The sequence below is a fragment of the Rhodovulum imhoffii genome (assembly GCF_003046545.1).
GTDB lineage: Bacteria > Pseudomonadota > Alphaproteobacteria > Rhodobacterales > Rhodobacteraceae > Rhodovulum > Rhodovulum imhoffii.
Genome location: NZ_QAAA01000004.1, coordinates 111,974 through 200,201 on the forward strand (window position 1 = coordinate 111,974; position 88,228 = coordinate 200,201).

The following is an 88,228-nucleotide window of genomic DNA, read 5'->3' on the forward strand; positions in this document are numbered from 1 at the left end:
TGCCACCCGGACCATGAAGCCGAAAGCGGCGACGAAGTCTTCGAAAACGTAGCTGCGGGTCAGGGCGTCACGGTCTTGCGCAAGCGTCCAGCCCGAGCCCAGCAAGGGGCGCAGCAGGGCGTTGCGCTGGTTTTCCGTCAGGATCACGGCTGTTCCTCCGGGTGCGTTTTGCGGAATGGTCCGTAGGCGGTCAGCACCTCGATTTCGTCACCCACGGCGGTGCGCTCGGCCTCGACGAAACGGGTCACGGCAGCGCGCAAGCCCGGGTCGGCGATCCAGTGCAGGGAATGGGTTTGCACCGGCAGGTAGCCGCGGGCCAGCTTGTGCAGGCCCTGCGCCCCTGCCTCCACCGCCGACAACCCGTGGGCGATGGCGTAGTCGATAGCCTGATAATAACAGCATTCGAAATGCAGGCAGGGGTGGTCCTCCACCGTGCCCCAGTAGCGCCCGAAAAGCCGGGTCCGGCCGATGAAGTTCAGTGCCCCGGCGATGAGGGTGCCGTCCCGCTCGGCCAGCACCAGCATCATGTCGTTGCGCAAGGTGTCATGGGCGATTTCGAAGAAGGCCCGCGTCAGGTAGGGGCGGCCCCATTTGCGCGCGCCGGTGTCCTGGTAGAAGCGCCAGAAGGCGTCCCAGTGGCGGGGCTTGATGTCGTCGCCCGAAAGCTGACGGATCGTGCCGCCGAACCCCTGTGCCCTGGCGCGCTCACGGCGCAGGGTCTTGCGCTTGCGTGACGAGAGATTGGCGAGGAAAGCGTTGAAATCGGTGTAACCGGCATTGTGCCAGTGGAATTGTTGGCCGACCCGGTGCAGCAGCCCCATATGCGCGCCGGCTTCGGCCTCTTGCGCGGTGCAGTAGGTGACATGGAGTGAGGACAGCCCGTTCTCGGCGGCCAGTTGAACGGCGCCCTGTACCAGGGCCGCATGGGCCTGTGCCGCGCCCGGACGGGTCAGAAAGCGCCGCCCGGTTGCCGGGGTGAAGGGCACGGCGATTTGCAGCTTTGGGTAATAGCGTCCGCCCGCAGCTTCGTAACCCTGCGCCCAGCCGTGGTCGAAGATGTATTCCCCCTGGCTGTGGGTCTTGGCGTAAAGGGGCGCGACCCCGATCAGCCGCCCGCCCTGGCGCACTGCCAGGTGGTGGGGCGTCCACCCCGTACCCGGACCGACCGAGCCGCTTTCTTCCAGCGCGTGCAGAAAGCGGTGGGTGGTAAACGGGTCGTCGGGGCGTCGGGTGTCCGGGCCGGCGCAGGCATCCCAGTCCGCGGCGGGTATGGCGGAAATGGCGTCATGCACCTCGATCAAAATGGCTTCGGCATCCATGGGGTGCCCCTTTCGTGGGGAAAGGTGGGCCCGGGCAGGCGCGCGTCAAGGCAGGTAGCCTTCGAAGGTTACGTTATGGGCGACCCGCCGGGCGGTGGTTTCCTCAGCCCGGCTACGGACCGTCCAGCACAGCAAGGCCCCGCGATCGGCGAACTCCGCCACGCGCGGCAGGTCGGCCCAGCGGTGAGAGATAAAGCCTGCCCCCACCCGCGTGTAATCGGGGATGGCGCGCAGGCGGCGGCGGGTGGCAGCGGGCAGGCGGGGCCAGTGTTTGGCGGTGAAGGCGCAGGTTGTCAGGCCGCGGGGGATGTGGGGCGCGGCGTCGGCCAGCGCGGCGACCGCGTAAGGGTTGAAGGACATCACCGCGACTGCGCCCCGGTAGCCCACCAGCGCGCGGGCCACGGCGCGTTCCAGAGGACCCACGTTCGGCCCCATCGCGCCGTCCTGGTCCTTGACCTCGATCAGCAAGGGCACACGGCCCGCGATATCTTCCAGCACGCGCTCCAGCGTCGGAATGGGGCCGCCCGCGCGCAGCGACAGAGCCTCAAGCGCCTTTGCGGGGCGGGCCGCGATGGGGCCGCTTTCCCCGGTCAGACGCTTGAGGTCGTAGTCGTGAAACACCATTGCCGCCCCATCCAGAGAGGGCTGCACGTCGATCTCGATGCCATACCCCGCCGCAACCGCCGCGCGGATCGCGCCCAGGGAATTTTCCGGTAAGCCCGCGCCGTGCAGGGCGCGGTGGGCCAGAGGCGTGGTCCTGAACGCGGCGGGCAGGGCGGTCATCGGATCTCGAAGATCCCTTCGATCTCGACCGCGACGCCAAAGGGCAGCGCGGCCGCGCTGACGGCCGAGCGGGCGTGGCGGCCCGGATCGCCCAGCGCTTCGACCATGAAATCGGACGCGCCGTTGATGACCTTGGGCTGGTCGCCGAACTCGGGTGTGGAGTTGACGAAGCCGGTCAGCTTCACCACCCGGTGCAGGCGGTCCAGGTCGCCGCCGCAGGCGGCCTTGACCTGTGCAAGAAGGCTGATCGCACAAGCCCGCGCGGCGGCTGCACCGGCGGTCACGTCCATATCGGCGCCCAGCTTGCCGGTGATGAGTTGCCCGTTCGTCATCGAGACCTGTCCCGAGACATGGACGAGGTTGCCGGAAATCACGTAGGGCACGTAATTGGCCGCCGGGGCGGGGGCTTCGGGCAGGGTCACGCCCAGTGCCGAGAGGCGGGATTCGAGGGTGCCGGTCATCGGGGTCTCCTTGTCGTTGTCCGGGGTGACGTTAGCCGGGCCATCCCGGCAGGGAAACCGCAGAAATGCCTGCGAGTGTTGCGAATGTGTGAACCGAAAAGAAAACGCCCCGCGTTTCTTGCAAGGCTTTGCCCTTGCGGATGCGGTGGCAGGCTGTACGCTGGGCATGTGGGCGTGTCTTTTCGCGCCCGCATCATTCTGTATAGTACGCTCAACCACCGGTGTATCTTTATCAGGCGAGGAAAAATTGCCGTTTCTCCCCCAGACCGCCCGCCTTTCCGTCACGGCCGCGCTGCTGTTTCTGGCCGCCTGCGCAACCTCGGAACCGCCGGGCGCCATTGCCGACCCCTATGAGGCGCAGAACCGTGAGGTGCATGCCGCCAACCGGGCGATCGATCGTCAGATCGTCCGCCCGGTTTCGCAGGGATATGGACGTATCGTGCCCGGGGCGGTGCGGCAGGGGGTGTCCAATTTTTCCGATAACCTGTCCCTGCCCGGCACGGTGGTGAACAACCTGTTGCAGGCCCGCCCCGGCGAGGCGCTGCAAAACACCGGGCGGTTCCTGTTCAACAGCACCATCGGGATCGCGGGGGTTTTCGACCCCTCCAGCAGCATCGGCCTTTATGAGAAAAAGGCCGATTTTGGCGAAACCCTGCATGTCTGGGGCGTGGGGGCCGGAAATTACGTCGAACTGCCGCTCATGGGGCCTTCGACGGAGCGTGACGTCGTCGGCAAGGTCGTTGATGCGGTGCTCAACCCGATGAGTCTTGTGCTGACACCCGCGGCGCGCACCGCCGGGCGTGTGGCCTGGGTCGGGGAACAGATTGGTGAACGCTACACCTATTCCGACGCCGTGGATTCTGTTCTATATGAGAGTGCCGACAGTTATGCTCAGGCCCGCTCGCTCTATCTTCAGAATCGCCGTCATGAGTTGGGGGGGGGTGAAGCGCCGGATTATTTTGACCCGTATGAGGACCCTTATGAACAGTAATTTCAGCCGACGCGCGGTTCTGGCCGTCTTTGCCGGAGCGGCATTTTTTCGTCCTGCCTATGGGTTGAGCACAGGGCAGGCCAGCGACCTGGTCAATCGCCTTGTGGGGGAGATCAACACGGTGATCAACTCCGGCCGGTCCGAGCGCCAGATGTATGCCGAGTTCGAGCGTATCTTTACCCGCTACGCGGATGTGCCCATCATTGCCCGCAGCGCGCTGGGCGTCGCCGCCCGCTCAGCCAGCCAGGCGCAGATGAATGCGTTCACCACCGCGTTCCGTGGCTATATCTCGCGCAAGTATGGGCGTGAGTTCCGCCGTTTTATCGGCGGGGAACTGCGCGTGGAACAGGCGCGTCCGGTCAAAAGCTTTTACGAAGTCAAGTCCACCGCCTACCTGCGTGGCGAAGCGCCGATCGACGTGATCTTCCTTGTCTCCGACCGCAGCGGCAAGAACCTGTTTTTCAATCTTTATATTGAGGGCGTGAACATCCTTGCCACCGAACGCACAGAGATAGGGGCGATGCTGGACCGCCGTGGCGGTAACCTTGACGCGTTGATTCGCGATCTCAAGACGGCAGGCTGACCGGCCTATCTGCCCAGCAGGTTCCGCAACACCTGGTTCAGGATGTTTTCTGCTTCGTGATCGCGCGACCGCTGTCGCGGGACGGGGTCGCGCGCAGGGGCGCGGGGCGGTTCGGGCACCAGCATCGGCAATGGATGGGCGGGCAGCCCCCTGTGGACACGGATCATGGTTTCGCGCCAGATTTCGGCGGGAAGGCTGCTGCCGGTAACTCCGCTCAGGGGTGTGTTGTCATCGTAGCCCATCCAGACCCCGGCCACGTAATCGGCGGTGAAACCGATAAACCACGCATCTCGTGCGGCCGATGTCGTTCCGGTTTTTCCGGCGGCCTGCCGGCCCTCCAGCTTGGCGCGGCGGCCGGTGCCGTCCTCGATGACCCTGTACATCATGTAGGTCAGGCTGCGCGCTGCGCGCTCGGAGATCACACGCTCTCCCATTCCGCCGGACTGTCCCATCAGGGGGGTCCCGTCACCTTTCAGGCGCAGGTCCACCAGCCCGTAGGGCGCGACCGAGCTGCCGCCATTCAGAACTCCCGCATAGGCCCCTGTCATCTCCAGCAGGGTGGATTCTGACGCGCCCAATGCCATTGCCGGCCCGGCAGCCAGATCGCTTTCGATACCGAAATCGGCGGCGATCTTGCGCACGTTCTCCAGCCCGACGGAATCGGCCACGCGTACCGTCGGAACGTTCAGAGAGTGGCGCAGGGCGTCGGTCAGCGTGACGCGTCCGCGAAATTGTCGGTCATAGTTGCGGGGCGAATACGGGCCGGAGCCGGGCACGTTGAAGGTGACGGGTTCATCCACCACCGTGGCATCGGGCGTGAAGCCCAGATCCAGGGCCGCCGCGTAGACGAAGGGTTTGAAGGAAGACCCGGTCTGGCGCAGCGCCATGGTGGCACGGTTGAAGGCCCCCTCGGTTTTCGTCTTGCGCCCGCCAACCATGGCGCGCACCGCGCCGTCGGCGGACATCACCACGATTGCCGCCTGCGCTTTTGACCCTTCTTTAACTCTGGTTTCAAAGATATGTTTCAGCGCCTCTTCCGCACTGCGCTGGAGCGCGGGGTCGAATGTCGTGCGCAGGACGACATCTTCGGTGGTGTCACGGGTCAGAAAATCCGGCCCCATCCCCATGACCCAGTCTGCGAAATATCCCCCCGCGCGCGCCTCGGCGGCTTCGGACAGTTCGGCGGGGGTGGCGCGGGCGGTCTCAAGCTCGGCTTGGGTCAGGTAGCCCTGGTCCTCCATCAGGCCGAGAATCAGGTTGGCCCGATCGCGGGAGCGTTGCAGGTTGTTCGTCGGCGCGTAGGTGGTGGGGGCTTTCAAAAGCCCGGCCAGCATCGCGGCTTCGGCGGCATCGACCTGGTTGGCGGACTTGCCGAAGTAACGCTGGGCGGCGGCCTCGAACCCGCGTGCGCCGGCGCCCAGATAGGCGCGGTTGAGGTAGATCGTCAGGATCTCGTTCTTGGAATATTTCACCTCCATCGCCATGGCATAGACGGCCTCTTTCGCCTTGCGCCACAGCGTGGTGCGGCGGCAGTCGGCTTCATATTCGGCTTCGTTTTTCCATTTATCCGGGTCATAGAGCACGCCAAGGCACAGAAGTTTCGCCGTCTGCTGGGTGATGGTCGACCCCCCGTGCCCGGAAAGCGGCCCGCGCCCCTCCGACAGGTTGATGCTAATCGCACTGGCGATGCCGCGCGGGCTGAGCCCGAAATGGCGGTAGAAGCGCTTGTCCTCGGTCGCGATGACCGCATGCTTGAGCACTGGCGCCACGGTGTCGGCGGTGATCTGCCCGCCGAACTGTTCGCCCCGCCAGGCGAAGACCTCTCCGTTCCGGTCCAGCATGGTGACCGATCCACGCGTGCGCCCGTCCAACTGGGCAGAGATCGGCGGTAAGGTGGTGGACATGTAGGCCACCGAAAGCCCCAGGATCAGTGCCACCGCCAACCCGGCGCGCAGGGTCACCCCCCATACCAGGCGCCAGGCCCAGCCGAAAAGCCGCCGCACCACCCCCCGGCGCGGTTTCGCGGCGCGGCGCGGGGTACGTGTGCGCCTGGCGGGTTTGGCGGGTTTGGCCGGCTTGCGGCGTTTCTTTGGTCGCCGGTCAGCCACGAGGGGCGGTTTGCGTCTGCCGGTGCTGCTCATGCTGGGCGCCTCTAATTTTTGGGACACCATAGCGCGCCTTTCGCGGATTGTGGAGCACCCAGCGCGGTTTCAGATCCGCCTAAATTTTAGTCACCTGTCGCGTATTGTGCAAAAGATGTGCAACATTGCCGCGCTGCAGCACACCGGCAGGCGCCTGTTTCTTGAGCGTTCCCCAATTCGGCCCCCCAATCGGGGGTATCCCGCAGGGCAGCCTGCCAACCGGAAGGGGCAAGACGTGAAACTGATCATTGCAGCAATCAAGCCATTCAAGCTGGAGGAGGTCCGGGAATCCCTGACTGCCATCGGTGTGCGCGGCATGATGGTGACCGAGATCAAAGGCTTTGGTTCTCAGTCCGGTCACACCGAAATTTATCGCGGTGCGGAATATGCCGTGAACTTCGTTCCCAAGGTCAAACTGGAAATCGTGGTGCCGTCGGCAATGGCCGACCAGGTGCTTGAGACCATCGCCCGTACCGCCAAGACCGACAAGATCGGCGATGGGAAAATCTTCGTGCTCGACGTCAACCAGGCGGTGCGGGTGCGCACCGGCGAAACCGGCGAAGACGCCGTGTAAGCAGCACCCCAGGAAAGGATCAAGACAGATGAAACCGATGAAATTCCTCCCCCTCGCCGTGCTGGCGCTGGCCCCGCAGCTGGCGCTGGCGCAGGAGGCCGCGCCGTCCGCCGTGCCGGGCGAACAGACGGCTTATATCTTTACAACGTTCTTGTTTCTCGTCGGCGGCTTTCTGGTGTTCTGGATGGCTGCGGGTTTTGCCATGCTGGAGGCCGGGCTGGTCCGGTCCAAGAACGTGGCGACGCAACTGACCAAGAACATCAGTCTCTTCTCCATCGCGGTCATCATGTATTATCTCATGGGGTATGCAATCATGTACCCCGATGATGACGGCTGGATGATCAAGGGGCTTTTGGGGTCGTTTGGTGTGACCTCTCTGGAGCCTGTGGGCCTTGCGCCAGAAGCGGCGGACCTGGGGTACGCCTCGGCGGGGTCGGACTTCTTCTTCCAGATCATGTTCTGCGCCACGGCGGCCTCGGTTGTCTCCGGAACACTGGCAGAGCGTATCAAGCTCTGGCCGTTCCTCGCCTTTGTGGTCGTGCTGACCGGGCTGATCTACCCGATCCAGGCCAGTTGGGTCTGGGGGGGCGGCTGGTTGTCTGAAATGGGCTTCTCCGATTTCGCGGGGTCCACGCTGGTGCATGCGGTGGGCGGCTTCGCGGCGCTGGCCGGCGCTATCGTCCTGGGACCGCGGATCGGCAAGTACGGCAAGAACGGGTCGGTACAGCCGTTTCCGGGCTCCAACCTTGCGCTGGCCACGCTGGGCACCTTCTGCCTGTGGCTGGGCTGGTTCGGGTTCAATGGCGGGTCCCAGCTTGCCATGGGAACGGTCAGCGATGTAACCGATGTCAGCCGGATCTTTGCCAACACCAACGCAGCCGCGGCCGCGGGTGCGGTGGCCGCGCTGGTTCTCACGCAGCTGCGATATGGCAAGGTCGATCTGACAATGGTGCTTAACGGTGCGCTGGCCGGGCTGGTCGCCATCACGGCAGAGCCGCTCTATCCCAGCCTGACCGAGGCGACCCTGATCGGGGCCATCGGCGGTGTGATCGTGGTGTTCACGGTGCCCCTGCTGGACAAGCTGAAGATCGACGATGTTGTCGGGGCCATCCCGGTGCATCTGGTTGCGGGGCTGTGGGGCACGTTTGTCGCGGCCTGGTCAAACCCGGATGTGACCTATGGCGTACAGCTCCTGGGCTTTGTCTCGATCGGAGCCTTCGTGTTTGTCCTCAGTTTCGTGGCCTTCACGGTTCTCAAGGCGACGATCGGCCTGCGTGTCAGCCCCGAGGAGGAGGCCAATGGCATCGATGTGGCGGAACTGGGCCTTGAGGCCTACCCGGAATTCGCCAAGGGCTGAAAAAGCCAGACCCTGATCCTGACCCGGGCGCTTGCGCCCGGGTTTTTGCCGTGCGTGCAAGGCGGGGCGCTTATCGTCACTCCGGAAGAAAGATGACTGGCCGTTCCTCGGGCGGGCCATGAAATCCCCTCCCCCGCAGGCAAGCCCGGCCCCGATATAGTCCCGACTGGCCGCGTCCCCGGCGGCGCGCCCGCGCGATCGGGCCCGCACTGTCCGGCGCGGTACGGGGTCTGGGCCGTATCGCCCGAACCCGCGAAAGGGTGTTCCCACGGGGTGGGGGCCGGTTACTGCGCCTGCCCATAGCCGGCGGAAAACTGCGCGACGGCCTCGGCCATCTGGGCGCGGGTCAGAACCGGCGGGGTCCCCAAAAGCAGCGCGCCGTGATACTGGCGGGCAAGCGCCTCGACCTCCACCGCCAGCCACATCGCCTTTTCGAGGCTGGCTTCCGTGGCGAGCATTCCGTGGTGGGCCATCAGGCAGGCCTTGCGCCCTTTCAGCGCCTCAAGAACCGCGTCGGAAAGGGCCTGTGTTCCGAAAGTGGCATAAGGTGCGCAGCGAATGCTATCGCCCCCCGCGGCGGCGACCATGTAATGCACCGCCGGGATGTGCCGGTGTTGGATGGCCAGCGTCGTGCAATAGGGGGCATGCGCGTGGACCACCGCGTTCAGCTCCGGGCGGGCGCGCAGGATATCCCGGTGAAAGCGCCACTCGCTGGAGGGCTTGCGCGACCCGTGGGGCGTGCCGTCCATGCCAAGGAACACGATGTCTTCGGGGACCAGCGCTTCGTAGGGGATGGAGCTGGGCGTGATCAGCAGTCCCTCTGCGTGGCGAAGGCTGATATTACCCGAACTGCCCTGGTTCAGCCCAAGCCGGTTCATGTCCAGGCAGGCGCGGATGATCGCCTGCCGCCTGTCCTGTTCCGAAACTGTCATCTGCGGTCCTTTCGGGGTGGGTTTGGGCCGCCTTGCGCGGCGGCGCAAGGGTGCGCGCTGTCGCGCCCTAGACCGGCAGTGCCGTGGTCTTGAACACCGTGCGCAGCGCAAAGGAGGATTGCATCTGCGCCACGCCCGGCAACCGGGTCAGGTATTGCCGGTGAATGCGGGCGAAATCTTCGCTGTCTTCGGCGACGATTTTCAGCAGGTAATCGGCGCTGCCGGCCATCAGGTGGCATTCCAGCACGTCGGGGATCCGGGCGACGGCCTTTTCGAAGGATTCAAGCGTTTCGTCGGCCTGTCCACGCAGGGTGATCTCCACGAACACGGTTGTCGGGCGGCCCAGCTTGCGTGGGTCCAGCAGCGCAACGTAATCGCGGATAAACCCTGCCTTCTCCAGCCTCTGTACACGCCGGTGACAGGCCGAAGGGGAGAGGTTCACACGCTCTGACAAGTCGGCGTTGGAAATCCGCCCTTGTCTTTGCAAGACTTTCAGAAGACGGCGGTCCGTCGCGTCCAGATCCATGAAGTTGCACAATCCTTCGAAAATTTCAGGGAATGGTGCGAAGATCTTTTGGGATGTCAAAGCTGAAAATAACGATTTCAAAAAAACTTCGCGCTGAAAACCGGCAAGCTGTTATTGTAAATGCATCGGATTTGGGAAAAAACCATGCGTATTGGATGCCCGAAAGAGATCAAGCCGCAAGAATTTCGTGTCGGCATGACACCCTACGCGGTGCGGGAGGCCATCGTCCATGGCCACGAGCTGTTGATCGAGGCCGGTGCGGGGGAAGGCGCGGGGTTTCTCGATGCCGATTACATCGCCGCAGGCGCTGCGATTGCCGAAACCGCAGAGCAGGTCTTTGCCCGCGCCGAGATGATCGTGAAAGTCAAGGAACCGCTGGCCGTGGAACGCGCCCGTCTGCGCGAGGGGCAGGTTCTGTTCACATACTTGCATCTTGCCCCGGACCCGGCCCAGACGCAGGACCTTCTGGACAGTGGGGTCACCGCGATCGCCTATGAGACCGTGACCGGCGCCCATGGCGGGTTGCCGTTGCTGGCCCCGATGTCAGAGGTCGCCGGGCGGCTGGCCCCGCAGATGGGGGCTTGGGCGCTGCAAAAGGCCAATGGCGGGCGCGGGGTGCTGTTGGGAGGGGTGCCCGGAGTTCCCCCCGCGAAAGTCCTGGTGGTCGGTGGCGGGGTGGTGGGCACCCAGGCGGCGCGCATTGCCGTGGGCATGGGGGCCGAGGTTTCGGTGCTGGATCTGTCCCTGCGCCGGCTGCGCTACCTCGATGAGACATTCGGCGGGCGGATTCGTACACTTTATTCTTCGCGCGGCGCCCTCGAAGAGATGCTGGCGGTTGCGGACATGGTCGTGGGGGCGGTTCTGATTCCCGGCGCGGCGGCCCCCAAGCTGGTGCGCCGGGAGGATCTGACCCGCATGAAGTCCGGTGCGGTTCTGGTCGATGTCGCCATCGACCAGGGCGGGTGTTTTGAAACGTCACGCCCCACCACCCACGAGGCTCCGGTGTTCGAGGTCGACGGCATTTTGCATTACTGTGTGGCGAACATGCCCGGTGCGGTCGCGCGCAGCGCAACCGTGGCGCTGGGCAATGCCACGATGCCATTCCTTCTGGCGCTGGCGGACAAGGGCTGGCGGCAGGCCTGTGCAGAGGATCCGCATCTGCTGGCGGGGCTCAACACTCACGCAGGGAAGCTGACCTATGCTGCGGTGGGCAAGGCGCAGGAGAAAGACGTGCTGTCCCCTGCGCTCGCACTCAAGATATAGATCCTATGCGCGCTTCAAAAGATCGCGGATTTCGGTCAGCAGGTCTTCCTGAGTCGGGCCGGCGGGGGTGTCTTCGGCCGCGCCGCCTTTCGAGGCCATATCCTTGATCTTGTTGACATAGCGCACCAGCAGGAACACGACGAAAGCGACGATCAGGAAGTTGATCACCGCGTTCAGGAACGCCCCGTAGGCGAAGACCGCCGCGCCCGCGTCCCGCGCCGCCGCAAGGGAGGGGTAATTCCCCGCACCGCTGAGCACGATGAACTGGTTGGAAAAATCCACCCCGCCCGTAAGCAGCCCGATGATCGGGTTGATCAGGTCATCGACAACCGAAGTCACGATGGCCGTGAATGCAGCCCCGATAATGATGCCGACAGCCATGTCCATGGCATTGCCCTTGGCAATGAACGCCCTGAATTCCTTGAACATTATTCACATGTCTCCTTCGCGCGATTGGCGATCAGTTTAACACGGTCTTTTCCGGGGCGGTTGCATTTTCTCAGGCCGGGGCGCAAAAACACCCTGCACAGGAAAGGAACGCCATGACCGCACTTGACATGTTTCCGATTACCCGTCGCTGGCCCCCGCGCGATACGCGGGCGATCCAGCTATATTCCTACCCCACGCCGAACGGGGTGAAAGCCTCGATCATGCTGGAAGAAACCGGCCTGCCCTATGAGGCGCACACCGTCGATATCGGGGCGGACGACCAGTTCACGCCGGAGTTCTTGTCACTCAACCCAAATAACAAGATTCCCGCGCTGATCGACCCGAACGGACCGGACGGTGCGCCGCTGCCGCTGTTCGAAAGCGGTGCGATCCTGATTTACCTTGCCGAGAAGACCGGCCATTTTCTGCCGACCGCCCCCCGCGCCCGTTCCGAGGTGCTGCAATGGCTGATGTTCCAGATCGGGGGCGTCGGCCCGATGTTCGGGCAGATGGGTTTTTTTGTGGCATTTGGTGGCAAGGATGTACCCGACCCGACCGCGCGCATCCGCTACGTGGCGGAATCGACCCGGCTGCTCAGGGTGCTCGAGGCCCGGCTTGAAGGACGGGAATGGATTTGCGGGGATTATTCCATCGCCGATATCGCCATTGCGCCGTGGCTGCGGACCCTTCTGGGCCCCTACGATGCGGCCGACCTGGTCGGGTGGCACGGCTTTGCCAACCTGCCGGGGTATCTGGAGCGGTTCCTTGCCCGCCCGGCGGTCCGGCGCGGGTTGCTCCAGCCGCCGAAGGATTAACCCCCCGGCACCATAAGCGTACGGACCTCCCGGTCGCTTATCTGGGCAAAACAGGCGTAGTGCTGGCTGATGGCGTGGAAGGTGCGGGGGGCCTCCAGAAAGACCAGCCGGTCGACCCAGCCGCGCAACTGCCACAGCATTTCCTGCGGGGCGACAGGCACGGCCAGCCAGACCTCTACCGGCCCGCGCCGCCGAACCGCCTGAAGCACGGCGCGGATGCTTGCCCCTGTGGCGATACCGTCGTCGACCACGATTACCGTGCGACCCGACAGGTGCAGCGGCACGCGGTCCCCCAGGATGGCGGCCCGTTGACGGGCGATTTCAGCGCCCGCAGCCGCAACTGCCCTGGTGAAATACGCCTGCTCCAGCCCGGCTTCGGCCAGCAGGCCGGTGTTGAATACAACCTCGCGCGCGCCGCTCTCGACCACTGCGCCCGCAGCCAGCTCCGGTTGGCCCGGCATCGGCAGCTTGCGCACGAAGGCCAGGTCCAGCGGTGCGTTCAGTGCCCGCGCGATCGGCAGCGCCACGGGCACGCCGCCCCGAGCCAAAGCCAGAATCACCGGCGCATCCACAGGCTCTTTGGCCAGCTTTTCGGCCAGTTCCCGTCCCGCCCCGGTACGGTCGGTCAGCATCAGCCCCTCAATGTTCCACCGGTGGCCCTGGCCACCTTGGCGACGATCTTTTGTGCCACGGTTTCGATCTCCGCTTCCGTCAGGGTCTTTCCCGTCGGTTGCAGGCGTACGGTGATGGCCAGGGATTTACGGCCTTCGCCAAGGCTGCCGCCGATGAATTCGTCAAAGACGCGCACCTCGTCGATCAGGGTCTTGTCGGCTCCGGCGGCGGCGTTGACAACGTCGAGTGCCGCGACATTCGCGTCCAGAACAAAGGCGAAATCGCGTTCTACTGCCTGAAGGTCGCTGGCATTCAGCGCGGGGCGGGTGGCGGATTTGCGCCGCGGCAGGGGCGGCTCCTCAAGATAGATCGTGAAGGCCACGGCGGGGCCTTTCACATCCATCTGTTGCAGCACCTTTGGGTGCAGTTCCCCGAATACGGCCATGACCTTCTGAGGCCCGAGGCAGATACGTCCGGACCGTCCCGGATGCCACCAGGCCGGGGCATCCCGCAAGATCTGCGCCTTGGCCGGCGCGCCGATGGCGGATAACAGCGCCTCCGCATCCGCCTTGGCATCGAACAGGTCTACCGGACGGCGCGATCCGTGCGGGTCGCGCAGCGCGGAGGCCCCCACCAGAAGCCCGGCGGCCTGGACGTGCTGTTCGCCCGGTTCGGCACCCTCAAAGGCAGGCCCGACCTCGAACAACGCAAGGTCCATAAATCCGCGCGCCTGGTTGCGTGCAGCGGCTTGTACCAGACCTGGCAACAGGTCGGGGCGCAGGTGGCTCATTTCGCTGGAGATGGGGTTTTCCAGCCGCGTCGCATCGGACCCGCCGTCAAAAAGCGTCGCGCTGGCCGCGTCGATGAACGAATAGGTGACGCATTCGTTATATCCCAGCGCCGCAAAGGTGCGCCGGGCAGTGGCGGTCCGGCGTTGCAGCGGTGTCAGAATGCCGGTGGGCACGCGGGTGGTTGCGCGCGGCATCGGCTTTGCCTGAAGCTTTGTCAGCGAGGCCACGCGGGTGACCTCCTCGACAAGGTCGGCCTCGCCCAGGATGTCCGGGCGCCAGCTGGGCACATGGGCCATGTCCCCTTCCAGCCGGAAGCCCAGCGCGGTCAGCGTGGCGCGCTGATCTTCGGCGGGGATTTCCATGCCGACCAGGCGGGTGACCCGGTCGGTATCCAGCCGGTAGGCGCGCGCGGTGTCGGGGATCGCCCCGGCCACGACCGGCTTGGACGCCTCACCGCCGCACAGGTCCAGAATCATCCGCGTTGCGGCCTCGAACCCGTCCCCCGTCCAGGCCGGGTCGATCCCGCGTTCGAAACGGTAGCGCGCGTCGGAGTTGATCTTCAGCGCGCGGCCCGTCATCGCGGTGCGGACCGGGTCGAAACAGGCCGCTTCGAGGAAGACGTTGACGGTGTCGTCGGTGCAGCCGGTTTTCGCCCCCCCCATCACGCCGCCAAGGCTTTCGACGCCCGTATCGTCGGAAATGACGACCATTCCGGGATGCAGGGTATAGTCCTTGTCGTCGAGCGCGGTCAGCATCTCCCCGCCTGCGGCCGGGTGGACGCGCAGGTCGCCCCGCACCTTGTCGGCGTCGAAGACATGAAGCGGGCGGTTCATGTCGACGGTGAAGTAATTGGTGATGTCCACCAGCGCCGAAATCGGGCGCAGCCCGATGGCGCGCAGCCGGTCCTGCAACCACTGCGGAGAGGGGCCGTTCTTCACACCGCGGACGACGCGCCCGAAGAAAACGGGGCAGTCCTTTTGCTGTGTCTCGGGCGCGATGGTTACGCCGATGGAAGAGGGGAACGTGCCCGCCACGGGCGTGACCTGCACGGGTTTGAGCGTGCCCAGACCCCGCGCGGCCAGGTCCCGGGCGATACCGTGCACCCCCAGCGCGTCGGGACGGTTGGGGGTGATGGCGATTTCGATCACCGGGTCCACCCTGGCGGGGTCGTTTTCGGCCAGCCAGTCCACGAATCGCTGCCCGACCTTTCCGGAGGGCAGTTCGATAATGCCGTCATGCTCCTCGGAGAGCATCATCTCCCGCTCCGAACACATCATGCCGTGGCTTTCGATGCCCCGGATCTTGCCGACCTGAATGGTGGTATCGATGCCGGGGACGTAGGTGCCGGGCTGAGCGACGACCACGGTGATGCCTTCGCGCGCGTTGGGGGCGCCGCAGATGATCTGGGCCTCTCCCGCGGCGGTGGCCACCCGACACACGCGCAAGCGGTCGGCATCGGGGTGCTTTTCGGCCTTCAGCACCTTGCCGATGGTGAAGGCGCCCAGGGCCTGCGCGGGGTTTTCCACGCCTTCGACCTCCAGCCCCAGGTCGGTCAGGGCGTCGAGGATGTCGTCAAGGGGGGCCTGCGTGTCGAGGTGGTCTTTCAGCCAGGAGAGGGTGAATTTCATCGGATCGGCGCCTGTCTTGGAAAAGCGGTTGGGGTCGTGCTTAGCCCAAAGCCGGCGGAGGGGAAAGAGGGCGGCCCGTGGCCGCCGCTACACCTTCAGAACGATCTTGCCGATATGGGTGTTGCTCTCCATGTGGGCATGGGCGTCTGCGGCCCGCTCCAGCGGAAATTCGGAATCCATCACCGGGGCGATGCGTCCGGTTTCCAGCAGGGGCCAGACATGTGTGCGCAGGTCCTTCGCGATGGCGGCCTTCGCCGCGTCCGATTGCGGACGCAGGGTGCTGCCGGTCAGTGTCAGGCGGCGCAGCATCACCTGTGCGAAGTTCAGCGTCGCCTTCGGACCTTGCAGGAAGGCGATGTTCACCAGCCGGCCGTCATCGGCCAGCGCCTTGACGTTGCGGGGGATGTAGTCCCCGCCGACCATGTCGAGGATCAGGTCCGCGCCCCCTTCCGCGCGCAGGACCTCCACGAAGTCTTCCTCCCGGTAGTTGATGGCGCGCTCCGCCCCCAGATTTTCGCAGGCGGTGCATTTTTCGCCGGAACCGGCGGTTGCGAATACCCGTGCGCCAAACGCGCGGGCAAGCTGGATCGCCGTCGTTCCGATGCCCGAGGACCCGCCGTGAACAAGAAACCGTTCCCCTGCGGTCAGGCCGCCCCGCCGGACCACGTTGGACCAGACGGTGAAGAAGGTCTCCGGCAGGCAGGCGGCTTCTTTCGCGGTCAGGCCGGCGGGGATGGGCAGGGCATGGGCGGCGGGGGTGATGACATACTCGGCATACCCGCCACCGGGCAGAAGGGCGCAGACGCGCTCTCCGGTTGTCCAGCCGGACACCCCGGCCCCCAGCCCAACGACCTCTCCCGCGCCCTCCAGCCCCGGCAGATCCGAGGCTTGCGGCGGTGCCTTGTAAAGCCCGGCGCGCTGAAGGGCATCGGGCCGGTTGACCCCGGCCCAGTCCAGCCGGATCAGGATTTCCCCCGGGCCGGGTTGCGGAACGGGGCGTGTGGTGGGGCGCAAGACTTCGGGGCCGCCGGGCCGGGAAAACTCGACGGCACGCATTTCTGTCCGGGACATCGTTACTCCGCAGTCTGGGGGGTTATCTGACCGGGCATCGGGCGGCGGGCATGAGGTGCCTTCACCTGACCCGCCATCCAGTTGGGACAGACGAGGAAAGGCTTGAGAAGCCTGTTGCCTCTGACCTGTGCCTTGAATTTTTCGAACTGCATCACGTTGCCGATGCGACGGTCCAGGAATTCCCATGTCGCGGCATGGCCGGGGGTTTCATCGCCCAGCCAGTACAATACCGTGGCGCTGTAAACGGCGCAGAGCGTCGCCCGCTTCGTGTACCAGTTGATGTCGGTGGAGCCATCCCCGAGGGCGGTCCAGATACGGTCGGCGGTGCCCCACACGGCCCTGGCCCCGTCGCCCGCATGTTGCGGCAGCGCGAACAGGGTGGTTCCCCGGCGGACCAGTTCCTTGTCTTCCATGGCTTCCAGCCGGAAGCGGATGGCGGTGATCGCCCGGTCGCGGATGCGCATCGCGGCCAGGTCGATCTGTGACAGGCGGCGGGCCATCTCGTCATCGCCGCGGCGGTGAAAGGCCACGGCAAGATCCACCGCGCCGCGGGGGCAGGCCGCGCGCGCCAGCGCCGGATCCACACCCGAATCGGCAATCGCGGTGCGGAAGGCCGTTTCGCTCCAGCCATCGAAGGGCACGTGAATCAGCGCCGCATCCAGCAGGTTGGTCTTGATCTCATCCATGGTGGTGGCGTGTTCGGTCATTGCGTGCTCCTCTTGACGGGGAAGGACTATAGACAACTTAGGCAGGCTTTGCTATACGGCCACCTCCTGCAATTTCCGAAACTCCAGCAAGAAAGGTGGTGACAACCACATGCAGGTAAGCGTTCGCGATAACAACGTCGACCAGGCGCTGCGTGCCCTGAAGAAGAAACTTCAGCGGGAAGGCGTTTTCCGGGAGATGAAGCTGCGGCAGCATTTCGAGAAACCGTCCGAGAAGAAAGCGCGCGAGAAGGCCGAGGCCATCCGCCGCGCCCGCAAGCTGGCGCGCAAGAAGGCCCAGCGCGAAGGGCTCCTTTAAAAGCTGTCGGATTGACATGCGAACCGGGGCACATGCCCCACAACGATGACCCCCGCGGCCTGGCCACGGGGGTTTGTCGTTTCAAAGCCCAGCGTCGAGAAACGCGCGGGCCAGGCGGGGCAGGTCGTTTTCGGGCAACCCGGCGATGTTGATGCGGCTGTCCCCGATCATGTAGATGCCATGGGTTTCGCGCAGGGCCGCAACCTGTGGCGTACTGGCCCCCAGCAGTGAGAACATCCCCCGCTGTGCAGTGAGAAACCCGAAACGGTCAGAGCGGCTTTCTGCCCGCAGCACCTCGGCCAGGGCCCCGCGCAGGGACTGCATGCGGTTGCGCATCTCTGTCAGTTCGGCCAGCCAGTCCCGGCGCAGGGCAGGGTCGTTCAGCACCATCGTCACCAGCCGTGCTCCATGATCGGGCGGAAAGGCGAAGTTCTGCCGGTTCAGGTTGCTCAGGTTGCCTTGCACGATGTCGCGCGTGGCCAGATTGGGCGAAAGCGCCATCAGCAGGCCCGTCCGTTCCCGGTAGAGGCCGAAATTCTTTGAGCAACTCATGCAGATCAGCGCCTCTGGCAGGGTGGCCACGATGTGGCTCAGGCCCTGGGCGTCGGCTTCGGGGCCGTCGCCAAATCCGAGATAGGCGATGTCAATCAGTGGCAGCGCGCCGGTCTGGCCCAGATGTGCGGTGATTTCCTGCCACTGGGGCAGCGTCAGGTCCGCGCCGGTAGGGTTGTGACAGCAGCCATGCAGCAGCACCACGTCATCAGGGCCGATTCGGGCGAGGTCGGCCATCATCGCGTCGAAATCGACGCACTGCGTGGCCGGGTCGTAATAACGGTACTCCCTCCGCTTCAGGCCGAGATGGTCGATGATGGCGGGATGGTTGGGCCAGGTCGGGCCGGGCAGCCAGACGCACAGACTGGCATTGGCGCGTGCCAGAAGTTCCAGCGCCTGGCGTACAGCGCCTGTTCCGCCGGGCGTGGCCGCGTAGGCGAGCCGGTCCTCCGGGGGGGGGCCCAGAAGCAGCCCGGACAGCGCCGCATGAAAGCCCGCGTCGCCTTCCAGCGCGGTGTAGGATTTGGTGGCCTCTTCTTCCCACAGGCGCTGCTCTGCCCGCTTCACGGCGCGCATGACCGGTGTGGTGCCGTCCGGCGCGCGGTAGACGCCAACGCCAAGGTCCACCTTGTCGGTCCGCGGGTCGGCGCGGAAAGCCTGCATCAGGCCGATGATCTTGTCGGGGCTTTGTGCGCTCAGCCCGGCAAACATCAGGCGCCGCCCGTCGCGACGGGCAGATCCCCGTACATGCCCCATTCCGTCCAGGAGCCATCGTAGAGTGCATGCTTGCGGTGGCCGATCCGTTCCAGCGCCAGCGACAGGATCGCCGCGGTCACGCCGGTGCCGCAAGTGGTGATGGCGGGTTTCGACAGGTCCACGCCCGCCCCCCCGAACACCGCGCGCAGGGCGTCGGGGGCTTTCATCGTCCCGTCTTCGGTGAGAACCGCCGGGAAGGGAATGTTCCGCGATCCGGGCACATGCCCGCCGCGAAGGCCCGGGCGGGGTTCGGCTTCGGTCCCCGCAAAGCGGCCGGGGCTGCGGGCGTCGAGAATCTCATGATCGCCCAGTTTCGAGGCCGCTGCCACCTGTGTGACGTCTTTCACCAGCCCGGCCTGGCGTTGTACGGTCATGTGGCGGTCGCGGACCGTTGGGGGCAGGTCTTCGGTCTCGCGGCCCTCGGCCAGCCATTTCGGAAACCCGCCGTCAAGCACGGCGATGTCGGTCTTGCCCATCAGGCGAAAGGTCCACCACACGCGCGCTGCGGAAAACAGGCCCGCCCCGTCATAGACCACCACCTGGTGCCCGTCGCCGATGCCCATCGCACGCATCCGGGCGATGAACTTTTCCGGCGGTGGCGCCATGTGCGGCAGGTCGGAGCGCAGATCGGAAATTTCATCGATATCGAAAAACCGTGCGCCGGGAATGTGGGCGTTGTCGTATTCGGCGCGGGGGTTGCGGTGCGCGTCGGGCATGTACCAGGAGGCATCCAGAACCCGCAAATCGGGATCGTTCAGATGCGCCGCCAGCCAGTCGGTGGAGACGAGAGTCTTGGGATCATCGTTAACCATCGAGTACCTCCCCGGCGATGCGCATGTTCATTTCCGTGTAATTCGCGTCCGTGGCGCTGACAAGGCGGCAGGCTAACCGTTCTCCTTCAGAAGGCGCTGTTTCTGGCGTTGCCAGTCGCGCTTGGCCTGGGTGGCGCGCTTGTCCTGCGTCTTCTTGCCTTTGGCGATGCCGATCTTCAGTTTGGCGATGCCGCGGTGGTTGAAATACAGCACCAGGGGGACCAGCGTGTAGCCCTTGCGCCGGGTGTCGGACCAAAGGCGGGCGAGTTCCTTGCGCGACACCAGCAGTTTGCGTCGGCGGCGTTCATCGTGGCCGAAGGTTCTGGCCTGTTCGTAGGGGGCGATGTAGCCGTTGATGAGCCACAGGCCCCCGTCTTCGACGCTGGCGTAGCTTTCGGCGATATTCGCCTGTGCCTTGCGCAACGCCTTGACCTCCGACCCCTCGAGTACGATCCCGCATTCCAGGTCGTCCTCGATGGCGTAGTCGTAGCGTGCGCGCCGGTTCTCGGCGATTACCTTGTAGTTCGGGTCTGAGTTCGCTTTGGCCATGATGGGCGGATATAGGGGATTGTGCCGTCCGAGGAAAGGTGGCCTCTTCCAGGAAAAAGGACAGGACATGACGACCCATCCCGTACCCGCCGTTCTGGCGGTTGTGGCCCGCGAAGGCCGGGTGCTGCTGGTCCGCCGGGCGAATCCGCCCGATGCCGGACTTTGGGGCTTTCCCGGCGGCAAGATCGAACATGGCGAGACCCTGGCCGCCGCCGCCCTGCGCGAACTGGCCGAGGAAACCGGCGTGACCGCCCGCGCGGGCGGGGTGCTGACCGCGCTGGACGCACTTCAGGGGGACGGGGGATACCATTTCGTTCTGGTCGCCCTGCGGTGTGAATGGGTCGCGGGGGCGCCGGTCGCGGGCGACGATGCGCTTGAGGCCCGCTGGGTCAGCCTGGAGGAGATGACCGTACTGGAACTCAGCGCCGGGGTTTATGCGCTTGCGCGCCAGGGGCTTGGGGCGGGGTGTCGATGCGCGGCATCCACGGCTTGATGTCCAGCAGCGGCGTCCCATCGTAGCAGTCGATCGCGTCGATCTCCAGAACGCCGGTTTCGCCATCCACGCCCGTCAGCATAACGGTGGACTGACTGATCGTGTTCGGACGGTTGGGGGAGCGGATCGCGAAGGTGCCCCGCGGCCCGTCCAGATGGGCCGGGGCCTGTTGCAGCAGGTCTCGGCGGGCGTCATCCATCCAGTATAGCAGGATCACCGCCCGCCCGGGCGCAAGTCCCAGAAGGGCGGGGGTGTAGGCCGGGTCCAGTTCCACCCGCGCGGGCCGCCCCGTCTCACGGGCGCGGGAGATGTTGCGCGGGCAATCCCCCGGCCCCCAAGGGGAGCGGATGCGCCCGATGAACCGCAGGGCCGGCCCCTCCGGCGGGGCGGTTTCCAGCCTCAGCTCTCCGGGGCGCAGGGGCTTGGGCATTACAAAAGCCCCGCATGTTCCATTGCCGCGTCGATGCGGGCCTTTGTCGCCTCGGTCACGGGGACAAGCGGGCTGCGGACGTCTTCCGTGCATTTGCCCAGCCGCGACAGCGCGTATTTTGCCCCCGCCACGCCGGGTTCGAGAAAGATGGCGATATGCAGCGGCATCAGCTTGTCCTGAATCGCAAGCGCACCGGAATAGTCCCCCGCCAGCGTGGCTTCCTGAAACCGGGCGCACAGGCGCGGTGCCACGTTGGCCGTGACCGAGATGCACCCCCGCCCGCCATGGGCGTTGAACCCCAGCGCGGTGGCGTCTTCGCCGGACAGTTGCAGGAAATCCGTCCCGCAGGAAATCCGCTGCCTGGGAACGCGGGACAGATCGCCGGTGGCGTCCTTCACACCGATGATGCGCGGCAGTTTCGCCAGTTCGCCCATCGTTTCGGGCGTCATGTCCACGACCGAACGACCGGGGATATTGTAGATGATGACCGGCAGCTTGCAGCAGTCGTGCACGGCGGTGAAGTGCGCAATCAGCCCGGCCTGAGTGGGCTTGTTGTAATAAGGGGTCACCACCAGTGCCGCGTCGGCGCCGGATTTCTCCGCCTGCTGGGTGAGGCGAATCACCTCGGCGGTGTTGTTGGACCCCGTCCCGGCGATCACCGGGGCGCGGCCGCCGACGGCTTTCACGACCTCCTCGACCACGGTCTCGTGCTCGGCATGGGTCAGGGTCGGGCTTTCACCGGTGGTGCCCACGGGGACGAAGCCGTGGGTGCCTTCCCCGAGGTGCCACTCGATCAGCGCCTTGAGCGTGTCGAGATCCAGGGCGCCGTGTTTGAACGGCGTCACCAGGGCTGGAATGGACCCTCTGATCATGACACGCTCCTTTCATATGGTTCTTGTTCAGGGCGACTCGCGCCGACCACGCGCGAGGAACCTATAGCGGCCTGCCGATGTTGCCAAGTTTGTGTATTGCCGGTCTGGACCCGGTTATGAGAGTTTCTTCCATGTTCGCGCGAATTGTTGCCTGTTTCCCCATGATGCTTGCCCTTCTCGCGGGGCCTGCCACCGCCGACCTGGCGCAGGTGATGGCCGCTGTCCGGGCGGACAAATGGGCCGAGGCCCGCACACTTGCCGGGCAAACCGGCCCCGAAGCGGAAGCCCTCGTCGAATGGCGGGCCCTGCGTGCGGGTGAGGGCGATTTTGCCGCCTGCCGGGATTTTCTGGCCCGTCATGCCGATTGGCCCGGGCTGGACCGCATCCGCGCCGATGCGGAACAGAAGATGCCGCCGGACCTGCCCGCCGCCAGGGTTCTGGAATTCTTTGCGAATGCCCGGCCGCTGACGGGTGCGGGCGCGCTGCGCCTTGCGCAGGCCCAGGGTGCGCAGGGGCTTGAGGGCGACGCGCAGGCCGAAGCGGTTCTGGCGTGGCGCACCTTGCCGATGGGGCCGGATACGCAGGCGGATTTCCTGCGACTTTTCTCCGATCTGCTTGCCTCCCATCACATTGCCCGGCTGGATGCGATGCTCTGGCAGGGGAAGAGGGCCTCGGCCCTCAACATGCTGCCGCTGGTGCCGGAGGGGTGGCGGTCGCTGGCCCGTGCCCGCCTTGCCCTGCGCGACATGGCCCCCGGTGTCGATGTCCTGATCGGGGCCGTGCCCCCTGAACTGGAACGCGATCCGGGGCTGGCATTCGAACGTTTCCAGTGGCGCGCCCGGAAGGGCCGCAATGACGAGGCCATCGCGATACTCGCCATGCAAAGCGATCGGATCGATGGGTTGGGACGGGCGCAAAGCTGGGGGAACTGGCGGCGAATCTTCGCCCGGGTGGAGGCCCGCGAAGGCCGTCCGGAGCGCGCCTATGCCCTTGCCGCCCGTCATGGCCTGGTGGAGGGCTCCGACTACGCGGATCTCGAATGGCTTGCCGGGTTCATTGCCCTGCGTCTGCTCGAGGAACCCCAGACCGCTCTGGGCCATTTCGGGAATTTTGCCGCGGCAGTGGAAACGCCGATAAGTCTTGGCCGGGCGGGATATTGGCAGGGGCGGGCGCTGGAGGCTTTGGGCCGCCCCGAAGAGGCGCGTGCCGCGTATGCCCAGGGCGCCGCCCACCAGACGAGCTTTTACGGCCAGCTCGCCGCCGAGCGCGCCGGCCTGCCGATGGACCCGGCGCTGGCGGCGACCGGGCCGCTGCCAGGGGTGCCCGATCTCAAGGCGCGGCCGGTTGTGAAGACCGCGCTGGCGCTTCACGCGGCGGGGGAGCGCAACCTTGCGGAGGTTTTTTTTACCCATATCGCGGAAAACCTCCGCGCCACCGACCAGGCCGGGCTGGCCGCGCTGGCGTTATCGCTGCCTGACGAACATATCGCCCTGCGGGTGGCGAAGGTGGCGGCCGGTCAGGGTGTGGTGCTGCCGCAGGCCTATTTTCCCCTGCCCGACATCGCCGCGCCCGAGGGCGTGCCGAAGGAGCTTGTGCTGTCCATCGCGAGGCGGGAGAGCGAGTTCGATCCGGCGGTAACCAGCCCGGCGGGCGCGCGCGGGCTGATGCAACTGATGCCCGCAACGGCACGTGACATGGCCTTGCGGCTTGGAACCGTATATCGCCCCGCGGCACTGACGCGCGATGCCGCTTATAACGCGCGCCTCGGGGGGGCATATCTGGCCTACCTTCGCGAAACCTTCGGGACAAACCCGGTGCTTACGACGATCGGCTACAATGCCGGGCCATCGCGCGTGACTGCCTGGATCGAAGGCCGGGGCGATCCGCGCGAGGCGGGCGTGGATGTCATCGACTGGATCGAGATGATTCCATTCCGCGAAACCCGCAATTACGTCATGCGTGTGACCGAGTCGATGGCCATCTATCGCGCCCGGCTGAGTGGCAAGACCCAGCCCATGCGCCTGTCGCGGGACCTCAAGGCGCGTTAGGCCGGGAGCGCAGCACTGTGAACAGTCCTGCCGCCACGATCAGCCCCGCGCCCATCGCCACGTTGAGGGCCAGGGTTTCCCCGAAGACCGTGATCCCCAGGGCGGAGGCGAACACAAGTTGCAGGTAGGCAAAGGGTTGCACGGCGCTGGCCTCCGCCACCTCGTATGCCTTGATCAGCAGGAAATGCCCGGTCGCCCCGGTGATGCACAACGCTGCCATCCAGCCCCAGTCGGGTGTGGCCATGGGCTGCCAGAAAGACAACCCCGCCGCCGTCATCACCACAGCGCCGGTCGTGCCGGTCCAGAAAAAACTGGTCAGTGCGGTGTCGCGCCTTGCGGCATAGCGGGTCAACAGCCCGTAGAGTGCGAACATGAACGCCGCCGCCAGCGGAATCAGCGCCGCGGGGTCGAACACCCGCACCCCAGGCTGGAGCAGGATCAGCACCCCGGCAAACCCCACCCCGATGGCCGTCCAGCGCCGCCAGCCGACCTTTTCGCACAGCACGGGCCCCGAAAGCGCGGCGACAAGAAGCGGATAGCAGGCGAAGACCGCGTGGCTTTCCACCAGTCCCAGCGCAACGAAGCCACTCACCATCACGCAGATCTCGCCGGCCAGCAGGAGCCCGCGAAAAATCTGCACAAAAGGCTGGGATGTTGCGGCCGCGGCCCGCACGCCCCCTGCGCGGCGGCCGGCCAGGACGATTACGAAAGCCGCGAAGAACCAGTAGCGGATCATCACCACCATCAGCACGTTGTATTCCGCCGCGAGGTGACGTGAGATCCCGTCCTGCATCGCGAAGACGAAGGTCGTGGCGACCATCAGTGCGATCCCGAGGCGGGATGCGGTCATTTCGGGGCCTGTGCGGCGGTCATGTGACGTTTGCGGCCGAAACCGGGCAGCCGGGTGACCTCAAACCCTGCCCCGGCCAGTCCGCGCCGCACGGCTCCCGCCGCCGTGTATGTGGCCGCAGTCCCGCCGGGGGCGGTATGGCGGGCGACCTCGGCCATCAGGCCGGGCTCCCAGAGTTCCGGGTTTCTGGCGGGGGAGAACCCGTCCAGGAACCACGCATCCGCCCTTCCTTGCCAGTGTGGCAGGGTTTTGCGCGCGTCCCCGATGATGATCTCCGCGCTCAGGTCGGCGGTGTCCACCCGCCGCCCGCCCGCGCGCCACGCGGACAGAAGCGGCGCGGCGGCGGCGCTGGCCTCGGGGAAGGCGGCAAGGGCACGGGCCATGTCTTCGGGCGGCATGGGATAAGCCTCGAAACTGGTGAAGCGGAGGCGACCCGGCGCCCCTGCCGTCCGCCACGCGATCAGCGCCGCCAGAAGGTTCAGCCCGGTGCCGAAGCCCAGTTCCGCAATATGAAAACCGGCGCGAAACCGCCCCGGCAGACCATTGCCGGCCAGAAACACATGCCGGGTTTCCGCCAGCCCGTCGGTCAGCGAGAAATAAGGGTCGTCGAAGCGCGCCGAAACCGGCACGCCGTTGTCCTGCCACAGGATGGGACTCTGGTGATCGTGCATTGGATGTCCTAGACCGTCGCGGGAAAGATGAAAGAGGGCGCGGCCAATGGCAACGGTCGATATCACGGTGATGGGGGCGGGGGTGTTCGGGCTGGCGACGGCCTGGGTCTGTGTACGGCGCGGGGCCCGGGTGCGGGTGGTGGAGTGGTCCCATCCCGGCGCGGGCGCCAGCGGCACGCCGGTGGGCGCGCTGTCCCCCCATGTTCCGGAGCAGTGGAACGCCAAAAAAGCGTTCCAGTTCGACAGCCTGATCGCGGCGCACGCCTTCTGGGCCGGGGTGGAGGCCGCCTCGGGGCAGGGGACCGGCTATGCCCGGCTTGGCCGCTATCAGCCGATCGGGACAGAGGCGGCCCTTGAACGCGCGCAGGCCCGTGCCGCGCAGGCGGAAGATCTGTGGCAGGGCAAGGCGCGCTGGTCCGTGGTGCCCGCGGTCGATGGCGGGGTTTTCGTGCCGCGCTCCCCCACCGGGATGCTGGTGTTCGACACGCTGAGCGCGCGCATCGCCCCGCGTGCAGCCTGCACCGCGCTGGCCCGCGCGATTGTCGCCGAAGGTGGCGAAGTCTGCTGTGGTGCCGAAGGCCCGCAACAGGGGCGGGTGATCTGGGCCACGGGGTATCCGGGGCTGGCAATGCTGTCGGCGGAGCTGGGGGCGCAGGTGGGAAACGGTGTGAAGGGGCAGGCGGCGATCCTGGGGCACGATGCCGGGCCGGTGCCGCAAATCCATGCCGACGGCGTTCTGATTGTCCCCCATGCGGATGGCACGGTTGCCGTCGGCTCAACTTCCGAACGGGACTTCACCGACCCTTTCGCAACCGACGAAAGGCTGGATGACGTGATTGCCCGTGCCCGTGCGGTTTGCCCGGCGCTGGCGCGGGCCCCGGTGATCGAGCGCTGGGCCGGGATCCGCCCGCGCGCCAGTTCCATCGCGCCGATGCTGGGCCCGTGGCCGGGCCGGGCCGGTCATTTCGTCGCCAATGGCGGGTTCAAGATCGGCATCGGTCTTGCGCCGGAAGTGGCGCGGATCATGGCCGACCTCGTGCTGGACGGCCATGATGAGATTCCCGATACGTTCCGGGTGGAGGCAAACCTGTAACCCCTTGCGGGGGTCAGATGGCCGCCTTGCGCATTTCGGCGATATAGATTTCACGCAGGCGGCGGGCCACCGGGCCGGGGGCCCCATCGCCCAGCGTGGCCCCATCCACCGAGACCACCGGCATCACGAAGGCCGAGGCCGAGGTGGTGAAGGCTTCGTCCGCGGCCTTGGCCTCGTCGATGGTGAAGGGGCGTTCCTCGATCTTCATCTGGGCTTCGCGCGCGAATTTCAGAACCGCGGTGCGGGTGATCCCGTGCAGGATATCGCTGGACAGGTTGCGGGTGATGATCTTGCCGTCCTTCACGATATAGGCGTTGTTGCTGGTGCCCTCTGTGACAAAGCCGTCCTGCACCAGCCATGCGTCATCGGCGCCGGCCTTCCTGGCCATCATCTTGGCCATCGAGGGGTAAAGCAACTGCACCGTTTTGATATCGCGCCGGCCCCAGCGGATATCTTCGACCGAGATGATCCGGTTGCCCTTTTGCGCGGCTTCGGTGTCCACCAGCTCCTTGGCCTGGGTGAACAGCACCAGGGAGGGTTTGGTGGTTTCGGGGTCGGGGAACACGAAGTCCCGGTCGCCGTCGGAACCGCGGGTGATCTGCATATATACCATCCCCTGTTCGATGCCGTTGCGGGCGACCAGTTCGCGATGGATATCCAGCAACGCTTCCATGGACACGGGGCTTTGCATGTCCAGTTCCGTCAGGGACCGCTCCAGCCGGGCGGCATGCCCGGCGAAGTCGACCAGCTTGCCGTCCAGAATTGAGGTGACCTCATACACGCCGTCGGCAAACAGGAAGCCGCGGTCAAAGATGGAAACGGTGGCCTCTTCTTCGGGCAGGTAGTTCCCGTTCACGTAAACTGTCCGGCTCATGTCAGTTCCTTTTGTTGCGCCTCAGCCCCACAGCGCGGGCGTGGGCGGATGGACGCCGTCCGCGTCGAACGTCAGGGGGTTGGGTCGGTCTTCGGCCAGAAGCAGCGGTCCGTCAAGGTCCGTCACCGCCGCGCCCTGGGCCACCAGGGTCGCCGGGGCCATTGCCAGGCTGGACCCAACCATGCACCCGACCATGATGCCATAACCCTGCGCGTGGGCCTCGGCCTTCAGGGCGAGTGCCTCTGTCAGGCCCCCGGTCTTGTCCAGCTTGATGTTGATGAGGTCGTATTTGCCCTTCAGCCCCGGCAGGGTGGCGCGGTCGTGGCAGGATTCATCGGCGCAGACCGGCAGCGGGCGGGCAATCTCGGCCAGCATGCCATCCTGCGCGGCGGGCAGGGGCTGTTCGACCATTTCCACCCCCAGCCGCACAAGATGGGGCGCAAGCTCGGAATAGACCTCCGCCGTCCACCCCTCATTCGCATCCACGATGAGACGCGCCCCGGGCGCCCCGGCGCGCACCGCCTCCAGCCGGGGCATGTCGTCGGGGGTGCCCAGCTTGATCTTCAGAAGCGGGCGGCGGGCATGTTTCGCGGCCGCCGCCCGCATCTTTTCCGGTGTGTCCAGAGACAGGGTGAAGGCGGTGATCTCCGGCCGCGGCGGTGGCAGGCCGGCCAGTTGCCAGACGCGGGTGCCGGTTTGCTTTGCCTCCAGATCCCAGAGGGCGCAATCCACCGCGTTGCGGGCCGCGCCGGGGGGCAGGGCCTCTTGCAGGGTCTCGCGGGTCAGCGCGGCGGGCAGAGCGTTGATCTGCGCGCTCACGCTGTCCGGGGTCTCTCCGTAGCGGGCATAGGGGACGCATTCCCCCCGTCCGGTGGCATTTCCCGCGCGGGCCCGCACAGTCAGAACGCGCGCCTCCGTGCGGGAGCCGCGCGCGATGGTGAACACCCCGGCCATGGGGAAGGTGTCGCAGGTCACTTTCAGTTCCATGTCCGGACCTTACAGCGCCGCCAGGGCATCCACCAGACGTTCCGCGCCCTGTCGGAACGGGTCCACCGCGGGCAGGCCCATGCGCGCCTCGATCTCGGCGAGACAGGCAAGTGCCGCGTCCTCGGGCAGGGCGGCGGTGTTGACCGAGATGCCGACCACCTCACAGGCCGGGTTGGCCACGCGTGCCAGTGGCAGCGCGGTGTCGCGCAACTGTTCCAGCGTGGGCAGGGCATGGCCGGGCAGGCCACGCATGTGCGTCCGCGTGGGCTCGTGGCTCAGGATCAGCGCGTCGGGCTGGCCGCCATGGATCAGGGCCATCGTCACACCGGAATAGGAGACATGAAACAGGCTGCCCTGCCCCTCGATCATGTCCCAGTGGTCCGGGTCGTTGTCGGGGGTCAGCCATTCGACCGCCCCGGCCATGAAATCGGCCACCACCGCATCAAGCGGGATACCCTTGCCCGTAATCAGAATCCCGGTCTGCCCGGTGGCGCAGAAACTGGATTTCAGCCCGCGCGCCTTCATGACCTTGTCCATTGCCAGCGCGGTGTACATCTTGCCGACCGAGCAGTCTGTGCCCACGGCAAGGCAACGCTTGCCGCTGCGCTTTTCGCCGTTGGCGATGGGGTACTTGACCTCGGGGATGCGCACGTCGTGCAGGGCCCGGCCGCAGGCCTCGGCCACGGCGACCAGTTCGGGCTCGTCGCGCAGAAGGTTGTGAAGGCCGGAAGCCAGGTCGAAGCCCTCCTCCAGCGCGGCGACCAGCACCTTTTTCCAGAGCGGGCTGATAACCCCGCCGCGATTGGCCACGCCGATCACCAGCGTCTGCGCGCCGGCGGCTTTCGCCTCTGCCAGGGTCATGTCGGGCAGGCCCATATCGGCTTTGCAGCCTTCCATGCGGAACTGGCCGATCGCGTTGTCGGGGCGCCAGTCCCGGATGCCCTGCGCGACCTTTGCGGCCAGAGAGTCGGGGGCGTCGCCCAGAAACAGCAGATAAGGTGTTTTGATCATCGCGGTCGTTCCGTGGTTTGATCCGTGGTTTGAGGCTTCGAGACCCTAGCATTCCCGCCGGGAATGAATTCTCAAACTGCGGCGTAAAATATGATTTTTTGCACGAAATTTCGAAAAAATAATCTTTTTGCACAAGTTTTCTGCGGATATGGCGTCTCTCGCGCCTTGACTTGTCCCTGATGCCGCGCCGCCGCGAAGCGTGCTGCGACTGCAAATCGCAGCTTGAAGTGAGACCGGCAATAATCTACCTGAAATCCGCCTACACTTGAAACATCGTTGCCAAGAGGTCCGCGCCATGAGCTTCCGCATTCAGCCCACCCCTGCCGCCCGCCCGAACCGTTGCCAGTTGTTCGGCCCCGGATCGCGACCGGCGCTTTTTGACAAGATGGCCGCCAGCGCGGCGGATGTCGTCAACCTGGATCTGGAGGACAGCGTCGCCCCCGACGACAAGGCCGAGGCCCGCAAGAACGTCATTCAGGCCATCGGCGACGTAGACTGGGGGGGCAAGACGCTCAGCGTGCGGATCAACGGGCTCGATTCGCCCTATTGGTACCGCGATGTCGTGGACCTGCTGGAAAACGCTTCGGACCGGCTGGACCAGATCATGATCCCCAAGGCGGGGTGCGCGGCGGATCTCTACGCGGTGGATGCACTGGTCAGTTCTGTCGAGGTTGCCAAAGGCCGCCGCAAGCGGATCAGCTTCGAGGTCATCATCGAGACGGCCGCCGGAATCGCCCATGTAGAGGAGATTGCCGCCGCCTCGCCGCGCCTGCAAGCGATGAGCCTGGGCGCCGCCGATTTCGCAGCCTCGATGGGGATGCAGACGACCGGCATCGGCGGTACGCAGGAAAACTACTACATGCACCGCGAGGGACAGAAATACTGGTCTGACCCGTGGCATTGGGCGCAGGCCGCGATTGTCGCCGCCTGCCGGACCCACGGCGTGCTGCCGGTCGATGGTCCGTTTGGAGATTTCAGCGACGAGGAGGGCTTCCGCGCCCAGGCGCGCCGTTCGGCCACACTGGGAATGGTTGGAAAATGGGCCATTCACCCCAGTCAGGTGGCGCTGGCGAATGAGGTTTTCACCCCCTCCGAAGACGCCGTGACCGAAGCCCGGGAAATCCTTGCCGCGATGGCAAAGGCCAAGGCCGAAGGCGCCGGTGCGACCGTCTACAAGGGCCGTCTGGTGGATATCGCCTCGATCAAGCAGGCTGAGGTGATCGTGAAACAGGCGGAGATGATTGCCGGGCGGTAACCGGATTTTCATTCGGGACGGCGGGGCCATGCGGCCCCGTTTTTCTTTGTGCCACGGGGTTTGCGGAACCGCCGTTCGGACGCGTGCCCGCACCGATGACATCGTTCTTAATTCTCCGCCCCCCGTGCGTCGTTCGGCGCGGAGGGTTACATTCGGGGCAAAGCGGCCCGTGCCGCATCAGCGAAGGAGATCTCCATGGCCGATACCGCCATCCGTACGACTCAGGGCCGGGGCCGGCTCTATGACAGTGTTCTTGACACGATCGGGAACACCCCGGTGATCCGCGTCAACAATCTTGGTCCGGAGCATGTCACGATTTACGTGAAGGCCGAGTTCTTCAACCCCGGTGCCTCGGTCAAGGACCGGCTCGCCGTCAACATCATCGAGGCCGCCGAGCGCGACGGCCGCCTCAAGCCGGGCCAGACGGTGGTCGAATCCACCAGCGGGAATACCGGTATCGGGCTGGCGCTGGTCTGTGCGCAAAAGGGGTATCCGCTGGTCATCACCATGGCAGAGACGTTCTCTGTAGAGCGGCGCAGGCTGATGCGGATGCTGGGCGCCAAGGTGGTGCTGACGCCCAGGGCCGACAAGGCTACGGGCATGTATCGCAAGGCGCAGGAACTGGCGGAAAAGAACGGCTGGTTCCTGGCCGCCCAGTTTGAAACCGGTGCCAATGCCGACATCCATGAGGCCACCACCGCGCGTGAGATCCTTGCCGATTTCGAAGGCCAGCGGCTGGATTATGTCGTCACCGGCTATGGGACCGGCGGTACGGTCACCGGGGTTGCCCGCGTGTTGCGCAAGGGCCGCCCGGAAACCAAGATCATTCTGGCCGAGCCCGAAGCCGCGCCTCTGGTGGGCAGCGGTGTGGCACAGGGGCGCACCGAAAGTGGCGAGGCCGCCCACAGCCACCCCGCCTTCACCCCCCATCCGGTGCAGGGCTGGACGCCCGATTTCATTCCGCTGGTTTTGCAGGAGACGCTCGACAAGGGATTCCACGACGCTCTTCTTTCCATCGCCGGGCCGGATGCGGTGCAAGGCGCGCAGGATCTGGCCGCGAAGGAAGGGATACTGACCGGCATTTCCGGGGGCGCGACCTTTGCCGCGGCGCTGAAAACGGCTGAAACCGCTGCACCGGGCTCGGTGATTCTCGCGATGCTGCCCGATACCGGGGAACGTTACCTTTCCACGCCGCTTTTTGAGGCCGTGGGGGCGGAGATGAATGCGGAGGAGCAGGCGATTTCGCAGTCCACCCCCGGCTACCAGATGGGCTGAGCGCGGCGGCGGTGCCGGCCGCCGTTGCAAAATCCACGCCTGGGCGGCATATATCCCGCCAGCAGCAAGGAGCCCCGGTGATGAACTATCTCGAATTCGAAAAGCCGCTGGCAGAGATCGAAGGCAAGGCCGAGGAATTGCGTGCGCTGGCCCGCGCCAACGAGGAAATGGACGTCGAACAGGAGGCCGCCGCGCTGGACAAGAAGGCGGCCGACCTGCTGCGCGATCTTTACAAGAACCTTTCTCCATGGCGCAAATGCCAGGTTGCCCGCCACCCCGACCGGCCCCATTGCAAGGATTACATCGAGGCGCTGTTCACCGAATATACCCCGCTGGCGGGGGATCGGACCTTTGGCGACGACCATGCCGTGATGGGCGGCATCGCCCGTTTCGACGACCGCCCGGTGGTGGTCATCGGTCATGAAAAGGGCGCCGATACCAAAACCCGGCTGGAGCATAATTTCGGCATGGCCCGCCCGGAGGGGTACCGCAAGGCAGTACGCCTGATGGATATGGCGGACCGTTTCAACATGCCGGTTGTCACGCTGGTGGACACCCCCGGCGCCTATCCCGGCAAGGGAGCGGAGGAGCGCGGCCAGTCCGAAGCCATCGCCCGTTCGACGGAGAAATGCCTGCAACTCGGAGTGCCGCTGGTCGGCGTCATCATCGGGGAGGGGGGGTCCGGTGGTGCGGTGGCCTTTGCCACGGCGAACCGGCTGGCGATGCTGGAGCACTCGATCTACTCGGTCATTTCGCCGGAGGGCTGTGCTTCGATCCTGTGGAAGGATGCCGAAAAGATGCGCGAGGCGGCCGAAGCCCTGCGCCTGACGGCGCAGGATTTGCTGAAGCTGGGCGTCATCGACCGCGTTATCGCCGAACCCTTGGGCGGGGCACAGCGCGGACGTGAGGACACGGTCCGGTCGGTCGGTCGCAACATCAAGGCCATGCTGGAGGAAATGAACGGCATGGATCGCGCCGCGCTGACGGCCGACCGGCGCAAGAAGTTCCTCGATATGGGGGCCAGGGGGCTGGCGGCTTAGCCGGCCTCTGCGCTCATGCACAGCCGACCGTTCGGCCCGCACACCCAATAACGGGGTCCCGCACGGCAGAGCGTGGCGGGTTCATGGTCCATCAGGGGCGCGCTGGCGCGGAAGGAGAACCGTGTCAGCGGCCCGGCCTCGGCCGCCATCAGCATCAACATTTGCGCCAGAAGCGGCCCGTGGACGACGAGCCCGTCATATCCTTCCACATCGCGGGCATAATCCCGGTCGTAATGGATGCGATGGCCGTTGAAGGTCAGCGCCGAGTAGCGAAACAGCAAGGTCGGGCTGAACTGTACCGGGCGCGTCTCCTCTGCCCCGTCCGGGGCCGGGGGCGGGACCGGACGCGGGGTGTCCGGCGCCGGGTCCGTGCGGTAGACGAGATCCTGGAATTCCCGCACGCAAAGCGTTCCGTTCTGGCGGATTTCGTGACGCAGGGTAACAAAGCCCAGCGGGCCGCTGCGCCCGTGCTTGTGGGCCGTGTTTTCGATCGTGGTGGTCTTTTCGGCCGGGATGGCGCTGTGCAGGGGGGCGGGAAATTCCAGCCGCCCGCCCGCCCACATCCGGCGCGGCAATCCCATGTCGGGGATCGTGCCGCCTACGGCCGGGTGGCCGTCCCGCCCCAGGGCTTCGGGGGGGTGGGCCTCCCAGAAATAGATATGGTGAAAGAAGGGCGGCAGGTCCGGCCCCGGCGCGGGCAGGTCGAGAGTGGCGCAAAGCGCCTGAGCCCGGGCCGGGTCCATCCTGTCTTTCACCGGGCGACCTCATCGCGCAGGGCTGCCATCAGCGCCGCCAGCGCATTGGTGTTGATCTCATTGGTCAGGCGGCCGGAATTGTCGAACTGGTCTGCGGCCTGACCGACCAGAACCTCCGGCCCGGTCAACACCCGCGCGCCGAAAGGGGTCAGGCACAGGCGCAGCGCGTATTGCGTGCGTTCGCCCCCCGACCGTCCCGCCGTTGCCGACAGGATCGCCACGGGCTTGCCCGCCCATGGCCCCCCCGGCACGCGGCTGACCCAATCGAGCGCGTTCTTCAGAACCCCGCTGATCGATCTGTTGTATTCCGGCGCTGAAATCACCACCGCGTCGGCGCCCGAGATCAGCCCGGCCAGGCGGGCGACCTCTGCGGGCAGGCCCTCCGCAGCTTCGAGGTCGGCGTCGTAAAGCGGCACGCGCAGGTCGGCCAGCGTAAAATGCGCGGGCCCGAAATGGCGCGCGGCCTCGCGCAGCAGGTGCGTGTTGAAAGACCCCTTCCGAAGGGAGCCGGATATGCCAAGCAAAGTGTAAGTCATGGAAGCCTCCTTTGCGGCGAGGGTAAGGCGAAACGGACGCAAGGCAAGCCCTTGCCCCCGCGCCGGGCTTGGCGCACCCTGCGCCAAACCGGATGGGGGGACACATGGTACGGCATGGCGGACGCATAGTGGCGGATCAACTGGCACTTCAGGGGGTAAAGCGGGTGTTTTCCGTGCCGGGGGAAAGTTTCCTTGCCGCACTGGACGGGCTTTACGACGTGGGGATTCAGAACGTTGTCTGCCGGCACGAGGGCGGTGCCGCGATGGCCGCGGCGGCCCACGGGCGGCTGACCGGGCAGCCCGGCGCAGTGTTCGTTACCCGCGGCCCCGGTGCGACCAATGCCGCCAGCGGATTGCACGTTGCCCGGCTGGACAGCATCCCGATGGTGGTGTTCGTGGGCCAGATCGCCCGTTCTGACCGCGACCGGGAAGCGTTTCAGGAACTCGATTACCGCGCCTTCTATGGCCCGCTGGTGAAATGGGTGGCGGAGGTGGACGAGACCGCGCGCCTGCCGGAATACATCTCACGCGCGTTTCATGTCGCGACGTCGGGGCGCCCCGGTCCGGTGGCGCTGGCCCTGCCGGAGGATATGCTGGGTGCCACCGCCGAAGTGGCCGATGTGCCCCCCCCCGCGCGCCTGCTGGCGGAAGCCACCGCTGCGCAGGCCCAGGCCGTATTGGCGGCACTGGCGCAGGCCGAACGCCCCCTCGTCGCCGTGGGAGGGCCGCATTGGTCGGCGCAGGCGGCGGCGGATCTTGTGCGGTTTGCCGAGGCCGCGAACCTGCCTGTGGCAACGACGTTCCGGCGCCAGGATTACATGGACAACACCCACCCCAATTATGTGGGCTATCTTGGCGTGGGCATGAACCCGGCGCTGGGCCAGCGTCTGGCGCAGGCGGATCTGGTTCTGGCGCTGGGCACGCGCATGGGGGACACCGCCACCGGCGGCTATACCCTGATGGCCCCCGGTACCCCCCGGCAGCGGCTGGTACATGTCCATCCGGACCCGGATGAGCCGGGCCGGGTTTTTCGCCCCGATCCGGGAATTGCGCTTGCGGCACCGGCAATGCTTGCGGCGCTGGGAGCGGCCCGCCCCGGCCCGTGGGCGGACTGGACCCGCGCCGCCCGGGCCGATCAGGAAGCCTGGACCCTCCCGCAGCAGACCCCCGGTGCCGTCCGGATGGAGGCCGTCATCCAGACCCTGTCCGACATTTTGCCAGAGGATGCGATCCTGACCAACGGGGCGGGCAATTATGCTGCCTTCCTGCATCGTTATTTCCGTTTTCGGCGCCATGGCACCCAGCTTGCGCCAACATCGGGCAGCATGGGGTTCGGGTTCCCGGCTGCCATCGCCGCGGCGCTGGAACATCCGGGCCGCACCGTCGTGTGCCTTGCCGGGGACGGGTGCTTCCAGATGACGTTGAATGAGTTTTCCACCGCCATGCAGTACGGCGCGAAGGTGGTTGTGATCGTCGCCAACAACGGCCGCTACGGCACCATCCGCATGCATCAGGAGCGCAGCTATCCGGGCCGGGTCAGCGGTACGGACCTGGTCAATCCGGATTACGCCGCGCTGGCCCGCGCTTACGGGGCGGAGGGTGCCGTCGTCGCCGAACAGGCGGAGTTCGCCCCGGCGCTGGCGCAGGCGCTGGCTTGCGGCACCTCTTTCGTGATCGAATTGCGGCTGGACCCGGAGGCGCTCTCGCCGGCGCTGACCCTGACCCGCGCCCGGGAAATGGGGCAGGGGCGCAGTTAACCGGGCCTTTACCCTCACGCGGTGAAATCGCGGCATGACAAATCCTGTGCGATTCCTTGCCCTCGCGGCGGTTGCTGCCCTTGCCGGATGCGACAGCCCCGGTCCGTTTTTCGCCCCTGCCCCGGCCACCCGCGTGACCGTGGACGGGTCGGAGTTCTCCGTCCGCCGCCGCAACGAAAAGGCGCAGGCGATCCGGCTGAACCGGGAACGCCGCGACGGCGTGATGCGCCGCGCCCACGAGGCGATCGAAATTGCGACGGGCTGCATCGTGGTGCCCGGTACCCTGCGCGGCGATCCGGCTTTGGTGCGTGCAACCGTCTATTGCGCGCCCTGACGTCGGGACAACCGAAAACCAATATGTTGTGGAAAAGATCCTTCATTTTCCCATATAGGGTGTGTTTTTCTTGACTCGGCCCTGCCATGCCCAAAAAATGTTAACAGCAACAGAATCAGGAACGCGGGCAGAAATTGCGATTTTCCCGGCTCAGGCTTAACGGCTTCAAAAGCTTCGTCGACCCCACCGACCTGGTGATCGCCGAAGGGTTGACAGGCGTTGTCGGGCCGAACGGGTGCGGCAAGTCCAACCTGCTGGAGGCCCTGCGCTGGGTCATGGGGGAAAACCGCCCCACCGCGATGCGCGGCGGGGGGATGGAAGATGTGATTTTTGCGGGCACCTCCAGTCGCGCCGCGCGCAACTTCGCCGAAGTGTCCCTGCAGATCGACAATGCCGAGCGTCTGGCCCCCGCCGGGTTCAACGAGGCGGATTTGCTGGATGTCGTGCGCCGCATCACCCGCGACGCGGGCTCCGCCTACAAGGTCAACGGCAAGGATGTGCGTGCCCGCGATGTGCAGATGCTGTTCGCGGATGCCTCGACCGGGGCACATTCCCCCGCATTGGTGCGGCAGGGCCAGATCAGCGAACTGATCAATGCCAAGCCTTCCGCCCGCCGCAGAATCCTGGAAGAGGCCGCCGGAATTTCCGGCCTTTATCAGCGCCGGCACGAGGCGGAGCTGAAACTCAAATCCGCCGAGACCAACCTGACCCGTGTCGATGACGTGATCGAACAACTGGCGGCGCAATTGTCTCAACTGGCCCGGCAGGCAAAACAGGCCGCCCGATACAGGGAAATCGGGCGGCTGCTGCGCCTGTCCGAGGGGATGCTGCTTTATCGTCGCTGGAAAGAGGCCGATGCCGCCCGCGCCGGGACAGAGAGTGCCCTGCGTGAGGCCCTCACCGCCGCGGCCCGCGCCGAGACGGCCGCACGTCAGGCCGGGGCGGCCCGCGATGCACGGCACGAAACACTCCCCCCCCTGCGGGAGGAAGAAGCCATCGCCGGGGCCATCGTGCAAAGGTTGCAGGTCCAGCGGGACACCCTGAAAGACCGGGAGGAACGCGCCCGCCAGTCGGTTCAGACCCTGACCGCCCGCATCGCCCAGCTGACTGCGGATATGGAGCGTGAAACGGGCCTGAACCGCGATGCGGGCAACAGCATCGCGCAGTTGGAGTGGGAACAGGATCAGCTTGCCCGGGCAGAGGAGGGCCATGAAGAGGCACTGGCCGCCGCCGCCGCCGCTGCCGATGAGGCGCAGGAGGTATTGCAGGATCGGGAAGCGGCGCTTTCCGATCTGACCGAGGAAGTCGCGCGCCTGTCCGCGCGGCACCAGTCCGCCCAGCGTCTGCGTGATGATGCCGCCAAAACCGCGAGCCACAATGAGGCCGAAGCCGCCCGTGCCGACGCGGCCGCGCAAGCCGCCCGGCAGGTTTTGTCCACCGCGGCCGGGGCTGCGGAAGGGGCAGGGGAAGCGCAGGCGGTCGCCCAGGCCCGTGCCGAAGGGGCCGAGGCCGCCCTGAGCGCCGCCGATGAAGCGCGCGAGGCCGCGCAGGCCGCCGAGTCCGACGCCCGAGCCGCCCGTTCCGAGGCCGAGGGCGCGGCGAATGCCCTGCGGGCCGAGGTGACGGCCCTGGCCCGTCTGGTCGCGCGCGAGGTGACGGGCGAAGGGCAGGTGATGGACCGTCTTCGCGTTGCGCCGGGTTATGAAAAGGCGCTGGGCGCGGCCCTGGCCGATGATCTTCGCGCGCCTGAAATTTCCGGTGCGGGCGGGACCGGCTGGGCGGTGCTGCCGGGCTATGATGTGCCGCAAGCCTTGCCCGCGGGGGTAGAGCCGCTTTCCGCCCATGTCGAGGGGCCCGATGTCCTTGCCCGTCGTATCGGCCAGATCGGGGTCGTCTCCACGCAAGAGGGTGTGCGTCTGCAACCGGGCTTGCAGCCGGGGCAGCGGCTGGTTTCAATGGCAGGGGACCTTTGGCGCTGGGATGGCTACCGCGCCGCCGCCGAGGATGCACCCAGTGCCGCCGCCCTGCGGCTGGAGCAGATCAACCGGCTGGAGGCACTGCGCGCCGATCTGGATATGGCCGAGGCGCGTGCCGAAGAGGCTATCGGGGCGCATGAAGATCTCAGGCTTCGCCTTGCCGATGCGGGGGAGGCCGACCGCATTGCGCGGGAGGCACGCCGTGCCGCCGATCGTGATCTTGCCGAGGCGGGTCGGGCGCTGACCCGTGCCGAAAGCGACCGGGCGATTGCCGAAAGCAAGCTGGAATCGCTTCGCCTTGCCGCCGCCCGCCACAGGGATGAGGCGCTTGCCGCGCGCAAGAACCTGAGCGAGGCCGAAACCGCCCTGACGGACCTGCCTGACCTTGGGGCGGCACGTGCCGGGGTGGAGGATGTGCGGACCACCGTGGAGGCCGCGCGGATGACGATGATGGCCCGCCGTGCCGCCCATGAAGAACTGCGGCGCGAAGGGGAAGCGCGGCTTAAACGGCGCCAGCAGGTTACCCAGGAACTCAGCGGCTGGCGGCACCGGCTGAACAGTGCGGAAACCCGCGTCGCCGAACTGGCCGAACGGCGGGCCGCCGCGCAGGGCGATCTGGAGGAGGCAGAGGCCCTGCCCGAGGCGCTCGCCGTCGAGCATGAAGAGCTGGACACTGCGCTGGAAGAGGCCGGGGCGCGCCGGAGTGCGGCCTCCGAGGCCCTTGGCAGGGCCGAAACGGACCTGCGCGAGGCCGAGATTGCCGCCCGCGATGCCGAACGCGCCGCCGGTGAGGCCCGCGAGGCCCGCGCCCGTGCCGAGGCCCGTGCCGAAGCCGCCCGCGAGACCGTTCACCATGCCGCCGAACGCATTGCCGATGAGATGGAAACAACCCCCGAAGCGTTGTTGGAACGCCTTGACGCCGACCCGGAGCAGATGCCCGATGCAGAGGCCCTGGAACAGGATGTTTCCCGGCTCAAGCGGCAGCGCGATGCGTTGGGGGCGGTCAATCTGCGCGCCGAGGAAGACGCCCGCGAGGTGCAGCAGGAGCACGATGCCCTCAGCGCCGAGAAGCACGACCTGGAGCAGGCCATTGCCGCGCTGCGCAGCGGTATCGCCAGTCTCAACCGCGAAGGGCGCGAACGCCTGCTGACCGCTTTCGAACAGGTCAATACCAACTTTGCGCTGCTGTTTTCCCATCTGTTCGGCGGCGGCGAGGCAAAACTGGTTCTGGTGGAATCCGATGATCCCCTGGATGCCGGGCTGGAGATCATGTGTCAGCCGCCGGGCAAGAAACTTGCCACGCTGTCGCTTCTGTCCGGGGGGGAACAAACCCTGACCGCGCTGGCGCTGATCTTTGCGGTGTTTTTGGCCAACCCCGCCCCGATCTGCGTGCTGGACGAGGTGGATGCGCCGCTGGACGATGCCAACGTGACCCGGTTTTGCGACATGCTGGATGAAATGACCCGCCGTGCGAATACGCGCTTCCTGATCATTACCCACCATGCGGTGACGATGGCACGGATGGACCGCCTGTTTGGTGTGACGATGGCCGAGAAGGGTGTCAGCCAGCTTGTCAGCGTGGATCTGCGCAAGGCGGAAAGCCTGGTCGCCTAGGCTTGACTTTGCCGGGGCGCCGTGCGGTCTTGGCGGGCAGGGCGGCGGCATTTCTCCTGCCGATGTTGGTCTTTCCCTGAAAGGATACAGTGAATGCGTTCATTTTTTCGCCTTTGTGCGCCGGTTTTCCTTGGCCTGATGGCCGCGCCCGCCGCCGCGGAGAACGTGATGGCGGCAAACCCGCAGCAGGTTCTGGAGGCGGTTCAGGCTTATGGTTTTTCCGCCACGCTTGGGACGGATTCCCATGATGACCCGGAAATTTCCGGCCGCGTTTCGAAGACCAACTTCCACATCGTGTTCCATGGATGCGATGGCCATGAAAACTGTAGCGTGCTTTTGTTCCTTGCGGCTTATGACAAGGAAGATCCAATGACCGCACAGCAGATCAATATCTGGAACATGCAAAAGCTGTTCGGCCGCGCGGTGCTGGATGACGAAGGCGATCCGCGGCTGGAGATGCCGGTGAACCTCGATTACGACGGTGTCGGCGCGAAGAATTTCGAGGATACGCTGGATTGGTGGCGCATAGCGGTTGAGGAATTCGAGGATTTTATCGACTGGGATTAAAGCCGGTTCAGCAGGGTGCGGGTGGGCCAGGCGTCGGCGGGCAGGCCGAGGCGCTGTTGTTCCTTCTGTACGGCGGCGCGGGTTTTCGCCCCCAGAATGCCGTCCACCCCCCCGACATCGTGCCCGCGCCGGGTCAGTTTCTGTTGCAGGGCCTTCATTTCGGTGCCGTTCAGGCCCGGGTCAGGGGTGCCGGCGTTGTAGATGGGGGCGCCTTCCAGCCGGGTGGCGAAATAGGCTGCCGTGGTGACGTAGACGAAGCTTTTGTTCCATTCGAACAACACACTGAAATTCGGGTAGGCGAGAAAGGCCGGCCCCTTGCGCCCCATCGGCAGAAGCACCGAGGCGCGCAGATTCCCCGACCCCAGCGTTCCGGTGCGCGGACGGATGCCGAGGCGCTCCCACGCGGTGACGGTTTTGCTGTGGTCCAGCCCGGTTTGCGACCAGTCCAGCTCGCCGGGCAGCGTGATTTCCTGTAGCCAGGGGGCCCCCGCGCGCCAGCCGAGACTGCGCAGCATTTTCGCCCCGGACATCAGCGCATCGGGTGCGGAGGTTTTCAGCCGGACGTGCCCATCGCCGTCGCCATCGACACCGTTTTCGAGGATGTCGCGAGGCAGCATCTGCACCATGCCGATTTCTCCGGCCCATGCGCCGGTGGTGCGGGTTGGGTCGAAATCGCCGTTTTCGTACAGCTCCAGCGCGGCCAGAACCTGCGGGCGGAACAGCTCCGGGCGGCGGCAGTCATGGGCCAGCGTGACCAGCGCGTTGAGCGTGTTGAAATCCCCCTGTACCGCACCGTAATCGGTCTCAAACCCCCAGAACGCCAGCAGGATTCCGCGCGGCACGCCATAGTCGCGTGCGATGCGGTCGAAGGTGCTGTCCCACGTGGCGGCGTTGCGGCGACCGGCCTCCATGCGGTTGGCGCTGATCAGGCGTCGTGAGAAATCGATGAAGTCGCGCTGGAAGATGCCCTGTTCCCGGTCCGCACGCAGCACGGCGGGGTCGGGACGGGCCGTGGCGAAGAAGGCTTCCACAGTTGCGGCGGAATGGCCCCGGCTGCGGGCCTCGGCTTTCAGGTCGTTCAGAAAGGCGGGGAACCCGCCCCCGCAGGGGGAGGCAGCCGTGGCCGGAAAGGCCAGGCATATAGCAATCAGGATCGGGCGCATCGGGGAACCTCCGGCGCGCAGGGTAACACGGTGCGGCAGATCTGTCAGGCTGCCAACAGGTGGTCGCGGGCGTGGGGGATGGTCCAGTCCGTGCAGGGGGGCACAGGTACGATCCGGTTCGGGTTGATCGTCGCGTGGCTGTAGTGATAGTGGCGGGAAATATGGTCAAAATGCACCGTTTCGGCCACCCCCGGCCATTGATAGAGTTCGCGCGTGTAGGCCCAGAGGTTGGGAAACTCCACCAGACGGGTGCGCGAACACTTGAAATGTCCGTGATACACCGCGTCGAAGCGGGCCAGAGTGGTGAAAAGCCGCCAGTCGGCCTCCGTGAGGTGGGTGCCCAGCAGGTAGCGGTTGTACGTCAGGCGGGCCTCCAGCCAGTCGAGCGTCTCGAACAGGGCCGTCACGGCGTCGTCATAGGCGGTCTGGGTGGTGGCGAACCCGGCCTTGTAGACGCCGTTGTTCACATCGGAATAGATCCGGGCGTTGATCCGGTCGATTTCACGTCGCAGAGATGTCGGGGCGTAATCGTCCCGGTTGCCGGTGAGGTCGTCGAAGGCGGTATTGAACATGCGGATGATCTCGGCGGACTCGTTCGAGGCGATCGTGTTCTGCGCCCTGTCCCACAACACCGGGACGGTCACCCGGCCCGAGGCGTCCGGCCGCGCGCGGATGTAGATGTCCCGCAGGAAGGACAGGCCGTGCAGGTCGTCTCCGGTGGTGCCGGGAAAGCCGGTGGCGAAGGTCCAGCCCTCGGACAGCATGTCCGGGTGGACAACCGAGATGCCGATGTGGGGTGACAGCCCCTTCAGCGCGCGGAAGATCAGTGTGCGGTGCGCCCATGGGCAGGCGTAGCTGACATAGAGATGATAGCGTCCGCTTTCGGCGGCAAATCCGCCCGCACCGCTGGGGCCGGGCTCCCCGTTGGGGGTGATCCAGTTGCGAAAGCGTGCGGTGTCCCGCACAAAGTGCCCGCCGGTAGCGTCGGTATCGTACCAGCCGTCTTGCCATGTGCCTTTGACCAGTTGTCCCATCTTTCCCCCCGTTTTCCGGGAAGATAGGGGGGACCGGCCTGCGGGAAAGGGCGCAGCGTCTGTGCGCTATTGCAGGTCCGCGAAGGCTTCCTGCAAACGGCGCAGGGCGTCCTCCACATTTGCCCGCGGTGTGGCAAGGTTGAACCGCAGCCAATCCTCCCCCCCGGTGCCGAAGCTGGGGCCGTGGTTGGCGGCGATACGGGCGGTTCGTTCCACGCGCCGGGTGAATTCCGCCCGCTCCATGCCGGTTCCGGAGAAGTCCACCCAGGCAAGGTAGGTCGCCTCCAGCGCCATGGAGCGCAGGCCGGGAATCCCGGAGATGCCGGCGTCAAAGATCTGCCGGTTGCCCTGGAGGTAGCCCATCAGCGCCTCGACCCATTGTGCGCCCTCGGGCGAATAGGCGGCGGTGGCCATCGCGATGCCGAAGGAATTGGCCGACATCCCCATTGCCCCCATCCGGGCCGTGAAACGGGCGCGCAGGGCGTCATCGGCGATGATGACGTTGCCGGTGTGGCAGCCGGCGATGTTGAAGGTCTTGGTTGTCGCGGTCAGCATCACCAGCCGGTCCGCGATGCCGTCGATCGCCGCCACCGGCAGATGCGTATGGCCGGGATAGACAAGGTCATGGTGGATCTCGTCGCTGACCAGAACCAGATCGTGGCGGCGGGCGAAGGCGGCTACGGCCTCCAGCTCCGCGCGGGTCCAGACGCGCCCGCCGGGATTATGGGGCGAGCACAGGATCACCATGCGTTCCTTGCCGGTCATCCTGGTGTCATAGGCGGCGAAATCCATTTCGTAGCGGCCGTCACGATTGATCAGCGGGCACTCCACCACCGTGCGCCCGGCGGCGCGGATGACACGGGCAAAGGCGTGATATACGGGTGTGAACAGAACCACGCCATCGCCGGGGGCTGTGAAAGCGTCGACACACAGGGCCGTTCCGTTGACCAGCCCGTGGGTGGTAAAGATCCAGTTTTCCGCCACCTGCCAGCCGTGACGGGTCTGCATCCACCAGCGGATTGCGTCGTGATAGGCGCGGTTGTCACCGTGGTAGCCGTAGATTCCGTGATCGGCCATCGCCCGGACCGCGTCGCTGACGCAGCGGGGCGGGCGGAAGTCCATGTCTGCCACCCACATCGGCAGACCATCCCCGGCGGGGACGTTGTAGATCGTCTCCATCATGTCCCATTTCATCGAGTGGGTGCCGCGCCGGTCGATGATTTCGTCGAAACTCATATCTGCCTCCTGATATTTGGATCAGGCTATCTTCTGGCGCAGGGGACGCAAGGCGTTTGCCGCATTGCAGGGCCGGTGCGATTGGCTTAAACCCGCCCCATGAGCATTCTACCGATCCTGATCCACCCCGATCCGCGCCTCAAACAGGTGGCTGACGACGTCACGGATGTTGACGCCGGGATGCAGAAGCTGGCCGAGGATATGCTGGAAACCATGTATGACGCCCCCGGCGTGGGGCTGGCGGCGCCGCAGATCGGGGAGTCACATCGGTTGATCGTGCTGGATTGTGCCAAGGATGAGGGAGCCCCCCCCAGCCCGCTGACGATGTTCAACCCCAGGGTGGTGTGGGAATCAGAGGACAGGAACGTGCATGAAGAGGGGTGCCTGTCCATCCCCAACACCTGGGCCGAAATTACCCGCCCGGCGCAGGTTGTCGTGCAGTGGACGGACCCGTCCGGCGATGCGAAAGAGGATCGCTTCTCCGGCCTCTGGGCCACCTGTGTCCAGCACGAGATCGACCACCTGAACGGCGTCCTGTTCATCGATTATCTCTCGGCGCTCAAGCGTCAGGTCATCACGCGCCGGACGAAAAAGCTCAAGCGTCAGCTCGCCCGGGTCTGAGGCCCATGACGCGCCGTATCCTGTCCTGGCCCGACAAGCGCCTGCGTACCCCCGCCGCCCCGGTCGCGGCCGTGACGGACGAAATCCGTGTTCACTGGGACGACATGATCGACACGATGGAGGCCATGCCCGGCGTGGGGCTGGCGGCGCCGCAGATCGGGGTGATGCTGCGTCTGGCGGTTGTCGATGCTTCGGCCGAACGCGGCCGGGCGGTGCGCATGGCCAACCCCGAGATCGTCCACGCGTCGGTCGAACTGCGCGATCATGACGAGGCCAGCCCCTGCCTGCCCGGCGTGTCCGCCACCGTTTCCCGCCCGCGTGCGGTGACGGTGCGGTTTCTGAACGTGGCGGGCGAGGTGGAGGAGCGTGATTTCGTCCATCTCTGGGCGACGTCGGTTCAGCACCAGATCGACCACCTGGACGGCAAGATGTATTTTGATCGTCTGTCGCGGCTCAGGCGCGACAGGCTGATCCGCAAATCCACGAAATGGGGCCGCTGATGCGTGTGGTTTTCATGGGAACGCCGGAGTTTTCCGTCCCGGTGCTGGAGGCGCTGGTGGGGGCGGGGCACGATATCGCCGCCGTCTACTGCCAGCCGCCGCGTCCGGCGGGCCGGGGCAAGAAGGATCGCCCCAGCCCGGTGCAGGCCCGCGCCGGATCTTTGGGGTTGCCGGTACGGCACCCGGTTTCCCTGAAAGCACCGGAGGAACAGGCCGCCTTTGCTGCGCTGGAGGCCGACGTGGCGGTTGTGGTGGCGTATGGTCTGCTTTTGCCCGGCCCGGTCCTGGAGGCGCCTGTGTTCGGGTGCCTTAACATCCATGCCTCGCTGCTGCCACGCTGGCGGGGGGCGGCGCCGATCCATCGGGCGATCATGGCCGGGGACGCGGAAACCGGAATTTGCATCATGCAGATGGAGGCCGGGCTGGATACCGGCCCGGTGCTGATGCGCCGCGCCACCCCCATAGGCACTGCGGAGACAACGGGTGACCTGCATGACCGCCTGTCCCGGATGGGTGCGGAGATGATCGTGGAGGCGCTGCCCGATCTGCCGCTGCCCGCCACGCCCCAGCTGGACGCGGGCGTGACCTATGCCGCCAAGGTCGACAAAGCCGAAGCGCGGGTGGACTGGACGTGGCCGGCCGAGACCGTCGCCCGCCACATCAATGGTCTGTCGCCCTTTCCCGGCGCGTGGTGTGAGATGGGGGGGGAGCGCGTCAAGCTTCTGCGGGCCCGCGCGCTGCCTGGCCATGGGGCGCCGGGGCAGGTATTGGCAGGGTTGCGCATCGCTTGCGGGTCCGGTGTGGTTGAGGTGGTGCAGGCCCAGCGTCAGGGCAAGCGCGTCATGCAGGCCGGGGAATTTTTGCGCGGGTTTTGCCTTCCCGAGAGGGTTGACTAAGCCGCCTTTTCGAATCTGCCCCCCCACGGCATAGTCTTCCCATGGGTATTGTTTTTCTCATTATCGTCGGTGCCGGGGCGGGGTTCATCGCCACCCGGCTGATGAATGTCGAAGCCGATGTTCTGGCGACCGTTTCCATCGGTGTGCTTGGTGCGCTGATCGGCGGGTTCGTTTTGCGGCTGCTTCTGGCGCTGACCGGTTTTGCCGCCGGGTTTGTGGGGGCCGTTCTGGGGGCAATGGTGCTGATCTGGCTTTATCAGACCTACCTCCAGAACCGCTAGGCGGTCAGCTTTCCCGCGCCTCGGCCACGCTTTGTGCGAAACCGGCGTCTGCAGGCAGGTCGGCGGCTTCCAGCAATTTCCGGTGTTGGGCACGGCACCCCACCAGCGTCACGCGCATGTTGCGGTCCAGCGCCTTACGGATGAATCCCGACAGGCTGTGCGCGCCTGTGATGTCCAATAGCGGGACGTCTGCCATGTCGAGGATCAGCCGGCGGGGCTGGGCGGAAATCCGGTCCAGAACCGATTCGATCACCGGGGCGGATCCGAAGAAATACGCCCCCGTCAGGCGCAAAACGATGGTTTGCCGGCCTTCGCCCCGGTCCTTGGGGCGGGAATCGGTATTGGTTTCGTCCAGTGTGGCGTCCACGCCGCTCATCTGTGCAAGGCGGTGCAGAAACACCAGCGCCCCCAGGGCCAGGCCGGTGATGATGGCTTCCGTGAGGTCGCGCAGCACCGTCATGGCAAGGGTTGCCAACAGGACCACGGCCTCGGCCCGCGCGGTGCGTATCAGCGTCCGGATGGCGCGCAGATCGATCATGTGCAGTGCCACCGACACCAGCACTCCGGCCAGCGCGGCCAGCGGGATGGCGCTGGCCAGCGGGGCGGCCAGCATGATGATCAGCAGCAGCGCCAGCGCGTGGATCATGCCCGCGACCGGCCCGCGGGCGCCCGCGCGCACGTTGGTGGCGGTCCGGGCGATGGTTCCGGTGACGCAGAACCCCCCGAAGCAGGCCGAGGCCATGTTGGCCGCCCCTTGTCCGATCAGTTCCGCGTTGGAGCGGTGGCGCCGCCCGGTCATCGAATCCGCGACCACGGCGGAAAGAAGCGATTCGATCGCCCCCAGCAGGGTGAAGGCCAGGGCATCCGGCAGCACCGCCCGCACCTTGTCCATCGAAAGAGCGGGCAGGGCTGGCATCGGCAGCCCCGAGGCCAGCCCGCCATAGGCCGATCCTATGGTTGCCACCGGCAGGTTCAGAGCCCAGACCGTCAGCCCGGCCAGCGCAATCGCCCCCAGCATTCCCGGAAAGCGCGGCGCGATGTGGCGCATGACGAGGATGAATCCGAAACTGCCCAGACCCAGCGCGAGGTTCAGCGTACTCAGCGTGGGCAGGGCGTTCCAGAGCACGGGCAGTTTTTCCAGGAAGGGGCCGGGTTCGGGGCCGTCCAGTGTGAGGCCAAGAAAGGGGCGCATCTGGCTGGCCAGAATGATGACGCCGATCCCGGCGGTGAACCCGACGGTTACCGGATAGGGAATGTATTTCACGAAGTTGCCCAGCCGAAGTATCCCGCCCAGGGCCAGAAAGATACCCGACAGGAAGGTTGCCAGTGCCAGACCGTCCAGCCCGTGGCGCTGCACTGTGGCCATGACCAGCACGATGAATGCCCCCGCCGGGCCGCCGATCTGGAACCGGCTGCCGCCCAGAAGCGACACCAGAAACCCGCCCACGATGGCGGTGAAGACCCCCCGGTCCGGCGGCACGCCGGAGGCGATGGCGATGGCCAGGGACAGGGGCAGTGCCACCACCGCCACCGTCAGCCCGGCGATGACATCGGCACGGAAGGCGCGGGGGCCGTAGCCCTCGGCCATGACGGTCAGGAACTTGGGAAGGTATTGGATCAGGGTCGGGGCCGGGCGTTGCATCCTGTCATTCTTTTCTCTCCTCTCCCGTGTTCTCCCTCAGTCGATGTCCTTGCCGACGTTCTGGGCGAAGGCGCGGGCAAAGGCGGCCTGTTTTTCCGGGCTGGCCGGGGTCTGGTGGCGGGCCTTCCAGTCTTCGTAGGGCATTCCGTAAAAGGCTTCGCGGGCGGCGTCTTTGGACAGGTCCAGCCCCTCCCCGGCGGCGGCTTCCTGAATCCATCGGCTCAGGCAGTTGCGGCAGAATCCCGCCATGTTCATCAGGTCGATGTTCTGCACGTCGGGCCGGTCTTCCATCAGGTGCCGCCGCAGGCGGCGGAAGGCGGCGGCCTCGATCCGGGTACGGGTGGCGTCTTCCATGGTCTCCTCCGGTTAAAGGCCCGCGTCGCGGGCGGCGGCTTGCAGGATCGGTGCGAGGCGTTCGGCCCAGGCGCGCTGGTCGTCCTCATGCGCGATCAGGTCGTTGCGCAGTTCGATCAGTGCATTGGGGCGGCCTGCGGTCACGGCGTGGCGGTCTACCGAATCTCCGGGCAGGTGGCCGCCATAGGGTTCGTTCTCCCCCACGCAAAGATCGGGGATGCTGCGCAATCTGTCAATCAGCGGGCGGGCAAGGCGGGTGTCATCGGCGTGCAAGACCCCGATATGCCAGGGCCGGGAGGGGCGTCCTTTCAGGCAGGGCGTAAAGCTGTGGATGGCAATGTAGAGGGTTCCGGCCTGTCGGGCGGCAAGCCGCGCCACGGCCCGGTGATAGGGGCGGTAGAATCGCTCCAGCCGCCGGTCGCGCTCTGCGGGGTCGAGCCGACGGTTGGCCGGGATCACGGAACCGTCGTAAAGCTGCATGATGAGTGTCGGGTCGTCTTCGCCACGGTTGGGGTCGATCACGAGGCGGGAGAAGTTGCTCAGGACAGCGGGCGCATCCAGAAGGGCCGCCAGATGGCGCGTGACCCCCGCCGCGCCGGGGTCGAAGGCGATGTGGCGGGTCATGTCGGCGGGGGGCAGCCCCAGCGTGCCACCATTGACACAGGGCGGAACGGTGCTTGTGGCATGGTCACAGGTGATAAGCCAACGGGAGGTTCGCGCCTCTCCGATGGTCTGGAACGGGTGATAGGTCATCGGGTGTCATCTTTCGGAGTCATCTTCCCCTTACGACAGTTGCGCACCGGACGCCAGTTGCCAGAAGGCTGGATTTCGTCCATATCGGGATCAAACACGCGCAAGCGCCGTAAATGTGAATGGGGCAGGATGAGACGTCTACGCAACCTCAAGATCGTGGCCACCCTTGGTCCAGCGTCCGATGATTACGAAATGATCCGTACCTTGTTCGAGGCCGGGGCCGATGTGTTCCGTCTCAACATGAGCCACGGCACCCATGACGAGATTGCCGCGCGGCACAAGATCATCCGCCGGATCGAGCAGGACACAGGCCGCCCGATCGCCATTCTTGTCGATCTTCAGGGTCCCAAGCTGCGGTGCGGCGTGTTTGCCAGCGGCGCCGTGGATCTGGAGGACGGGGCGCGTTTCCGGTTCGATTTGAGCGATGTGCCCGGAGATGCGCGCCGCGTGCAACTGCCCCACCGCGAGATATTCGAGGCGCTGGAGCCCGGTGCGACGCTTCTGGTCAATGACGGCAAGCTGAGGCTCAGGGTGCTGGACTGCGGCCCCGATTTCGCCGATTGCGAGATTGTCGTTGGGGGCACCATTTCCAACCGCAAGGGCGTGAACGTGCCCGATGTGGTGCTGCCCGTTGCCGCGCTGTCGGAAAAGGACCGCGCGGATCTGGCCTTTGCGCTGGATCTGGGTGTCGACTGGATCGCGCTTTCGTTCGTGCAGCGCCCCGAGGACGTGATTCAGGCCCGCGAGATCGTCGGCGATCGCGCGGCGATCCTGTCGAAGATCGAGAAGCCCGCGGCGCTCAAGGCGTTCGACGAGATTCTCGACGTCTCCGACGGCATCATGGTCGCGCGCGGCGATCTGGGCGTTGAGATGCCCGTGCAAAGCGTCCCGCCAATCCAGAAACATCTGGTGCGCAAATGCCGCCAGTCGGCCAAGCCGGTGATCGTTGCCACGCAGATGCTGGAAAGCATGATCGAAAGCCCGATACCCACCCGTGCCGAGGTTTCCGATGTTGCCACCGCCATTTACGAAGGGGCCGACGCGGTGATGCTTTCGGCCGAATCCGCGGCCGGGCAATACCCGGAAGAGGCCGTTGCCACCATGGACAACGTGGCCATCGAGGTCGAAAGCGACCCGACATACCGCGCGATCATAGAATCGACGCGGAAGGCGGACCGCTCCACCGTGGCGGATGGCATTGTTGCCGCCGCGCGGGAAATCGCCGAAACGACCGATATCAAGGCGATTTGCTGTTTCACGGAATCCGGGACCACGGCTTTGAAAACGTCCCGCGAACGGCCCCGCGTGCCGATTCTCGCCCTGACCCCCAGCACCGAAACCGGGCGCCGCCTGTGCCTGAGCTGGGGGATCAACTGTTATTTCAATGAAAAGGTCGATCGTTTCAAGATGGCCGTTGTCAGTGCCGCCCGCGCGGCGCGGGAGGGCGGCTACGGAGAGGGGGAGGACCAGATCATCGTGATTGCGGGGTTGCCCTTCAATATTCCGGGGTCTACCAACATCCTGCGTGTCGCCCCCTGTGAGGAGCGCCTCATCTACAACGTCGAACCGGAGTGACGTGACGAGATGCTTGCCGATCTCTGCCTTGTTTTCGGTGCGTTCGCCCTCATCCTCAGTGTGCCCGGCGCGATCCTGTCCTGGGCGGATGGCGGGTCCTTCCTGGCCCCGGGAATCTGGTTCGGGCTTGGGGCGGTCAGCCTGCTTTTCGCGGTTCAGACGGGGAATTACACCCTTGCCCCAACCGAGGTGCCCGACGCGATAATCCGCATCATTGCCCGCATCGTGCATTAAGCCCTTGCCAGAACAAGACCGGACGCGTATACGCGCCACTTCAACCGGCGCGACCGGCCCAGAGGCATGCCGAGTCGCGTTACAACCCCTCAGAAAGACAGGAGGCGGAAATGCCCAAGATGAAAACGAAGTCGAGCGCCAAGAAGCGCTTCAAGGTGACGGCGAAAGGCCGGGTGAAAGCCGGTCAGGCCGGCAAGCGTCATGGCATGATCAAGCGGACGACGAAATTCATCCGCACCGCCCGCGGCACGACGGTTCTGTCGGCCCCGGATGAGAAAGTGGTCAAGTCCACGTACATGCCCTACGCGCGCTAAGGAGGCCTGATCATGTCCCGAGTCAAAGGTGGTACCACCACGCATGCCCGCCACAAGAAGGTCATCAAGGCCGCCAAGGGTTACTATGGCCGCCGCAAGAACGCCTTCCGCACCGCGACCCAGGCCGTCGACAAGGCCAACCAGTACGCGACCCGTGACCGCAAGCAGCGCAAGCGCAATTTCCGCGCGCTGTGGATTCAGCGGATCAACGCCGCCGTTCGTGCCCATGACGAGGCGCTGAGCTACTCTCGCTTCATCAACGGTCTCACCACCGCCGGGATTGAGGTGGACCGCAAGGTTCTGGCCGATCTCGCCGTGAACGAGCCCGAAGCCTTCGGTGCGATCGTGGAAAAGGCGAAAGCCGCGCTTGCCTGAGTGCGCCACGCCCGCCACAGTGAAAACCGCGCCTCAGGCGCGGTTTTTTCTTTGAGGGCAAATGTCGTATTTCGCCGAGTACCTGAAACGCACCGATGCCCGTGCGGTGTCGAAATGGCTGCACTATTTCGAGGTTTACGGCCGTGAATTCGGTCGTTTCCGGGGCCGTGCCCCGCGGTTCCTGGAGATCGGGATATGGAACGGGGGCTCGATCCCGATGTGGAAGGGTTATTTCGGCACGGGCGCGCATCTGGTCTTCGCCGATATCGACCCGGCGTGCCGCAAACATGCCGAGCCGGAAACCTTCGTGGAGATCGGCGACCAGTCAGACCCGGCGTTTCTGGCCCGGCTTGGCGAAACCCATGGTCCGTTTGATGCAATTCTCGACGATGGCGGCCATTTCATGCACCAGCAGATCACCAGTTTCGAACATCTCTGGCCCCATCTGCGCGATGGGGGCGTTTACATGGTCGAGGATACCCATACCAGTTACTGGCCCGGCTTTGGCGGCGGTTACCGCGAACCGGCCAGCTTCATCGAATTCGCCAAGGGCCTGATCGACCGCATGCATAGCTGGTACACCGATCAGGATGCCATCTTTCCCTTCGACGAGATGGCCCGCCAGATGCGCGGCATACGGTTTTACGATTCCATCGTGGCGGTTGAAAAACATCTCAGGGCAGATCCGCCCACGCAGGTCACTGCCGCCAACGGGCAGGTGCGGTTGTCGCGCCGCCCGTTGGCGGTGCGGGGGCGCAAGTCGGCCTTTCCGATGGGCCTGCCGCCGAAACGGAGCTAACCGTCTTGCCCTTCGGGGGCGGGGCCGGTAGTCAGTCGGCAACGGTTTCGGAGAACACTCATGGACGATCTGCGCAGCAAATATCTTCAGGCCATTTCCGCCGCCGCCGACCAATCCGCGTTGGAGGATTTGCGTGTTCAGGCCGTGGGCAAGAAGGGTGAGATCAGCCTGAAGATGCGCGAACTGGGCAAGATGAGCCCCGAAGAGCGCCAGCGGATGGGTCCGAAGCTCAATGCCCTTAAGGATGAGATCAACGCCGCGCTGGCCGCGAAGAAGGCGGCGCTGACCGATGCCGCCCTGAACGACCGCCTTCAGGCCGAGTGGCTGGATGTCACCTTGCCGGGGCGAACGCGCCGCACGGGGACCATCCACCCGATCAGCCAGGTGACCGAGGAAATCAGCGCGATCTTCGCGGATATGGGCTTTGCCGTGGCCGAAGGCCCGCAGGTGGAAAGCGACTGGTACAATTTCGATGCGCTCAACATTCCGCCGGAGCATCCCGCCCGGCAGGAGCACGATACCTTCTTCATGTCCCGGATCGAGGGCGACAACCGCCCGCCGCATGTGCTGCGCACCCATACCAGCCCGGTACAGATCCGCGCGATGCAGGATCAGGGCGCGCCGATCCGGGTCATCGCGCCGGGGCGGGTTTATCGGTGCGACTATGACCAGACCCATACGCCGATGTTTCACCAGGTTGAGGGTATGGCCATCGACCGCGATATTTCCATGGCCAACCTGAAATGGGTTCTGGAGGAATTCTGCCGCGCCTTTTTCGAGGTCGATGAGGTGGAGTTGCGGTTTCGTGCCTCGCATTTCCCATTCACCGAACCCTCGGCCGAGGTCGACCTGCGCTGTAATTGGTCCGATGGCCAGTTGAAGGTCGGGGAGGGGGATGACTGGATGGAAATTCTTGGGTCGGGCATGATGCACCCCAAGGTTCTGGAGGCTGGCGGCATCGACCCGGACCGATGGCAGGGCTTTGCCTTCGGTATGGGAATCGATCGGCTGGCGATGCTGAAATATGGTATTCCCGACCTCCGCGCCTTTTTCGACAGCGACCTGCGCTGGCTGCGCCACTACGGCTTTTCGGCGCTGGACGTGCCGACACTTCATGGTGGGTTGAGCCGGTAACTCAGCGCACCGGGTCCATCCGGGCATTGTCCAGCGTGCAGTCCCGCGCCACGTCCCGCCCGCAGGGGCGGGGGGAAAGATTTTTTGTCAGGCAGATGCGGATTTCCTGAATGTAGCCCGCCTTGCAGGTCGGGGTGATCATCTCGTCGCGCAGGGTGGGGTTTTCTTTCAGGAAGGCCTCTTCCACCACGTTGGCAGGCAATTTCACGGTCCGGTCGAGGCGGTGGAAGACCTCCGGCCGGGTCAGGCTGTCATAGGCACGGCGGGCGGAAGCGAAGTAGTCGGCCGCACTCAGCCCCGAACAGCGCCCGTGCTTCTTCCATTGGTACCAGGCCAGCCCGGAGGTCCCCATGATGTCGGCCATCGCGGCGGTCATGCGGCGCGAGGGGTCACGCGCCGGCGTGCGGCAATCGCTGGGCCAGCCAGTTTCGTATTGCGGCCAGAGCCCGTGCAGAACCCACCCCAGGCCGGGGCGCTCGCATTGCGGGCTGTTGCGCGCCGCGCCCTCCAGGGCGCACCAGGTGGGCGACCAGCTCAGCGACAGGATGTAATAGTCGAAATCCCCGGCGCGGTCGTCGCCCGCCCGGGCCAGGGATGCGCTCAGAAACAGAAGGACAAGCCAGCGCATTTTCGCTTTTCTCCGTGGACATGTCGGTTTATAACGCGCCCAATCTCCCCGAAAACGACGACCCGCGCCAGACCGGCGCACCCGTTTTCCCGGCGCGGGAGAGCTATGTGCAAAGGAGTGACGCCCATGAACAAGCCGATCATGGCAAAGGCGACTGCGGTCTGGCTGGTGGACAACACCACGTTGACCTTCAAGCAGATTGCCGATTTCTGCGGCCTCCACGAATTGGAGGTGCAGGGGATTGCCGACGGTGACGTGGCCGGAAGCGTGCGGGGCTTTGACCCGGTGGCCAACAACCAGCTTGAGCAGTCCGAGATCGAGAAGGGCGAGAAAGACCCGGTTTACAAGCTGCGGCTGAAATTCAATCCTGCCTCCGTGGGAGAAGAAAAACGTCGCGGTCCCCGCTACACGCCTCTGTCCAAGCGGCAGGACCGCCCGGCGGCCATCCTGTGGCTGGTGAAATTCCACCCGGAACTGACCGACGGGCAGGTGTCCAAGCTGGTCGGTACGACCAAGCCCACGATCCAGTCGATCCGGGATCGCAGCCACTGGAACATCGCCAACATCCAGCCGATCGATCCGGTGGCGCTGGGCCTGTGCAAACAGTCTGAACTGGATGCCGTGGTTCAGAAAGCGGCCCGTAAGAAGGCGGCCGAGGGCGGTCTGATGACCGACGATGAGCGTCGCAAGCTGGTATCGACCGAGCAATCTCTGGAGATGGAGGCCGAGCCGCGCATGCCGTCGGCGATTTCCGGGCTGGAAACCTTCACTCTCACCGGCGGGTCGCAACGCGAAGAAGAACAACTGCCGGATGCGGAAAGCTTTTTCAACCTTCCCGACACCGATGAGGATGACGAGGACGAGACCTGATCGAAAGCCCGACCCCGGCCGGGCTTTTCCGTCAGCCCCGCAATTGCTCGATTTCGGCGCGGGCGTTGCGCAGGCCCTCCATCGCGGCGCGGGCCTCGGCCTCGGCCTGGTGGAGACGGTTTTTCAGATCGGCCTCCATCTGATGCAGGTAGGCCACGGCCTGGTCCCGCTCTTCCTCGGCCTCGTGCACGGCCTGGGCCATCTTGTCCAGTTCCCCCATGTCGGCCTTCGTCACCCGGCTGACCCGATGAAACAGCCAGGAGGCCGCCCAGCCCAGCAGGAAGGTCACGAAAAGAATGGCCGTGGTCACGAGAATGAATTCAGTTCGGTTCATCCGTGGTCTCCGTTTGGCTTGAGCCCGTGTTTTCTGTATCGCCGAGCAGGTGGAACTCGATCCGGCGGTTGGCCTCTCGGCCCTCCTCGGTGTCGTTGTCTGCGATGGGGTTTTCTTCTCCATAGCCGCGCGCCGTGATCCCGGCGGTCAGAACGCGCCGTGCGATCAGCGCGGCCAGAACCGCATCGGCCCGCTGCTGGCTGATCTGCTGGTTCAGTTCGTCCCGCCCCCGGTCGTCGGTATAGCCCGCAATTTCCATCTTTGTGTTGGGACAGGTGCGCACGATATCGGCGATGCGGTCCACCACCTGAAGCGAGGGGCCCTTCAGGTCAACCGAGCCGGTGGAGAAGGTGATCTTGGTCTGTGCGAGAATGTCGTTGATGCGGGCCACGCAGCGTTCCGGTGAGCGGTCGTCCTCGGGGGCGGGGGGGGCTTCGTAGGTCACGTTCAGGTCGAAGGGCCCCGACCCCAGTTTCTCGCCCAGAATCCCGGAGATCCGCGCCTGTCCGTTTTCCACGTTGGTTACACCGCGCAGGCGCAGCAGGTCGGGCTGTACTGTCAGCACGCCGTTTTTCATCAGTGACAACGCTTCCAGCCCGACCAGCACCCGGAGGGACCAGCCCTCGGTCAGTTCCGGGTCGAGGTTCAGGCCCGACTGGACCTGATCTGGCCCGAACTGCGCTCTGGCATAGCTGAGCGTGGCGGTGCGGCTTGCTTCGTCGGGCATGCGTCCGCGAAGTTGCACCTGACCTTCGGGGCTGCGGGTTGCCAGGAATTGTGCCGGCCCGGCCCCCTCGGGCGTGGGGTCGGGGCGGGTGCTTTGCAGGGAGAAGATCCCGGGCAGCGCGGCCTGAAAATCGCCGGTTACGGTTTCAAACAGCTTCGCATCGACCCCTGCCGGTGCGATGAGCGACACGTCCACATCGGTGAAGGTTACGCTGCCGCCACCCAACTGCTCTACCGCCGCGATACCGCTGGTGACGGCCTTGCCCCACTCCGAGGACGGCGCCCCCAGCCCCAGCGTACAGCGCGCCGGAGCTTCAAGCCCTGCCTCCCGCGCGGCGTCGGCGATCGCCTGGGCGGTGGTCTCGGAATCGGCGGTGCACGAATCGAACCGCGCCCCTTCCGTGTCCTTCACGAAGCGCAGGGTGAAAGGGGTGATGACCGGGCGGGGGGCGGAAATTTCGATCTCGGCGATGACGCCTTCGGGGACTTTCCGGGCCAGACTGGTCTGAAGCCGGGTCCTGTCGCCGGCACTGTTTGCCAGCGCCGTGATCGTGACCTTTTCCGCAGTGACGGAAATTTTTGCGCTGTCTAGCATTTCCAGGGCCTCCAGCGCGAAGTTCAGGGCCAGGGGCCAGCTTGCCGGTGCGTCGTGATAGGCGACCTCCAGCATGTCCCCGACAGGCTGGCCGCCACTGCTGGCTTCGGCGGTTTGAGTGATGCTGTCACGATAGGGCCCGTCGGGGATAAGCCCGATCATGGAAATGCCCCGGGTGTTGCGAAGAAGTTCCAGCGAGAATTCAGGGTTGGCCAGGGGCTGGCCGGGGGTCACGTCCATTTTGTCGCGCAGTCGGGTTGCGTCCACCGCGCCGCCCGCAACGGTCAGGGCGCGAAACCGCGCGGCCTCGTCCGGGGCGGTGCCTGACAGGTGTACCTGCAACCCGTCCACCGCCACTTCGGCCCAGCCGATGTCTTCGGCGCTCAGCGCCGCCGATACGACGGTATGTGCCCCGCGCTCGATGCGGTTGACGATCAGTGTCGCGGTCAGGAAAGCCAGACCGCCGGCGGCGGCGATCACGGGCAGGAGAACGACCGGATTTCTGGGCAGGCGCATCGGGCGCTCCGTTGGTTTGGCGGGGCAGGACCCCGCGTTTCAGAAGAAGATGGCGAGGGTAAAGAATGCCACTGGAATCAACCCGGCATCCCGGTTGGACCTAAAAAGTGCAAGGCAGACATCCGCGTCATCGGGCTTCAGGCGCGACAATTGCCAGTAAAGATGAAGGCCGAAGCCCAAAACCCCCAGAACCCCTACGAAGGCGGCGGTTGAGCCGGCCCCATGCACAAGCCCGCCAACCACCGCCAGCACCATCAGGATACTGCCGAAGATCATGAACTGTTGCAGGCGTTCGGGGGTTTTTTCCCCGAACAGAAGCGCGGTGGATTTCACACCGATCAGGGCGTCGTCTTCCTTGTCCTGATGGGCGTAGATCGTGTCATAGAAGATCGTCCAGGCGATGCCCGCCAGGTACAGGAACACCGCCGGCCAGCCCAGGGCACCGGTATGGGCCGTCCAGGCCAGAAGCGCCCCCCAGTTGAATGCCAGCCCCAGGAAAACCTGTGGCCAGTAGGTAAACCGTTTGGCAAAGGGGTATATGGCGACAAACACCAGCGACAGCAGCCCCAGCCCGATCGCGGCGGCGTTGAACGTCAGCAGAATACAGAATGCGAGAAGCGACTGGATCACCAGCCATGCCATGGCCTGTTTCACGCTGACCTGCCCGGCGGGGATGGGGCGGGACCTGGTGCGCGTCACCTTGCCGTCGATGTTGCGGTCGGTGATGTCGTTCCAGGTACAGCCTGCGCCGCGCATCAGGAATGCGCCCATGGCGCAGCCCAGAACGATCCAGATGTCCCCCCAGCGAAAGCCGGTGGCGGCGGCGCCCAGCGTGACGCCCCACAGGCAGGGAATCAGCAAAAGCCATGTTCCGATCGGCCGGTCCGCGCGCGACAGGCGCAGGTAGGGGCGCGCCCATTCCGGTGCGCGCCGGTCGACCCAGTTGCCCGAAACGGCGTCGGCGACCTGGTCCGAAGGCACTGGCATTTCTTGGGGTTGGGACATAACACTGGCCCTCATGAAGGATGTCGCAAAAGTCAGGCTGTTTTTAGACCAGCCTTTGGGGCAGGGGCAAACCGTTCCTCTGTCGCGGGAGCAGGCGCATTATCTCTTTTCCGTGATGCGCCTGGGGGCCGGGGCACATGTGCTGGTGTTCAACGGGCAGGCGGGAGAGTGGCTGGCCGAGGTGACGGAGGCCGGCAAACGCGGCGGCATGCTGACCTGCCGGCACCGGACGCGGCCGTTGCAGATGCCGCCGGACCTGTGGTTTCTGTTCGCGCCGATCAAGAAGGCGCGCACGGATTTCATCGTTGAAAAGGCGGCCGAACTGGGGGCCGCCCGGATCTGCCCGGTTCAGACCGATTTCACCAACAGTGACCGTATCCGTCGGGACCGGCTTCAGGCCCATGCCGTCGAAGCCGCCGAGCAATGCGGCGGGACCTTCGTTCCCGAGGTGGCGGATTTGACACGCCTGGACGCCGTGCTGTCCGCCTGGCCCGAAGGGCGCCGCCTGATGTTCTGCGATGAGGCATTAGTGGGGGCGGGGCGGACACTTGGCGATGTGCCGCGCGGCCCCTGGGCGATTCTCATCGGTCCCGAGGGCGGCTTTTCTGAAGCTGAACGGACCTGCCTGCGCGCACTGCCTTTTGGCCATCCCGTCAGCCTTGGCCCGCGGGTCCTGCGCGCCGATACGGCGGCGGTGGCGGCGTTGACGGTCTGGCAACAGGCGCTGGGAGACTGGGAATGAGTTTTTTCCGCGCGCAAGCCATTGCACGCCTGTTGTTGTGGCGGGAGGTGCTGATCGGTTCGGGTGCGCTGGGCCTGGGGGTATGGTTGGCGTCGCGTGGCGGGGCGCTGTTTTACGTATTGGGCGCGGTCGTAGTTCTGGCAGGCGGGTCCATGATCTGGGTGGCGTTGCGGCGGTTGCGTTTTGGTATGGGCGGGCAGGCCCCCGGGATGGTCGAGGTCCGGGAAGGACAGATCAGCTATCTCGCGCAGGCGGGCGGGTTTGCCGCGCTCAGCGAACTGACGGAGATCCGTGTGATCTTCGATGATCGCAACATACGATTCTGGCAATTGTTTCAGGATGGGCTGCCCACCCTGACGATCCCCGCCGATGCCACGGGGGGCGGGGATTTGTTCGACGCTTTCGTCAGCCTGCCCGGGGCCCGCCCGGTCGTGTTTCTTGCAGCGCGGGCGCGTCCAGCTTCTGACGGCCCGGTCACGGTTTGGCGACGGCGGGCCGGCCCGGCCTTGACTTGACCGTTCGGCACGGGTCATGCACCCATCAGACAAACAGCCCGGAGGCCGCTCAGACATGTCCATTCCTCAATCCGGCGGCGGCCCGATCGAAAGCCATGACCAGCTTGCGCAATACCTTGAGTCCGGATGCAAGCCCCGTGACGCCTGGCGGATCGGGACCGAGCACGAGAAATTCGGCTACTGCAAGGACAGCCAGAAACCCATCCCCTATGACGGCCCGCGATCCGTGCGGGCGGTTCTGGAGGGGCTGCGCGATCGTTTCGGCTGGGCGCCGATCCATGAGGGGCCGCACCTGATCGGGCTGGAGAAGGGCGGCGCGAATGTCAGCCTTGAACCCGGCGGGCAATTGGAACTGTCCGGCGCCCCGCTGGAAACCATCCACCAGACATGCGACGAAGTGAACGAGCACCTGCGCGAGGTGAAGAGCATCGCCGACGAGGTCGGGGTGGGGTTCATCGGTCTGGGGGCCGCGCCGATCTGGCGGCATGGGGACATGCCCGTGATGCCCAAGGGCCGATACGCCCTGATGACCGATTACATGGATCGCGTCGGGACCATGGGCAAGACCATGATGTACCGGACCTGTACGGTGCAGGTGAATCTCGACTTCGCGTCCGAGACCGATATGGTGCAAAAGCTCCGGGTGGCGCTGGCATTGCAGCCGGTGGCGACCGCGCTGTTTGCCAATTCCCCCTTCCTTGAGGGCAGGCCGAACGGGCACAAATCCTGGCGCTCCCGCGTGTGGCGCGATCTCGATCCGGCGCGCACCGGCATGCTGCCCTTCGTGTTCGAAGAGGGTTTCGGTTTCGAACGCTGGGTCGATTATGCGCTGGATGTCCCGATGTATTTCGTCTACCGCGACGGCCGGTATATCGACGCGCTGGGCCAGTCCTTTCGCGATTTCCTTGTCGGCAAGTTGCCTGCCTTGCCGGGAGAGATGCCGACCCTGTCCGACTGGGCCGACCATCTGACGACGATTTTTCCTGAGGCCCGGATCAAGAAATTCATCGAGATGCGCGGTGCCGATGGCGGCCCGTGGCGGCGTCTGTGTGCCTTGCCCGCCTTCTGGGTGGGGCTGACCTACGATCAGGGGGCGCTGGATGCGGCGTGGGACCTGGTCAGGGGCTGGGATGCAGAAACCCGAGAGGAATGGCGCGTTTCGGCTTCCCGCGACGGACTTCAGGCGCAGGTGGGCGGGCGATCCATGCTGGCTCTGGCGCAGGACGTGCTGAATATCGCCAGGTCCGGCCTCAAGGCCCGGGCCCGCCCCGGCCTGGGTGGCATGGTTCAGGACGAACGTCACTTCCTGCATGCGCTGGAGGACAGCGTGGAGACCGGCAAGGCCCCGGCGGACGAACTGCTGGAGTATTACACCGGCGAATGGGCCGGGGATCTGACCCGGATCTACGACGCGTTCAGCTACTAGGCCTCAGCCCTTGCCGATTTTGGGCTCGGTTCCGGCGATCAGGCGGCGGATGTTGGCGGCGTGACGGATAAAGATCAGCGCCGCCAGCAGGATGGCGAGGGTTGCCATGTTCCCATACCCGAACGCCAGCATCCACAGCGGGGCAAGCCCCGCCGCGACCAACGCCGAGAGAGAGGAGATCCGCGCGATAAGTGCCGTCACCAGCCATGTGCCACAGGCCGCCAGCCCAACGGGCCATGCCAGCGCCAGAAGCGTGCCAAGGAAGGTCGCCACCCCCTTGCCGCCCCTGAAACCAAGGTAAACCGGGAAAATGTGGCCCACAAACGCGGCGAACCCGGCAAGCTGGGCGGCGTCTTCCCCGACCAGCGCGCGGGCGGCCAGGACGGCGATCCCCCCCTTGCCCGCATCCAGAACCAGCGTCAGCAGGGCGGCGGGCTTGTTTCCTGTGCGCAGCACGTTGGTGGCCCCGATATTGCCGGACCCGATCCGCCGCAGATCCCCCAGCCCGAACAACCGTGCCATCACGATGCCGAACGGCACTGCGCCGAGCAGGTAGGCAAGCACACCTGTCAGAACCAGAAGCAGGATCGGGCTTTCGAGACCTGGCATCATGCCTCCTCCCCATAAACGCGATGTCCGCCGACCCATGTACCGTGCACCCGGCCTTGCAGACGCGCGCCGTCAAAGGGTGTGTTTCTGGATTTCGACAGCAGGGTAAAGCGATCCAGCACGAAGGGTGCGTCGGGGTCGAACAGCACCAGATCCGCCGGGGCGCCGGTACCCAGCCGGCCGCTTTCCAGTCCCAGTCGCCGGGCCGGGTTCAGGGACAGTGCGCGCCACAGAACCGGCAGTGCGATATGCCCGCCATGCACCAGCCGCAGCGCGGCGGGAAGCAGCGTTTGCAGCCCCACCGCGCCTGCGGCGGCTTCTTCGAAGGGCAGGCGCTTGGATTCTTCGTCCTGCGGGGTGTGCATCGAACAGACCACATCCACCAGCCCGCTGGCGACGGCCTCGACCAGCGCCACGCGGTCGTCTTCGGCGCGCAGCGGCGGGCGCAGCTTGAAGAAGGTGCGGTAGTCGCCCACGTCCAGTTCATTCAGGGTCAGGTGGTGGATGGAAATCCCCGCGGTCACGTCATGGCCGTTGGCTTTCGCACGCTCCAGCGCGGGCAGGGCGCGGGCCGTGGTGATCTGGTCGGCGTGGTATTTCACCCCGGTCATTTCCACCAGCGCCATGTCGCGGTCGAAGGCCATACGCTCCGCCAGCGGCGAAACGGCGGGCAACCCCTTGAGAGAAGCGAACCTGCCGCTTGTCGCCACGGCCCCGGCCGAAAGGCCGGGATCCTGCGGGTGGCCGACGATCAGTGCGTCAAGGCTGCGGGCGTAGGTCATCGCGCGGCTGAGAACCTTGGTGTTTTCCACCACCCGCGCGTCATCGGTGAAGGCCACCGCCCCGGCATCCTGGAGAAAGCCGATTTCGACCATTTCGCGCCCTTCGCGGCCCTTGGTCAGGGTGGCCATGGGGCGGATGCGTACCGCGCTCGCCTCGCGCCCGCGCCGGGTGACGAACTCCAGCACCTCGGGACTGTCGATGACCGGGGCTGTATCGGGCCGCGTGACGATGGTGGTCACGCCGCCCGCCGCCGCCGCCGCGCCAGCCGAGCCGAAGGATTCCTTGTGCCGCTCCCCCGGTTCGCAAACCTTCACGCCCAGGTCCACGATGCCGGGGGCAAGGCAGTGCCCGGCGCAATCGATGGTCTCGTTTGCGTCGGGGGCGGGGCCGGTCCCGGTGGCGGCGATGACCCCGTCCCGGACCAGCAGCCAGCCGGGAGTTTCGGATCCGGTCTCGGGGTCGATCAGGCGGGCTTGGGTGAACAGGGTACTCATCGGGCGGTCCTTATCGCGGCCTCCAGCCGGGCCTTCACGGCGGGTTTGTCGGCAAGGTATTTCATCAGGTGCTTGTCGCCGGAGCGGGTGACGATCTGGATCGCGCTGCCGAGGTTGTTGAGCTTTTCGATCTCGGCCAGCCGCGCCGCGCGCCCCTGCGGCCCGATCAGGCGGGTGCCGGTCAGGTCCCAGCGGGCGGACAGATCCTCTGACGCCAGGTATCCGCCGCGCACGGCGACAGCCGCCAGCGCCGCCACCGCGCCGACCCAGAAATCCGGGTTTCCCATCAGGTACATCCCCGCCATCGCCCCCACCCCACCAATGGCGGCCATCAGGACATGGTCGCGGATGTAGGCGGCGCGGTCGGTGTGAAAGCTTTCGATCACATGCTCTCCGTCCGCAAGGGGGACGCGGTAAGCCGGGTCATGCATAGGTGCCCCCTTCCCGTTCGGCGCGCAGGGTGCGGGCCAGAAGGTCCATCGCGGCCATGCGCACGGCGACACCCATCTCCACCTGTTCCTGGATGACGGAGCGGTTGATGTCGTCGGCCAGGGTGCCGTCGATCTCCACCCCCCGGTTCATCGGGCCGGGATGCATGACGATGGCGTCGTCCCTGGCGTGGGCCAGCTTTGCGGCGTCCAGCCCGTAGCGGTGGTAGTACTCGCGTTCCGACGGGATGAAGCCGCCATCCATCCGTTCCTTCTGGAGGCGCAGCATCATCACCACATCCGCGCCTTTCAGCCCCTCGGCCATGTCGTCACAGACCTCGACCCCCAGATCCGCCGCGCCGGTGGGGATGAGCGTGGGCGGGCCGATCAGGCGCACGCGGTTTTCCATCTTGCCCAGCAGCAGGATGTTGGAGCGCGCCACCCGCGAATGGGCGATGTCGCCGCAGATCGCCACCGTCAGCCGGTGCAGCCGCCCCTTGGCGCGGCGAATGGTCAGCGCGTCCAGCAGGGCCTGGGTCGGATGCTCATGGCGCCCGTCGCCAGCGTTCAGCACCGCGCAGGTGACTTTTTCCGCCAGCAGGTTCACCGCACCGGAATGGGGGTGGCGCACCACCAGCAGGTCCGGTCGCATGGCATTAAGCGTCAGCGCCGTGTCGATCAGCGTTTCGCCCTTCTTGATCGAGGATGCCTGCATCGCCATGTTCATCACGTCCGCGCCCAGGCGTTTTCCCGCCAGTTCGAAGCTGGACTGGGTGCGGGTGGAATTCTCGAAGAACATGTTGATCTGGGTCATTCCCGCCAGCGCATCGCTGTGTTTGCGGGGCCGGCGGTTGAGATCGGCATACTGGTCGGCAAGGTCAAGGATGATGCGGATATCGTCGGGGCTGAGGTCCTCGATGCCCAGAAGGTGGCGAGCGCGGAATGTCATGGGGCCTCCGGGTTGGTCTGGATGCTTATAAAAAGCGCATCGCCCCCCCGCAAGGGACGTGATGCCCATTGCCCCGGTTCGCGTCCCGTCCTAGCCTGACGGTATGGATACGGGACTGGATTTCCATACCGCGAAAGCGTTGCTGGAGTGGCAGGTCGAACTCGGCGTGAGCGAGGCGATCGGCGATGCCCCCGTGAACCGATACGAGGAAGAGACGCAGCCGGTCGCGGCTCCGCAATCGCCTCCGGTGTCCCCTCCCGCAGACGATCCTGTCGCGGGGGCCCGCGCGGCCGCAACCGCTGCCGGAACGCTGGAGGCGCTTTGCACCGCGCTGGCCGCCTTCGAAGGCTGCGATCTCAAGCGTGGGGCGCGCAGTCTCGTCTTTGCCGACGGGACGCCTGCGGCGCGGGTGATGGTCATCGGCGAGGCGCCGGGGCGGGACGAGGACATCCGGGGCAAACCCTTTGTCGGACGCGCCGGACAGTTGCTGGACAAGATGTTCGCCGCCATCGGCCTGGGCCGGGACCGGGCCGCGGAGCACGGGCTCTATATCACCAACGTCTTGCCATGGCGACCGCCGCAGAACCGTGACCCCCAGCCCGAAGAGGTGGCGATGATGCTGCCTTTCCTGCACCGCCATATCGAACTGGCCGCGCCCGAGGTCATCGTGCTGATGGGCAACCATTCCTGCGGGGCGCTGTTGGGGCGCAAGGGCATCACCCGCTTGCGCGGCAATTGGGCGGAGGTCGCGGGCCTGCCCGCCCTGCCGATGTTCCATCCTGCCTTCCTGTTGCGCAACCCGGCCGCGAAACGGGAGGCGTGGCGCGACCTTCTGATGCTTCAGGCCCGCCTGAGGGGGGACCCCGCCGATGGTTGAACCGCTGACGCTTCTGGCCTTTGTTCCTGCCGCCATCGCGCTGAACCTGACGCCGGGGGCGGACATGATGTTCTGCCTTGGGCAGGGGCTGCGGGGCGGACCGCGCGCGGCGCTGGCGGCGGATGCGGGGATCGCGCTGGGGGTCATGGTTCATGTTCTGGCCGCGGGGCTGGGGCTGGGCGTGGTCGTCGCCACGGTTCCGGGGATGTTCGATGTGATCCGCTGGGTGGGTGTGGGGTATTTGCTGTGGCTGGCTGTCGGGGTGTTGCGCGCCCCTGTGGCGCGCGCGGTGGAACCTGCCTCCCCCCGCCGGGCGTTTATGCAGGCGCTGGTGGTGAACCTGACCAATCCGAAGGTGATTCTGTTCGTCCTGGCCTTCCTGCCCCAGTTCGTCGATCCGGGACGGGCGATTCTGCCACAGTTTCTTGTCCTGGGGGCGGTTCTGGCGCTGGGAGGGTTCGTGGTGAACGGGCTGGTCGGGGTGTTTGCCGGGGCCGCGCGGGAGCGGCTGCGCTCATCCCGCGTGCAGCGGGGGCTGGGTGTGGTCTCGGCCCTGATTTTCGGGGCGCTGGCGCTGCGCCTTGCCTTGCTGGAGAAAGCCTGATGAAAGAATTCATCCCGCTGCGTATCGCCGTGCTGACCGTCAGCGATACTCGCAGCCTTGAGGAGGACCGCTCCGGCCAGATCCTGACCGATCTTGTCGCGCAGGCCGGGCACCTGCTGGCCGCCCGTGACATCCTGCCCGACGACCGCGATGCGATCGTCGCCAGGTTGCGTGGCTGGTGTGCCGACCCCCAGGTGGACGTGGTGCTGAGCACTGGCGGCACCGGCCTGACCGGTCGTGACGTGACCGTGGAGGCCCACCGTGACGTGTATGAAAAGGAGATCGAGGCCTTCGCCACGGTCTTCACCCTTGTATCGGTGCGGAAGATCGGGACTTCGGCGGTACAAAGCCGCGCCACGGGCGGAGTCGCGCAGGGGACCTATCTTTTCGCGCTGCCGGGCAGCCCCGGTGCCTGCCGCGACGCGTGGGAGGAAATCCTGCGTCCGCAGTTCGATTATCGCCACCAGCCCTGTAACTTTGTCGAGATTTTACCAAGACTTGACGAACATTTGCGACGGAAATAGCCACAACCCGCGTAGTATGCCGTGTTTGGAGATGTGCGCCACAGCCCTATCTAAGGCAGCAGCCGGACCATGTTGCCGGGAAGGATGAAGAATGCGATTTCTGCGCCGCAGCCTTGTGGGGCTGTTCATGTTCGCGGTTACGATCGGGCTGCTGGCCTTTGCGGGGCAGTCCGTCTTTCAGGCCGTTCAGGACAGGTTGACCGACGCGCCTGAAAGCCGCCCGGCGCGCGAAAGGATCACCGCCGCGAATGTCGTGATGGTCGAGGCGGGGCGCGTGTCCCCGGTGATGACCGTGTTCGGGGAGGTTCGCAGCCGCCGCACGCTGGAACTGCGCGCCAAGGCGGCGGGTACGGTCGTGACGCTGCACCCGGATTTTGAGGAAGGCGGTCAGGTGGCGCAGGGGGATCTGCTGTTGCGGGTGGATCCGGCAGATGCGCAGGCGGCGCTGGCCGTGGCCCGTACAGAACTGGCGCAGGGCGAAACCGAACTGCGTGAGGCCACTCGCGCCCTCGATCTTGCCCGCGATGAGCAGGCCGTGGCCGAGGAACAGGCCGCCCTGCGGGACAAGGCCCTGAACCGGCAGCGCGATCTCAAGCAGAGGGGGGTCGGCACCGATGCGGCCGTGGAAACGGCGGAGTTGGCCTCGGCAGCGGCCAAACAGGCGGTGGTGTCGCGCCGACAGGCGGTGGCGCAGGCCGAAACGCGGCTGGACAATGCCCGTACCGGGCTGGAGCGGGCGCGGATCACGCTTTCGGATGCGCAGCGCGCCCTTGAAGACACGGAGCTTTACGCCGCCTTTTCCGGGGCGCTGAACGACGTCGCGCTGATCGAAGGCGGGCTGGTCGCCAATAACGAACGCGTCGCCGATCTGATCGACCCGCGGGCGCTTGAGGTCGCGTTCCGGGTTTCGACCGTGCAATTCAGCCGCCTGCTGGACGAAGCGGGCGGATTGCGCCCGGTTGGGGTTACTGCGCGGCTGGATGTGTTCGGCGCCGACCTGACGGCACAGGGGCAGATCAGTCGCGAAAGCGGTGCCGTCGCCGAAGGGCAGACCGGGCGGTTGCTGTTTGCCCGGCTCGACCGGGCGCGCGGTTTCCGGCCCGGCGATTTCGTTACCGTGAAAATCCACGAACCTCCCCTTGAACATGTCGCCCGCCTGCCTGCCCTGGCGGTCGATGCGGCGCATACGGTTTTGGCGCTGGGTCCGGAAAACCGGCTCGAAGTGATGCAGGTGGAGCTTTTGCGGCGGGAGGGCGACGATGTTATCGTCCGCGCCCCGGATCTTTACGGTCGGGAGGTCGTGGCCGAACGCTCTCCGCTTTTGGGGGAAGGTATTCGCATCCGCCCCCTGCGGCCGGGGGCCTCTGCCGCGCCTGACTCCGAAGGCATGGTCGCCCTGACGCCCGAGCGCCGTGCGCGTCTGCTGGCGGCGCTGGATGCCTCGCCCGCGCTGGCGCAGGAGGACAAGGCCCGCGTGCGGGTCGAACTGATGAAAGACCGCGTTTCCGCCGCCACCGTGGCGCGCCTTGAACGGATGGGGGGCTGAGTGAGCCGGGGCGTCCGCGCGCGCGGCATCATTTCCTATTTTACCCGTCACCGCACGGCGGCGAACCTGCTGCTGGTGGTGCTGATCGTTCTGGGCCTGGCCGCGGCACCGCGGATGCGCGCGCAGTTCTTTCCCGACGTGGTCCTGGACACGGTCAGCGTTTCGGTCGTCTGGGAAGGTGCGGGCGCCGAAGATGTCGACCGGGGAATCGTGCAGGTTCTCGACCCTGTCCTGCGCGCAGTCGAAGGGGTGGAAAGCAGCACCGCCCAATCTCGGGAGGGACGGGCTTCCGTCACGCTGGAATTCGAGCCGGGCTGGGACATGGGGCGCGCGACGGATGAGGTCCAGAGCGCCGTCGACGGTGTGAACGACCTGCCCGAGGACGCCGAAGAGCCGGAGGTCAGGCGCGGCGTCTGGCGCGACCGGGTGACGGACGTGGTGATTACCGGACCGGTCGGGGTGGAACAACTGGCCCGTCTTGCCGACGAATTCACCGATCGTCTGTTCGCGGTTGGGGTTACGCGCACCACCATCCGTGGGATCGCGGCACCGGAAACCATCGTGGAGACACCCTCGTCGGAACTGATCCGCCACGATGTGACCATGGCCGGGATTGCCGCAGTGATCGGCGCGGCCGTTGATACCGCCCCCGCGGGGGACGTGAGCGGGGCCAATGCCCGCGTGCGCACCGGCGGTGAAAAGCGCAGCCCAGAGCAGATCTCCGCACTGGTGCTGCGCGCCAACCCCGACGGGTCCAAGCTGACGGTGGGGGATGTTGCGACCGTTCGGGTTGAAGGCGTGGACCGGGAACGCGCCTATTTCGTCGGGGAGGCGCCGGCGGTTTCCGTGCGGGTGGACCGATCCGACCGGGGGGATGCCATCGCCATCCAACGGCAGGTCGAGGATGTCGTCCGCGAAATGGCCGAAACCCTGCCCAAGGGCGTCAGGATCGACCTGATCCGGACTCGTGCCGATTACATCTCCGGGCGGCTCGACATTCTCCTGGACAACGGCGCCCTGGGGCTTTTCCTGGTGCTGACGCTGTTGTTCCTGTTCCTGAACGCGCGCACCGCCTTTTGGGTGGCAATGGGGATTCCGGTGGCGATGCTGGCAACCATCGCGATGATGTATGCCGCCGGACTGACGTTGAACATGATCTCGTTGTTTGCGCTGATCATCACGCTGGGTATCGTGGTGGACGACGCCATCGTCGTGGGGGAGCACGCCGATTTTCGTGCCCGGCGGCTGGGGGAGACCCCTGTGCAGGCGGCTGAAAACGCCGCCTTCCGCATGGCCGCTCCGGTCTTTTCCGCGACCCTGACGACGGTGATCGCGTTTTTCGCGCTGGTCGCGGTGGGGGGGCGTTTTGGCGATCTGATCGCGGATATCCCCTTCACGGTCATTGTGGTGCTTCTGGCCTCGTTGGTGGAGTGTTTCCTGATCCTGCCCAATCATATGGCTCATGCGCTGACGCACTCGGCCAGACAGCACTGGTACGATGCGCCGTCGCGTTTGGTGAACCGGGGGTTCCGCATCGTGCGGGAGCGGGCCTTCCGCCCCATGGTGGCCGGTGTGATCGCGGCGCGGTACCCGGTGATGGCGCTGGTTGTCGTGCTGCTGGCGGTTCAGGTAGGGCAGGTTATTCGCGGCGATGTGCCGTGGCGGTTCTTCAACGCGCCGGAGCAGGGCTCGGTTACCGGCAATTTTGCCATGCTGCCGGGCGCATCGCGTGAGGACACGCTGGAGATGATGCGCGAGATGCAGCGTGCCACGCAGGCCGTTGCCGCGCGTTTCGCGGAGGAACATGGACGCGACCCGCTGGATTACGCGATCGCCGAGGTGGGGGGGAATACCGGGCGCGGTCTTTCCGGGGCCGATGCCAAGGATACGGACCTGCTTGGGTCTATCGCCGTGGAATTGATCGATGCCGACCTGCGCCCTTATTCCAGCTTCGATTTCGTGGAGGCCTTGCAAAAGGAGGTGCGCCAGCATCCGCTGGCGGAAACCGTCAGTTTCCGCGGCTGGCGTTCCGGCCCGGGCGGGGATGCGCTGGACGTGCAGCTTTACGGTGCCGGGGCCGGTACGCTGAAATCCGCGGCTGAGGCGCTTAAGGCGCGGCTGGCGCAGTTTTCGGAAGTTTCCGCGCTTGAGGACACGCTGGCCTATGACAAGGAAGAACTTCTTCTCGAACTCACCCCGCAGGGCAGCGCGCTGGGCTTCACCATCGAACAGCTTGGCCGGGTTCTGCGCCATCGCCTGAACGGGATAGAGGCCGCGACCTATCCGGACGGCCCGCGCTCCGCCAGTATTCGCGTGGAACTCCCCCGCAGCGAACTGACCGCCGATTTCCTTGTGCGGACACAGTTGCGCGCCCCCGGCGGGGCCTATCTGCCGCTGGCCGATATCGTGACCGTCGAATCGAGCACCGGGTTTTCCACCGTGCGGCGGGAAAACGGGCTGCGGGTGGTTTCGGTCACCGGCGATATTTCCGAAGACAACCCGGCCCGCGCCGCCGAGATCACCCGCCTGCTGGAGGTCGAGATCCTGCCTGCCTTGTCCACCGATTTCGGAGTGTCCTGGCAGCTTTCCGGGTTGAGCGAGCAGGAAGACGATTTTCTGCGCGATGCCCTGACCGGGCTGATCCTGTGCCTGTTGGGAATCTACCTGACGCTGGCGTGGATTTTCTCAAGCTGGGCGCGGCCGGTGGTTGTCATGGCGGTTATCCCCTTCGGGTTGGTGGGCACGATCTATGGCCACGCGGCGTGGGATGTGCCGATGTCCATGTTCACGGTCGTCGGGGTGCTGGGGATGACGGGCATCATCATCAACGACTCGATCGTGCTTGTGACGACCGTCGACGATTACGCGAAGGAGCGGGGTCTGTTCCCTGCCATCATCGATGCCACGGCCGATCGCCTGCGTCCCGTTCTGCTGACCACGCTGACCACGGTGCTGGGTCTTGCGCCGCTGCTGTTCGAAAAATCCCAGCAGGCGCAGTTTCTCAAACCGACGGTCATCACCCTGGTTTACGGGCTGGGGTTCGGCGTGGTGCTGGTGCTGATCGTGGTGCCCGCGCTTCTGGGGATGCAGCGGGACGTGGCGCGCCAGATGAAGGCCTACCGTCTGGCCCTGCGGTCCCCCCGACGGGCCCGCGGGCTGGCACGGGTGGCGCTGGCCGGGACAGGGGTGGTGGCCGGGGTGTTCTCGGCAACCCTGGGGCCGGTTCTGGTGACCGGGGCTCTGCCCGGATGGGCGGTGGCGATGGCGCCGCAACTGGCCGGGATGCCGATGATCGCGGGGGTGGGGCTGTTCCTGTCGGGGGCGGCGCTGGGCTTGACAGGGCTTTATTTCGTGTCGGTCTGGTTGTTGGCGCGACGGGCTTAGCCCCCGCTGCATCCGAGAATTTCCACGGCGGTGTCATTGCCCAGAACGGTAATACGCAGGGCAGAGCGATCCACGATCAGCGTATCGCCTGAAAGGTCTGCTCCTGCGGACAGGCGGTTCCCGGTTCGCCGGGTGGGGGAATCGGACAGCCACGCCCCGGCGCCGCGAAGCTCGAAGATTGCGGTTTCCTGCCCGCCGAGGCTTGGCATCTCGATTTCGGCTGTCAGGCGCAGGCCGGTCCGGGCGGGGCTGAGCGCGCATTTCACACCTTTCACATGCGCGGCGCCGGCGGGCAGGGGCCTGCGTGCCATCCACGCGTTCAGCGCGGCCGGCGGGGTATCCGCGGGGATGCGTGCGGAAAGCTCCAGCGTGAGGGGCATGCAGATTTCCTTGCACACGCCCATGCCGATGCGCAGCCGCAGGTGCATTGGCGCGTCAGGGTTGGCGGGGGTGAGTTCCAGCGGAAGGACGACCTTTTCCTCATAGCCGAGGCTGCGCATACCGTTCTGGGTGAACAGAATCGGGCGTGGCCAGTGGATGCGGACCCCTTTCAGGTTTTCGGAGGCCGACCAGTCGAACCGGGGCGGGATGCCCGCCTCGCCCGGAATCCGCCAGTAGGTTTTCCACCCCGGCTCCAGATCCAGCCGGAGGCCCGCCATCGGCGTTCCGTCCGCTGCGGGAGGGGCGGGGACGAGTGACCCCCGCAACGGCGGCTCAGCCCTGGCCGGCATTGCGGCAAGTATCGCGAGGGCAAGTACGTATATGAGGCGGGTATGTATCATTTCAAAAGGATTAGGCAGCTCCGCGCGAAAACGAAATCACTTTCCGGCGAGAGAGCTGGGGCGAATCCTGCACGCCACCTTGCGTCCGGGCCGCCACAGGCGCATCCTTACCCCATGATGGAGGCATCCCAGTACACCGAACTGACCGGGCAGTTGTTGATTGCAATGCCCGGTATGGGCGATCCGCGTTTTGAAAGAAGCGTGGTGTTCCTGTGTGCGCATTCGAAGGACGGGGCGCTGGGGCTGATCGTGAACAAGCCGCTGCCGGATCTGAGCTTCGATGAATTGCTGACCCAGCTTGAGATCGACCGCGCGCCCGGGATCCGCGATATCCGCGTCTATTTCGGCGGCCCGGTTGAGCATGGGCGTGGCTTCGTGCTGCATTCGGGGGATTATCAGTCCCGCTCCGAGGCGACGCTCGATGTCGATGGGCGCTTTGCCATGACGGCGACTCTGGACGTGCTTGAGGATATCGCCGGGGGCAACGGTCCGGGCACGGCGCTTTTGGCGCTGGGCTATGCAGGGTGGGGGCCGGGGCAGTTGGAAAGCGAGATTCTTCGGAACGGGTGGCTGACCTGCGCGGCCAGCCCGGAGCTTGTCTTCGCGCCCGAGGATGGCGGCAAGTGGGAACGGGCACTCAGGACGCTGGGAATCGACCCGCTGCTTCTGTCCGCCGATGCCGGTCGCGCCTAGCGGGGCGCGGCGGCGCGGCGCAGCCGGTCGTTGATGGCATGGCCCAGGCCATGCGGGGGTACGGGGGCGACGGAAATGCCCTGGCCCGGCGCGGCCCGCGCATCGAGCGAGCGAAGGTGGTGAAAGAGGTTCGCCGCCGCTTCGACCAGGTCGCCGCTTTCGGAGAGGTTCAGATCTGCACCCGGCGTGGGGCCAAAACCCAGCCACAGATCCCCCGGTTCTGGCGTTGTCCGGCCCAGCCGCACCGCCGCCGCCGGCGCGTAATGGGAGGCAAGCTGCCCCGGCGCATTGGGTCTTGCCCCTTTCGCATGACGGGTGAGCGCCCCCCCCAGGCAGGCTTCGATCGCCTCGACCGGCAGGCCGCCCGGACGCAAGAGAGCCGGTGTTGGGGTGAAGCCGATGATTGTGGATTCCACCCCCACCGGGCAGGGGCCGCCATCTACGACCGCTTCGATCCGGCCGGACAGCCCCTCCAGCACATGTGCCGCGCGGGTTGGGCTGACCTTTCCCGAAGGGTTGGCCGAGGGCGCGGCCACGGGTCCGCCGAAGGTCTCCAGCAGGGTGTGCGCCACCGGGTGGTCGGGAACGCGCAGGGCGACGGTATCCAACCCGGCGGTCACCAGCGGCGACAGGGCCGTTCCCTTCAGCGGCAGCACAAGCGTCAGCGCACCGGGCCAGAAGGCCGAAGCCAGCCGCAGCGCCTCATCGGGAAAAGCCGCGATTTCGCGGGCGGCGGCGAGGTCGGGAAGATGCACGATCAGGGGGTTGAACCTTGGGCGGCCTTTGGCCTGAAAAATGCGGGCGACGGCGATATCGTTGCGGGCATCCGCCCCCAGCCCGTAGACGGTTTCCGTCGGGAAGGCGACCAGGTCCCCCGCCCGCAGCATTCCGGCGGCGCGGTTCAGTCCGTCGGGGGTCGGGGCGAGGGCAAGTGTCGGCATTGCGGGGCTTTCGTGACGTCGCGTTTGGGTTTGATGGGCTGTGGCGCTGCATTAACCTGATTGCAGCGCAGGTGCAGACATAGCGCCGTCGCCGACAGGGCTCAAGCCGACAGCAGGAGAGTGCATCATGCCGTATCGCGCGCCGATTGGCGATTACCAGTTTCTTTTCGATCACGTCGTCGATTTTGCGCAGGTTGCCGCGACTGAACGCTTTGCCGAGGCGACGCCGGACATGACCTTTGCCATCCTGACCGAGGCCGCCAAGATGTGCGAAGAGGTTCTCGCGCCGCTGCAGCGCGCCGGAGATCAGCAGGGTGCGGTGCTGGAGGGTGGCGTCGTGCGGACCACGCCCGGTTTTGCACAGGGATATCGTGCCATCGCCGCAGGCGGCTGGATCGGAATTTCCGCCCCGCAGGAGCACGGTGGGATGGGCCTGCCCTTGGCCCTGGCCACCGCCGTGGGCGAAATGATGGGAAGCGCCTGCCTGTCGCTTCAGCTTTGCCCGTTGCTGTCGCAGGGTCAGATCGAGGCGCTGGATCATCATGCCAGTCCCGAGATCAAGGCGCTCTACCTGCCCCGGCTGATTTCCGGTGACTGGATCGGGACCATGAACCTGACCGAACCGCAGGCCGGCAGCGATGTGGGTGCGCTGCGCACTACGGCGACCTCCAATGGGGACGGCACCTATGCCGTGACGGGACAGAAGATATTCATCAGCTGGGGGGATGCCGATTTCGCGGAAAACGTCTGCCATCTTGTGCTGGCGCGCTTGCCCGACGGGGCGCCGGGGACGAAGGGCATCAGCCTGTTTCTGGTGCCGCGCAACCTGCCGGACGAGAACGGTGCCCCTGGCGCGCGCAACAGCCTGCGGGTGGTCAGCCTCGAACACAAGATGGGCCTGCATGGCAGCCCCACGGCGGTGATGGAATATGACGGTGCCACCGGATGGCTGGTGGGCGCGCCGCACAAGGGCATGGCGGCGATGTTCACGATGATGAACAATGCCCGCCTTGGGGTGGGTGTTCAGGGTGTCAGTGCCGCTGAAGGCGCCTTCCAGCAGGCGCTGGCCTACGCGCAGGAGCGCAGGCAGGGCCGGACGCCGCTGGGCGAGGGGGCGATCATAGACCATGCCGATGTGCGCCGGATGCTGGCGACGATGCGGGCCGAGACTTTCGCCGCCCGTGCCATCGCGCTGTCCTGTGCCGTATCGGCAGATATGCAGCACGCCACCGGGGATGAGGCCTGGGCCGCCCGCGCGGCCTTCCTGACGCCGATCGCCAAGGCCTATGGGACGGATACGGGGGTCAATGTCGCGTCTCTGGGCATCCAGGTGCATGGCGGCATGGGGTTCATCGAGGAAACCGGCGCGGCGCAATATTTGCGCGATGTGCGCGTCACCGCGATTTACGAAGGGACCAATGGCATCCAGGCGATGGACCTCGTCGCACGCAAGATGATGGATGGCGGTGAAGCCGCGTGGCGCCTGCTGGAGGAGATCGAGCAGACCGCCGAATCCGCCCGGACCGGCCTGCCCCATCTGGCCGAACCGGTCTGGAATGCCGCCGAATCCCTGCGCGAAGCGACCGAGTTCCTGCTGACACAGGAGATGAATGACCGCTTCGCGGGCGCGGTGCCGTTCCTGGCCGCATGGGCGCGGGTGCTGGGGGCGCATTTCCATCTGAAGGCCGCGCTGGCCGGCGGGAGTGTCCGGGCCCGGCTGGCGGAGGTTTTCATCACCCGCCTGCTGCCGGATTACACCGCTCATCTGGCGCATGCCCGCACGGGCGCGGCAGGGCTTTACGCGTTGTCCGCAGAGGACCTGGCCGGGTGAGAGACGCCGGCCCCCTGCATTCGCCGTGGCCACGACCCCCGGAGCCGGGGGCGGCCGTCGAGGTGGCCGAGGGTGTCTTGTGGCTGCGCCTGCCGTTGCCGATGGCGCTGGACCACGTCAATGTCTATGCGCTGGATGAGGGCGAAAGCTGGACGGTCGTCGACACCGGCATTTCCAGCCGCCGCAGCCGCGAAATCTGGGAAGGGCTGTTGGCCGGGCCGCTGGCGGGAAAGCCGGTTTCGCGGGTGATCGTGACCCACCACCATCCCGATCATGTCGGTCTGGCAGGATGGTTCCAGGCGCGCGGAGCGGATCTGTGGATCACCCGCACCGCGTGGCTGTTCGCACGGATGCTGCAACTGGATGAACAGGCGCATCCGGCGCCTGAGACGCTGGCCTTCTGGCGCGGTGCGGGGATGGATGCGGCGCTTTACGCCCGGCGTTCGCGGGAACGGCCGTTCAACTTTTCCGATACCGTCGCGTCGATGCCATTGGGCTTTCGCCGTCTGGGCGAAGGCGATGTCCTGCGGGCGGCGGGGCGTGAGTGGGATATACGTCTGGGGCAGGGGCACGCGCCCGACCATCTGACCCTGTGGAGCCGGGATTGCTCTCTGGTGATCGGAGGGGATCAGCTTTTACCGTCGATCTCGCCCAATCTGGGGGTTTATGCGACGGAGCCGCTGGCCGACCCGGTGGCCGACTGGCTTGGGAGCTGTGCCCGGCTCTCGCGTTTCGCGCGGGAGGATCATATCGTTCTGCCGGGGCACAGGCTGCCTTTCACAGGGTTGCCCCTGCGCCTGACCCAGATGATCGAGAACCACGAAAGCGCGCTGATGCGGCTGGCCGCGTTTCTGCGCCAGCCCCGGACGGCCTGCGCGTGTTTTGCGCCGCTGTTCCGCCGCCCCATCGGGGAGGCGGAATACACCCTTGCGCTGGCCGAAGCTGTCGGCCACCTTAATCATATGTACCTGACCGGCCGCGTCCGCCGCTGGCAGCGGGCGGATGGGGCCTATCTGTTCCAGATTGAGGATGCCACCGATGGCTGACCCCAGCGCCCGTGCGGCCCATACGGATCCCGACGCGCCGGCATCGCCCGAACAGCAACCCCTGCCGGAGCCCGTTGCCCGAAAGCCGGTGGAGCAGAAAAGCGCCTCGGAATGGGCTTATGAACGACTGATCCTCTACATCCGCAATTTCGAGGAACAGCTTGACGAGGAGCATGAGGTTGCCATGGGTTTTGCGGGAAGCGAGGCCGGGGTCATGCGGATTGAGGGGATCGGCTATTTCGCTCCGGACATTCTGACCTTTTACGGCAGTGACATGACCGGAACGCGCACGCAGCTGGTGCAGCATGTCAGCCAGCTCAATGTGATGCTGCGCGCGGTTCCCCGCCAGGACGGCGAAGAACGCCCGCGGCGCATCGGTTTTCGTCTGGCTGAACAGCTGGAGCGGGATTGACGGGAACTTGTCGCGTGACAGGCAAGTGCGAAGGGGCTATGCCCTTTCGAAACGCCGTTGACGAGTGATCCCATGCGCTTGATTCTGTTTCTTGTTCTGCCGTTTCTGGTTGCCTGCGGGGCGGAACCCGTCTGGGCCCCGGACGAAGCGGTGAAGGTGGCCCGCTATCGTCACGATGGCCCGCCCGAGATCACCCTCTACACCATGATCAGCAACCGCACCGGCGGCGGGGGGCACTCGGCCCTGATGGTCAGCGCCTCGGAACGCGTGGTCTTCGATCCGGCCGGCACCTGGTATCATCGCAATGCGCCGGAGCGCAACGATGTGCACCACGGGATGAAGCCCATCTTCGTGAAATTCTACGAGGATTATCACGCGCGGGAAACGTTCCACGTTGTCAAGCAGACCCGGCGGGTGACTCCCCAGGTGGCGGAGCGTGCGCTGGCATTGGTCAGGGGCTACGGCGCGGTGCCGAAAATGATGTGCGCACAATCCACCAGCGCGATCCTGCGGCAGTTGCCGGGGTTCGAGAGCATTCCCGTAACCTGGTACCCGGAACGTGTGATGCAGGCTTACGGCCAGTTGCCCGGTGTCGAGACGGTCGAAATCTTCGATGACGACCCGGACGATAACGCCACCAAACTGGTGCGTCAGCATAAAGATCAGACGAGGTAGAGCGCGGTGTAAAGCGTCGCCGCCCCGCCTGCCACGGCGAACAGAAGGCTTTTTGTCAGAACTCCGATCGCCATCGTGACGGCGGCGGCCAGCAGGCGCGCGGGGTCGGGTGCGCCGCCTGTGGCCTCAGGCCACAAAACCATGGGTGCGATCAGCCCCGGCAGAACGGCCACGGGCGTATAGCGCAGGTAGCGGAGCGCCCAGGCGGGCAACCCGCGCCGTCCCACCAGCCCCAAAAAGGAGAACCGGATCAGAAACGTGCCAACCCCGAGGATGGCGATGATGGTCCAGATTTCGGGGCCGGACTGGGTTATTTGCGGGTCCATGCCGTTCGCCTTTGCAGCCAGAGTTCCACCTGTGCGCCTGTTGCCATTGCCGCTGCCGCCGCGATCAGCAGCCCGATGTTGTAAGGCAGGGCTGACAAGGCCAGCGCCCCTGCCACGGATACCGCCGCCGCCGCCACATGCGCGGGTGTGCGCAGTGCCGGGGCGACCAACGCGATGAAGGTGAGGGGCAAGGCGAAGTCCAGCGCGAATTCCGGCGGGATGCCTTGCCCGACCAATGCCCCCAGCAGCGTCATCGCGTACCAGAACGGGGCGACCGTGGCGCAGGTGCCGAAGTAATAGGAGATCTTGTGGCCCAGCGGCTGGTCGGGATGGGTTTCGAAGCGGCGGGCGGCCAGCGCGTAGGTTTCATCGACCAGAATGTAGGCGATCAGCCCCCTGGCCCAGAGCGGAGCGGCCCCAAGATGCGGCGTCAGTGCGGCGGAATACATTGCCATTCGCAGATTTACCGCCAGCGCGGCCAGCAATACGACCACCGTCGGGGCGTTGTCCGACAGCATCTGGACGGCCGTGAATTGCGCGGCCCCCGCGATGACCAGCGCGGAAAAGCCCATCACCTGTGCGATGTTCAAGCCGGCTTCGGTGGCGACGATGCCGAACAGCAACGCAAAGGGCACGATGACAAGGGTAAAGGGGGCGCCATGGCGAACGCCAAGCCAGAAAGATGGTGAAGATCGCATGGGGTCGGGTATATGGTCTGAAATACTTGGCCAAAGGTATGGCAAAAGTCGTGGCGATGCAACCAGGGAGCGAATGTGATTTTTGGGGTAATCCTCGCCGGCGGGCAGGGGCGGCGCATGGGGGGCGACAAGGCCGGGGTGCGGCTTGGCGGGGTGACCTTGCTGGAACGTGTTGCGGGGCGGCTGGCGCCTCAGGTGGCGGAACTGGCGGTCGCCGGAGGCGACGGGAGGGCCGGGTGGACCGTATTGCCGGATCCGGTTCCGGGGCGTGTGGGGCCTTTGGCCGGCCTTTTGGCAGGGATGCTCTGGGCTTCCGGGCGCGGGGCGACTCATGTGGTGTCCGTGCCGGTGGACGCACCGTTTCTGCCACTGGATCTGGTCGCACAGCTGGCCGGGGCCGGACCGGGGGCGGCCATCCCCTTCAGCGGGGGGCGGCGGCATCCGGTTTTCGGTCTGTGGCCTGTGATGCTGGCCGCGCGCCTGCGTGCCGATCTGGAGGGCGGTCAGCGCCGGGCAGGCGTGTGGGCTGCCGCGATCGGCGCGGTGGAGGTCCCTTTCCCGGAGGCGGACCCGGACCCGTTTTTCAACCTGAATACGCCTGTGGACCTGGCCTGCGCGGCGCGGGTTCCGGGCGTCTAGCCGATCAGTCCCGCCGATTGCGCCAGCAGGATGAAGGCGCGCCCGCTGCGGGTATGCGCCAGCCCGGTGAGTTGCTCATCGGTGGCATCGGCCGCAAAGCGGGTGAGATGACGTTCGAAATGGCGCTGAAAGTGCAACGCCGCGTCGCTGAACACAGGGTCGGATTGCAGCCGTGCTGCGATCAGGGACAGCGTATCGGGGGCCTGCATCGTGGCCATTCCGGCAATCTCCGCCCCGCGTGCCCCGCGGGCATAGCGTCGCCACAGCGTTGGGTCGGCGGGTGCGGGGGAAAGATCATCCATGTAAAGCCCGGCTTGGCTGAGAAGCTCAAGGATGTCTTGTGCCGCGCGGATCAGCTGTGCGGTGCCGGGGGTGTCCAGCGCCAGGCGCAGGGCCCGGAATCCCGCCTTGTCGGTGGTGGAAACGGGGAAGTTCACCGCACGAAGGAAGTCCGCGGCGGGCAGGGGCGGGCTGTCCGGCTGGCTTGGCGTGTTGAGCGCAAGCGACGTCTGGCGTGGGTCCGGATCCGGATGGGCCGCCGGTCGGAGCGGGCGGGAAGGCATGTGCACCGGGGCCGGTTTCGGAGGGGGCAGGGTTTCCATGCGGGCGCGGAGCCGGGCGCTTTCGGCCCGCAATTCCCGCGCGGTGCCGACGGCGCGGGCCGCGATCCAGATTAACGCCACGGGCACGGCCAGCAGCAGCACCGTCAGCACGATGCCCGGCGCCCCCTGGGGCCTGATGCCGCCGGGCCCCAGGGCCAGCGCGCCGATCCCCAGCCACAACAGGCTGAGTCCCAGCGCGATCAGGCTTGCCCGATCCGGCCCGCGGCGGTCCGGATCGGGCGGGTCTTGCCACGGCCCCCCCGCCATGGTCAGACGTATCGGATGGAAAGCACTTCGTAGCTGCGCTCTCCGCCCGGGGTCCGGACCTCGACGCTGTCGCCTTCCTCTTTGCCGATCAGGGCACGGGCCAGGGGCGATTTGATGTTCAGCAGGCCGCTCTCGATATCGGCTTCGGCCTCTCCCACGATCTGGTAGGTTTTTTCCTCGTCCGTGTCCTCGTCCACCAGGGTGACAGTGGCGCCGAACTTGATCGCACCGGAGAGCCTGGCCGGGTCGATCACCTCGGCGAGGGACAGCAACCCCTCGAGTTCCTTGATGCGGCCCTCGATGAAGCTCTGCTTTTCGCGGGCGGCATGATATTCCGCGTTTTCCGACAGGTCGCCATGCTCGCGCGCCTCGGCAATCGCCCGGATGACGGCGGGGCGTTCCTCGGATTTGAGGTGTTTGAGTTCTGCATCAAGCGCCGTATGACCGGCGCGGGTCATTGGTATCTTTTCCATGCGGTCCATCGCGAGTGTTTGGGAAACCGGGTTCCGCTGACCCAACCAAATTCGGCGATCCTTTGCAAGCGGCCAAAACAGGAGCCGATAAAGCCGCTGGCGGGGGCGACTGATATTTCATCATGCCGCGCAGCAGCGAAATGATGTTGCGTCGCGATTGACGCTGGACAGTTGCCTGCGATAACGGTTCGGTGACCATAAACGGTAGGGCGGCCCCGCGCCGTTCGAGAAAGGAAAGCACATGACCGAAATCGAACGGGAATCCATGGAGTATGATGTTGTGATCGTCGGGGCCGGTCCGGCCGGCCTGTCGGCGGCGATCCGTCTGAAGGAACTGGACCCCGATCTTTCGGTCGTGGTGCTTGAGAAGGGCTCCGAGGTCGGGGCGCACATCCTTTCGGGCGCGGTTCTGGATCCCGTCGGTCTGGAAACCCTGTTCCCGGACTGGAAGGAGCGTGGCGCCCCGGTCGCCGTGCCGGTGAAAGAAGACAATTTCGTCTTTCTGGGCGAGTCGGGCAAGGTTCGGTTCCCGAACTGGCTGATGCCGCCGCTGATGAACAATCACGGCAACTACATCGTTTCAATGGGCAATGTCTGCCGCTGGCTGGCCGAGCAGGCCGAGGAACTGGGGGTGGAGATCTTCCCCGGCATGGCGTGTTCGCAGCTTGTCTGGGGCGAGGATGGAGCGGTCAAGGGGGTCGTCGCGGGGGAGTTCGGCAAGAACGCCGATGGCACCCCCGGCCCCGCCTATGAGCCGGGGATGGAGCTACACGGCAAATACGTTTTCCTGGGCGAGGGGGTGCGCGGGTCGCTGTCCAGGCAGGTGATCGAGAAATTCGCCCTGTCCGAGGGGCGTGAGCCCCAGAAATTCGGCATCGGCATGAAGGAAGTGTGGGAGATCGACCCCGCCAAACATTGTGAAGGCACCGTGACCCACACCATGGGCTGGCCGCTGAACAACAATGCCGGCGGCGGATCGTTTATCTATCACGCCGAGAACAACCAGATTTTTCTTGGGTTCGTGGTTCACCTGAACTACGAGAACCCGCACCTTTATCCCTACATGGAGTTTCAGCGTTTCAAGCACCACCCGATCGTGGCGGATCTGCTGAAGGGCGGCAAGCGCATCGCGTATGGGGCGCGCGCGATTTCCGAGGGGGGGTACCAGTCCGTGCCCAAGGCGGCGTTCCCCGGGGGGGTGTTGCTGGGCTGTTCGGCCGGGTTGGTGAACGTGGCGCGGATCAAGGGCAACCACAACGCCATGCTGTCGGGCATCGAGGCGGCGAAAGCCGCCGTCGCGGCGCTGAAATCCGGGCGTGCAGGAGATGTGCTGGAAGATTATGACGCCGCCCTGCACGAAGGGGGAATCGCGAAGGATCTCAAGCGTGTGCGGAATGTCAAGCCGCTCTGGTCACGCTATGGTACGGCACTGGCCACGGCGCTGGGCGGCTTTGATATGTGGATGGCCAACCTGACCGGCTGGAACCCTTTCGGGACGCTCAGCCACCGCAAGAACGATGCGCAATCCACCGGCAAGGCCAGGGATTTTCCCAAGATCGATTATCCCAGACCCGATGGCGTCATCAGTTTTGACCGGCTGACCAACGTGTCATTTTCCATGACCAATCACGAGGAAAGTCAGCCCTGCCATCTGAAACTGGCCGATCCGCGGGTGCCCGTCGCCGTGAACCTGCCCGAGTTCGATGAGCCGGCCCAGCGTTATTGCCCGGCCGGGGTGTATGAGGTGGTGCAGGAAGAGGGCGAAGAGGCACGCTTCGTCATCAATTTCCAGAATTGCGTGCACTGCAAGACCTGCGACATCAAGGACCCCAGCCAGAACATCACCTGGACGACACCCCAGGGCGGCGACGGGCCGAACTATCCGAACATGTAAACTTTTACGCGGTCCGGGCGAAAACGGGGCGGCTTGCGTGCTGCCCCGCATTGCCTTGGGGCAGCCGGGGCTCTACCTTCGCCGCAGATAACCCGGAGATCCACCTTGCGTCCATCCCGCCTGATTGCCCTTGCCCTGATGCCGCTTTTGGCCGCGCCGGCCTTTGCGCGGGTGACCGATCTGTCCGGGCCGTATCTGGCCGCGCGCCATGCAAGCATGCAAAGCGATTTCCGTGCTGCGGCCCGCTATTATGACGAGGCCCTGCGCGCCGACAGCGCCAACCAGCGCCTTCTTGAAAATGCGGTCATGGCGCATCTGGGGCTGGGGGATCTCGATCGGGCGCTGCCGCTGGCCAGGCAGTTGCGGGCCTCCGGGGCGCGGAGTTCCGTCATGCAGATGGTTTTGCTGGCCGATGCCGCGCAGCGGGAAGATTACCAGGGCATTCTGGATGGACTGGATGCGGAGCAAGGCGTTGGCCCCCTTGTCGATCAGCTCAGCCGGGCCTGGGCATTGGTGGGATTGGGCCGGATGTCGCAGGCGCTGGAGATCTTCGACGCGGCGGCGGCGGAAACCGGGTTGCAGTCCTTCGGGCTTTATCACAAGGCGCTGGCCCTTGCGATGGTGGGCGATCTGGAAAGCGCCGACGCCATCCTCGCGGGGGAGGCAGCCGGGCCGGTACGCCCGACCCGGCGGGGGTTGCTCGCCCATGCTTCGATTCTCAGCCTGCTGGAGCGGCCCGAAGAAGCACAGGAAGTGCTGAACCAGATGTTCGGGTCCGAGGCCGATCCGGGGCTTGTCGCCTTGCGTGCGCGTCTGGATGCGGGGGAGACGATTCCCTTCGATACGGTCCGGACGGCTCGCGACGGAATTGCGGAAGTGTTCTATACCGTCGCCAGCGCGCTTTCCGACAATGCAATGGACAGCTTCACCCTGATGTATGCCCGGGTGGCTGAGTATCTTGCGCCGCAGCACGCCGATGCCAAGCTCATGTCTGCGGGTTTGTTCGAGGCCCAGCGCCAATACGACCTTGCCGTCGAGGCTTACAAAAGCGTTCCGCGTGACGACCCTGCCTTTTACGCTGCGGAACTGGGCCGGGCCGATGCGTTGCAGCGTTCCGGCGCCGAGGAGGAAGCCATCGCCGTTCTTCAGGCCCTGGCCGAGACGTATCCGAATGTTCCCATCGTCCATGTTACCCTTGGCGATGCCCTGCGTCAGAAAGAGATGTTCGACGCCGCATCCCGCGCCTATGACCGGGCGATCGAACTTCTGCCCGGGCGAGAGGCGGGTCAGTGGGTGGTTTACTATGCCCGCGGCATCACCCATGAGCGCGAAGGACGATGGGACAAGGCCGAGGCCGACTTTCGCACTGCGCTGGACCTGGAGCCGGGGCAGCCGCAGGTTCTGAATTACCTGGGGTACTCCTTTGTCGAGATGCACCGGAACCTCGACGAGGCCCTGGCGATGATCGAACAGGCGGTCGAGGCGCGTCCCAATGACGGCTACATCACGGACAGTCTCGGCTGGGTGCTTTACCGCCTTGGCCGATACGAGGAGGCCGTTTCTCACATGGAGCGTGCCGTGGAGCTGGAGCCCGTCGACCCGATCGTGAACGATCACCTTGGCGACGTGTACTGGGCTGTGGGCCGCAAACGTGAGGCCCGGTTTCAGTGGAGCCGGGCATTGTCTTTCGAACCCGAAGACCCGGACGCCGCGCGTATCCGCCGCAAGCTGGAGATCGGGCTGGATGCGGTTCTGGAAGACGAGGGGGCCGACCCCCTGCACCCGCAATGACGGTCGAGGCTTTCGCCCCCGCCAAGATCAACCTGACCCTGCACGTGACCGGCCGGCGTGCGGACGGATACCATCTGCTCGACAGTCTCGTGGTGTTTGCGGATGCGGGCGACCGCCTGATATGTGCGCCCGCAGAAGGGCTGAGCCTGATGGTCACCGGGCCCCGCGCCGGGGGTGTGCCCACGGATGGGCGCAACCTCGTGCTTCAGGCGGCGGCCCTGTTCGACGGGCCGGGGGTGGCGATCACGCTGGAAAAGAACCTGCCCGCTGCCGCGGGAATCGGAGGGGGGTCATCGGATGCAGCGGCGACGCTACGTGCATTGGCCGCGCTTTTGAGGCGCCCGTTGCCTGCGGCGGAGGCGGTTCTGGCGCTTGGGGCCGATGTTCCGGTCTGCCTGTGCCCCCGTCCGGTCCGGATGCGGGGGGTGGGGGAGGTCATCTCTGCCGCCCCCGAGATGCCGCGGATGGGGCTGGTGCTGGTGAATCCGGGGGTGGAGGTGCCGACGCCCGTGGTGTTCGGGGCGCTTGCGGAAAAGACCAACCCGCCGATGCCCGACCTGCCCGGCTGGAATACGGCAGCGGATCTGGCGGGATGGCTGAAGGTCCAGCGCAACGATCTGGAGTCGCCCGCTCGCCTCCATGCGCCGGTGATCGGCGACGTGCTGGAGGCGCTGGCCGCCACGCCGGGATGCCTTCTGGCGCGGATGTCAGGGTCGGGCGCAACCTGCTTCGGGATTTATGGTACACAGGCGGCGGCGCAGAACGCCGCGCAAAGGCTGCACGGCAGGTGGTGGGTTCAGGCTTGCGCGCCGTATAGCGAGGCCGGGTGATCTAAGTCAGTTGATCCGGGCTACCACGTAATCGGCCAGATCGGAGAGCATCTCACGAATTTCATGATCGGGCAGGAGGGTCAGCGCGTCTTTCGCGCGGGCGCTCCAGGCGAGGGCTTCCCGGCGGGTGTCTTCGATGGTTCCGTGGCGCTCCATCAGGGTCAGGGCATGTTCAAGGTCTCCCTCGCGCTGGTCTCCCTTTTCAATTGTGCGCTTCCAGAAGGCATGATCGTCCTCATTGGCGCGGGCCAGCGCCTTGATGAGCGGCAGCGTCAGCTTGCGCTCACGAAAATCGTCGCCGATATTCTTGCCGGTGCTCTTGGGGTCGCCGGACACGTCCAGAAGGTCGTCGACGATCTGGAAGCCGATGCCCAGCGCGTCGCCATAGGTGTGCAGGGCGCGCACCTGATCTTCCGGTACGCCGGCGATCACCCCGCCCACTTCCGTCGCGGCGGCGAAAAGCGCCGCGGTCTTGCCCCGGATTACCTTCAGGTAAACATCCTCGGTGGTGGACAGATCGCGCGCGGCGGTCAGTTGCAGCACCTCCCCCTCGGCGATGGTGGCGGCGGCGTTGGACAGGATGTCCAGCACTTTCAGGCTGCCCGGTTCCACCATCAGCTGGAAGGACCGCGCGAACAGGTAATCCCCCACAAGCACGCTGGACTTGTTGTCCCACAGCAGGTTGGCGGTGGGGCGGCCCCTGCGCTGGCCGCTTTCGTCCACGACATCGTCATGGAGCAGCGTTGCGGTATGGATGAACTCTACCGTTGCGGCAAGGTGGATGTGGTGCGGTCCTTCATAGCCGCACATCCGCGCGGCGGCGAGGGTCAGCATCGGGCGCAGACGTTTGCCCCCCGCCTCGATCAGGTGGGCCGTGACCTCGGGGATGCGCGGCGCGTGCTCCGATGTCATGCGCTCCCGGATCAGGGCGTTGACGGCGGTCATTTCGTCGCGCAGCGTATCTGCCAGGCGCTCATGCGGTTTGGTTGCGGCTGTATCCAGGCCCATCACGCTCTCGTCAGGTTGCTCGACAAAGGGGGAAATATGCCCTTATGTCGGTCTCATGAAAGAACTTATCCGCACCAATGACCCGACGCTTCTGGCCTTCGTCTCGGCGCTTCTTCAGGGGGAGGAGATAGACTGCTTTCCCATGGATGTCCACATGAGCGTCCTCGAAGGATCCATAGGCGTATTGCCGCGCCGCATCATGGTGCGCGACGGTGACCTGGCCCGTGCCCGCGTGGTGCTGCGTGACAACCGGGTCGATCTGCCCCCGAATGACTGAGGACGATTTCCTGGGCGGGCGGGTGCGGGCCGCCCAGCCGGCCGTGGGGTATCGCGCCGGGACGGATGCGGTTTTGCTGGCCGCTGCCGTGCCCGCGAAACCGGGGCAGAGCGTGCTGGAACTGGGGTGCGGTGCGGGTGTGGCGAGCCTTTGTCTCGCGGTGCGCGTGCCGGACCTGCGCCTGACCGGCATAGAGCGGCAGCTCCCCTATGCCGGGCTGGCCCGGACCAATGCGGCACGCAACGGCGTGAAGATGGAGATCGTCACCGCCGACATCACGAACCTGCCCGCGTCGCTGAGGGGGCAGAGTTTCGATCACGTTTTTGCAAACCCCCCCTATTACCTGCGGACCCGCGGCTCTGCCGCTTGCGATCCGGGGCGGGAGGCGGCGCTGGGCGAGGAGACACCCCTTTCGCAGTGGATGGATGTCGCGACGCGGCGGCTGGTGCCCGGAGGCTGGCTGACCGTTATCCAGAGAGTCGAGCGTCTGCCGGACCTGATGCAAGCCCTTGACGACAGGCTGGGAAGCGCAGAGTTGTTGCCGCTGGCCCCGCGTCAGGGACGGGCGGCCAAGCTGGGTGTGCTGCGTGCGCGCAAAGGCGCGCGCGGCGCGTTCCGGCTTTTGCCGCCGCTGGTTCTGCACATGGGCGCGCGCCACGAAACGGATGGTGAAAGCTACACGCCGCCGGTGCGGGCAGTGCTGCGTCAGGCCGCCGCGCTGCCGTGGCCCGGGGATTGAGCGGCCTTAAGCCTGAATTTCGGAATTTCAAGGACGTGACACGGCACGAGAATCATGGTGCACTATAACGGTATGATGTCACTTCGGGAGAGGAGCTAAACCATGAGCATGGGTTCGCATCTGCAGGAACTTCGCAAGAAACATCAGGCCCTCTCACAGAAGGTGGAACAGGCCCAGCGAAGCCCCGGCATTGACGAATTGCATATCGTGGAACTCAAGAAACAGAAGCTGCGCATCAAAGAAGAGATCGAGCGCCTTTCGCAGGTTTGAGACAGCGCCACGCGGTTTCCGGCCCCGGCATCAGCCGGGGCCTTTTTGTTGTGGGATGGCATGACAGGGCGCGCGCCACCCCATGGAAACGGTAAAAGCCGAAGCGCCGCGGCACGAAACCCAAAGCCCGGAGGGCCGGTTCCCCGGCAATGTCCGGCCTGACGGGTGACTCCGGTCGGCAAATTACCACCCTTTCCGGACAGGCGGTTGGTCTGCCCCCTGAAGAGTGGTCCTCCCTGAAGTAGACTTTCGAGCCAGTTGGAGGATGAAGGAATGCCCCAGAAGCAGCACAAGCCCGAGGAGATTGTCGCGAAGCTCCGGCAGGTCGACGTTTTGGTGTCGCAAGGACGGTCGGTGGCCGAGGCGGTTCGGTCGATTGGCGTGACGCAGTTCACCTACTATAGGTGGCGCAAGGAGTTTGGTGGGCTGAAGGCGAACCAGTTGAAGCGGCTGAAGGAACTGGAGAAAGAGAACGAGCGGCTCCGTAAGGCCGTCTCTGATCCGACGCTCGAGAAACTGATCCTGCGGGAAGCTGCGGGACGAACCCCTCAACGGCGAGATCTTCTACAGCCTCGCCGAGGCGAAGATCGTCATCGAGAGCTGGCGCCATCACTACAACACGAAGCGCCCGCACTCGTCGCTGGGGGACCGCCCACCGGCTCCCGAGGTCGTGCAGGGGCCGGCTCCGCCATCCGAGACACTTCGCCGGCCACCCCAACCGTAGCGCCCAGGCCAATCATGCACTAAGACTGAAACCGGACCACCCGATGGGGGCAGGCCAGGCGCTTCAAGAACCGCGCATAGAGCAAACGGCACCCTGCTGGCCCGTCGCCGCTGCGTTACATGGAGACTACGCAGCGCCGGGCCAGCTCAGCTCCGAGGGGGTCAATTTTGGGCGCCGATACGGGGTCACGATTCAATGCCGATTGACACTCGGATGTCATGGCGCAGCGCACCGAGTTCGCCGCACATGTCAAAGACCTCAAAGCTTCCATCGACACAACAAGACGTGCACTCGATCCTGAAGCTCTCGCCCAGCACGTCGCCGACAACAATACCGCATTCATGTAAGCGGTGTCGCCGCCCCACATTGCCGACGGGATCAGCCATTGCGAGTTGATACGCATCCGAAGAGAAGGAGTGCGTTTCGCAATGTTCGCAA

At 65.6% G+C, this 88,228-nt stretch carries 94 protein-coding genes and 1 pseudogene (1 of these 95 only partly in view); 49 read left to right on the top strand and 46 right to left on the bottom strand.

Features of this window, described 5'->3' with window-relative positions:
* The 4 genes in view from C8N32_RS04885 to C8N32_RS04900 are tightly spaced (at most 45 nt apart) and all read right to left on the bottom strand, a layout consistent with a single transcriptional unit that may run on beyond the window.
* Nucleotides 1–147 carry the 5' portion of a 4a-hydroxytetrahydrobiopterin dehydratase gene (locus C8N32_RS04885; protein ID WP_107891357.1) on the bottom strand. The gene continues 141 nt to the left of window position 1, outside the view, so the window shows 147 of its 288 coding nt (coding positions 1–147); its start codon is at nucleotides 145–147; its stop codon lies off the left edge, out of view.
* Entirely contained in the window at nucleotides 144–1,319 is a 1,176-nt protein-coding gene (locus tag C8N32_RS04890) for a GNAT family N-acetyltransferase (protein WP_107891358.1), read from the bottom strand. The genes C8N32_RS04885 and C8N32_RS04890 overlap by 4 nt, the downstream gene beginning before the upstream one ends.
* A gap of 45 nt (nucleotides 1,320–1,364) precedes the next feature.
* Nucleotides 1,365–2,102, bottom strand: a complete 738-nt coding sequence (locus tag C8N32_RS04895) for a glycerophosphodiester phosphodiesterase family protein (protein WP_107891359.1) — start codon at nucleotides 2,100–2,102, stop codon at nucleotides 1,365–1,367.
* Nucleotides 2,099–2,563 (bottom strand): RidA family protein, encoded by a 465-nt coding sequence (locus tag C8N32_RS04900; RefSeq protein WP_107891360.1) that lies wholly within the window; start codon nucleotides 2,561–2,563, stop codon nucleotides 2,099–2,101. The genes C8N32_RS04895 and C8N32_RS04900 overlap by 4 nt, the downstream gene beginning before the upstream one ends.
* Nucleotides 2,564–2,810: 247 nt before the next feature.
* On the opposite strand from C8N32_RS04900, the gene C8N32_RS04905 reads away from it, so the two are divergent.
* Nucleotides 2,811–3,554: an MlaA family lipoprotein gene (locus tag C8N32_RS04905; RefSeq protein ID WP_170106734.1), complete on the top strand. Its 744-nt coding sequence runs from the start codon at nucleotides 2,811–2,813 to the stop codon at nucleotides 3,552–3,554.
* Nucleotides 3,544–4,137, top strand: coding sequence for an MlaC/ttg2D family ABC transporter substrate-binding protein (locus tag C8N32_RS04910; protein WP_107891362.1), 594 nt, complete (start codon nucleotides 3,544–3,546; stop codon nucleotides 4,135–4,137). The genes C8N32_RS04905 and C8N32_RS04910 overlap by 11 nt, the downstream gene beginning before the upstream one ends.
* A gap of 5 nt (nucleotides 4,138–4,142) precedes the next feature.
* On the opposite strand, the gene C8N32_RS04915 is transcribed toward C8N32_RS04910, so the two are convergent.
* A complete protein-coding gene (locus C8N32_RS04915; protein ID WP_107891363.1) occupies nucleotides 4,143–6,278 on the bottom strand; it encodes a transglycosylase domain-containing protein in 2,136 nt (711 codons plus the stop codon).
* Nucleotides 6,279–6,513: 235 nt separating this feature from the next.
* On the opposite strand from C8N32_RS04915, the gene C8N32_RS04920 reads away from it, so the two are divergent.
* Entirely contained in the window at nucleotides 6,514–6,852 is a 339-nt protein-coding gene (locus tag C8N32_RS04920) for a P-II family nitrogen regulator (protein ID WP_107891448.1), read from the top strand.
* Nucleotides 6,853–6,880: 28 nt separating this feature from the next.
* On the top strand, nucleotides 6,881–8,209 hold the full coding sequence (locus C8N32_RS04925; protein WP_107891364.1) for an ammonium transporter: 1,329 nt from the start codon (nucleotides 6,881–6,883) through the stop codon (nucleotides 8,207–8,209).
* Between the two features lie 284 nt (nucleotides 8,210–8,493).
* Here the strand turns inward: C8N32_RS04925 and C8N32_RS04930 are convergent, their stop codons facing one another.
* Together C8N32_RS04930 and C8N32_RS04935 are read right to left on the bottom strand one after the other, a co-directional pair.
* Nucleotides 8,494–9,141, bottom strand: a complete 648-nt coding sequence (locus tag C8N32_RS04930) for a class II aldolase/adducin family protein (protein WP_107891365.1) — start codon at nucleotides 9,139–9,141, stop codon at nucleotides 8,494–8,496.
* Nucleotides 9,142–9,208: 67 nt separating this feature from the next.
* The gene (locus C8N32_RS04935; RefSeq protein ID WP_107891366.1) at nucleotides 9,209–9,667 is read right to left on the bottom strand and encodes an Lrp/AsnC family transcriptional regulator; all 459 of its coding nucleotides are present in this window, start codon (nucleotides 9,665–9,667) and stop codon (nucleotides 9,209–9,211) included.
* Nucleotides 9,668–9,811: 144 nt separating this feature from the next.
* On the opposite strand from C8N32_RS04935, the gene ald reads away from it, so the two are divergent.
* Nucleotides 9,812–10,930, top strand: coding sequence for an alanine dehydrogenase (gene ald / locus C8N32_RS04940; protein ID WP_107891449.1), 1,119 nt, complete (start codon nucleotides 9,812–9,814; stop codon nucleotides 10,928–10,930).
* 3 nt (nucleotides 10,931–10,933) lie between these two features.
* On the opposite strand, the gene mscL is transcribed toward ald, so the two are convergent.
* On the bottom strand, nucleotides 10,934–11,359 hold the full coding sequence (mscL, locus tag C8N32_RS04945) for a large conductance mechanosensitive channel protein MscL (protein ID WP_107891367.1): 426 nt from the start codon (nucleotides 11,357–11,359) through the stop codon (nucleotides 10,934–10,936).
* 113 nt (nucleotides 11,360–11,472) lie between these two features.
* Between mscL and C8N32_RS04950 the strand changes: the two genes are divergently transcribed.
* Nucleotides 11,473–12,174: a glutathione S-transferase N-terminal domain-containing protein gene (locus C8N32_RS04950; protein ID WP_107891368.1), complete on the top strand. Its 702-nt coding sequence runs from the start codon at nucleotides 11,473–11,475 to the stop codon at nucleotides 12,172–12,174.
* Here C8N32_RS04950 and C8N32_RS04955 read toward each other — a convergent pair.
* The 4 genes from C8N32_RS04955 to C8N32_RS04970 all read right to left on the bottom strand — a co-directional run bounded on the left by C8N32_RS04955 (nucleotide 12,171) and on the right by C8N32_RS04970 (nucleotide 16,983).
* Nucleotides 12,171–12,806: a phosphoribosyltransferase gene (locus C8N32_RS04955; RefSeq protein WP_107891369.1), complete on the bottom strand. Its 636-nt coding sequence runs from the start codon at nucleotides 12,804–12,806 to the stop codon at nucleotides 12,171–12,173. The two genes, C8N32_RS04950 and C8N32_RS04955, sit on opposite strands and share 4 nt — an antisense overlap.
* Nucleotides 12,806–15,205: a phenylalanine--tRNA ligase subunit beta gene (pheT, locus tag C8N32_RS04960; protein ID WP_107891370.1), complete on the bottom strand. Its 2,400-nt coding sequence runs from the start codon at nucleotides 15,203–15,205 to the stop codon at nucleotides 12,806–12,808. The genes C8N32_RS04955 and pheT overlap by 1 nt, the downstream gene beginning before the upstream one ends.
* 87 nt (nucleotides 15,206–15,292) lie before the next feature.
* Entirely contained in the window at nucleotides 15,293–16,276 is a 984-nt protein-coding gene (locus tag C8N32_RS04965) for an NAD(P)H-quinone oxidoreductase (RefSeq protein ID WP_107891371.1), read from the bottom strand.
* A 2-nt stretch (nucleotides 16,277–16,278) separates the two neighbouring features.
* The gene (locus C8N32_RS04970) at nucleotides 16,279–16,983 is read right to left on the bottom strand and encodes a COQ9 family protein (RefSeq protein ID WP_107891372.1); all 705 of its coding nucleotides are present in this window, start codon (nucleotides 16,981–16,983) and stop codon (nucleotides 16,279–16,281) included.
* A 109-nt stretch (nucleotides 16,984–17,092) separates the two neighbouring features.
* Here C8N32_RS04970 and rpsU point away from each other — a divergent pair, with 109 nt between their 5' ends.
* Nucleotides 17,093–17,299 (top strand): 30S ribosomal protein S21, encoded by a 207-nt coding sequence (gene rpsU, locus C8N32_RS04975; RefSeq protein WP_007818122.1) that lies wholly within the window; start codon nucleotides 17,093–17,095, stop codon nucleotides 17,297–17,299.
* Nucleotides 17,300–17,380: 81 nt separating this feature from the next.
* Here the strand turns inward: rpsU and C8N32_RS04980 are convergent, their stop codons facing one another.
* The 3 genes from C8N32_RS04980 to smpB all read right to left on the bottom strand — a co-directional run bounded on the left by C8N32_RS04980 (nucleotide 17,381) and on the right by smpB (nucleotide 19,968).
* Entirely contained in the window at nucleotides 17,381–18,607 is a 1,227-nt protein-coding gene (locus tag C8N32_RS04980) for an amino acid aminotransferase (RefSeq protein WP_338110838.1), read from the bottom strand.
* Nucleotides 18,562–19,419, bottom strand: coding sequence for a 3-mercaptopyruvate sulfurtransferase (gene sseA, locus C8N32_RS04985; RefSeq protein ID WP_107891373.1), 858 nt, complete (start codon nucleotides 19,417–19,419; stop codon nucleotides 18,562–18,564). The genes C8N32_RS04980 and sseA overlap by 46 nt, the downstream gene beginning before the upstream one ends.
* A gap of 72 nt (nucleotides 19,420–19,491) precedes the next feature.
* Complete coding sequence (gene smpB, locus C8N32_RS04990; protein ID WP_107891374.1) at nucleotides 19,492–19,968, bottom strand: SsrA-binding protein SmpB; 477 nt, start codon at nucleotides 19,966–19,968, stop codon at nucleotides 19,492–19,494.
* 67 nt (nucleotides 19,969–20,035) lie between these two features.
* On the opposite strand from smpB, the gene C8N32_RS04995 reads away from it, so the two are divergent.
* The gene (locus tag C8N32_RS04995) at nucleotides 20,036–20,461 is read left to right on the top strand and encodes an NUDIX hydrolase (protein ID WP_107891375.1); all 426 of its coding nucleotides are present in this window, start codon (nucleotides 20,036–20,038) and stop codon (nucleotides 20,459–20,461) included.
* On the opposite strand, the gene C8N32_RS05000 is transcribed toward C8N32_RS04995, so the two are convergent.
* On the bottom strand, nucleotides 20,388–20,891 hold the full coding sequence (locus tag C8N32_RS05000) for an SAM-dependent methyltransferase (protein WP_107891376.1): 504 nt from the start codon (nucleotides 20,889–20,891) through the stop codon (nucleotides 20,388–20,390). The genes C8N32_RS04995 and C8N32_RS05000 overlap by 74 nt on opposite strands.
* On the bottom strand, nucleotides 20,891–21,763 hold the full coding sequence (gene dapA, locus C8N32_RS05005; protein WP_107891377.1) for a 4-hydroxy-tetrahydrodipicolinate synthase: 873 nt from the start codon (nucleotides 21,761–21,763) through the stop codon (nucleotides 20,891–20,893). Before dapA ends, C8N32_RS05000 begins: the two co-directional genes overlap by 1 nt.
* 131 nt (nucleotides 21,764–21,894) lie before the next feature.
* On the opposite strand from dapA, the gene C8N32_RS05010 reads away from it, so the two are divergent.
* The gene (locus C8N32_RS05010; protein ID WP_170106735.1) at nucleotides 21,895–23,811 is read left to right on the top strand and encodes a lytic transglycosylase domain-containing protein; all 1,917 of its coding nucleotides are present in this window, start codon (nucleotides 21,895–21,897) and stop codon (nucleotides 23,809–23,811) included.
* Here C8N32_RS05010 and C8N32_RS05015 read toward each other — a convergent pair.
* Both C8N32_RS05015 and mnmC2 read right to left on the bottom strand, forming a co-directional pair.
* Nucleotides 23,798–24,661, bottom strand: coding sequence for a DMT family transporter (locus C8N32_RS05015; protein ID WP_107891379.1), 864 nt, complete (start codon nucleotides 24,659–24,661; stop codon nucleotides 23,798–23,800). The genes C8N32_RS05010 and C8N32_RS05015 overlap by 14 nt on opposite strands.
* On the bottom strand, nucleotides 24,658–25,332 hold the full coding sequence (gene mnmC2, locus C8N32_RS05020) for a tRNA (5-methylaminomethyl-2-thiouridine)(34)-methyltransferase MnmC2 (protein ID WP_107891380.1): 675 nt from the start codon (nucleotides 25,330–25,332) through the stop codon (nucleotides 24,658–24,660). Before mnmC2 ends, C8N32_RS05015 begins: the two co-directional genes overlap by 4 nt.
* Before the next feature lie 46 nt (nucleotides 25,333–25,378).
* Between mnmC2 and C8N32_RS05025 the strand changes: the two genes are divergently transcribed.
* Complete coding sequence (locus C8N32_RS05025; protein ID WP_107891381.1) at nucleotides 25,379–26,425, top strand: NAD(P)/FAD-dependent oxidoreductase; 1,047 nt, start codon at nucleotides 25,379–25,381, stop codon at nucleotides 26,423–26,425.
* Between the two features lie 13 nt (nucleotides 26,426–26,438).
* Here the strand turns inward: C8N32_RS05025 and C8N32_RS05030 are convergent, their stop codons facing one another.
* The 3 genes from C8N32_RS05030 to dgcN are packed head-to-tail and all read right to left on the bottom strand — an operon-like array spanning nucleotide 26,439 to nucleotide 29,297.
* Nucleotides 26,439–27,299 carry a D-amino-acid transaminase gene (locus C8N32_RS05030; RefSeq protein ID WP_107891382.1) on the bottom strand — a complete coding sequence of 287 codons (861 nt, stop codon included), beginning with the start codon at nucleotides 27,297–27,299 and terminating at the stop codon, nucleotides 26,439–26,441.
* 21 nt (nucleotides 27,300–27,320) lie between these two features.
* Complete coding sequence (dgcA, locus tag C8N32_RS05035) at nucleotides 27,321–28,286, bottom strand: N-acetyl-D-Glu racemase DgcA (RefSeq protein WP_107891383.1); 966 nt, start codon at nucleotides 28,284–28,286, stop codon at nucleotides 27,321–27,323.
* Between the two features lie 9 nt (nucleotides 28,287–28,295).
* The gene (gene dgcN, locus C8N32_RS05040) at nucleotides 28,296–29,297 is read right to left on the bottom strand and encodes an N-acetyltransferase DgcN (RefSeq protein ID WP_107891384.1); all 1,002 of its coding nucleotides are present in this window, start codon (nucleotides 29,295–29,297) and stop codon (nucleotides 28,296–28,298) included.
* Nucleotides 29,298–29,592: 295 nt separating this feature from the next.
* Between dgcN and C8N32_RS05045 the strand changes: the two genes are divergently transcribed.
* The 3 genes from C8N32_RS05045 (at nucleotide 29,593) to C8N32_RS05055 (ending at nucleotide 32,867) form a co-directional block, all read left to right on the top strand.
* Nucleotides 29,593–30,552, top strand: a complete 960-nt coding sequence (locus C8N32_RS05045) for an L-malyl-CoA/beta-methylmalyl-CoA lyase (RefSeq protein ID WP_107891385.1) — start codon at nucleotides 29,593–29,595, stop codon at nucleotides 30,550–30,552.
* 195 nt (nucleotides 30,553–30,747) lie between these two features.
* Nucleotides 30,748–31,827 carry a PLP-dependent cysteine synthase family protein gene (locus tag C8N32_RS05050; protein WP_107891386.1) on the top strand — a complete coding sequence of 360 codons (1,080 nt, stop codon included), beginning with the start codon at nucleotides 30,748–30,750 and terminating at the stop codon, nucleotides 31,825–31,827.
* Nucleotides 31,828–31,907: 80 nt separating this feature from the next.
* Nucleotides 31,908–32,867, top strand: coding sequence for an acetyl-CoA carboxylase carboxyltransferase subunit alpha (locus tag C8N32_RS05055; protein WP_107891387.1), 960 nt, complete (start codon nucleotides 31,908–31,910; stop codon nucleotides 32,865–32,867).
* Here the strand turns inward: C8N32_RS05055 and C8N32_RS05060 are convergent.
* Both C8N32_RS05060 and C8N32_RS05065 read right to left on the bottom strand, forming a co-directional pair.
* On the bottom strand, nucleotides 32,864–33,610 hold the full coding sequence (locus C8N32_RS05060) for an HTD2 family dehydratase (protein WP_107891388.1): 747 nt from the start codon (nucleotides 33,608–33,610) through the stop codon (nucleotides 32,864–32,866). The two genes, C8N32_RS05055 and C8N32_RS05060, sit on opposite strands and share 4 nt — an antisense overlap.
* 8 nt (nucleotides 33,611–33,618) lie before the next feature.
* Complete coding sequence (locus C8N32_RS05065) at nucleotides 33,619–34,158, bottom strand: NADPH-dependent FMN reductase (RefSeq protein WP_107891389.1); 540 nt, start codon at nucleotides 34,156–34,158, stop codon at nucleotides 33,619–33,621.
* A 104-nt stretch (nucleotides 34,159–34,262) separates the two neighbouring features.
* Between C8N32_RS05065 and C8N32_RS05070 the strand changes: the two genes are divergently transcribed.
* The 4 genes from C8N32_RS05070 to C8N32_RS05085 all read left to right on the top strand — a co-directional run bounded on the left by C8N32_RS05070 (nucleotide 34,263) and on the right by C8N32_RS05085 (nucleotide 40,406).
* On the top strand, nucleotides 34,263–35,915 hold the full coding sequence (locus C8N32_RS05070; RefSeq protein ID WP_107891451.1) for a thiamine pyrophosphate-binding protein: 1,653 nt from the start codon (nucleotides 34,263–34,265) through the stop codon (nucleotides 35,913–35,915).
* Between the two features lie 34 nt (nucleotides 35,916–35,949).
* The gene (locus C8N32_RS05075; protein ID WP_107891390.1) at nucleotides 35,950–36,249 is read left to right on the top strand and encodes a hypothetical protein; all 300 of its coding nucleotides are present in this window, start codon (nucleotides 35,950–35,952) and stop codon (nucleotides 36,247–36,249) included.
* Nucleotides 36,250–36,383: 134 nt separating this feature from the next.
* The gene (locus C8N32_RS05080; RefSeq protein ID WP_107891391.1) at nucleotides 36,384–39,839 is read left to right on the top strand and encodes a chromosome segregation SMC family protein; all 3,456 of its coding nucleotides are present in this window, start codon (nucleotides 36,384–36,386) and stop codon (nucleotides 39,837–39,839) included.
* Between the two features lie 93 nt (nucleotides 39,840–39,932).
* On the top strand, nucleotides 39,933–40,406 hold the full coding sequence (locus C8N32_RS05085) for a YbjN domain-containing protein (RefSeq protein WP_107891392.1): 474 nt from the start codon (nucleotides 39,933–39,935) through the stop codon (nucleotides 40,404–40,406).
* On the opposite strand, the gene C8N32_RS05090 is transcribed toward C8N32_RS05085, so the two are convergent.
* The 3 genes from C8N32_RS05090 to C8N32_RS05100 form a co-directional block, all read right to left on the bottom strand.
* Nucleotides 40,403–41,569: a lytic murein transglycosylase gene (locus C8N32_RS05090; RefSeq protein ID WP_107891393.1), complete on the bottom strand. Its 1,167-nt coding sequence runs from the start codon at nucleotides 41,567–41,569 to the stop codon at nucleotides 40,403–40,405. The two genes, C8N32_RS05085 and C8N32_RS05090, sit on opposite strands and share 4 nt — an antisense overlap.
* A 44-nt stretch (nucleotides 41,570–41,613) precedes the next feature.
* A complete protein-coding gene (locus C8N32_RS05095; protein ID WP_107891394.1) occupies nucleotides 41,614–42,603 on the bottom strand; it encodes a glutathione S-transferase family protein in 990 nt (329 codons plus the stop codon).
* A 66-nt stretch (nucleotides 42,604–42,669) separates the two neighbouring features.
* On the bottom strand, nucleotides 42,670–43,839 hold the full coding sequence (locus C8N32_RS05100; RefSeq protein WP_107891395.1) for a MalY/PatB family protein: 1,170 nt from the start codon (nucleotides 43,837–43,839) through the stop codon (nucleotides 42,670–42,672).
* Between the two features lie 99 nt (nucleotides 43,840–43,938).
* Here C8N32_RS05100 and def (C8N32_RS05105) point away from each other — a divergent pair, with 99 nt between their 5' ends.
* The 4 genes from def (C8N32_RS05105) to C8N32_RS05120 are packed head-to-tail and all read left to right on the top strand — an operon-like array spanning nucleotide 43,939 to nucleotide 46,137.
* Complete coding sequence (gene def, locus C8N32_RS05105) at nucleotides 43,939–44,460, top strand: peptide deformylase (protein WP_107891396.1); 522 nt, start codon at nucleotides 43,939–43,941, stop codon at nucleotides 44,458–44,460.
* 5 nt (nucleotides 44,461–44,465) lie between these two features.
* A complete protein-coding gene (gene def / locus C8N32_RS05110; protein WP_107891397.1) occupies nucleotides 44,466–44,960 on the top strand; it encodes a peptide deformylase in 495 nt (164 codons plus the stop codon).
* A complete protein-coding gene (gene fmt / locus C8N32_RS05115; RefSeq protein WP_107891452.1) occupies nucleotides 44,960–45,856 on the top strand; it encodes a methionyl-tRNA formyltransferase in 897 nt (298 codons plus the stop codon). The genes def (C8N32_RS05110) and fmt overlap by 1 nt, the downstream gene beginning before the upstream one ends.
* A gap of 41 nt (nucleotides 45,857–45,897) precedes the next feature.
* Nucleotides 45,898–46,137, top strand: coding sequence for a GlsB/YeaQ/YmgE family stress response membrane protein (locus tag C8N32_RS05120; RefSeq protein WP_107891398.1), 240 nt, complete (start codon nucleotides 45,898–45,900; stop codon nucleotides 46,135–46,137).
* A gap of 4 nt (nucleotides 46,138–46,141) precedes the next feature.
* Here the strand turns inward: C8N32_RS05120 and C8N32_RS05125 are convergent, their stop codons facing one another.
* The 3 genes from C8N32_RS05125 to C8N32_RS05135 are packed head-to-tail and all read right to left on the bottom strand — an operon-like array spanning nucleotide 46,142 to nucleotide 48,886.
* Complete coding sequence (locus C8N32_RS05125) at nucleotides 46,142–47,779, bottom strand: SulP family inorganic anion transporter (RefSeq protein WP_107891399.1); 1,638 nt, start codon at nucleotides 47,777–47,779, stop codon at nucleotides 46,142–46,144.
* 36 nt (nucleotides 47,780–47,815) lie between these two features.
* A complete protein-coding gene (locus C8N32_RS05130) occupies nucleotides 47,816–48,133 on the bottom strand; it encodes a DUF1244 domain-containing protein (RefSeq protein ID WP_107891400.1) in 318 nt (105 codons plus the stop codon).
* A gap of 12 nt (nucleotides 48,134–48,145) precedes the next feature.
* Entirely contained in the window at nucleotides 48,146–48,886 is a 741-nt protein-coding gene (locus tag C8N32_RS05135) for an N-formylglutamate amidohydrolase (protein ID WP_107891401.1), read from the bottom strand.
* A gap of 129 nt (nucleotides 48,887–49,015) precedes the next feature.
* Here C8N32_RS05135 and pyk point away from each other — a divergent pair, with 129 nt between their 5' ends.
* The 6 genes from pyk (at nucleotide 49,016) to pheS (ending at nucleotide 53,317) form a co-directional block, all read left to right on the top strand.
* Nucleotides 49,016–50,461 carry a pyruvate kinase gene (gene pyk / locus C8N32_RS05140; RefSeq protein ID WP_107891402.1) on the top strand — a complete coding sequence of 482 codons (1,446 nt, stop codon included), beginning with the start codon at nucleotides 49,016–49,018 and terminating at the stop codon, nucleotides 50,459–50,461.
* A gap of 9 nt (nucleotides 50,462–50,470) precedes the next feature.
* Nucleotides 50,471–50,695 (top strand): hypothetical protein, encoded by a 225-nt coding sequence (locus tag C8N32_RS05145; protein WP_107891403.1) that lies wholly within the window; start codon nucleotides 50,471–50,473, stop codon nucleotides 50,693–50,695.
* Between the two features lie 110 nt (nucleotides 50,696–50,805).
* Nucleotides 50,806–51,009, top strand: a complete 204-nt coding sequence (rpmI, locus tag C8N32_RS05150) for a 50S ribosomal protein L35 (RefSeq protein WP_107891404.1) — start codon at nucleotides 50,806–50,808, stop codon at nucleotides 51,007–51,009.
* 12 nt (nucleotides 51,010–51,021) lie between these two features.
* Nucleotides 51,022–51,384 (top strand): 50S ribosomal protein L20, encoded by a 363-nt coding sequence (gene rplT / locus C8N32_RS05155; protein ID WP_107891405.1) that lies wholly within the window; start codon nucleotides 51,022–51,024, stop codon nucleotides 51,382–51,384.
* Nucleotides 51,385–51,445: 61 nt separating this feature from the next.
* Nucleotides 51,446–52,183, top strand: a complete 738-nt coding sequence (locus C8N32_RS05160; protein WP_107891406.1) for a class I SAM-dependent methyltransferase — start codon at nucleotides 51,446–51,448, stop codon at nucleotides 52,181–52,183.
* A 60-nt stretch (nucleotides 52,184–52,243) separates the two neighbouring features.
* Nucleotides 52,244–53,317: a phenylalanine--tRNA ligase subunit alpha gene (gene pheS / locus C8N32_RS05165; RefSeq protein ID WP_107891407.1), complete on the top strand. Its 1,074-nt coding sequence runs from the start codon at nucleotides 52,244–52,246 to the stop codon at nucleotides 53,315–53,317.
* Nucleotide 53,318: 1 nt separating this feature from the next.
* On the opposite strand, the gene C8N32_RS05170 is transcribed toward pheS, so the two are convergent.
* Nucleotides 53,319–53,945, bottom strand: a complete 627-nt coding sequence (locus C8N32_RS05170; RefSeq protein WP_107891408.1) for a ribonuclease T2 family protein — start codon at nucleotides 53,943–53,945, stop codon at nucleotides 53,319–53,321.
* Between the two features lie 126 nt (nucleotides 53,946–54,071).
* On the opposite strand from C8N32_RS05170, the gene C8N32_RS05175 reads away from it, so the two are divergent.
* Nucleotides 54,072–54,815: a DUF1013 domain-containing protein gene (locus tag C8N32_RS05175; RefSeq protein WP_107891409.1), complete on the top strand. Its 744-nt coding sequence runs from the start codon at nucleotides 54,072–54,074 to the stop codon at nucleotides 54,813–54,815.
* 31 nt (nucleotides 54,816–54,846) lie between these two features.
* On the opposite strand, the gene C8N32_RS05180 is transcribed toward C8N32_RS05175, so the two are convergent.
* The 3 genes from C8N32_RS05180 to ubiA are packed head-to-tail and all read right to left on the bottom strand — an operon-like array spanning nucleotide 54,847 to nucleotide 57,973.
* Nucleotides 54,847–55,149 carry a hypothetical protein gene (locus tag C8N32_RS05180; RefSeq protein ID WP_107891410.1) on the bottom strand — a complete coding sequence of 101 codons (303 nt, stop codon included), beginning with the start codon at nucleotides 55,147–55,149 and terminating at the stop codon, nucleotides 54,847–54,849.
* A complete protein-coding gene (locus C8N32_RS05185) occupies nucleotides 55,136–56,986 on the bottom strand; it encodes an OmpA family protein (protein WP_107891411.1) in 1,851 nt (616 codons plus the stop codon). The genes C8N32_RS05180 and C8N32_RS05185 overlap by 14 nt, the downstream gene beginning before the upstream one ends.
* Nucleotides 56,987–57,025: 39 nt before the next feature.
* The gene (gene ubiA / locus C8N32_RS05190; protein WP_338110837.1) at nucleotides 57,026–57,973 is read right to left on the bottom strand and encodes a 4-hydroxybenzoate octaprenyltransferase; all 948 of its coding nucleotides are present in this window, start codon (nucleotides 57,971–57,973) and stop codon (nucleotides 57,026–57,028) included.
* A gap of 31 nt (nucleotides 57,974–58,004) precedes the next feature.
* On the opposite strand from ubiA, the gene C8N32_RS05195 reads away from it, so the two are divergent.
* From C8N32_RS05195 to C8N32_RS05205, 3 genes are read left to right on the top strand one after another with little or no spacing between them, the layout of a single operon-like run.
* Nucleotides 58,005–58,733 carry a 16S rRNA (uracil(1498)-N(3))-methyltransferase gene (locus tag C8N32_RS05195; RefSeq protein WP_107891413.1) on the top strand — a complete coding sequence of 243 codons (729 nt, stop codon included), beginning with the start codon at nucleotides 58,005–58,007 and terminating at the stop codon, nucleotides 58,731–58,733.
* Nucleotides 58,730–59,248, top strand: coding sequence for a hypothetical protein (locus tag C8N32_RS05200; RefSeq protein WP_107891414.1), 519 nt, complete (start codon nucleotides 58,730–58,732; stop codon nucleotides 59,246–59,248). The genes C8N32_RS05195 and C8N32_RS05200 overlap by 4 nt, the downstream gene beginning before the upstream one ends.
* A 55-nt stretch (nucleotides 59,249–59,303) precedes the next feature.
* Complete coding sequence (locus C8N32_RS05205) at nucleotides 59,304–60,674, top strand: glutamate--cysteine ligase (protein ID WP_107891415.1); 1,371 nt, start codon at nucleotides 59,304–59,306, stop codon at nucleotides 60,672–60,674.
* 3 nt (nucleotides 60,675–60,677) lie between these two features.
* Here C8N32_RS05205 and plsY read toward each other — a convergent pair whose 3' ends face one another.
* From plsY to C8N32_RS05225, 4 genes are read right to left on the bottom strand one after another with little or no spacing between them, the layout of a single operon-like run.
* Entirely contained in the window at nucleotides 60,678–61,283 is a 606-nt protein-coding gene (gene plsY, locus C8N32_RS05210) for a glycerol-3-phosphate 1-O-acyltransferase PlsY (protein WP_107891416.1), read from the bottom strand.
* Nucleotides 61,283–62,560 (bottom strand): dihydroorotase, encoded by a 1,278-nt coding sequence (gene pyrC / locus C8N32_RS05215; RefSeq protein ID WP_107891417.1) that lies wholly within the window; start codon nucleotides 62,558–62,560, stop codon nucleotides 61,283–61,285. The genes plsY and pyrC overlap by 1 nt, the downstream gene beginning before the upstream one ends.
* Nucleotides 62,557–62,991 (bottom strand): hypothetical protein, encoded by a 435-nt coding sequence (locus C8N32_RS05220; RefSeq protein ID WP_107891418.1) that lies wholly within the window; start codon nucleotides 62,989–62,991, stop codon nucleotides 62,557–62,559. The genes pyrC and C8N32_RS05220 overlap by 4 nt, the downstream gene beginning before the upstream one ends.
* Nucleotides 62,984–63,937: an aspartate carbamoyltransferase catalytic subunit gene (locus tag C8N32_RS05225; protein ID WP_107891419.1), complete on the bottom strand. Its 954-nt coding sequence runs from the start codon at nucleotides 63,935–63,937 to the stop codon at nucleotides 62,984–62,986. The genes C8N32_RS05220 and C8N32_RS05225 overlap by 8 nt, the downstream gene beginning before the upstream one ends.
* A 103-nt stretch (nucleotides 63,938–64,040) precedes the next feature.
* On the opposite strand from C8N32_RS05225, the gene C8N32_RS05230 reads away from it, so the two are divergent.
* From C8N32_RS05230 to C8N32_RS05250, 5 genes are all read left to right on the top strand, one after another.
* Nucleotides 64,041–64,814: a uracil-DNA glycosylase gene (locus C8N32_RS05230; RefSeq protein WP_107891420.1), complete on the top strand. Its 774-nt coding sequence runs from the start codon at nucleotides 64,041–64,043 to the stop codon at nucleotides 64,812–64,814.
* Nucleotides 64,807–65,418, top strand: coding sequence for a LysE family translocator (locus tag C8N32_RS05235; protein ID WP_107891421.1), 612 nt, complete (start codon nucleotides 64,807–64,809; stop codon nucleotides 65,416–65,418). The genes C8N32_RS05230 and C8N32_RS05235 overlap by 8 nt, the downstream gene beginning before the upstream one ends.
* Complete coding sequence (gene moaB, locus C8N32_RS05240) at nucleotides 65,418–65,942, top strand: molybdenum cofactor biosynthesis protein B (protein ID WP_107891422.1); 525 nt, start codon at nucleotides 65,418–65,420, stop codon at nucleotides 65,940–65,942. Before C8N32_RS05235 ends, moaB begins: the two co-directional genes overlap by 1 nt.
* Nucleotides 65,943–66,033: 91 nt before the next feature.
* Nucleotides 66,034–67,488: an efflux RND transporter periplasmic adaptor subunit gene (locus tag C8N32_RS05245; protein ID WP_107891423.1), complete on the top strand. Its 1,455-nt coding sequence runs from the start codon at nucleotides 66,034–66,036 to the stop codon at nucleotides 67,486–67,488.
* Nucleotides 67,489–70,872, top strand: a complete 3,384-nt coding sequence (locus C8N32_RS05250) for an efflux RND transporter permease subunit (RefSeq protein ID WP_107891424.1) — start codon at nucleotides 67,489–67,491, stop codon at nucleotides 70,870–70,872.
* Here the strand turns inward: C8N32_RS05250 and C8N32_RS05255 are convergent.
* A complete protein-coding gene (locus C8N32_RS05255) occupies nucleotides 70,869–71,654 on the bottom strand; it encodes a protein-disulfide reductase DsbD domain-containing protein (protein ID WP_107891425.1) in 786 nt (261 codons plus the stop codon). The two genes, C8N32_RS05250 and C8N32_RS05255, sit on opposite strands and share 4 nt — an antisense overlap.
* Before the next feature lie 114 nt (nucleotides 71,655–71,768).
* Here C8N32_RS05255 and C8N32_RS05260 point away from each other — a divergent pair, with 114 nt between their 5' ends.
* Nucleotides 71,769–72,347, top strand: coding sequence for a YqgE/AlgH family protein (locus tag C8N32_RS05260; RefSeq protein ID WP_107891426.1), 579 nt, complete (start codon nucleotides 71,769–71,771; stop codon nucleotides 72,345–72,347).
* On the opposite strand, the gene C8N32_RS05265 is transcribed toward C8N32_RS05260, so the two are convergent.
* Nucleotides 72,344–73,288 (bottom strand): L-threonylcarbamoyladenylate synthase, encoded by a 945-nt coding sequence (locus C8N32_RS05265; RefSeq protein ID WP_107891427.1) that lies wholly within the window; start codon nucleotides 73,286–73,288, stop codon nucleotides 72,344–72,346. The two genes, C8N32_RS05260 and C8N32_RS05265, sit on opposite strands and share 4 nt — an antisense overlap.
* Before the next feature lie 127 nt (nucleotides 73,289–73,415).
* Between C8N32_RS05265 and C8N32_RS05270 the strand changes: the two genes are divergently transcribed.
* The 4 genes from C8N32_RS05270 (at nucleotide 73,416) to C8N32_RS05285 (ending at nucleotide 77,252) form a co-directional block, all read left to right on the top strand.
* Complete coding sequence (locus C8N32_RS05270; protein ID WP_107891428.1) at nucleotides 73,416–75,119, top strand: acyl-CoA dehydrogenase; 1,704 nt, start codon at nucleotides 73,416–73,418, stop codon at nucleotides 75,117–75,119.
* Nucleotides 75,116–76,165, top strand: coding sequence for an MBL fold metallo-hydrolase (locus C8N32_RS05275; RefSeq protein WP_338110836.1), 1,050 nt, complete (start codon nucleotides 75,116–75,118; stop codon nucleotides 76,163–76,165). Before C8N32_RS05270 ends, C8N32_RS05275 begins: the two co-directional genes overlap by 4 nt.
* Nucleotides 76,158–76,577 (top strand): DUF6173 family protein, encoded by a 420-nt coding sequence (locus C8N32_RS05280; RefSeq protein ID WP_242509601.1) that lies wholly within the window; start codon nucleotides 76,158–76,160, stop codon nucleotides 76,575–76,577. The genes C8N32_RS05275 and C8N32_RS05280 overlap by 8 nt, the downstream gene beginning before the upstream one ends.
* Nucleotides 76,578–76,649: 72 nt before the next feature.
* Complete coding sequence (locus tag C8N32_RS05285) at nucleotides 76,650–77,252, top strand: hypothetical protein (RefSeq protein WP_107891429.1); 603 nt, start codon at nucleotides 76,650–76,652, stop codon at nucleotides 77,250–77,252.
* On the opposite strand, the gene C8N32_RS05290 is transcribed toward C8N32_RS05285, so the two are convergent.
* Together C8N32_RS05290 and C8N32_RS05295 are read right to left on the bottom strand one after the other, a co-directional pair.
* Nucleotides 77,240–77,566 carry an AzlD domain-containing protein gene (locus C8N32_RS05290; protein ID WP_170106738.1) on the bottom strand — a complete coding sequence of 109 codons (327 nt, stop codon included), beginning with the start codon at nucleotides 77,564–77,566 and terminating at the stop codon, nucleotides 77,240–77,242. The genes C8N32_RS05285 and C8N32_RS05290 overlap by 13 nt on opposite strands.
* Nucleotides 77,563–78,276, bottom strand: a complete 714-nt coding sequence (locus tag C8N32_RS05295) for an AzlC family ABC transporter permease (RefSeq protein WP_107891431.1) — start codon at nucleotides 78,274–78,276, stop codon at nucleotides 77,563–77,565. The genes C8N32_RS05290 and C8N32_RS05295 overlap by 4 nt, the downstream gene beginning before the upstream one ends.
* Before the next feature lie 75 nt (nucleotides 78,277–78,351).
* Between C8N32_RS05295 and mobA the strand changes: the two genes are divergently transcribed.
* A complete protein-coding gene (gene mobA / locus C8N32_RS05300; protein ID WP_244905897.1) occupies nucleotides 78,352–78,915 on the top strand; it encodes a molybdenum cofactor guanylyltransferase MobA in 564 nt (187 codons plus the stop codon).
* Here mobA and C8N32_RS05305 read toward each other — a convergent pair.
* Both C8N32_RS05305 and greA read right to left on the bottom strand, forming a co-directional pair.
* Nucleotides 78,912–79,784, bottom strand: coding sequence for a hypothetical protein (locus C8N32_RS05305; RefSeq protein WP_107891432.1), 873 nt, complete (start codon nucleotides 79,782–79,784; stop codon nucleotides 78,912–78,914). The two genes, mobA and C8N32_RS05305, sit on opposite strands and share 4 nt — an antisense overlap.
* Before the next feature lie 2 nt (nucleotides 79,785–79,786).
* The gene (gene greA, locus C8N32_RS05310; protein WP_107891455.1) at nucleotides 79,787–80,257 is read right to left on the bottom strand and encodes a transcription elongation factor GreA; all 471 of its coding nucleotides are present in this window, start codon (nucleotides 80,255–80,257) and stop codon (nucleotides 79,787–79,789) included.
* A gap of 241 nt (nucleotides 80,258–80,498) precedes the next feature.
* Here greA and C8N32_RS05315 point away from each other — a divergent pair, with 241 nt between their 5' ends.
* From C8N32_RS05315 to C8N32_RS05325, 3 genes are all read left to right on the top strand, one after another.
* Nucleotides 80,499–82,151, top strand: a complete 1,653-nt coding sequence (locus tag C8N32_RS05315) for an electron transfer flavoprotein-ubiquinone oxidoreductase (RefSeq protein WP_107891433.1) — start codon at nucleotides 80,499–80,501, stop codon at nucleotides 82,149–82,151.
* A gap of 105 nt (nucleotides 82,152–82,256) precedes the next feature.
* Entirely contained in the window at nucleotides 82,257–83,942 is a 1,686-nt protein-coding gene (locus C8N32_RS05320) for a tetratricopeptide repeat protein (protein ID WP_242509600.1), read from the top strand.
* Nucleotides 83,939–84,772, top strand: a complete 834-nt coding sequence (locus C8N32_RS05325; RefSeq protein WP_107891434.1) for a 4-(cytidine 5'-diphospho)-2-C-methyl-D-erythritol kinase — start codon at nucleotides 83,939–83,941, stop codon at nucleotides 84,770–84,772. Before C8N32_RS05320 ends, C8N32_RS05325 begins: the two co-directional genes overlap by 4 nt.
* Nucleotides 84,773–84,778: 6 nt before the next feature.
* Here the strand turns inward: C8N32_RS05325 and C8N32_RS05330 are convergent, their stop codons facing one another.
* On the bottom strand, nucleotides 84,779–85,780 hold the full coding sequence (locus C8N32_RS05330) for a polyprenyl synthetase family protein (RefSeq protein ID WP_107891435.1): 1,002 nt from the start codon (nucleotides 85,778–85,780) through the stop codon (nucleotides 84,779–84,781).
* 55 nt (nucleotides 85,781–85,835) lie between these two features.
* Here C8N32_RS05330 and C8N32_RS05335 point away from each other — a divergent pair, with 55 nt between their 5' ends.
* From C8N32_RS05335 to C8N32_RS05350, 4 genes and pseudogenes are all read left to right on the top strand, one after another.
* Nucleotides 85,836–86,057, top strand: a complete 222-nt coding sequence (locus C8N32_RS05335; protein WP_107891436.1) for a putative signal transducing protein — start codon at nucleotides 85,836–85,838, stop codon at nucleotides 86,055–86,057.
* A complete protein-coding gene (locus C8N32_RS05340) occupies nucleotides 86,050–86,796 on the top strand; it encodes a tRNA1(Val) (adenine(37)-N6)-methyltransferase (protein WP_107891437.1) in 747 nt (248 codons plus the stop codon). Before C8N32_RS05335 ends, C8N32_RS05340 begins: the two co-directional genes overlap by 8 nt.
* A 102-nt stretch (nucleotides 86,797–86,898) precedes the next feature.
* The gene (locus C8N32_RS05345; protein ID WP_107891438.1) at nucleotides 86,899–87,066 is read left to right on the top strand and encodes a YdcH family protein; all 168 of its coding nucleotides are present in this window, start codon (nucleotides 86,899–86,901) and stop codon (nucleotides 87,064–87,066) included.
* A 273-nt stretch (nucleotides 87,067–87,339) separates the two neighbouring features.
* Nucleotides 87,340–87,624, top strand: a pseudogene (locus tag C8N32_RS05350) (transposase); the annotation flags it as partial.
* Nucleotides 87,625–87,975: 351 nt separating this feature from the next.
* Here C8N32_RS05350 and C8N32_RS15070 read toward each other — a convergent pair.
* On the bottom strand, nucleotides 87,976–88,228 hold a 253-nt coding region (locus C8N32_RS15070; protein WP_211309704.1), incomplete at its 5' end, for a hypothetical protein.

What these genes read in the sequence shown, in the direction of transcription:
- C8N32_RS04890 (WP_107891358.1), bottom strand. Translation starts at nt 1,319, where the DNA reads ATGGATGCCGAAGCCATTTTGATCGAGGTGCATGACGCCATTTCCGCC.
- C8N32_RS04895 (WP_107891359.1), bottom strand. Translation starts at nt 2,102, where the DNA reads ATGACCGCCCTGCCCGCCGCGTTCAGGACCACGCCTCTGGCCCACCGC.
- C8N32_RS04900 (WP_107891360.1), bottom strand. Translation starts at nt 2,563, where the DNA reads ATGACCGGCACCCTCGAATCCCGCCTCTCGGCACTGGGCGTGACCCTG.
- C8N32_RS04910 (WP_107891362.1), top strand. Translation starts at nt 3,544, where the DNA reads ATGAACAGTAATTTCAGCCGACGCGCGGTTCTGGCCGTCTTTGCCGGA.
- C8N32_RS04915 (WP_107891363.1), bottom strand. Translation starts at nt 6,278, where the DNA reads ATGAGCAGCACCGGCAGACGCAAACCGCCCCTCGTGGCTGACCGGCGA.
- C8N32_RS04925 (WP_107891364.1), top strand. Translation starts at nt 6,881, where the DNA reads ATGAAACCGATGAAATTCCTCCCCCTCGCCGTGCTGGCGCTGGCCCCG.
- C8N32_RS04930 (WP_107891365.1), bottom strand. Translation starts at nt 9,141, where the DNA reads ATGACAGTTTCGGAACAGGACAGGCGGCAGGCGATCATCCGCGCCTGC.
- C8N32_RS04935 (WP_107891366.1), bottom strand. Translation starts at nt 9,667, where the DNA reads ATGGATCTGGACGCGACGGACCGCCGTCTTCTGAAAGTCTTGCAAAGA.
- ald (WP_107891449.1), top strand. Translation starts at nt 9,812, where the DNA reads ATGCGTATTGGATGCCCGAAAGAGATCAAGCCGCAAGAATTTCGTGTC.
- mscL (WP_107891367.1), bottom strand. Translation starts at nt 11,359, where the DNA reads ATGTTCAAGGAATTCAGGGCGTTCATTGCCAAGGGCAATGCCATGGAC.
- C8N32_RS04950 (WP_107891368.1), top strand. Translation starts at nt 11,473, where the DNA reads ATGACCGCACTTGACATGTTTCCGATTACCCGTCGCTGGCCCCCGCGC.
- C8N32_RS04955 (WP_107891369.1), bottom strand. Translation starts at nt 12,806, where the DNA reads ATGCTGACCGACCGTACCGGGGCGGGACGGGAACTGGCCGAAAAGCTG.
- pheT (WP_107891370.1), bottom strand. Translation starts at nt 15,205, where the DNA reads ATGAAATTCACCCTCTCCTGGCTGAAAGACCACCTCGACACGCAGGCC.
- C8N32_RS04965 (WP_107891371.1), bottom strand. Translation starts at nt 16,276, where the DNA reads ATGTCCCGGACAGAAATGCGTGCCGTCGAGTTTTCCCGGCCCGGCGGC.
- C8N32_RS04970 (WP_107891372.1), bottom strand. Translation starts at nt 16,983, where the DNA reads ATGACCGAACACGCCACCACCATGGATGAGATCAAGACCAACCTGCTG.
- rpsU (WP_007818122.1), top strand. Translation starts at nt 17,093, where the DNA reads ATGCAGGTAAGCGTTCGCGATAACAACGTCGACCAGGCGCTGCGTGCC.
- C8N32_RS04980 (WP_338110838.1), bottom strand. Translation starts at nt 18,607, where the DNA reads ATGGGGCATGTACGGGGATCTGCCCGTCGCGACGGGCGGCGCCTGATG.
- sseA (WP_107891373.1), bottom strand. Translation starts at nt 19,419, where the DNA reads ATGGTTAACGATGATCCCAAGACTCTCGTCTCCACCGACTGGCTGGCG.
- smpB (WP_107891374.1), bottom strand. Translation starts at nt 19,968, where the DNA reads ATGGCCAAAGCGAACTCAGACCCGAACTACAAGGTAATCGCCGAGAAC.
- C8N32_RS04995 (WP_107891375.1), top strand. Translation starts at nt 20,036, where the DNA reads ATGACGACCCATCCCGTACCCGCCGTTCTGGCGGTTGTGGCCCGCGAA.
- C8N32_RS05000 (WP_107891376.1), bottom strand. Translation starts at nt 20,891, where the DNA reads ATGCCCAAGCCCCTGCGCCCCGGAGAGCTGAGGCTGGAAACCGCCCCG.
- dapA (WP_107891377.1), bottom strand. Translation starts at nt 21,763, where the DNA reads ATGATCAGAGGGTCCATTCCAGCCCTGGTGACGCCGTTCAAACACGGC.
- C8N32_RS05010 (WP_170106735.1), top strand. Translation starts at nt 21,895, where the DNA reads ATGTTCGCGCGAATTGTTGCCTGTTTCCCCATGATGCTTGCCCTTCTC.
- C8N32_RS05015 (WP_107891379.1), bottom strand. Translation starts at nt 24,661, where the DNA reads ATGACCGCATCCCGCCTCGGGATCGCACTGATGGTCGCCACGACCTTC.
- mnmC2 (WP_107891380.1), bottom strand. Translation starts at nt 25,332, where the DNA reads ATGCACGATCACCAGAGTCCCATCCTGTGGCAGGACAACGGCGTGCCG.
- C8N32_RS05025 (WP_107891381.1), top strand. Translation starts at nt 25,379, where the DNA reads ATGGCAACGGTCGATATCACGGTGATGGGGGCGGGGGTGTTCGGGCTG.
- C8N32_RS05030 (WP_107891382.1), bottom strand. Translation starts at nt 27,299, where the DNA reads ATGAGCCGGACAGTTTACGTGAACGGGAACTACCTGCCCGAAGAAGAG.
- dgcA (WP_107891383.1), bottom strand. Translation starts at nt 28,286, where the DNA reads ATGGAACTGAAAGTGACCTGCGACACCTTCCCCATGGCCGGGGTGTTC.
- dgcN (WP_107891384.1), bottom strand. Translation starts at nt 29,297, where the DNA reads ATGATCAAAACACCTTATCTGCTGTTTCTGGGCGACGCCCCCGACTCT.
- C8N32_RS05045 (WP_107891385.1), top strand. Translation starts at nt 29,593, where the DNA reads ATGAGCTTCCGCATTCAGCCCACCCCTGCCGCCCGCCCGAACCGTTGC.
- C8N32_RS05050 (WP_107891386.1), top strand. Translation starts at nt 30,748, where the DNA reads ATGGCCGATACCGCCATCCGTACGACTCAGGGCCGGGGCCGGCTCTAT.
- C8N32_RS05055 (WP_107891387.1), top strand. Translation starts at nt 31,908, where the DNA reads ATGAACTATCTCGAATTCGAAAAGCCGCTGGCAGAGATCGAAGGCAAG.
- C8N32_RS05060 (WP_107891388.1), bottom strand. Translation starts at nt 33,610, where the DNA reads ATGGACCCGGCCCGGGCTCAGGCGCTTTGCGCCACTCTCGACCTGCCC.
- C8N32_RS05065 (WP_107891389.1), bottom strand. Translation starts at nt 34,158, where the DNA reads ATGACTTACACTTTGCTTGGCATATCCGGCTCCCTTCGGAAGGGGTCT.
- C8N32_RS05070 (WP_107891451.1), top strand. Translation starts at nt 34,263, where the DNA reads ATGGTACGGCATGGCGGACGCATAGTGGCGGATCAACTGGCACTTCAG.
- C8N32_RS05075 (WP_107891390.1), top strand. Translation starts at nt 35,950, where the DNA reads ATGACAAATCCTGTGCGATTCCTTGCCCTCGCGGCGGTTGCTGCCCTT.
- C8N32_RS05085 (WP_107891392.1), top strand. Translation starts at nt 39,933, where the DNA reads ATGCGTTCATTTTTTCGCCTTTGTGCGCCGGTTTTCCTTGGCCTGATG.
- C8N32_RS05090 (WP_107891393.1), bottom strand. Translation starts at nt 41,569, where the DNA reads ATGCGCCCGATCCTGATTGCTATATGCCTGGCCTTTCCGGCCACGGCT.
- C8N32_RS05095 (WP_107891394.1), bottom strand. Translation starts at nt 42,603, where the DNA reads ATGGGACAACTGGTCAAAGGCACATGGCAAGACGGCTGGTACGATACC.
- C8N32_RS05100 (WP_107891395.1), bottom strand. Translation starts at nt 43,839, where the DNA reads ATGAGTTTCGACGAAATCATCGACCGGCGCGGCACCCACTCGATGAAA.
- def (WP_107891396.1), top strand. Translation starts at nt 43,939, where the DNA reads ATGAGCATTCTACCGATCCTGATCCACCCCGATCCGCGCCTCAAACAG.
- def (WP_107891397.1), top strand. Translation starts at nt 44,466, where the DNA reads ATGACGCGCCGTATCCTGTCCTGGCCCGACAAGCGCCTGCGTACCCCC.
- fmt (WP_107891452.1), top strand. Translation starts at nt 44,960, where the DNA reads ATGCGTGTGGTTTTCATGGGAACGCCGGAGTTTTCCGTCCCGGTGCTG.
- C8N32_RS05120 (WP_107891398.1), top strand. Translation starts at nt 45,898, where the DNA reads ATGGGTATTGTTTTTCTCATTATCGTCGGTGCCGGGGCGGGGTTCATC.
- C8N32_RS05125 (WP_107891399.1), bottom strand. Translation starts at nt 47,779, where the DNA reads ATGCAACGCCCGGCCCCGACCCTGATCCAATACCTTCCCAAGTTCCTG.
- C8N32_RS05130 (WP_107891400.1), bottom strand. Translation starts at nt 48,133, where the DNA reads ATGGAAGACGCCACCCGTACCCGGATCGAGGCCGCCGCCTTCCGCCGC.
- C8N32_RS05135 (WP_107891401.1), bottom strand. Translation starts at nt 48,886, where the DNA reads ATGACCTATCACCCGTTCCAGACCATCGGAGAGGCGCGAACCTCCCGT.
- pyk (WP_107891402.1), top strand. Translation starts at nt 49,016, where the DNA reads ATGAGACGTCTACGCAACCTCAAGATCGTGGCCACCCTTGGTCCAGCG.
- C8N32_RS05145 (WP_107891403.1), top strand. Translation starts at nt 50,471, where the DNA reads ATGCTTGCCGATCTCTGCCTTGTTTTCGGTGCGTTCGCCCTCATCCTC.
- rpmI (WP_107891404.1), top strand. Translation starts at nt 50,806, where the DNA reads ATGCCCAAGATGAAAACGAAGTCGAGCGCCAAGAAGCGCTTCAAGGTG.
- rplT (WP_107891405.1), top strand. Translation starts at nt 51,022, where the DNA reads ATGTCCCGAGTCAAAGGTGGTACCACCACGCATGCCCGCCACAAGAAG.
- C8N32_RS05160 (WP_107891406.1), top strand. Translation starts at nt 51,446, where the DNA reads ATGTCGTATTTCGCCGAGTACCTGAAACGCACCGATGCCCGTGCGGTG.
- pheS (WP_107891407.1), top strand. Translation starts at nt 52,244, where the DNA reads ATGGACGATCTGCGCAGCAAATATCTTCAGGCCATTTCCGCCGCCGCC.
- C8N32_RS05170 (WP_107891408.1), bottom strand. Translation starts at nt 53,945, where the DNA reads ATGCGCTGGCTTGTCCTTCTGTTTCTGAGCGCATCCCTGGCCCGGGCG.
- C8N32_RS05175 (WP_107891409.1), top strand. Translation starts at nt 54,072, where the DNA reads ATGAACAAGCCGATCATGGCAAAGGCGACTGCGGTCTGGCTGGTGGAC.
- C8N32_RS05180 (WP_107891410.1), bottom strand. Translation starts at nt 55,149, where the DNA reads ATGAACCGAACTGAATTCATTCTCGTGACCACGGCCATTCTTTTCGTG.
- C8N32_RS05185 (WP_107891411.1), bottom strand. Translation starts at nt 56,986, where the DNA reads ATGCGCCTGCCCAGAAATCCGGTCGTTCTCCTGCCCGTGATCGCCGCC.
- ubiA (WP_338110837.1), bottom strand. Translation starts at nt 57,973, where the DNA reads ATGCCAGTGCCTTCGGACCAGGTCGCCGACGCCGTTTCGGGCAACTGG.
- C8N32_RS05195 (WP_107891413.1), top strand. Translation starts at nt 58,005, where the DNA reads ATGAAGGATGTCGCAAAAGTCAGGCTGTTTTTAGACCAGCCTTTGGGG.
- C8N32_RS05200 (WP_107891414.1), top strand. Translation starts at nt 58,730, where the DNA reads ATGAGTTTTTTCCGCGCGCAAGCCATTGCACGCCTGTTGTTGTGGCGG.
- C8N32_RS05205 (WP_107891415.1), top strand. Translation starts at nt 59,304, where the DNA reads ATGTCCATTCCTCAATCCGGCGGCGGCCCGATCGAAAGCCATGACCAG.
- plsY (WP_107891416.1), bottom strand. Translation starts at nt 61,283, where the DNA reads ATGCCAGGTCTCGAAAGCCCGATCCTGCTTCTGGTTCTGACAGGTGTG.
- pyrC (WP_107891417.1), bottom strand. Translation starts at nt 62,560, where the DNA reads ATGAGTACCCTGTTCACCCAAGCCCGCCTGATCGACCCCGAGACCGGA.
- C8N32_RS05220 (WP_107891418.1), bottom strand. Translation starts at nt 62,991, where the DNA reads ATGCATGACCCGGCTTACCGCGTCCCCCTTGCGGACGGAGAGCATGTG.
- C8N32_RS05225 (WP_107891419.1), bottom strand. Translation starts at nt 63,937, where the DNA reads ATGACATTCCGCGCTCGCCACCTTCTGGGCATCGAGGACCTCAGCCCC.
- C8N32_RS05230 (WP_107891420.1), top strand. Translation starts at nt 64,041, where the DNA reads ATGGATACGGGACTGGATTTCCATACCGCGAAAGCGTTGCTGGAGTGG.
- C8N32_RS05235 (WP_107891421.1), top strand. Translation starts at nt 64,807, where the DNA reads ATGGTTGAACCGCTGACGCTTCTGGCCTTTGTTCCTGCCGCCATCGCG.
- moaB (WP_107891422.1), top strand. Translation starts at nt 65,418, where the DNA reads ATGAAAGAATTCATCCCGCTGCGTATCGCCGTGCTGACCGTCAGCGAT.
- C8N32_RS05245 (WP_107891423.1), top strand. Translation starts at nt 66,034, where the DNA reads ATGCGATTTCTGCGCCGCAGCCTTGTGGGGCTGTTCATGTTCGCGGTT.
- C8N32_RS05255 (WP_107891425.1), bottom strand. Translation starts at nt 71,654, where the DNA reads ATGATACATACCCGCCTCATATACGTACTTGCCCTCGCGATACTTGCC.
- C8N32_RS05260 (WP_107891426.1), top strand. Translation starts at nt 71,769, where the DNA reads ATGATGGAGGCATCCCAGTACACCGAACTGACCGGGCAGTTGTTGATT.
- C8N32_RS05265 (WP_107891427.1), bottom strand. Translation starts at nt 73,288, where the DNA reads ATGCCGACACTTGCCCTCGCCCCGACCCCCGACGGACTGAACCGCGCC.
- C8N32_RS05270 (WP_107891428.1), top strand. Translation starts at nt 73,416, where the DNA reads ATGCCGTATCGCGCGCCGATTGGCGATTACCAGTTTCTTTTCGATCAC.
- C8N32_RS05280 (WP_242509601.1), top strand. Translation starts at nt 76,158, where the DNA reads ATGGCTGACCCCAGCGCCCGTGCGGCCCATACGGATCCCGACGCGCCG.
- C8N32_RS05285 (WP_107891429.1), top strand. Translation starts at nt 76,650, where the DNA reads ATGCGCTTGATTCTGTTTCTTGTTCTGCCGTTTCTGGTTGCCTGCGGG.
- C8N32_RS05295 (WP_107891431.1), bottom strand. Translation starts at nt 78,276, where the DNA reads ATGCGATCTTCACCATCTTTCTGGCTTGGCGTTCGCCATGGCGCCCCC.
- C8N32_RS05305 (WP_107891432.1), bottom strand. Translation starts at nt 79,784, where the DNA reads ATGGCGGGGGGGCCGTGGCAAGACCCGCCCGATCCGGACCGCCGCGGG.
- greA (WP_107891455.1), bottom strand. Translation starts at nt 80,257, where the DNA reads ATGGAAAAGATACCAATGACCCGCGCCGGTCATACGGCGCTTGATGCA.
- C8N32_RS05315 (WP_107891433.1), top strand. Translation starts at nt 80,499, where the DNA reads ATGACCGAAATCGAACGGGAATCCATGGAGTATGATGTTGTGATCGTC.
- C8N32_RS05325 (WP_107891434.1), top strand. Translation starts at nt 83,939, where the DNA reads ATGACGGTCGAGGCTTTCGCCCCCGCCAAGATCAACCTGACCCTGCAC.
- C8N32_RS05330 (WP_107891435.1), bottom strand. Translation starts at nt 85,780, where the DNA reads ATGGGCCTGGATACAGCCGCAACCAAACCGCATGAGCGCCTGGCAGAT.
- C8N32_RS05335 (WP_107891436.1), top strand. Translation starts at nt 85,836, where the DNA reads ATGAAAGAACTTATCCGCACCAATGACCCGACGCTTCTGGCCTTCGTC.
- C8N32_RS05340 (WP_107891437.1), top strand. Translation starts at nt 86,050, where the DNA reads ATGACTGAGGACGATTTCCTGGGCGGGCGGGTGCGGGCCGCCCAGCCG.
- C8N32_RS05345 (WP_107891438.1), top strand. Translation starts at nt 86,899, where the DNA reads ATGAGCATGGGTTCGCATCTGCAGGAACTTCGCAAGAAACATCAGGCC.